This is a genomic window from Streptomyces sp. NPDC050121 (assembly GCF_044460385.1).
Lineage (GTDB): Bacteria > Actinomycetota > Actinomycetes > Streptomycetales > Streptomycetaceae > Streptomyces > Streptomyces soliscabiei.
Genome location: NZ_JBITJV010000025.1, coordinates 1 through 115343, shown reverse-complemented (window position 1 = coordinate 115343; position 115343 = coordinate 1). Strand labels below are relative to the sequence as shown.

Genomic DNA, 115343 nt, shown 5'->3' with positions numbered 1-115343 from the left:
GGCCACAGTGCGTCGCCTTGGGCTCAAGGGTAATAGGTAGGCAAAGGATTGACCCTAGTGCTTGAGGAGGATCTTTCCCTCTTGTGCTGCGCAACACGCTACGTGGCAGCGTGATTCCCGGCACCGGCGGACCTCATTCATGACCAACCTGCTACCTGTCCGGAACCAGTCGGAGACCGGCCGACGCGTCATGTCCGGTCACCCGAACGGGAACCCGGTGTACCCCTCGGCCAGGTCGGTCTCGGCGGCGCGGGAGGAGGCGATGCGCTCCAGTCGGGCGAGCTGGAGGCGCGCCTCGAAGGGGGTGGCGTCGGGGACGGGGTGCAGCAGGGTCGTCATGTCGTAGGAGAACCGCTCGGCCTGCCAGACACGGCGCAGACAGGTCTCGGAGTAGCCGTCGAGGAGGTCGGAGGAGCCCGTCTGCCTCTGGTGCGTCAGCGCCCGCGCGAAGGTGACGACGTCCCCGACGGCGAGGTTCAGCCCCTTCGCGCCGGTCGGCGGCACGATGTGGGCCGCGTCCCCGGCGAGGAAGAGCCGGCCGTGCCGCATGGGCTCGTGGACGTAGGAGCGCATCGGGGTGACCGACTTCTGGGTGATCGGGCCGCGCTCCAGCTTCCAGTCGTCGTCCGTCTCGAAGCGGCGCTCCAGCTCGTCCCAGATCTCGTCGTCGCCCCAGGTCTCGGCGTCGGTGCCCTCGGGCACCTGGAGGTAGAGGCGGGAGACGGACTGCGAGCGCATGGACAAGAGCGCGAAGCCTCGGTCGTGGCGGGCGTAGACCAGCTCGTCATGGGAGGGCGGCACGTCGGCGAGGATGCCGAGCCAGCCGAAGGGGTACGTACGTTCGAAGACGCGGGTCAGCTCGGCCGGGATCGCCTTCCGCGAGACGCCCCAGAAGCCGTCGCAGCCGACGACGTACTCGCACTCCAGGACCTCCTCGACGCCTTCCGGGCCGCCACGGCGGAAGCGGATGCGCGGGCGGTCGGTGCCGGCGTCCTCGACGGCCAGGGCCTCCGTCTCGAACAGCAGCGGGCCGCCCTCCTCCAGTTGGAGGGCGATGAGGTCCTTGCAGACCTCGGTCTGGGCGTAGACCATCACCGACCGGCCTCCGGTGAGGGCGGGGAAGTCGACGCGATGGCGCTGCCGCGCGAACCGCAGCTCTATGCCGTCGTGGCGCAGCCCCACCCGGTCCATGCGCTCCCCGGCGCCGGCCGCGCGCAGCACGTCCACCGTGCCCTGCTCCAGGATCCCGGCGCGCTGCCGGTGCTCGACGTAGGCCCGGTCGCGGCTCTCCAGTACGACGGAGTCGATGCCGGCGTTGTGGAGCAGACGGGCGAGGAGGAGGCCGGCGGGGCCGGCGCCGACGATGCCGACGGTCGTGCGCATCGGGCGTTCCCTTCGGGGTTCTGTTCGGAGTTCTGTTCGGAGTTCTGTTCGCTGATCGTGTTCGTTGATCGTGTTCGTCGATCGTGTTCGTCGATCGTGTTCGCTGCGCTGGTTCACCGCACCTGTTCGCGTAGTGAAGTTTTATTCACTGGCTTCGGGTGAGTCTGCGCCTCCGTGGAACGGGTGTCAACGGTCGAGGCGGTCGATACCTCACGGAAGGATGCGCGATCGACAAGGCGTCGGAAGTGCCCAGAGCCGGACTTGAACCGGCACGCCCGCGAAGGGGCAGCGAGGTTTAAGCTCGCCGTGTCTGCATTCCACCATCTGGGCAGGCCGAGGGCTCCGCTTGAGCTTCCGACCCTATCGGGATCCGTCCCCCGATCAGCGGACGGGCAGACCCGATGTTGTCTTATTTTATTGATGTCTGAGGGTGCATCAGCACACGGAACTGGCCATCCGCACTTGCCAGTAGCCTCGCGGGAGGCAACCGCTTGCGTATGCGGAATGACGGAATTTCACCGCCAGAACAAGGGTGCTCCACCGGTTCTTGACACTTGCTCAACGACTGGGCGGCCCCAAGGACGCGTAGGGGCGCGGGTCATCCCCAGGTATGACACGGCGGCCACTGGTCCGACTCGAGTCTGCCTTCGGAACCGGAACAGCGGCTGACTACACGACGGCCGGCGGCCGGGACGATGGTTCACGTCCCCGAGACCCACCGTCCCGCCATACCGTCGTCCCGACAGGAGCTCACGCCCGTGACCACCAGCCCCCTCGCCGAGCGCACCACCGCAGTGGCCGCGCGTGCCACGGACCTGTCGAAGATCTACGGACAGGGCGAGACCCAGGTCGTCGCTCTGGACCGGGTCTCGGTCGACTTCCGGCAGGCCGAGTTCACCGCGATCATGGGGCCCTCGGGCTCCGGCAAGTCCACGCTGATGCACTGCGTGGCGGGCCTCGACACCTTCTCCTCCGGCTCCGTGCGCATCGGCGACACCGAGCTCGGCTCGCTGAAGGACAAGCAGCTCACGAAACTGCGCCGGGACAAGATCGGGTTCATCTTCCAGGCGTTCAACCTGCTGCCGACGCTGACGGCGATCGAGAACATCACCCTCCCGATGGACATCGCGGGCCGTAAGCCGGACAAGGAGTGGCTGGAAACGGTCATCCGGATGGTGGGTCTCGCCGACCGACTCGGCCACCGTCCCTCGCAGCTCTCCGGCGGTCAGCAGCAGCGCGTCGCCGTCGCCCGCGCCCTGGCGTCCCGGCCCGACATCGTCTTCGGCGACGAGCCGACCGGCAACCTGGACTCCCGCTCGGGCGCCGAGGTGCTGGGCTTCCTGCGCAACTCCGTGCGGGATCTGGGGCAGACGGTGGTGATGGTCACCCACGACCCGGTGGCCGCGGCGTACGCGGACCGGGTGGTCTTCCTCGCGGACGGGCGCATCGTCGACGAGGTGTACGGACCGACGGCCGAGTCGGTGCTGGACCGAATGAAGCAATTCGACGCCAAGGGCCGCACCAGCTGATCCCGTCCGATCCCGTCCGGGACCGACCGCTCGTCGACGAGCAGGACTGAGAAGACAACACCCATGTTCCGTACCGCCTTGCGCAACGTGCTCGCGCACAAGGCCCGGCTCCTGATGACCGTGCTCGCCGTGATGCTCGGCGTGGCCTTCGTGTCGGGGACCCTGGTCTTCACCAACACCCTCTCCAACGCCCTGCAGAACAGCTCCGCCAAGGGCTTCGACCAGGTCGACGTCGCCGTCACCGCGCTGGCCCAGCCGGACGTCGACGACCGCATCGGCAAGACGCCCGAGCTGACCCAAGCCCTGCTGGAGCGGAGCGCGAAGGTTCCGGGCGCCGCGTCGGCCGTCGGAGTCGTCAACGGCTTCACCGCCATCGCCGACAAGGACGGCAAGCTCATCGGCGGCGGCTTCCAGTCGCAGGGCGCCAACTACTGGGGGGACAAGGACGCCCGGTACCCGCTCGCCGAGGGGCGCACGCCGAGCGGCAGGGGCGAGGTCCTCATCGACGCCAAGACCGCCGAGCGGGCCGGGTACAAGGTCGGCGACACCGTGCGGATCTCCGTCGACGGCCCCGTCCTCACCCCGAGGATCACCGGGATCTTCACCACCGACGACGGCAACGTCACCGCCGGCGGCAGCCTCGCCCTCTTCGACACGGCGACCGCCCAGCAGCTGTTCGGCAAGACCGGCACCTACGACGAGATCGACGTGAAGGCCGCTGCCGGCACCTCGCAGGGCGCCCTGAAGGCGGCCCTGGACACGGCCCTGCCGAAGGGCAAGGTGGAGACCACCACCGGCAGGCAGCTCGCCGACGACCAGGCCGAGATGATCTCCGCGTCGATGAGCGGGCTGAAGCAGGGCCTGCTGGTCTTCGCCGGTATCGCGCTCTTCGTCGGCACCTTCATCATCGCCAACACCTTCACCATGCTGGTCGCCCAGCGCACCAAGGAGCTCGCGCTGCTGCGGGCCGTCGGGGCCTCGCGCCGCCAGGTGACGCGGTCGGTGCTGATCGAGGCGTTCGTCGTCGGCACGGTCGCCGGGGTGACGGGTCTGGTCGCCGGCATCGGCATCGGGGCCGGGCTGCGCTCGCTGCTGGGGACGCTGGGGGCGACCGTCCCCGACGGGCCGCTCATCGTCTCGCCCGGCACGATCGCCGCCGCCCTCCTGGTGGGCGTCGTCATCACCATGCTGGCCGCGTGGCTGCCCGGCCGCCGGGCCGCGAAGATTCCGCCGGTGGCGGCCATGAGCAGCGTGCACGCCACCGCCACCACCAAGTCGCTCGTCCTGCGCAACACCCTCGGCGCCCTGTTCTCGGCGGCGGGCGTGGCCGTGATCCTGGCCGCGACGACCATGGACGGCAGCGACGGCCAGGCCCCCATGGGGCTGGGCGCGGGCCTGCTCATCATCGGCGTGTTCATCCTGACCCCGCTGCTGTCGCGGCCGCTGATCGCGGCCGCCGCCCCCGTCCTGCGGATCTTCGGGGTGTCCGGCAAGCTGGCTCGGCAGAACTCGGTGCGCAACCCGCGCCGGACCGCGGCCACGGCCTCCGCGCTGATGATCGGCCTGACCCTGATCACCGGCATGACGGTGATGGCGGGCAGTCTGCAGAACGCCATCGACAAGATGGCGTCCTCCGCGATCCGGGCCGACTACGTCGTGTCGATGGCCAACGGCAACGAGCTCTCCGCCGGCATCGACCAGAAGCTGAAGGCCACCGACGGGGTGACCGCCACCAGCCCGATGCGGGCCGGGTACGGGCGGGTCGGCGGCACGACCGAGAACCTCACCGGCGTCACCGGCTCCACCATCGGCGAGCTGACCGACCTCAAGGTCGACGACGGCGCGTTCAAGGTGGGCGGCGCGCAGGTCGCCGTCGACGAGAACGTCGCCAAGTCCCACGGCTGGAAGGCCGGTTCGGCGTTCACGATGAACTACGAGGACGGCAGGAAGCAGCAGCTGACGGTCGCCGCGGTCTACGAGGGCAACGAGCTCATCGACGGCATCCTCCTGGACACCTCGGTCCTCACCCCTCATCTGGAGTCCCCGGCCGACCGGCGGGTCCTGGTCAAGACCTCCGCCGGCGCCTCGGACGGCACGAAGGACAAGCTGGAGACGGCCCTCGGCGCCAACCCGGCCATCAAGGTCCAGAGCAAGAAGGACCTGTCCAACGAGGTCGCGAAGATGTTCACGCTGATGCTGAACATGCTCTACGGGCTGCTCGCGATGGCCGTGATCGTCGCCGTCCTCGGCGTCATCAACACCCTGGCGATGTCGGTCTTCGAGCGCTCCCAGGAGATCGGCATGCTGCGCGCCATCGGCCTGGACCGGCGCTCGGTCAAGCGGATGGTCCGCCTGGAGTCCCTCGTCATCTCGCTCTTCGGCGGGGTGCTCGGCCTCGGCCTCGGCGTGTTCTTCGGCTGGGCGGCCGGTGAGCTGATCGGCACGAAGATGGCGACGTACGAGCTTGTCCTGCCGTGGGGCCGGATGGCTCTCTTCCTGGTGCTGGCGGCCGGGGTGGGCATCCTGGCGGCGCTGTGGCCGGCCCGGCGGGCGTCCCGGCTGAACATGCTGTCCGCGATCAAGTCGGAGTAGCTTCGAGGGCGGGCAGAGGGCCCCCGGCGCCGTACGTGCGGCGCCGGGGGCCCTCTGCCCGGCCGTCAGTTCCAGGTGCGGGCGCGCAGGGGCATCCCGGAGGCGCCCGACTCGGGGGTGCGGACGGCCAGGACCTGGTTGACGCCGATGCGGTTGCGTTCGAAGGCGACGGCGGAGGCGGCCATGTAGAGCCGCCAGACGCGGGCCCGGCCGGGACCGGTGAGGTGGACGGCCCGCTCCCAGCCGGCCTCCAGACGGGCCACCCAGCTGCGCAGGGTGAGGGCGTAGTGCTCACGGATCGACTCGACGTCGCGGACCTCGAAGCCGGCGCGTTCGAGCTGGGTGACCGTGGTGCCGACGGGGGCGAGTTCGCCGTCGGGGAAGACGTAGGCGTCGATGAACGCGTCCACGTCGTACGTCGACTCGTCGCGTTGCGGGCGGCGGGCGATCTGGTGGTTGAGCAGCCGGCCGCCCGGTCCGGTCAGCGCGAACAGGGCCTGGGCGTACTCCAGGTACTTCGCGGAGCCGACGTGTTCCGCCATGCCGATGGAGGAGATCGCGTCGAACGGGCCGTCGGTGACGTCCCGGTAGTCCTGGACGCGGATCTCGACCTTGTCGGTGAGCCCGGCGTCGGCGACGCGTTTACGGGCGTACGCCGCCTGCTCCTGGGAGAGGGTGATCCCGACGACGTTCGCGCCGTGCTCGCGGGCCGCGTGGACGGCGAGGGAGCCCCAGCCGCAGCCGACGTCCAGCAGCCGCTTCCCGGGCCCCAGGTCGAGCTTGCGGCAGACGAGTTCGAGCTTGTCGCGCTGCGCGGTCTCCAGGGTGCTCTCGGGGCTCTGGTCGCCGGACTCCCAGTAGGCGCAGGAGTACACCATGGACGGGCCGAGGACGAGTTCGTAGAAGTCGTTGCCGACGTCGTAGTGGTGGCTGATGGCGCGTCTGTCGGTGTGGCGGGTGTGGAGATGACGGGCTCTGCGGACCTCCTCGCGGGGCGGGGCGGGCGGCAACGGGGGCCCGGCCAGTCGCAGCAGCCCCCGCACGGCCGCGCGGAACCCGGGGTCGCGCAGGGCCTGGGCGAGGGTACGGGCGTCCTCGCCGCGTTCCCAGACGAGGCCGGAGAGCAGGTCGAGCGCGACGTACAGGTCGCCCTCGATCTCCAGGTCGCCGGCCACCCAGGCGCGGGCGAGGCCCAGTTCGCCCGGTTTGAACAGGAGACGACGCAGGGCCCTGCGGTTGCGTACGACCAGAACGGGCGCGTCGGGCGGGCCCGCCTGCGAACCGTCCCAGGCGCGGACGCGTACCGGGAGCGGGGCCCCCAGCAACTGTTCGACGAGCGCATGGAGCCGCGGCGCGGCGTCAGCCATGATGCACACCTCCGTGACGGTGATCCCGGAATGTCCTGACACCACGTAAACACCAGCGAAGCCGCAGCGCAGTCCCCCATGCGCGTTACAGCTGAGCAAACTCCGCCGCCCTCCCGCCCGGCGGCAGGGCGATGGCAGGGCGGCGGGCACGCCGAAGGGGCCGCCCGCACCACGGATGGCGGACGGCCCCTTCGGGGGTGTTTCGGTGACCGGCGGTCAGCGGACCGCAGGTCGGGTGACCGAGGTCAGGAGGCCTTGGCCTTCTCGCTCTCGGGCTTCGCGCTCTTCTCGGCGGCCGGCTTGGCGGCGACCGGGGCCGGCTTCGCGGCCTCGTAGAACTCCTCGCGCGGCGACTCCAGGGCGCCCAGCGCCACGACCTCGCGCTTGAGGAACATGCCGAGGGTCCAGTCGGCGAAGACGCGGATCTTGCGGTTCCACGTCGGCATCGCCATGCCGTGGTAGCCACGGTGCATGTACCAGGCGAGGCGGCCCTTGAGCTTGATCTTCATCTTGCCCATGACGATCATCGCGACGCCCTTGTGGAGGCCGAGGCCCGCCACCGCACCCTTGTTGGAGTGCGCGTACTCCTTCTGCGGGAAGCCCCGCATGCCGGAGATCACGTTGTCGCCGAGGACCCTGGCCTGACGCAGCGCGTGCTGCGCGTTCGGCGGGCACCAGGCGTTCTCGACGCCGGCCTTGCGGGCGGCGACGTCCGGGACCTGGGCGTTGTCGCCGGCGGCCCAGATGTAGTCGGTGCCCTGCACCTGGAGGGTGGGCGCGGTGTCGACGTGGCCGCGGGGGCCCAGCGGGAGGCCGTAGCGGGCCAGGACCGGGTTGGGCTTGACGCCGGCGGTCCACACGATGGTGTTGGAGTCGACCTCGAGGCCGTTCTTCAGGACGACGTGGCCGTCGACGCAGGAGTCCATCGAGGTGGAGAGGTAGATCTCCACGCCCCGGCTCTCCAGGTGCTCCTTGCCGTACTGGCCGAGCTTCGGGCCGACCTCGGGCAGGATCTTGTCCGCGGCGTCGACGAGGATGAAGCGCATGTCCTCGCGGGACACGGTCTTGTAGTACTTGGCCGCGTCGCGGGCCAGGTCCTCGACCTCACCGATGGTCTCCGCGCCGGCGAACCCGCCGCCGACGAAGACGAAGGTGAGCGCCTTGCGGCGGATCTCCTCGTCGGTGGTGGAGTCGGCCTTGTCCAGCTGCTCGAGGACGTGGTTGCGCAGGCCGATGGCCTCCTCGACGCCCTTCATGCCGATGCCCTGCTCGGCGAGGCCGGGGATCGGGAAGGTGCGGGAGACCGCGCCGAGCGCGATCACCAGGTAGTCGAAGGGCAGCTCGTACGCCTCGCCGACCAGCGGGGCTACGCGCGCGACCTTGCGGTCCTGGTCGATGGTGGTGACCCGACCGGTGAGAACCTCCGCCTTGGGCAGCACGCGTCGCAGCGGGACGACGACGTGACGCGGGGAGATGTTGCCGGCGGCGGTTTCGGGGAGGAAGGGCTGGTAGGTCATGTACGACCGGGGGTCGACGACCGTGACGGTCGCCTCGCCGTAGCGCATCTTCTTGAGAATGCGCCGAGCTGCGTACAGGCCTACGTACCCACCGCCTACTACGAGGATCCTGGGACGCTCCGTGGTGCTCATGCCATCGAGTATCCACCCGCTCAAGGGGGGTCGCTCGTGCGCCCCTTCACAAGCTTGTGGAGGGTGTGTGCTATCCTCCGCCGCTCGCGTGATCCACGTCATGGCGCGGAACCGGAACCTGTGTACTCGGGGTGCCGTTGTCAATGCCGCGTGAGCTGCCTCTCCGGGCCTGGAAGCCCTCCGTGAGGCGGGCACGGAAGCGCCGTCGGGCCCGGCCGCGAAACGTCCGCGGCTGCCTCTTTTGAACACGTTCACACAGGTGTCGGGCCCCCGGAAGGGTCAACCGGACTCACTTCATCCTCCGACAGGGCCGAATTCCTTGTGAAGAACTTCACGAAGTTTTCCGGCGGCCTGTCGCGGAGAACCGTTTCGGGGCCTCGCACCGGCCTCCCGGCCCGCTCATGCGTCATTCGCGCTGCTCAGCAGAGTGCCCCCGAGGGCCCGCTTCCCCAGGGTTTCACCCCGTGCCCCCGCCGCTCTCACGCCTGCTCGGCGTCCTCCGCCACCTTGAACGCGATGCCGTCGAGGATGTCGTGCTCGCTCACCACGACCTCCTCCGCGCCGATCCGCTCCATGATCGACAGGAGGACGAGGGCGCCCGCCGCGATCACGTCGACCCGGCCCGGGTGCATCGCGCCGACCGCCGCGCGCTCGGCGTGCGTGGAGCGCAGCAGCCACTCGGTGATCTCGCGGACCTTGTCGCGCGGGACGCGGGAGTGGTGGATGGCCGCCGAGTCGTACTCGGGGAGGTTCTGGGCGATCGCCGAGACCGTCGTCACCGAGCCGGCCAGGCCGACCAGGGTGTGCGCCGCGCGCAGCGGAACCGTCTCCTCGGCGAGGTCGAGGGCCGCCTCGATGTCGGCGCGCATCGCCGCGACCTGCTCGGACGTCGGCGGGTCGGCGACCACGCCGTCCACGACCAGGTGCCGCTCCGTCATCCGCACACAGCCGACGTCGACCGAGCGGGCGGCCTGTACGTGCTCCTCGCCCACGACGAACTCGGTCGAGCCGCCACCGATGTCCACCACCAGGTAGGGCTTGGTGAGGTCGTCGCGGCCCGCCAGCTCCTTCGTCGCGCCGGTGAAGGAGAACTCGGCCTCCTGGTCGCCGGTGACGACCTCGGGCTCGACGCCCAGGATGTCCAGCACACCGCGCACGAACTCGTCGCGGTTCTCGGCGTCCCGGGAGGCGGAGGTGGCGACGAAGCGCACCCGCTGCGCGCCCAGTTCCTTGATGACGGCCGCGTACTCGCGGCAGGCGGCGAAGGTCCGCTCCAGCGCCTCGGGCGCGAGCCGGCCGGTGCGGTCGACGCCCTGGCCGAGACGGACGATCGTCATCCGGCGGTCCAGCTCGACCAGTTCACCCGTGACCGGGTCGGCGTCGGCGACGAGGAGACGGATCGAGTTCGTACCGCAGTCGACGGCGGCGACACGGCTCACTGCGCGTCCCCCTCGCCCGGCTTCGCGTCCTGGTCGACGGGCCTGAAGGCGAAGTGGCCCGCGCCGTCCTCGGAGACGTCCACCTGCCATCCCTCGCCGGTCTGCGGCCCGGAGGGCGTCACACAGGCCCCCTTGCGCCACCACTGCGGAAGCATCGCCAGGGCCTCGTCGCCGAGCGGGTTCACGCCCGGGCCGGCCGCCAGGGAGTGCGCCACGAGGACGTGCAGGCACTTCACCCGGTCCGGCATGCCGCCCGCGCTGGGGAAGTTCCTCAGCTCCTCGATCTCGTCCCGGCGCCGGATGTAGTCCTCGTGCGCGGCACGGTAGGAGGCGGCCAGCTCCGGGTCGGCCTGCAGCCGCTCCGTCATCTCCTTCATCACGCCGTTCGCCTCGAGCGTGCCGATCGCCGAGTTGGCCTTCGGGCACGTCAGGTAGTACAGCGTCGGGAAGGGGGTGCCGTCGGGCAGGCGGGGGGCCGTCTCGACGACGTCCGGCTGACCGCACGGGCAGCGATGCGCGATCGCGCGCAGGCCGCGCGGCGGGCGTCCGAGCTGCTGCTTGAAGGCCTCTACATCCGCGTCGGTGGGCTCGGTGCGCGGGGTGGTCGGCGGGGGAGTTTCCATACTTCCGGGGTTGTCTCTCTGTCGGTTCAGTGGTCGGCGGCGTCCGACTTGTCGACGCCGTCCCAGACGTTCGTGTACCAGGGGCGGTCGGCCGCCCCGAGGTCGGCGCGGGACTGCTTGGCCGCGTCCGGGTCGATCACGATGTAGCCGGTCTCCCCCGGCAGCACATAGTGCAGGCGCTGCCGGATCTGCTGCTCGGCGTACGCGTCGTCCTGCCAGCGCGCCTTGAGGTCGCGCAGCTGCTCGACGCGTTCGCCGGCCTGCTGCTTCTCGCGCTCCAGGTCGGCGATCTCGGCGCGCTGGGAGACGTACTGGCGCATGGGGTAGGCCAGGGCGACGATCAGCGTGCACAGGACGAGGGCGAGCAGCGCGGCGCGGCCGGTGAGGCGGGAGCGGCGGGCCTGGCGTTTGGTCTGGGAGCGGTAGACGCGGGCCGCGGTCTGCTCCCCGAGCAGCTTGATCCTCGTCGCGGTGGAGAACCGGTCCCGGTCCTTCGCGGCCATGTTCCCCCGCCTCCCGTCTCCCATGTGCGTACGTCCCCGCACACGGTACGGGACCGAGTACGGGGACGTACGTACGACTGGCTAAGGCTTGACCCCGTAAGGGTCAGCCCTTGCTGTGCTTGTCAGTTCGCGGAGCGCTGTGCCTACTGGTTCGCGGAGCGAAACCGGGGGAAGGCCGAGCGGCCCGCGTACACCGCGGCGTCGTCGAGGATCTCCTCGATGCGCAGCAGCTGGTTGTACTTGGCGACGCGCTCGGAGCGGGCCGGGGCGCCGGTCTTGATCTGGCCGCAGTTGGTGGCGACGGCGAGGTCGGCGATGGTGACGTCCTCGGTCTCGCCGGAGCGGTGCGACATCATGCACTTGAAGCCGCTGCGCTGGGCCAGCTCGACGGCGTCCAGCGTCTCGGTGAGCGAGCCGATCTGGTTCACCTTGACGAGCAGGGCGTTCGCGGCGCCCTCCTCGATGCCGCGGGCGAGACGCTCGGGGTTGGTGACGAACAGGTCGTCGCCGACGATCTGGACCTTGTCGCCGAGCTTGTCGGTGAGGACCTTCCAGCCGGCCCAGTCGTCCTCGAACAGCGGGTCCTCGATGGAGACGAGCGGGTAGGCCGCCACGAGCTCCTCGTAGTACTCGGTCATCTCCGCGGCCGAGCGGGACTTGCCCTCGAACTCGTACACGCCGTCCTTGTAGAACTCGGACGCGGCGACGTCGAGCGCGAGCGCGATCTGCTCGCCCGGCGCGTAACCGGCTTCCTTGATGGCCTCGAGGATGAGGTCGAGGGCCTCGCGGTTGGAGCCGAGGTTCGGGGCGAAGCCGCCCTCGTCGCCGAGGCCGGTGGACAGGCCCTTGGCCTTCAGCACCTTCTTGAGGGTGTGGTAGACCTCGGTGCCCCAGCGCAGGGCCTCGGAGAAGGACTCCGCGCCGATCGGGGCGATCATGAACTCCTGGATGTCCACATTGGAGTCGGCGTGCGAGCCGCCGTTCAGGATGTTCATCATCGGCACCGGCAGCAGGTGCGCGTTGGGGCCGCCCAGGTAGCGGAAGAGCGGGAGGTCGCTGGCCTCGGAGGCGGCGTGGGCGACGGCGAGGGAGACGCCGAGGATGGCGTTGGCGCCGAGCGAGCCCTTGTTGTCGGTGGCGTCCAGGTCGAACATGGCCTGGTCGATCAGACGCTGCTCGGTGGCGTCGTAGCCGACGAGCTCCGGGCCGATCTGCTCGATGACGGCGAGGACGGCCTTCTCGACACCCTTGCCCTGGTAGCGGTTCGGGTCACCGTCGCGCAGCTCGATGGCCTCGAAGGCGCCGGTGGAGGCGCCGGACGGGACGGCGGCACGACCGGTGCTGCCGTCGTCGAGGCCGACCTCGACCTCGACGGTGGGGTTCCCTCGCGAGTCGAGGATTTCCCGGGCTACGACGACGTCGATGGACGGCACGAGCATCTCCTTCTTGGGATGTGACGCTGAGAGTGCGGGGCCCGTGGGCCTTGCGACTAGAGCCTAACCGCCCGACGGGCGTCGGCAGCCGACCGACCGCCCTGTGGACGAACTGACCGTACACATTGTTCCCGCTCGGAACAAAGAGCGGGTGACAAACAGGCGAAGAAAGCGCGCGAGGCAAACGGGCGGCGGGGAGAGAGGGCAGCGAGCCGAGCGGCAGCGAGCCGAACAGGGGCGAGGCGAACGGCAGCGAGCCGAACAGGGGCGAGGCGAACGGCAGCGAGCCGAACAGGGGCGAGCCGAGCGGCAGCGAGCCGAACGGGGGCGAGGCGAACGAGGGCGCGGCGAACGAGGGCGAGGCGAGCGGGCAAAGAGAAACCCCGCTCCGGTGCGTACGGGGGAACACGCACCGGAGCGGGGAGCCCGTGGGGACGGGGGGTGACCCTCACGAGGTCTTCAGTGTGCCGACCTCGGATGTGAGGGTGCTGTGGCTTCTCTGGGTCCGCTCTGGGAGCCGGGGATCACTTCAGGTGCAGCTGCTGACCCGGGTAGATGAGGTCGGCGTCCGCGACGATGTCCTTGTTCAGCTGGAACAGCTTCTGCCAGCCGCCCTTGACCTTGTGCTTCTCGGCTATGGAGCTGAGGGTGTCGCCCTTGACGACCTTGTACTCGCCGTCGCCCTTCTTGACCTTCTTGCCGGTCGGCGTGGTGACCGTCTTGGAGGCGGCCGGGCGGTCGGTGGAGCGGGAGGCGCTCTGGTTCCCGGTCGAGCGGGTGCCGGCGCTGCTGGAGCCGGAGCCGCCGGTGCTGCTCGACGAGCCGGAGGAGCTGCTGCCGTTGTAGGCGGCGCCGGACAGGCCCGTGCCGCAGACCGGCCAGGCGCCCTTGCCCTGGGAGGCGAGGACCTTCTCGGCGACGGCGATCTGCTGCGACTTGGAGGCCTGGTTGGCCTGCGCGGCGTACTGCGTACCGCCGTAGGCGGCCCAGGTGGAGGCGGAGAACTGCAGGCCGCCGTAGTAGCCGTTGCCGGTGTTGATGGACCAGTTGCCGCCGGACTCGCACTGGGCGACCGCGTCCCACTCGGAGGCGGTGGCGGCGGAGGCGTTGCCTGCCGCCATCAGCGGGGCGGCGATGGCGACGCCGGTGACGCCGGCCAGCGCGGCGACGCGGGTGGCCTTGGACGGACGACGGTGCTTGCCCTTGCCCGAAAACAGCATGGTGGATCCCCTCACCGACGCCTGCGAGGTGAGCTGTCGGGTTCGGGCCGGTTGAGTTGCCCGGCCACGCTCTCGCTTTCACGAGGCGCGGCTTCACCCCAAGCCGCTCCGGTCAACTGCCCGGTGCGGCGCTTACCTTGGGTCCCCCGCTCCTGCCTACGGCGCTTGACGCGACGACTGTTCCCGGGCTGCCACTGGCAGGATTCGGCGTTGCGACGGCCGGGGCTCGGGTTGCCGAGCGGGACGACCGTAGACACGCGATCCGCGGAATTTCAAAGACGATCAGGGCTTCTGAGACTCATCCCACACTTTCACCAAACCGGACATTCGGCGCGAAGTATGACGTGAACTCCCGCTGTTTTTCTTGGGTTTTGCGCCCTATTCAACCCCTGTGTCGAGGGTCTGACCGGGGACGATGTCGCTCGGGTCGGCGCCGATGAGGCCCTTGTTCTCGGCATAGAGGGCGCGCCATCCGCCGTCGAGGCCAAGGGAGTCGGCGATGGAGGCGAGCGAGTCGCCCTCCTGGACGACGTAGGTGGCCGCGGCGTGCCGGCCGGCGGAGGCGGTCGTGGCGCCGTCGACGGCGGCGGCACGGTCGGCGGCGGCGCTCTTGGTCGTGTTCTCCTCGGCGGTGGCGCCGCGGTGTCGGCCCGAGCCGAGGGAGCCGGTGTCGACGAGGCTCCAAGAGCCCGCATCCTGGACCGACTTGTCCGGATCGTCCGCTTCCGGGGCCCCGGCGGGTGAGCCGCCGGTCGCCTGCGCGTCACCCTGGCCGCCGGAGCCGTCGGACGCGCCGGCGCCGGTGGAGCCGCCCGCACCGGTGGAGGAAGAGGACGAGGGGGACGAAGGGGACGAAGGCGACGCGGAGGGTGAACTCGATGAATTGCCGGACGAGTCAGACGACCCAGACGAGCCGGACGAGCCGGAGGAACCAGTCGAACCGGTCGAACCGTCACCGCTGCCCGAAGAGTTCGAGGAACCCGTGGAGCCGGACGATCCCGACGACCCCGACAGCCCCCTGGACAGGTCGGACAATCCGGAGGAGGCCGACGAGTCGGACGAGTCGTCCGCCACGCCGGTGTCCACGTTCAGCGCGCCGTTCGCCCGGGTGAGCCCGGAGGTCAGCCCACAGGTGCCCCAGGCGCCGATGTTCTCGGCCGCGAGCAGTTTCTGCGCCACCGCGATCTGCTGGTTGCGGCTGGCCAGGTCGGGGCGCGTCGCATAGTCGAGCCCCCCGTACGTCTCCCACTGCTTCTGGGTGAGACTCAGGCCGCCGTACTCGCCGTCGCCCTTGTCGGCGCTCCACGAGCCGCCGGTCTCGCACTGCGCCACCTTGTCCCACACCGTGCCGTCGGCGGCACTCGCGCCCGAGGCGGCGAGCAGCGGGATGGCGATGGCGGAGCCCGTCACTCCGGCCGCGACGAGCAGCGCCGGGGCCTGGCGGGGGCGACGGTGTCGACCGTTCCCGGAGAGCATGCGAGGGGCCTTTCTCTGGACAGCAGTACCAGCGCGGCGGGTGAGACTGACGCGTCGCGCTGACGAGTGAACGTATCGGCAGACGATCACTTGTCACAAGTTAATGCCGCGCAGATCACGTGAAGATCACAGACTTGAGGATCGCTCACCTTCACTTCCCCGAATGGTCACACTCCGGCTGACGTGCGATCAGGAATGCGCCCAGAGTGCGCCCAGAGTGCGCTCAGAGTGCGGTCGGATTGCCCTCGCCGTGCACAGGCGTGAACTCCACCGGCAAGGTCCGCAGGCCCCGCATGATGAGCCCGCCACGCCACCTCAAGTCCGCCGGATCCACGGCCGGTCGAAGGTCGGGCAGCCGGGTCAGGAGCGTGGCCAGCGCCGTCTGTCCCTCCAGCCGGGCCAGCGGGGCCCCCAGGCAGTAGTGGATGCCGTGGCCGTAGCCGAGATGCTGGTTGTCACGGCGGGAGAGATCGAGCGTGTCGGGGTCCGTGAAGCGGGCCGGGTCGCGGTCGGCGGCCGCCAGGACGACGAGCACGGGGTCGCCGGGCGCGATGTCCTGCCCGCCGATGCTGAGTGGCTCGGTCGCGAACCGCCAGGTGGCGAGCTCCACGGGACCGTCGTAGCGCAGGAGTTCCTCCACGCCGGTCTCCAGCAGGTCCCGCTGCCCGGACGCGAGGGATGCCTGCAACCGCGCCCGCTGCTCCGGGTGGGAAAGCAGGGCGTGGAGGCCGTTGCCGATCAGGTTGACGGTGGTCTCGAAGCCGGCGAAGAGAAGGATGAAGGCCATGGCCGCGGCCTCGTTCTCGGTGAGGTGCTCACCGTGGTCGGAGGCGCGGATCAGGCCCGAGATGAGGTCCTCGCCGGGGGCCGGGTCGGCGGGGAGCTCGGCGCGCTTGCGGTGGATCAGCTCCAGCAGGTAGCCGCGCATCTTCTTCACCGACCGCGCGACCCCGCCGCGGGGCCCGCCGCCGTGCCGGATCATCATCCCCGCCCAGTCGCGGAAGTCGTCCTGGTCCTCGCGGGGAACGCCCAGCAGGTCGCAGATGGCGTAGATGGGGAGGGGGAAGGCGAAGTCGTGGATGAGGTCCGCCTCTCCCCGGGCGGTGAACCCGTCGATCAGCCGGTCCGTCAACTCCTGGACGCGGGGCGCGAACTCGGCGACCCGGCGCGGCGTGAACGCCTTGCTGACGAGCCGTCGCAGCCGGGTGTGGTCCGGCGGGTCGATGTTGAGCAGATGCGTCATCAGCTCGGCCTTGCGCTCACCGGGAATGCCGGTCTTGCCCTTGGCGTGGGCGGGCTCGTCGTGATGCGCGGGGTTCTTGGACAGCCGCTGGTCGGCGAGGGCCTGTTTCGCGTCGGCGTAACGGGTGACCAGCCAGGCCTCGACCCCGCTGGGCAGCCGGGTGCGGTGCACGGGCGCGTGCTCGCGCAGCCAGGCGTAGGCGGGGTAGGGGTCGGTGGCGAACTCCCAGGTGAAGAGGGCGGGAGCGGACGGGACGTCGGTCGGGGGGGCGGCCGGGGCGTGGGTCGGCGGGTCGGTCGGGGCGTGGGCCGGCGGGTCGGTCGGGGGGTGGGGCTGGTTGGTCACTCCTCGACGGTAGCGGGGTTCCCGGCGTGCTCTGCGAGCGCCTTCATCGCACCCGGGTGCCCCATGTCGGCGGCTTTGCCGTACCAGAGGACGGCTTCGGCGGGATCGTTCTGCTTGTCGAGGAGGGACGCCAGGCGGTAGGCGGCGTAGGCGTCACCGTTGGCACACCCCTGTTCGTAGTGACCGCGGGCCTGCTCCGGAAACCCCGCCTTCTCCGTCACGGCCCCGAGGTGGGCGGCGTCCAGCGGGTGACCGGACGCGAAGTACGCCGCGGCGTCCATCAGGCTCCCGCTCGGCTCCTGCGCGTCGTTCAGCAGACGGGTGGCCTCCTCGTCGCCCGCTGCGGCGGCACGGGTGAGCAGCACCTCCGCGATCTCGGTCTCATGGCGCAACAGGAAGTAGACGGCCACACTGCGGGCGACCGGGGCGTACCCCTGCGTCTCGGCCTCCATGTAGTAGGACGCCGCCTGGCTCAGCTCACCCCGCCCGAGCAGCAGATCGCCCAGCCGGTGTGCCGCCGCCATGTCACCCCCGCTCACGGCCTCGCGCAGCGCCTGCTCGGCCAGCGCCAGATGGGCCTCGCCGACCAGCCTCAGCTCCTGGCCGCCCGGCTTCTGCTCCGCCGCCGCCCGCAGGTACGGCAGCGCCTGTTCCGCCTCTCCCCTCGCCAGCAGCAGCGCGCCGAGCCGCCCGGACAGCTCCTTCTTGCCCGCGTCCACGGCCTTGCGGAACCACTCCAGCGCCGTGGCCTCGTCCTCGTTGTCCTCGGCGAGCAGGCCGAGCATGTGCATGGCCTCGGCGTCGCCGTCCTCCGCGCGGACCGCGAAGACGGCGTGCGCGGTCGTCCGCACATTGCGGTGCACCTCGGCGTCGTACGCCGTGCCCGCCAGCGCGCAGCGCCAGACGGCGATCGGTATGCCCGTCCCCGACGAGGCCCGCTCGGCGTCGACGACGAGTGAGCCGTACGGCCGCCAGGTCTCGTCGCTGTCCCCCACCCGACGCGGCGCTCCGGGCACCAGCAACCCGGTGACGTCGTGGCGCAGTTGCCGGGCCCAGTCCAGCGCCTCCTGGAACGACTGCCGCTCCAGCCGCCCGGCCGGCTGCCGCGCCGTATAGCACTGGCAGGCCTCGTGCAGCAGCCGCCGGGGGATGTCGCCGGTGACCCCGCAGCGGGCCAGGTCCGTCGCGGCCCGGATCAGCAGATTCCCGTACGGGTGACGGCTGTTGGAGAGGCCGGAGCGGTGCCACAGTTCCCTGAGTTCCGCGCCGATGGCCAGGTACTGGGTGACTCCGGTCGAGCCGCGCCACCGCTCGGCCTCGTCGAGCCGGGCGTCGAACGCGGCGCGGAGCCGGCCCAGCTCCTGGGGGGTCCACGTGGAGCTCACCGGCTCCGAACGGGCCAGACTGAGCACCTGGGACGCCGGTCCGGGCGCGAAGCGGCGCGTTTCGTACGCGTCGTCGCTCATCGTGGCCACCACCGGGACGCCCAGCGCCTTCAGCTCGGCCAGCAGACCCAGGGTCAGCCCGTGTTCGCCGAGGTGGTGCTCCAACTCGTCCAGCCACAGCACGTACGTGCCCTGCCGACCGCGCAGCAGGGCAGGCAGTCCGCGCAGGTCGGTGCCGTGGGCGGGCGCGTACACCCGGGCGCGGGGGTCCAGGTCGCCGACCACGGCGGCCCAGGCCGTCCTCGACTTGCCCGTGAGCGGTCCGCCCGTGATCACCAGCAGCCGGTACTGCGCGCTCCAGCCGCGCAGCCGCTCATCGAGATCACGGGGAACATACGGCGGCAGGCCGGGGTCCCCGTAGTGCCGCTCGGTGGGCCGGACGCCGAGCGTCACCGGGTCGGCGTCCTCCACCGCGGGCCAGTTGCCGGGGTCCGGCACGATGAAGACGCCGGGCGGCGAGGCGTAGGTCGTCTGGTTCAGGACGCCCACGACGGGGCCGCGGTAGTCCCCGCCGTAGAAGCCGACGATGTCGCCCGGAGGGATCCCGGGGACAGTGTCGCCCATAGGGAATGCGGGGACGTTGTCGCCCGTAGGGAATCCGGGGACGGTGTCGGCCGCGGAGCCGGACTCGGTCTCGGTCGGCTGCTGGAGCTCCGGCAGGTCGGCCATCAGCGCCCGCAGGTCTGCCGCCGCTTCCTGGCCTCCCGTGCCGGAGAGGGCCTCACGGAAGTAGCCGCGGAAGTAACCGACCTTGAAGTGCCGGGACTTGTCGGGCGGGAGAGGGGCGAGGATCCGGTCCAGCGAGGTGGACGTGTGGTCCGCGAGCCACTTCCGGAACGCCCAGCGCACCGTCTCCCGCTGCTCCGATCGCAGCCCCGCCTCCAGCACCTCGGCGCCCTTGGAGGCCAGCTCGTCCAGCTCGTCCAACTCGTCTTCCCTGCCCATACAAGCCCCCCGCGCCCCGCAGCCCGCTCAGGAGACCACCGTACTAACCCACCACCCCTTCGGTCGCCCGGATCGCGTCCCGATAGGCCCGCGCCGCCGCCCGCAGAGCCGCCTCCGGGTCCACGCCCTCCGCTTCCGCCCGCGCGGCGAGGGCCAGCAACTCGTAACCGATGCCTTCCGCGCCTATGTGCTCCGTGTCCCCGCCCTCGGCGCCGCTGCCCGCGAACACTCTGCCCTCGGCGTCTCTGCCCTCGAACCCTCTGCCCTTGGTGCTCAGGCCGTCGGTCTCCACGCCCGTGGCGTCCGCGGTCGTGGCGTCCGCGGCCGTGGCGTCCGCGGCCGTGCCCGAGCCCTCGGCCGTCGGCAGTGGCACGTTCAGGCCGGCCGTCCGGGCCCGGGAGGCCAGCTTCGCGGCGAGGGCCAGGCCCGGCTGGTGGAGAGGGACGCCGTCCGTCACCGACTCCCGCCGCTTCTCGGCCGCCTTCGTGCGCAGCCAGTGCTCCTTCACCTCTTCCGGGGTCGTGGCGGTGGCGTCGCCGAAGACATGGGGGTGGCGGTGGATGAGCTTGGCGACGATCGTGCCCGCGACGTCGTCGACGGAGAACGGGGACTCCTCGTCCTCCTCGGCGATACGGGCGTGGAAGACGACCTGGAGCAGGACGTCGCCCAGTTCCTCGCGGAGTTCGTCGTAGTCGCCGTCCTCGATCGCCTCGACCAGTTCGTAGGACTCCTCCACCGCGTACTTCGCCAGGCCCTTGTGGGTCTGCTGGGAGGACCACGGGCACTCGGCGCGGATGCGGTCCATGACCTGGACGAGGTCGAGGAGCCGGGCGCCGGGAAGGTCGTAGGAGGCGGGGAGGAGTTCCAGCTCGGGCATCGACACCCGGCCGGAGCCCGCCAGGCGGGCCAGACCGTCGGTGAGCGCCGGTTCGCCCTCGCCGGTGGCCACGACCACGAGCGTGCGGCCGCCGGCGCAGGCGGCGACGATGTCCTCGGCGGTCGGGGAGGCCTCCTCGACCGTTATGCCCGCGTCCCGCAGATAGGGCAGCTGCGGATGCGCGCCGTCCGCGCACAGCACCCGGTCCGCCGCGCGCAGAACCTGCCAGGCGGGCCAGGACAGCAGACCGGGGGCGACGCGGTGGCTGGTGGTGAGCAGGACGATGCGGCCGGCGGCGACGGCGGGACCGCCGACGGGCTCGCTGGACGGGCTGGATGGGCTCGACGGGCTGGATGCGTTCACACCTCGAACGTAACCCACACCCGCCGACGGCCCCACGAGTTGTCCACAGGCCCGGTGGATAAGTCATACCGGCCCGGCGCGGGGTCCGCGCCAGCGCCTGTCGCGTCGGTCAGGGCCTGTCGGCCCCCGTCCGAGGCCTCTCGGTGTCGGTCAGTGCCCGTCCGGGGCCGCTCGGTGTCGGTCAGTGCCCGTCCGGGGCCTGTCGGCGTCGGTCAGCGCCTGTCGGCGTCCGTCAGGGCTGTGCCGTCACGTCGTCTGCTGCGTGCCGGCCGTGGTGATCTCCCGCACCCAGGGCGTCTTCGCGTCGACGCGGGCCACCTTCTGCGCGTCCCAGCTGCCGTAGCGCGGGTTGAGGTCGACACCGAGGGCCTTGGACGCCTTGGACAGAGCGTTCCAGAACGGGGCCTGGTTGGTGTTCGTGCCGAGCTCGGTGGCGAGTTTCTGGGCCTCCAGTTGGAGGCGGAGGTTCTCGTCGAGGCGCTGCGGCGGGATGCCGTACTGCTGGAGCCACGCCGTTTCCAGGCCCTGCGCGCCGCCGGCCTGCTGTTCCAGGCCGGCCCGCATCTGCTGGACCTCGCGGCGGCTGACGGTGACGCCCGCGTCCGCGGCGGCGCGGTGCAGCACCTGGTCGAGGACCATGCCGTGCAGGGTGTCGCGGGTGAGGGTGCCGGTCTGGGCGATGGCCTGCGCGTACTGCGCGTCGTCCTTGACCGCGGCGCGCTGGGCCGTGCGCACCTCGTTCACCCGGCTCTCCAGCTGCGCGACGGAGATCCGCTGGCCGCCTACGACGGCCGCCGCGCCGGGATGCGTGTCGTTCCCGCAGGCGGAGAGGAGGGGGGCCGCCAGGATCGCGGCGGACAGCAGGAGCGCGGTGCGACGGCGGCGGTGCAAGGGAACCTCCCGGTCGGAGATTGCAATAACAGGTACGGCGCGCAGCGCCTCCACCAGGGGTGGTGGTCGGGCGACGGGCGGGCGCACAAAGTCTTGCGGTGATCGATGGTAGGCAGTGGGACGGCTGGGGCCAACCCATTCGACCAACGATTCACCAGGACTTCGGGCACCGCCGCGCCCACGCGGGTCCCGCTCGCCGGTGCGAGGAATCAGCCGCGCGCGTCCACCGCGTGCTCGACCGCGTCCGCGATGCCGGCGCGCAGGCCGTCGCCCGCGGCCACCGTACGTACGTTCGCGCCCGCGCGCGTGGCAGCGCCGACGAGGAGGAACTCCACCTTCTTGTACTGCGGTGCTGTCATCTTCGCCGCCGTGACCTCAGGGTTTCCCACGGCGAGTACGACGTCGCAGGAACGCTGAAGAAGGCCGTTGAGGAAGGGACGGGCGTTGCCGGTGCTCTGTTCGCCGGTCACCGGCGCATAGCTCACGCGCGCGTGCGTCTTCAGGGACGCGTCCTGCATGCCCTGCCAGACGGCGGCCGCGGTGGCGTCGGCCGTGACGCCCTTGTCGCCGGTGAGGAGGCAGGCGTCGACGTCCGTGTAGGCACGGGCGCGGGTGTCGGGGACAGGGGGACGGTCGTCGTGGGAGGAGAAGAGGAGGACGGCGGTCACGGTGAGGGCGGCCGCGGCCACGAGTGCGCCAGCGGTGAGGGCGAGGGTGCGTCCGCGCAGGGCGCGCAGCCAGGTGGCGGCGGCACGCCCGAGAGCGAACGCCCGCCCTTCGCTCGCCCAGTCCGCCTCACGGGCCGCTCGCGCCGAACGCCTCTGGGACACCTGCCTGACCTGCTTGCTCACCCCGGCTACCCCCTACTCCCCTACTCCCCTACTCCCCTACTGACTTACTCGCCCAGTCGCCGTACGCCCCGGCCGGCCGCTGCGGCCAGGCCCGCCACGCGTGCGTGGCGGCGCCGGCCGTCGACAGGGCGATCAGCAGCAGGTCGAGCCCGAAGAGCGTCCCGTGGGTGTCGACGGGGGTCAGTGCCAGCTCGGTGATCCAGGCGGCCAGCACCGCGCTGAAGGCGACGAAGGCCGACCAGTCGGCCCGGGAGCGCCGGCGCAGGGCCAGGACGAGGGACGGGACGGGGCACAACAGACCCAGGCTGAGGACGGGCAGCGCCGCGAAGCCCACCCTGGCGACGGGCGAGCGCAGGGCCGCGCCGGCCACGGCCCCCGCGAAGACGATCCTCATGCCCCGCCCCTTCCTCACGCGTCACACCTCACGCGTGACGCGTGACGCCTCACACCTCAGGTCATCCGGTTCAGCCGACGATGGCGACCGGGGCGTCCCACGTGTCGCGGTCCACGGTGATCGTGTAACCGCCGCGGGTCTCCTTGCTGTTGACCATGTACTGGTGGCCGCGGCTGTGGTTCGTGAACTGGGTGGCGCCCCACGGCCAGTCGGTGGTCGTGGTGTCCTTCTTGTCCCACAGCGCGTACCAGAGGTTGCCCGGCAGGTCCGTCTTGTTCGTCGCGGTGGCGATCGCCTTGGCGCTGGAGCTGCTGAAGCCGTAGTAGCCGCCCCGGTAGATCTTGGCGCGCAGCGTCTTGGTGAAGGAGCGGACGTACGCCAGCACGGCGTCGTTGCACGCCTTGTTGGTGATGTCGTACGCCTCCATGTCGAGGTAGATCGGGCTGCCGGCCTTCATGCCCAGTGCCGAGGCCTTCGCGACCGCGTCCGCGCCGTCCGTCGCGCCGAGGGAGGTGGCCGTGGCGGCGGTGATCTTCTCGGGGCTGGAGCCGGTCTGGCAGGGCGGCTGGGCGCCGACGTAGAGCGGGATCAGCTTCCAGCCGACCGTGTTGACCGACTTCACCCAGGACGCGGTCAGGTTGGGCTGCGCGCAGCCCCGGTTCTTGCCGCCGACGTAGACGGCGGCGCCGCTGTAGTACCCGTCGGTCTTCCATGCCTTCATCGCGGCCAGCGAGGGCGCGGTGCAGGCGTCGAAGGCGCGCCCGGTGTACGTCTTCTGGGCGGGCCAGGTGGTGGCCGCCATCGAGGTCTGCGCCGCTATCCCGGCCCCCGCGAGGACGGCCGCACCGGCCACGCCCCACGTGATGTATCTGCGCTTCCTGGACTGCCGGTGCTCGGCCATCCCCACCCCATCGTTGATCCATATGTACGGCGTTGTCGCCGCATGTGCCTGTGTCAGGCTGAAGTCCCTGGCCCGGTGCGACGATACGGTACCGACTCGACGTCCCATCGGACGGATCGCACCGTAACCCGCGCCACCCCAGCGATCGGGAAACACGGCTCCCCCATAGCCACAAGATTCGCCCATGTCACAGTAAAGAAGCGACGGCCCAGCAGAGCCCGCCGGTGCCCTACCCTGACCCTCTGCTTACTTGGGGGGCGACATGACGACGCCGACGACGGCAAACGCGGAGAGACGGCTGCCGGGCGGCTGGGGCCAACGGCTCGCCTGGGGACTTCTGGTGTGGGGCTCTCTGGGCCTGCTGGTCTGGGCGCCCTTCCTCTACGTGGCGATCCGCCGCGGACACTCCTCGGACTGGGCGGCCTTCGCCTCGTTCGCGCTGTACGAGTGCGTGACCCTGCCATGGGCGGTGATCACGGCTGACGGCGACGGGGACCCGTACCTCGGCATCACCGTCATGGTGAGCCTTCTGACGGCGACGGGGCTGCTGCTGTTCGCGATCTTCGACAAGAGGCTCCCGACCGCCCAACCGCAGGCATACGGGACGGCCATGCCCCCTCAGGGACAGCCGACGTATCAACAGGGTTATCCGTACGGGCGGTGACCTCGTCTTGTCCGCGCGAAGGCGGCGGGGGAACAGCGAACCTGAACCGTCCCGCACACCCCCGGAGTACGGACGTGCAATTTTTGATCATCCTTTGAGCAAACCGAGAGTTCGCTGTTTCCATAGCCTCCTTATGGTCGGCCTGGCCCCAGTCACATTCCGGCCAGGCCAGCACTCTTTCTTTCTCAAGGACTCCTATGCGCCTCCCGTCCCGTACCGCCCAGCTTCTGGCGGTAGCGGCCCTCCCCCTTGCCCTGACCGCCACCGCGTGCTCCTCGGACGGCACGGCCAAGGCCACCACCGCCTCCCCGGCTCCGGCGAAGGCGAAGGACCCCAACGAGGGCCTGCTGACGGGCACGCAGCTCAAGAAGACATTGGCGCCTGCGACGTACTTCCCAGCCGGGTTCGCCGTGGACCCCGAGGCCACCCGGGACACCGGTGACACCTACAGAGCCCCGGCCACCCGGATCGCCGCCAAGTCCGACTGCACGCGCTTCGGCAGTACCGGCTGGATCGACCTCAGCGGCATAGAAGGGGTGTCGTTCGCGCAGAACTCGTACGTCGACAAGAACACGTCCTCCGAACTCGACCAGGAGGTCGACGTCTACCGGGGCACCACCTCGACCGAGGTGATGACGGCCCTGACGAAGGTCGTCGCGGCCTGCCCCAGCTATCCCGACGCCGACACCAAGTCCACGGTGAAGATCACCGGCACCGCCAGCCCCGGTCTCGGCGACGACGCCTACACCGTCACCCTCACCGACGCCGCCTGGGAATCCGGTACCACCCTCATCGCCGTCCGAGTCGGCACGGCCGTCGTCAGCGTCCTCTCCACGGACGGTGCCGACAATGGCTCCGCCAGCGCCAAGAAGCTGGCGGAGCAGGTCGTTTCGTCGCTGAAGGCAGCTGCCTGACTCATGCCTGACTCACGCCGACCGCAGCGCGCCAGGCAGGGCATATGCCGCGAAGACCTCCCGGCTTGACTCCGCTTTTCCTCATTGCTTGAAACGTAGGCCAGGCTGCCGCTCGGACAAGCCGCCAGGTCCATGCGTTTACCGAGGACAGGGACCACCGAGGCTCCCGCGCCGATGAGATGAGACTTCGAACACCTCCCTCACCGAGCTCGGGGGCCTCGTGCGTTGCGTGCCGCGTTCGCCAGGAACTGGCCGCCGATCTTGCCCACGCCGTGGCCTTCGCCGCGTTCACCGTGGCGTGGTAGGCCGTCCTCGTGGCGTGGGCGACCGCGTGCGTCCGCTTCCTCCCCGAGCCTGCGGTGGCAACTACCCGGCCTTCAGCTCACACCACACCAGCTTGCCTCGATGCCCCATGCGGGACAGCGGCTGCCAATGCCAGACGTCGGAGCAGGCCCGCACCAGGGCCATCCCCCGACCGCTCTCGGCATCGCCGAACTCCTCCAACCGGTGTGGGGGCTCGGGAGGCTCGGGGTCTGCGTCCCACGCACCGATCTGGAGGACAGCGTCCCGGTAGCGCAGGCGCAGACAGGCGGGGCCCTTGGTGTGCAGGACCGCGTTGGACACCAACTCCGAAGCGAGAAGCTCGGCCGTGTCCGCAAGGGGGACTAGACCGTGGACGGTCAGGACCGTGCGGAGGGTGTGGCGGGAGACAGTGACGGCGCGAGGGTCGGTGGGGATGTACAGGGAGTACTCCCAGGAATCAGAGATGGGGACGGTTTCGGGCATGGGGTAGCTCCAATTCGGCTGATGCGGTGGGGAGTTTGCGTGCGGTGGCATTGCCGCAGCCGTCATGGCAGGACGGAGCAGTGCACTTCCGCAACGTGAGCGTCTCATCACTGACAGTAGGTCTGAAAGTTATGACCTCGCAAGTTGTTCCCGTAATCTGAACCCGGATGAGGCACCCGTGCCAGCAAGTTGAGGAGCTGCACATGGCAACGCGGCGACACCCCACCGCACGACAGGCGCGCCTGGGTTCCGAGCTGCGCAAACTCCGGGACGCCGCAGGGCTGAAGGCGACCGCGGCCGCAACGCTGCTGGGGGTGAGCTCAGTCCAGATGAGCCAGATCGAGTCCGGCATCGCAGGCGTCAGCGAGGAGCGCCTTCGTCGCCTCGCGGCCAACTACTCCTGTTCCGACGATGCGTTGATCGACACGCTGGTCGCCATGGCAACGGACCGCACCCGTGGCTGGTGGGAGGAGTACAGAGGTGTCCTTCCCGCCGCCTACCTGGACCTTGCCGAACTCGACCACCACGCGACGTTCCGCCACGACGTAGCGGTCATCCATGTGCCCGGACTCTTCCAGACCGAGGACTACGCCCGCGCGCTCTTCTCCTACATGAACCCGGAGTTCCCGAAGAGCGAGGTGGAGCACCGGGTGCGCCACCGGATGAGGCGAAGGGTAGTCATCGAAGGGCCCAGGCCCATTCCGTACGAGACCGTGATCCACGAAGCAGCGCTCCGCATCAGGGTCGCCGGCCGATCCGCTTCACGTGCGCAACTCACCCGGATCCTGGAGCTGTCCGAGGCGAAGCACATCAGTGTGCGGGTCGTCCCCTTCGGTCTGGACGGCTTCGCAGGCGCCGGAAGCGCCATGGTGTACGTGGGCGGAGCTGTTCCACGCCTGGACACCGTTGTACGCGATGCCCCGCACGGCACGGGCTTCGTCGACTCCGAAGCCCAACTGGAGCACTTTCGAAAGCTCTTCCGTAGGGTTCAGGGGGAGTCGCTGGACACCGGGCAGTCACGTGACCTCATCCACAAACTCGTCAAGGAACTGTGAGGAGAGCCATGGCCGTCCCTCTCAAGTGGCAGAAGTCGTCCTTCTCCGGCGGCGGTGAAGGCAACGACTGCCTCGAACTCGCCTCCACTTCCACCACCCTCCACCTCCGCGAAAGCGACACCCCGGCCATAGCCCTCACGTCCACCCCCGCCACCTTCGTCCACTTTCTGGCAGGCATACGCACCGATGCGCTCACCCGCCAGGCGTAGGTCAGCCTCGATCCACATGCAGGAGAAACGAGCCATCGCCAGCGAAGGTCCGCTTTCCTCACCTTCCTGCTGGCGCCGCAGGCCGGCCCGCCTTCTCCCACTCCACGAAGGTGTTCGTACGGGCATGGACGAACTCCGCCACCGGATCGACGAAGTAGTTCCACGGCACGCTGCCTATAAAGCCGCCGACCGCACGGAACTGCTCGACCGCCTCCGCATACCGTTCCGTGCGGAACAAGGCGTCGGCCAGGAGATGGCGCACGGTGGGAAGCCGGTGGTGGTGCGGCGGAACCTGGGCGACGGCACCCAAGGTGGCGTCGATGGCCGCCCTCATGAACGGCTGCTGGTAGACCGAGCGATCGCGCGTCTGGAGCCCGTGCTCGAACGCCGCGTACAGGCGTAGCACGGGCAGCAGGCTCCCGGGCGGGGCCGTGGCAGCCGCCTCCTCGGCGAACGCGAACATCAGCTCCTGCGAACCGCGCCACTTGGCACACCAGTACTGCAGGGCCGCGAGATGCGCGCCGTAATGGTGGGGATCGCGAGCGACGACCTGCGCCCACAGCGAGCGGAAGTCCTCATGGGACCAGCCAAGACCCAGGGCGATGGAGATCTGGGCGACCCAGGGACTGGGATCGTCCGGAGCCAGCCGAGCAGCCTCCTGACAGACGGGCAGCGCCTGGGACAACAGTTGATGAAAGCCCTGGAACTGCTCGGCGGTGGTGTGCTTCGCACGCTTCGCCCCGCGGGCCTCACCGGCGAACGCCACCAACGCGTCGGCAACCACGAGAGCGGCGGACGGATCGTACGGGTAGGTGGCACGCCAGGCCCTCAACCACGAGTCGTCCTGAACGGCCGCATGGGCAAGAATGCCGAGCCGGTACCAGCGCAGATCCCAATCCCGACCCGCCTCATCCAGATACGCCGCCGCCTGCCGCCAGTCCCCCGCGACCGCCGCAGCCGCCACCGCATCGGCCTGCGGATCCGCGCCCGCGAAACGGACGTCAAGCCGGGCCGCGGGGACAAGCCCGTACGCGGCCGCGTCGATGACCAGGGGTTTCTGCGCGCTCTCGGAGGGGCCCTGCCGAGCGTCCTTCTGCGCTCTGGCCTTGCGGATGTTGCGCGGGATGGTGACGGTGGCGTAGACGAGCAGGCCGGTGCCGGCCATGGCTATGAAGGGGTTCACTGATGCTTCCCGAGTCGTTGCGAGGTCCGCACGGTGGCTTTTAGAAGGGCGGCCACTCCGAGTCGGGCGGCGGGGTGCTCTGCACCCGTCCGCCCTCTCGCATCGCCACCGGCCAGCGCTCGTCGATGACAGCCGCGGCTTCCTTACAGGTGGGGCATGCGTCGGCCCACTCCGGAACCCACGAGTAAGGCGAAGCGGTTGTGCCGTCTCGCTGGATTCCACAAAGAGTCCTGCTGAAGGACCCGTACGCATGGGAGACATCGGAAGGCAGCCCATCTCCGGCCGCCCGCTCCCAGCGCTGGTTCATGGGCGTGTATGCGGGCCGGGACACCTGTCCGGGTCCTGACCCCACCGTGGTCACGGCATAGCACCATACACACACCCAGTCCTCGTCCGTGCGACTCGGTCCCGCGGGCAGTCGCCGCATCTGGTGGCCGCACACGTCGCAGTGGCGTCGAAGGGCAGGCCGTCCGGGGCGGGTGAGCCGTCCGGGGCAGGCCGTCCGGGGCGGTTCGGCGCCCGGAGCACTCACCCCGCGTGGAAACGCTCCGGCGCCTTCGTCGGGTTGCCCCCGGTGGGGAGTTTCTGGTCGGGGCAGGTCTTGAGGACCTCCTCCATCGCGGACTTCTCCGCCGCGGAGACCCACAGCTCGTACTTCTTCTTCACGGCGACCTGCGCCGCGACATACGTGCACCGGTAGGCCTTGTTGGGCGGCAGCCATGTCGCCGTGTCGCCGTCCCCCTTGGAGCGATTCGTGCTCGCGTCGACGGCCAGGAGGTTCAGCGGGTCATTGGCGAGCGCTATCCGCTTGCTCGCGTCCCAGTACTTGGCGCCCTTCTGCCAGGCGTCGGACAGGGCGACGACGTGATCTATGTCGACCTTGCTGCTGCCCCGCCGGTAGGTCACGTCCTTCCCGGAGTACGGGTCCGACTCCAGCACGCCGTAGGACACCTTGCAGGTGCCGCCGGTGAACTTCACCTCCTTCAGATCGCGCTTGAGTATGTCGTCACGGGTATCGCAGGAGTTGGAGTCCGTGTCCGCCCAGGCGGCGCCGAACCTGTCCCGCTCGTAGCCGGTCTTGGGGGCTCGCCCCTTGACGGTCAGCGACTCGGCCGCCGCGACAGCCGCGCCGCCGTTCGCCGCCCCGCCGCCTGCCGTCGGCCCCGCACCGGTGGAACCGGCGCCGGATCCGGTGCTCTGCTCGGTGCACCCGGCCGCCGTCACCACGCATATCAGCACGACGGCAGCCGCCGCCCCGCCCCTCAGACGCCTCACGCGCCCCTCCCTCTGCCTGCCCGCTGCCACCCCGCACAGGGCGGATTCCCCTGACGGGGACTCGCACACCGTAGCGAGGGGGCGCGCGGGGGCAGTCGGGAGGCCCAGACCACAACTGCGCCGGCAGCCATGTACGACGAGCTACGAGCCCAGCACCGTCGCCAGGAACTCCCCCACCCAGCCCAGCAGGTCCCGCCCGACCAGCGGCTTGCCGCCGACCTTCGCGGTCTTCGGGCGGGGGACGAGGACCTGGTGCGCGGCCGGCTTGATGACGGACCCCGGGTACAGCCGCTTGAGGCGCAGCTCCTGCGACTCGCGCAACTCCACTGGCGCGAAGCGGATGTTGGCGCCCTGGAGGACGATCTCGCCGACGTCACACGCGCGTGCCAGCATGCGCAGCCCGGCCACCAGCAGCAGGTTCTCCACCGGCTCGGGCAACTTGCCGTACCGGTCGACGAGTTCCTCGCGGACGGCCTTGACGTCGTCCTCCGAGTTGGCGGAGGCGATGGCCCGGTAGGCCTGCAGGCGCAGCCGCTCTCCGGGGGCGTAGTCGTGCGGGACGTGCGCGTCGACGGGCAGCTCGATCTTCACCTCGAGCGGCGGCTCCTCCTCGATCGCGCCGGTCTCCAGTTGACGCCGGTAGTCCGCGACGGCCTCGCCGACCATCCGGACGTACAGGTCGAAGCCGACGCCCGCGATATGGCCGGACTGTTCGCCGCCGAGCAGGTTGCCCGCGCCGCGGATCTCCAGGTCCTTCATCGCCACGTACATGCCCGCGCCCATCTCCGTGTGCTGGGCGATCGTCGCGAGGCGCTCGTGGGCCGTTTCCGTCAGCGGCTTCTCCGGCGGGTACAGGAAGTAGGCGTACCCGCGTTCGCGGCCACGGCCTACGCGGCCGCGCAGCTGGTGCAGCTGGGACAGGCCGAAGGTGTCGCCTCGCTCCACGATCAGGGTGTTGGCGTTGGAGATGTCGATGCCGGACTCGACGATCGTCGTCGAGACGAGCACGTCGAACTTCTTCTCCCAGAAGTCGACGACGACCTGCTCCAGCGCCGTCTCCGACATCTGGCCGTGGGCGGTGGCGATGCGCGCCTCGGGGACGATCTCGCGCAGTCGCGCCGCCGCGCGGTCGATGGACTCGACCCGGTTGTGGATGTAGAAGACCTGGCCCTCGCGCAGCAGTTCGCGGCGGATCGCGGCGCCGATCTGCTTCTGCTCGTAGGGGCCGACGAAGGTGAGCACCGGGTGGCGCTCCTCCGGGGGCGTGGTGATCGTCGACATCTCGCGGATGCCGGTGACGGCCATCTCCAGGGTGCGTGGGATGGGCGTCGCGGACATCGTCAGGACGTCGACGTTCGCGCGGAGCTTCTTCAGCTGCTCCTTGTGCTCGACGCCGAAGCGCTGCTCCTCGTCGACGATGACCAGGCCGAGGTCCTTGAACTTCGTCTCCGAGGAGAACAGGCGGTGGGTGCCGATGACGACGTCCACGCCGCCCTCACGCAGGCCCTCCAGGGTGGCCTTCGCCTCCGTGTCCGTCTGGAAGCGGGACAGGGCGCGCACATTCACCGGGAACTGCGCGTACCGCTCGCTGAACGTGCCGAAGTGCTGCTGCACGAGGAGCGTCGTCGGCACGAGGACGGCGACCTGCTTGCCGTCCTGGACGGCCTTGAAGGCGGCGCGAACCGCGATCTCCGTCTTGCCGTAGCCGACGTCGCCGCAGATCAGGCGGTCCATCGGGACCGTCTTCTCCATGTCGTCCTTGACCTCGGCGATCGTGGTCAGCTGGTCGGGCGTCTCCGCGTAGGGGAAGGCGTCCTCCAGTTCGCGCTGCCAGGGGGTGTCCGTGCCGAAGGCGTGGCCGGGAGCCGCCATCCGCGCGCTGTACAGCTTGATCAGGTCGGCGGCGATCTCCTTGACGGCCTTCTTGGCGCGCGCCTTGGTCTTCGTCCAGTCCGCGCCGCCCAGGCGGTGCAGGGTGGGGGCCTCGCCGCCGACGTACTTGGTGATCTGCTCCAGCTGGTCGGTGGGGATGTACAGGCGGTCGCCGGGCTGGCCGCGCTTGGCGGGCGCGTACTCGACGACCAGGTACTCGCGGGTGGCGCCCTGGACCGTGCGCTGCACCATCTCGATGTAGCGGCCCACGCCGTGCTGCTCGTGGACGATGTAGTCGCCCGCCTCCAGGGTGAGCGGGTCGATGGTCTTCCTGCGGCGCGCGGGCATGCGCGCGCCGTCCTTGCCGGCCGCCTTCTGGCCGGACAGGTCCGTCTCGGTGAGGACGGCCAGGCGCAGCCCCGGGTCGACGAAGCCGTAGTCGATCGAGCCGCAGGAGACGTGCACGAGGGAGGGGCCGAGGTCGGTCAGGTCGGCGTCCAGGCGGGCCGCGACGCCTTCGCCGCCGAGCACCTCCACGGTGCGGGCGGCGGGGCCGTGCGCCTCGGTGACGAAGACGACGCGCCAGCCGTCGGCGAGCCAGCCCTTGGTGTCCGCGAGGGCCTTCGCGGTGTCGCCGCGGTAGGTCTCGGGGGCGTGCATGCCGAGTTGGAGGGTGTCCGCCTCCAGTTCGAGGTCGGCGGTGAACGGCGACACCGACCACCACATCATGTCCAGCTCGCGTGCGTGGTCGCGGACGTCGGCGAGGGGCCACAGGGAGGCCGCGTCGACGTCGATGGGCGCCTCGCCGCCGCCGGCGGTGGCCGCCCAGGACGCCTGCAGGAACTCCTGGGACGTCGCCACGAGGTCGGCGGCACGCGTGCGTACCCGCTCCGGGTCGCAGACGACGGCCATCGCGCCCTTGGGGAGGACGTCGAGCAGCAGTTCCATGTCGTCGACCAGGACCGGCGCGAGGGACTCCATGCCCTCGACCGCGATGCCTTCGGCGATCTTGTTCAGCAGTTCGCCGAGTTCCGGGTGCTGTTCGGCGAGGGCACGCGCGCGCGTGCGTACGTCTTGCGTCAACAGCAGTTCACGGCAGGGCGGGGCCCACAGGCCGTGCTCGGCGACCTCCAGGGAACGCTGGTCGGCGACCTTGAAGTAACGGATCTCCTCGACGTCGTCGCCCCAGAACTCCACCCGCAGGGGGTGTTCCTCGGTGGGCGGGAACACGTCCAGGATGCCGCCTCGTACGGCGAACTCGCCGCGCTTCTCGACGAGCTCCACGCGCGCGTAGGCGGCCGCGGCGAGGGCTTCGACGATCTCGTTGAGGTCGGCGCTCCGGCCGGTGCGCAGGGCCACCGGCTCCAGGTCGCCGAGGCCCTTGACCTGAGGCTGGAGCACGGAGCGTACCGGCGCGACGACCACCGAGACGGGGCCGGTCTCCGGGTCGTCGGGGCGCGGGTGGGCCAGGCGGCGCAGGACGGCGAGGCGGCGGCCCACGGTGTCGCTGCGGGGGCTGAGCCGCTCGTGCGGAAGCGTCTCCCAGGAGGGGTACTCCACGACGCCGTCGGGCGGGAGCAGCGAGCGCAGGGCGGCGGCCAGGTCCTCGGCCTCGCGGCCGGTGGCCGTCACCGCGAGGACCGTGCGGGCGCTCTCGCGGGCGAGGGCGGCGATGGCGAAGGGCCGGGCCGCCGGGGGGCCGACCAGGTCGACGTGCATGCGGTTGCCGTCTGCGGCCGCGGGGATGGCTTCCGCGAGGGCGGTGTCCTTGACGACGGCATCGAGCAGACCGTGCAGGCTCATGGAGGGCTTTCCGTCCGAGGGGGCGGGGTACGTCCGGGGTGCGGGCGTACCCCGTCCGGGGTGGGCAACGCGAAGGGCCCGACGCGTGTCACGGGCCGGGGGTGTCCAGAGTACGACGGGGCGGTGCGGTTCGCCGGGGGCTGTGGACAACCCCCGGGGCGGTCGGGCTTTCGCCCGGCGTTCTCGCCCCCGCCGCCCCTTCCCGTTCCCGTCCCTGGGGGCGGCCGCCCCCAGACCCCCGCTTTCGGCCCCCAAGGGCCTCGTCCTCAAGCGCCGCACGAGCTGGAACGCACCGACGGCCCGGCGCTGAGAGGACCCCCGTCCGTCTCAGTGCCGGGCCGTGTCTGTGCCCCGTCGGCTGTCGCGTCAGTCCGTCGCGATGGCGTTCAGGACGTTCATGCGGCCCGCGCGGAAGGCCGGGATCAGGGCCGCGAACAGGCCCACGAACGCCGAGCCGATGAACACGCCGATGATCGTCGGCCACGGGATGTCGAGGACGTCCAGGCCCTGCAGGGCGAGGAGCTGCTGGGCGGTGGCGCCCCAGCCCATACCCAGGCCGAGGCCGAGCAGCGCGCCGAAGAGGGCGATCACGACCGACTCCATGCGGATCATGCGGCGCAGCTGGCGGCGGGAGAGGCCGATCGCCCGCATCAGACCGATCTCCCTGGTGCGCTCCACCACCGACAGGGCCAGGGTGTTCACCACACCGAGGACCGCGACGATGATCGCGAGGGCGAGCAGGCCGTAGATCAGGTTCAGCAGCTGGCCGATCTGGTCCTTGAGCTCCTGCTTGTAGTCGGTCTGGTCGCGGACGGTGTACTGCGGGTAGTCGTGCAGCGCCGTCTTCAGGGCCTTGTAGGCGGCGTCCTGCTGCCCCTCCTTGGCGGTGGCGAAGACCAGCTGGTCGAGTGGCATCCTGTCGGCCGGCACGTACTTGGCGAGCGTGGCGATGGAGGTGTACTTGGCGCCCTGGTCGACCACGTCGTCGCTGCTGGTGATCGCGCGCACCGTCAGGTGGGCGGTGGCGCCGTCCTTGAACGCGACGTCGATCTTCGAGCCGATGTGGATGCCGTGGTCCTCGGCGAACTTCTCGTGCACGGACATCGAGTCCGGCAGGTAGGCGTCCTTGAGGTTCCCCGCGACGGTCGTCTTGCGCAGGTCGGACACATACGTCGGGTCGGCCGCCGTGATGTCCGTGTCCTTGAGCGTCTTGCCGTCGGGGGTGGTGTAGTCCGCCTCGGTGGTCTTGTACTCGGTGACCCGCGTCAGGCCCGGCGTCGACTTCACGGCCTGCACCGCCTGCGAGGTCATCCGCTGGCCGCTGTCGCTCTGGATGATGAAGTCCGTGCCGACGGTCCGGTCGAGCTCCTGGGTGGCCGAGGCGACCATGGAGGAGCCGACCACCGACAGACAGGCGACCAGTGCGAGGCCGATCATCAGGGCCGCGCCCGTGGCGCCCGTGCGGCGCGGGTTGCGCAGCGCGTTGCGTTCGGCCATCCGTCCCACGGGGCCGAAGGCCCGCAGCAGGACCGCGCCGAGGATCCGGACCACGCCGCTGGCCAGCAGCGGGCCGATCACCACGAAGCCGAGCAGGCTCAGCACCACGCCCAGGCCCAGCCAGAGCGAGCCCTCGGCGGCCTTGTCGGCGGCGGAGGCGAGGTAGAGGCCGAAGCCGCCGGCACCGGTCAGCAGCAGGCCGACGACGGCCCGTACGACACCGGCCTTGGCGTCGGCCGGGGCGCCGGCGTCGCGCAGCGCGGCCATCGGGGAGACCTTGCCGGCGCGGCGGGCCGGCAGGTAGGCCGCCAGCACCGTGACGACCACGCCCAGGACCATGCCGATCACCGGGGTCGTCCAGGCGACCGTCAGATCGTCCGTGGACAGGTTCATGCCGGTCATGCCCATGAGCTTCATCAGGCCGACCGCGATGCCGACGCCCGCGCCGACGCCGAGGATCGAGCCGACCACGCCCAGGAGCAGGGCCTCGGCGAGCACGGACCGGTTGACCTGCTTGCGGCTGGAGCCGATGGCGCGCAGCAGACCGATCTCGCGGGTGCGCTGCGCGACCAGCATCGAGAAGGTGTTGATGATCAGGAAGATGCCGACGAGGAAGGCGATCCCGGCGAAGCCGAGCATCGCGTACTTCATCACGTTCAGGAAGTCGCCCACGTCCGCGCGGTTGGCGTCCGCGGTCTCCTTGGCCGTCTGCACCTTGTAGTCGGCGCCGAGCTCGGCCGCGACATTCTTCTTCAGCTGCGCGTCGCTCACGCCGGCCGCCGCCGTCACATTGACGTTCGTGTAGACGTTCGACTCGCCGACCAGTGCCTGCTGGGCGGTCCTGGTGTCCAGGTAGAAGATCGCCGCGCCGGGGTTGGTGACCTGGAAGGCGGCGATGCCGGAGATCTTCGCGGTGTGCGTGCCGACCGCGCTGATCACGCCGATCTCGTCGCCGAGCTTCAGGTGGTGCTTGTCGGCGGTGTCCTCGTCGACCATGACCTGGCCGGAATTCTTCGGCGCCGCACCGTCGGTGATCTTCATGGTGCGGGCGTCGTTGCCGTTCCAGCTGCCGACGATCGTCGGGCCGCCGTTGGAGGGCGACAGGCTGTCCTTGTCGGCGTCGACGACGGTCACGGAGGTCGAGAAGACGGTCCCCTCCGCCGACTTCACCCCCTGCGCCCTGCGGACCCCGTCGAGCACCGAGGCCGGCATGACCGGCGGCCTGCCGTTGTCGGAGGTCGTCTCACCGGTGTCCGAGGCGCCCTTCGCGCTCACCGTCACATCGGAGGAGGTGGCGGCGAAGAGCTTGTCGAACGTCGTGTTCATCGTGTCGGTGAACACCAGCGTCCCGCACACGAACGCCACCGACAGCAGGACCGCCACGGCCGACAGGGCCATGCGCCCCTTGTGCGCGAAGAAGTTGCGCATCGAGGTCTTCAGGACGGTCATGACGTACGCCCCCGCGCGTCGAAGTCCTTCATGCGGTCCAGGACGGTCTCCGCGGTCGGCTTGAACATCTCGTCGACGATCCGCCCGTCGGCGAGGTACAGCACCCGGTCCGCGTACGAGGCAGCCACCGGGTCGTGCGTGACCATGACGATCGTCTGACCCAGCTCGTCCACCGAGCGGCGCAGGAAGCCGAGAACCTCGGCGCCCGCGCGCGAGTCGAGGTTTCCGGTCGGCTCGTCGCCGAAGATGATCTCCGGGCGGGCCGCCAGGGCACGCGCCACGGCGACGCGCTGCTGCTGGCCGCCGGAGAGCTGCGTGGGACGGTGCCTGAGGCGGTCGGCGAGCCCGACGGTCTCCACGACCTGGCTGAGCCACGCCTTGTCCGGCTTGCGGCCGGCTATGTCCATGGGCAGCGTGATGTTCTCCAGCGCGTTCAGCGTGGGCAGCAGGTTGAACGCCTGGAAGATGAACCCGATCCGGTCCCGGCGCAGCTTCGTGAGCTTCTTGTCCTTCAGCCCGGTGATCTCGGTCTCGTCCAGGTAGATCTGGCCGGACGACACCGTGTCGAGACCGGCGAGGCAGTGCATCAGCGTGGACTTGCCGGACCCCGAGGGGCCCATGATCGCGGTGAACTGACCGCGGGCGATGTCCACGTCGACGTGGTCGAGGGCGACGACACGGGTCTCACCGGACCCGTACGCCTTGACGACCTGCCGCGCCCGCGCGGCAACGGCCGTACGCCCTCCAGTGCCCCCGTGCCTGGGAATGGTCACAGCCGAAGTCACGGTATGTCTCCTAAGTCGGAAGTCGGTGGGCAGTGCTCCACCGCGGTGGTCGAGTGGCGAGCAGCGCGAGGAGCGCTACGCCGAAGAGTCTGTCGGCGGGGAAGGGTCCGGCGCGCTGGTGCTCGGGCCCCTCTTCCAGGGGGGTTAACCCCACCTCCCGCCGGTGCGGTAGCCGCCCCCCAGCGGCATAAAGCCAGGTTAAGGACGGGACGGGGCCATCTCCTCCTCCGACGGTACGAACCCTCCCCCAGCCGTAGTGCGGAGGAACCCCTAGGGGCCGTCCACCGCCGGGTGGAGTGCCTCTCGGGGTCCCGTCCACCCTCCGGCCCAGTCAGGCTCCACCCTCACGTGACGTGAAGGTCAAGGCGACGATCGGGCCTCCCCCTGGCAGAGGCCAAGTGGGAAGCTGACTTCCGGCAGTTGGATGCAAGGGGCACGGAACGCGGGGACGCGGACGACAAGGGGAGGGCATCCGGTGGGGGACACACGACCCGCGCTGCGCAAGGCCGCGCAGCGGACCGCACCACACCGGCGGGGAGCGGTCGTCGCCGCGCTCATGCTCTCCATGGCGCTGGCCGCCCTGGACTCCACCGTCGTCTCCACGGCCGTCCCGCAGATCGTCGGCGATCTCGGCGGGTTCTCCGTCTTCTCCTGGCTGTTCTCCGGCTATCTGCTCGCCGTGACGGTCACCCTGCCGGTCTACGGCAAGCTCTCCGACACCTTCGGCCGCAAGCCGGTCCTGGTCGTCGGGGCCGCACTGTTCCTGCTCGGCTCACTGCTGTGCGCGCTCGCCTGGAACATGGGGGCACTGATCGCGTTCCGCATCGTGCAGGGCCTGGGCGGCGGGGCGTTGCAGGGCACGGTGCAGACGCTCGCCGCCGACCTGTACCCCCTGGAGGAGCGGCCGAAGATCCAGTCGAAGCTGTCCACGGTGTGGGCGGTCTCGGCGGTCGCCGGCCCCGGCATCGGCGGGGTCCTCGCGGCCTACGCGGACTGGCGCTGGATCTTCCTGGTCAACCTGCCCATCGGGGCGGTGGCGTTGTGGCTGATCGTGCGTCATCTGCACGAGCCGGAACGCACGTCGGCCACGCGTGACGCAGGCGCGCGTGTCGACTGGGCAGGCGCGCTCGCGGTGTTCGCGTGCGGCGGCGTGCTGCTGACCGCGCTGGTGCAGGGCGGAGTGGCCTGGCCGTGGCTGTCGGGGCCCTCGCTCGCCCTGTTCGCCGCCGGACTCGCGCTCGCCGGCCTCGTCGTCGTCATCGAACGCCGGGCCGCGGAGCCGATCATCCCCGGCTGGGTATGGCGCCGCAGGACGATCGCGGCGGTCAACCTCGCGCTGGGCGCGCTGGGCCTGCTGATGGTGGCCCCGACGGTGTTCCTGCCGACGTACGCCCAGTCGGTCCTGGGCCTGGGACCGGCGACGGCCGGGTTCGTCCTGTCCGTCTGGACGCTGAGCTGGCCGCTGTCCGCCGCCCTCAGCCAGCACGTCTACCGGCGCATCGGCTTCCGCGACACCGCGCTGCTCGGCATCGGCATCGCGACGCTGATCCTGCTCGCGTTCCCGTTCCTGCCCTACCCCGGTGCGGCCTGGCAGCCGACCCTGCTGATGCTGCTGCTCGGCGCGGCGCTCGGTCTCTTCCAACTCCCGCTCATCGTCGGCGTGCAGTCGACGGTGGGATGGTCGCAGCGCGGGACGACGACCGCGTCCGTGCTGTTCTGCCGGCAGACCGGCCAGACGATCGGCGCGTCGGTGTTCGGCGCGGTCGCCAACGGGGTACTGGCCGCGCGGCTGGGCGGCGCCGGCGATCTGGACTCCGTCACCCGCGCGCTGGACGCCGCCGGTTCGGCGCCCGAGACCGTCCGGCACGCCGTCGCGAGCGCCGTGCACGCCGTCTATCTCGGCGCGTCGTGCGCCGCCGCACTCGCCTTCCTGATCCTGCTGTGCGTGGCACCGCGCCGCTTCCCTGTACTGGAGGAGCAGGACGTCCGGTGAGACCACAAGGGGCCACAAGGGGCCGCAAGGGGCCACAAGGGGCCACAAGGGGCCACAAGGGGCCATAAGGGGCCACAAGGGGCCACAAGGGCAGGGTTAACGCGGGTAACGCCGCAGGTCGGTGGGGGATCACGCCCCGACCTGACCTACCCCACCAGAAGACCCGTCCGAGCCGCCTTGGGCGGGCGGCCGGCTAGTCCACCGCGCGGCCGGTGAGGGCGGTGAGGCTGTTGCGGACGTGGTCCATGTGGGCCTGGACGTCGTCCCAGCGCTCACCGTGCTCGCGCAGCACCCGCTCGGTCTCCCCCGCGGTGCGCTCCTCCCGGGCACGCGCCTCGGCGAGGATCTCGGCGGCACGCGCGTGTGCCTCCTCCTGAAGCCGCCGGGCCGACTCCTCGGCCTCGGCGAACGCCTGCTTCGCCTCGGACAGCGCCGCCTCGGCACCGGTCACCGCCCGGGCGTGCAGCGCGTCGAGGGCCGCGGCCCGCTCGGCCGCCTCGCGCTCCGCCGCCGTCCACTTCTCCGCGTGCTCCTTGTCCTGCTCGGCGAGCATCCCGGCGGTGCGCTGCCGCACCTCGCGCAGCGCGCCCAGCGCCTCACCGCGGTACTCCTTCACCTCGCGCCGGGCGCCGATCCGGACCTCGTCGGCCTCGGCGCGCGCCGCGAGCAGCCGCTGACGGGCGCGTTCCTCGGCCTCCGCGCGGAGCGCGTCCGCCTCCTCCTGCGCCGCCCGGCGCACATCGAGAGCGCGCGCCTCGGCATCCGCGACCTCCTCGCACGCTTCACGCCGCGCGTTGTCGCGAACGTCCGCGGCCTCCTCCAGCGCGAGCTGGAGAATGCTCTGCGCGCGCTCCCCGAGGGAGTCGTACGTCTGCGGCGCGAGCCGGGTCACGACCTCGCGCAACCCTTCGGCCTCCTCCTCCATCTGCCGGGCGAGCACCGTGAGCCGGGCCGCCCGCTCCCACGCGGCGTCCCGGTCGGCGCAGAGCGCGACGGTGAACGCCTCGACCTGTTCGGGCCGGTAACCGCGCCCGCGAACGGTCACGAACCCCGGCACCGACCCCGATGCGCTGCTCATCCTGGAACCCCTCGCCACCCGACGGACACGACATGATGAAGATGATGATGTCGCGCATATCTTGATGGATCGGGTGTAAGTGTTCATAACGCGACACTCCACGCACACGTCACGGTCAGCAATGAACACAAAGAGGTCGAGAACAGCAGGCGCCGTGCACGACAGCAGGCGCCGTGCACGCGCCAAAGGCCGTGCACACAGCAGGAGCCGAGCACACGGTGACTGAGCCGTCAGAGAACGTCGTACGTCAGATGCGTCACGGTCGAGGTCGAGGTCACGCTCCGCTGCACCAGCGTGCGCGGCGCTCCGCCGGTGAACAGTGGCGTCCCGGAGCCCAGCACGACGGGCGCGAGGTGCACCGTCAGCACGTCGACCAACCCGGCGTCGAACGCCGAGCGGATCGTGGCGCCGCCGCCCATCAGGACGACGTCGAGATCCTTGCCGACGGCCGACGACGCCGCCTCGGCACGCTCACGCGCGGCGGCCACGGCATCGGCCAGACCGGTCGTGACGAACGTCCAGTCGAGGCCGGTGAGCCGCACCGCCTTGGGCGGCGAGCTCGTGACGACGACGAACGCGGGCTTGCCGACCTCACCGGCGCCGTAGCCGGTCGTGTCGTCCCAGCCCTGCGGCCCGTCGACCACGTCGAAGAGCCGACGGCCCAGGACGACGGCGCCCGAGCGGGCGGTCCCCTCACGCAGATACCGGCGGTCGTCGGGATCGTCGGAGAACGCCCAGGTGTGCAGGGCCTCGCCACCGACCCCCAGACCGTTGTCCGGGCCGGGGCCGGGCCCGGTGACGAAGCCGTCGAGGGAAACCGAGATGTCAGCGATGATGCGAGTCATACCAGGGCAGACCCGATCCACCACCCGAACTCATCGCTGACGCTCTCGCCTCACAGCAGGCCGTCCCACATCTGCTCCAGCAGCACCGACCACCAGCTCTCCGGCGAACCGAGCGCCGCCGGGTCCAGCGAGGCCAGCTGGGCCTGGAAGTCGACGGTCCAGCGGCCCGCCTGCTCCTGGTTCAGACCGAACCGCAGCCGCCACATCCGCCCCAGCAGCGCCAGACAGCGCGCGAACTCCGGCAGCCCGGTGTTCACGAACTGCGGCGGCACGGGCACACCGCCCGGCCCCGCCTCCACCGGCACCGCGACGATGTTCGCCGTCCCGTACTGCACACAGATCGCCTTGCCGAAGTCACTGCCCATGACGAGGTACGAACCCGCGTCCGACGCCGACTGCACACCCCGCTCCGCCGCCAGCTCCGCCAGCGTCGGCACCGGCCGGCCCGGCTGGGCCTGCGCCCAGAAGAACGGCCCCATGTCCCCCGGCAGACCCGCCACCACCAGCGTGTGCGCCACGACCGGCGGCACACCCTGCCGGGACACCGCGGCCTGCTCGAACCGGAACACCGACGGCCCGAACACCGCCGCCAGCTCCTGCCCGATCGCCTCCGGCGGAACCGGCGGCGCCGGCGGCACCGCGGGCAACGGCGCACGAACGGGCGCCGGACGGGCAGGCCCGTCCGCCACCTGATGCAACTCGCCCTGATGCGCCAGTAGTTGCTGCATCCCCTGCTGCCGGCTCGCGTGATCCGTGCCGTACGGCGCGATGCTCGTGATCCGCGCCTGCGGCCACTGCTCCCGGATCATCCGCGCACAGTACGCACCCGGCAGCTCGCACGACTCCAACTCCGTGTGCAGCTCCAGCACCTGGTCCGGCGGCACGTTCATCGCCCGCAGCTCGTGGAAGATCTGCCACTCCGGGTGCGGCGTCCCCGGCGCCGAACGCCGGATCAGCTGCTGCTCCGACCCGTCGTGCGCGCGATAACGCAGCACGGCCTGATAGCCGGGACCGACCGTGGGCAACCCCTGCTGCTGCGGATACCCGTAGCCAGGCGCCTGCCCCGGCAGCGGCCCACCACCTGGCACGGGCCCACCCGGCGGAGGCATCGCGCCGGGCGGCATGTGCCCGCCGGGAGCCATGCCGGGGGCACCCGGGAATCCTGGTGCGCCAGGGGCCCCCGGTGCCCCCGGTGCGCCGGGGCCGCCCTGCGGGGGCCCGGCCAGCATGGTCTGTGCGTGATGAACGGCGCCCTGCGCGCCGCCCACGAAGCCATGAGCGCCGGGAGCCATGCCGGGGGCGCCCGGGGCGCCGGGAGCACCCGGGGCCTGCGGCGCACCGTGGGTGCCCGGAGCGGCCGGCGCACCCGGCATACCCGGGGCACCCGGAACACCAGGAGCCCCGGGGGCACCAGGAGCACCCGGAGGGCCAGGCGGCTGAGGCGGCTGAGGCGCGCCCTGCGCCCCGGGCGGCCCCATCCGACCGGGGTCGGCGAGCATCGTCGCGGCGTGGTGGACGCCACCGGGGGGCGTACCGCCGGGCGGATTCGGCCCGGCGGCGGGCGCGTTCGGCGCACCGGGAGGCTGCGGTGCGTTGCCCGCGCCCCCTGCACCAGGCCCTGCCGGTCCCGCCGGTCCCGCCGGTCCGTCGGGGCCCAGGGCCGACACCATCTGCGTGGGCACGTACCCGCCCGCCGGGGTGCCGGGCGCGCCCGGCCCGGACGGGGGAGCCGGAGGCGTGTTGCCCGGCCGCGCACCCGGCGTTCCCGGCGCACCCGGAGGAGGAGGCGGCGCCGCTCCTGTCCCACGGTTACGACGCGGAGGCGGCGCCGCCTTGCTGGTCGCGGCGTCGGCGATGTCACCGGCGTTCGGCGCGAGCGGCCGCGCAGGCGCAGCGGGACCGCCCTGAGCCGACGGAGCACCGGTGCCCTGCGGATAGCCGTACGACGACGCACCCGGCGACGCACCCGGCGACGGAGGCGCACCCTGCGCCCCATGCGCACCCTGCGAGGCAGGCGCGCCCGGGTCGTCGAGCGCCGGTGCGACCGCTGTGGGCGGCAGTTGACTGCCGCCCGACATCAGGGCCGTCTTGGCGTCCGGCGCGGCCGTCGGCGGCGCCGGCTCCTCGTCGGAACCGCTCAACGGCGGCGCGAACACGGTCGCGGGCAGCGGTACGGAACGGTCGTCACCGGCGTCGGCGTTGGTGTCCGTCCCCGCCCACGGCGTCGCCCCGGCGGGAGCGACGGGAGCGGCGGGCGCCGCCGGAGCAGAAGCCGGGACACCAGCCTGCGTCTGCGGAAGCGAGGGATCGCCGCCCGCGGGCACACCACCGGGCACACCACCGGGCGCCCCCTCAGGCACACCACCGGAACCGGAACCGACCCCGGACCCAGCCACCGAACCAGCCCTCGAACCGGCCCCGGAACCGGCTTCCCGCTGGTCCGCGATCCCCAGCTTGTCCGCCGCCTCCTGCAACCACTCCGGCGGCGACAACAAGAACGACGTCTGATTCAGGTCCACCCGCGCCGCAGGCGCCGGCACCGCGTCGGCGGGCTCCGGCGGACGGCCGTACTCCTCCTCGTACCGGCGGATCACCTCGCCCACCGCAAGTGCGGGCCACAACGTGGCCTCCCCGCTGTCCCGGGCGATCACCAGCCGCTGCGCACCCTCGTCCGAACGCGGGCCCTCCGCACGGTCCTCGGCCCACACCACGAACCCGAGTTCGAACTCCCGCACCCGCACCTCACGATGCTGGTACGCCGGCACATCCCCGTTGATCCACTCTTCGGCGCGCTCCTGCGCCTGCGCGAACGTCACCATCGCTCAGCTCACTCCCCCACCGAAGACACAGAAGACGCAGAAGACGCCGCGGCCGCCGGCACCGCCCGCGCGAAACCGCCGTCCACCATCAGATTCGCCACCGTCTCCAACTCCGGCGGATTACCGGCCAGACGCGACAGGAAGACGTCGAAGTCCTCACCGCACGGCAGCAACAACCGCTCCATCCGCTCCGCCGGCGACCACCCCGGATCCACGTCCCGGACATCGTCGTACGCGCAGAACCACACCGAACCCGCCCGCTCGCCCCGCACCTTCACGGCCAGCAGACCGCCCTGCACGAAACCGACGCCCAGATAGTCCTTCGTCAGATGATCACGCAAACACTTGTTCACATACACCAGGTCGTTGACGGCCGCCTCGTCCCGCACCGTGAAGAACGGCTGGTCCACCAGCAACCCCAGCTCCGCGTCCAACGCCGCACCCACCGGCGCACAACCACCCGCCGCCTTCACGAACGACCGGTACGCCCCCGGCAACCGATACCCCAGGTCCTCCTCGACCCCCTGCACCTGCTGCTCCGTCACCGCCACACCCGACTTCGGCAGCCCGAAATGCGCCGGACGCGTCTCCTGCAACGGCCGCGTCCCCCGCTTCGACTGATCCACCGCAGCCGTCGACACACCACCGTGATGCCGCAGCAAGGCCTTCACCTCGACCGGAACCAACTCCAGCCGCCGCGACCCCACCACGTGATGCCACGTCCAGCCATGCGGAGTCGCCACCGCCGACACCGTGTCCCACAGCTCATGCCCCGACGCCGCCAACGCCGCGTTCGCCGACACATAGTCCGTCAACCGCAGCTCGTCCACGCCGAAACCCTCCGGCGGATCCGCGATCTCCGCGACCGCCCGCGCATACGGCGAGAAATCCGGGTAGCCCCGCTCGTCCACCCGCACGCCCCTCGGGTGCCGTGCCGCCCGGACCGGATCCGGGAAATGCACGACCTGCCCGGCATAGGCCGCGTTCGGCGGCGCGGCTTGCTGCCCGAGCCGACCTGTCGTCATGGCGGTTGCCCCCTGCGGCACTCTGTACGGACCGCAGCGGCCGGTTCCGCTTCCGGTCCCGAACCACCACACCCCGTATCGACTGTCTTCAACAATCTCCAACGCGCGTCAACCGCGCGCATCGCGGTGCCGACAGCCTATGCCGTACGACGACACCGGTCACCGGGCCTCCGCTTCCGTGACCAGCCGTCACCCCGCCGTGACAGCCAGCCCAAACCCGGGCGTGTCGCACCGCCCCAGCTTCCGCACCCGCCACGCCATTTGGCACCCTGTGACGTCCGGGGGGATGCACGGAGGGGATGACGATCATGAACACGACACAGACGGGGCCACACACCGGCAGGACCGACAACCTGCACCACGGCAACACGGCCGACCAGAACACCGGCCGAACCGGCGCCCCGCACACCGGCCCCACAGGCCACACCGGCCCGCACACCGGACCGCACACCGGACCGCACACCGGCCCCGGCGGCGACCCCCGCATCGGCTGGTCCGCCACCGAAACCCCCCACGCCCCCACCCTCCGCCACCGCCGCGACGGCATACTCCCCACCATCGCCGCCGCCCTCTCCGTCCGCGGCACCGCCACCCTCACCGGCACCGCCGCCCGCGGCGACCAACCCCCACCCCTGCACCCCCTCGTCCAGGACTTCCTCGACACCCTCACCAGCGCCCAACGCGACCGCTTCACCGGCCGCTGCGCCGAAGCACTCCTCATCTCCCGCCACATCGCCGCCGCCGACGCCGCCCGCAGCAAACGCGCCGCCCGCAGACCCATGACCAACGGCGAAGCCCGCAAGACCCTCAAACAAGCCAAACTCACCACCCGCCGCATCCGCGAGGACGGCGACCCCCTCCACGGCAGCTTCGCCACCCCCTGCCGCGCCTGCACCGCCCTCAGCGCCCACTTCGGCGTCCGCATCGTCGCCCCCACCACCGACGACTGAACCGACCAGCCCAGGCAACCCAGCACCCCTCCCCACCCCAGCCCACCCCACCCCAGCCTCAGCACCCAAGCACCCCAGCGGCCCCCCGCGCTCCGCTCCACGGCCTCACCCCGGGCCGCGCACCACCAGCACGACGAACGAAGGGCAGATGCACCCCGACCGCACCTCCTCCACCCGCTTCCCCGTCCCCGTCGACGCCGCCCTGCGCGCCGCCGGCTGGCAACCCGGACGCTGGGACATCAAACAAGCCGAGATCTGGGCCGACACCCTCCGCGACCACACCTCACCCGCCGGCCACCGCCACGCCGTCTTCCCCGCCGCCGTAGAAGCCTGGGCCGAATTCGGCGGGCTCACCATCACCCCCACCGGCCCCGGCCGCCAGATCGCCCCCACCACACTCCACCTCGACCCCCTCCACGGCCTCCACCTCGCCCGCACCCTCGCCGACCTCGGCCGCGCCCTCGACACCGACGTCGCCCCCCTCGGCACCGAAACCGACACCCACTCCCTCCTCGCCATCGACGCCGCAGGCCGCGTCTACGCCCTCGACCACACCGGCGACTGGTACCTCGGCCCCGACATCGACCAAGCCCTCGGAGCCCTCACCGCCGGCATCGAGCCCATCCGCCTCACCGCCGACTGACCCCCACAACCCCCGCACGCACCACCGCAGCCAGGACCACCCCGGACCGGGCTACCCGGCCGGAATCACCGCCGACACCCGAAAACCCCCCGCCTCCGTCGGCCCCGACACAAACACCCCACCCAACGCCACCACCCGCTCCTTCATCCCCACCAACCCATTACCCCCCGACGGCAACCCCGCCGACGACGCCGCCCCCACCTCCGCCGGCGGACCGTTCTCCACCTGCATCGCGATCTCCGCCACCCGATGCGCCAACCGCACATGCGCCTTCGCACCCGCCGCATGCTTGTGAACGTTCGTCAACGCCTCCTGCACCACCCGATACGCCGTCTGCTCCACCTCCGGCGCATACGACCGCACCTCCCCCTCCACCGACAACTCCACCACCATCCCCGCAGCCGCCGACTGCCCCACCAACTCCTCCAACAACTCCAGACAAGGCCCCTCCCCCTCCTCCACCACAGTCCTGCTCACTTCCACCGCCACCAACGACACGGACGCCGACGCCGACCGCTCCCGCGCACCACCACTGCGCAACACCCCGAGCATCTCCCGCAACTCCGTCAACGCCTGCCGCCCCATGTCACCCACCAGGGCCGCATTCCGCACCGCCTTCTCCGGATCCTTCCGCGCAACAGCCTGCAACGCCGCGGCATGCACCACCATCAGGCTCACCCGATGCGCGACCACGTCATGCATCTCCCGCGCGATCCGCGTCCGCTCCTCACCACGCGCCCACTCCGCCCGCTCCTCCGCCCGCTCCGCGAGCAACTGCAACTCCCGCTCCAGACTGTCCGCCCGCTCCCGCAAGCTCTCCATCAACCGCCGCCGAGCCCCCACATACATCCCGAGCAGCAGCGGCGGCGCGGTCAGCCCGAGCGACGTCGTGATCGCGGCGAACGGAACAAACCAGTCCCCCAGCGTCAAAGACCCCCGCGCCATGCTCTGCCGCACCTGCACGAACGTCACGATCAACGTGCCCACCAACTGCATCCCCGCCAACGAGGCGATGATCCGCCGAGGCAACTCCGACGCGGCAAGCGTGTACAACCCCACAATCCCCATCAGGAAACCCATCTGGGCCGGCGTGATCGCGATCGCCACCAACACCACAGCGATGGGCCACTTCCGCCGCACCACCAACACCGACCCGGCGAGCAACCCGAAAACCACCCCCACCGCCACCGGGACCCCCGCATCCCGCGCGAACGGAACCCCCTCCACCACACACTCCACGGCGGACACGAGCCCCAGGCTCCAGTCGAACGCCGCGCTACGCCATCTGGTCCACCACCACGGCCCTCCCAGGGCCGCCGTGTCCTCATCCCCCGTCGTGGTCATGCCTCCAGCCTACGGGCGCACCCCCGGGCTTTTCCGGCGACTTTCCCCGACCGGCCCCCACCACACCCCATAACCGAACGGCATCGAAACCCACCGGTATCCCTCGAACTGCTGAACCAGCCCCGTTCGACCTCGGAATCAGCCATTCCGCCCGGACGGTATGCGTATGACACATGCAGCTGGCAAGTACGCGGATTTCGAGGGGCTGCGGGAGCGGGCGGTCGCCTTGCGGCGGGCGGGCTACAGCCTTCGGCAGATCCGCGACGAACTACAGGTCCACAACAAGGAGACGTTGCAGCGTCTGGTCGAGGGCGAGCCGCCTCCGAAGTGGACGAAGCGACCACGAGCGAAGGACGACCTCCGAGAACGGGCCCGGGAGCTGCGACAACAGGGCTGGACCTACAACCGGATCCCGGCGGAACTGGGATGTTCGAAGAGCTGGGTGTCACTCTGGGTGCGGGATCTGCCCTCGCCGGAGCGACCACGGCCTGATACAGCTCCAGCACGGCGTGGCGCGCAGCGTGCGGTCGAGAACCGCACCGCCGCGCGAGCAGAGCTACAGGGCAGGGCGTACGCCGAGATCGGGCTGGTCTCAGACCGCGAACTGTTCCTGATCGGCGTCGGGCTCTACTGGTCCGAGGGTTCGAAAGCAAAGCCCGGATCCAACCGGCGGGTCATCTTCGTGAACAGTGACGCCAACATGATCAAGCTCTTCCTCGCCTGGCTCGACCTGCTCGGCGTGGAACCGGATCACCGCCGCTTCTCCGTGAACATCCACGAGTCGGCGGACGTGGCGACAGCCGAGGCTTACTGGGCAGACCAAGTAGGCATCCAGACTGACGACCTCCTGAAGACAAGCCTCAAGAGGCACAACCCCAAGACCAACCGAACCAACGTCGGCGAGGGATACCACGGATGCCTTCGAGTGGCCGTACTCAAGAGCGCCGACCTACACCGTCGCATCGAGGGCTGGTGGTACGGCATAGTAGGAGGCGCCACTCGGCGGACCTGACCAATTGTCCGGTTTCGTCGATTTCAGTCCCCCGTGGTGTAATCGGCAAGCACTGTGGCTTTTGGTGCCATCTGTCCGGGTTCGAGTCCTGGCGGGGGAGCTTGGTTCGGGTCCTGACCTAGCAAGGTCAGGGCCCGCTCTCATGTCCCCCCGGAAACGCCCCGGTATCCTTCGGATGTCCCACCCCACTCCACAGCCGAAGGGCAACTTCCGTGAGCGCCATTCGCCCGGCAGCCGTCGTCGTACTCGCAGCGGGTGAGGGCACCCGTATGAAGTCGGCCATACCGAAGGTTCTCCACGAGATCTGCGGCCGCAGCCTCGTGGGCCATGTGCTGGCCGCCGCCCGCGAACTGGACCCCGAGAACCTGGTCGTCGTCGTGGGGCACGCCCGCGAGAAGGTCACCGCGCACCTCGCCGAGGTCGACGCCGCCGTACGCACCGCCGTGCAGGAGGAGCAGAACGGCACCGGGCACGCCGTCCGGATGGGTCTTGAGCAGCTCGGTGGGAGCGTGGACGGGACGGTCGTGGTCGTCTGCGGTGACACCCCGCTGCTGACCGGCGCGACCCTCGCCCGGCTCGCCGCGACGCATCACGCGGACGGCAACGCGGTCACCGTGCTGACCGCGGAGGTGCCGGACGCGACCGGGTACGGGCGGATCGTGCGGGACGACGCCTCGGGTGCCGTCACCGCGATCGTCGAGCACAAGGACGCGTCCGCGGCCGTACTGGCGATCCGCGAGATCAACTCCGGGGTGTTCGCGTTCGACGGGGCGCTGCTCGCGGACGCGTTGAAGAAGGTGCGGACGGACAACAGTCAGGGTGAGGAGTACCTGACCGACGTTCTCGGGATACTGCGCGAGGCCGGTCACCGGGTCGGTGCGTCCGTCGCGGCTGATCATCGTGAGATCGCCGGTATCAACAACCGGGTGCAGCTGAGTGAGGCGCGTCGGATTCTGAACGAGCGGCTGTTGACCGCCGCCATGCTGTCCGGCGTCACGGTGATCGATCCGGCGACGACCTGGGTCGATGTGACGGTGACGTTCGAGCAGGATGCCGTCGTCCATCCGGGTACGCAGCTGCACGGGTCCACGCACATCGGTGAGGGTGCGGAGGTCGGCCCCAACAGCCGGCTGAGGAACACGGTCGTCGGTGCGGGAGCCCGCGTCGACAACACCGTTTCCGACAGTTCGCGTATCGGTCCGAACGCGAGTGTCGGGCCGTTTGCCTATCTGCGTCCCGGTACCCGTCTCGCGGCGAAGGGCAAGATCGGCACGTTCGTGGAGACGAAGAACGCCTCCATCGGTGAGGGAACGAAGATCCCGCATCTGTCCTATGTCGGTGACGCGACGATCGGTGAGTACAGCAACATCGGTGCGGCGAGTGTGTTCGTGAACTACGACGGGGAGAGCAAGCATCACACCACCGTCGGCTCGCACTGCAAGACGGGTTCGGACAACATGTTTGTGGCTCCTGTCACGGTCGGGGATGGTGCGTACACCGCCGCCGGGTCCGTGATCACGAAGGATGTGCCGCCCGGTTCGCTGGCCGTGGCCCGTGGTCAGCAGCGGAATATCGAGGGTTGGGTGGCTCGTAAGCGTCCGGGCAGCGCGGCGGCGAAGGCTGCGGAGGCGGCCTCTCGCCAGGAGACAAGCGAAAGCTGACCGGAAACAGGTGCGTCGAACACGGCGTACCGTGATAAGTGCACATCCGCACCCCACCAGCTGAGACGGCCTCGTCGCGCCCAGTGGCGTGGTCTCTCGACATCCAGCTGAGACACCTCTGAGGAGACAGTGCTGTGACCGGGATCAAGACGACCGGCGAGAAGAAGATGATGTTCTTCTCCGGCCGCGCCCACCCCGAGCTTGCCGAGGAGGTCGCCCACCAGCTGGGTGTCGGGGTCGTCCCGACGAAGGCCTTCGACTTCGCCAATGGTGAGATCTACGTCCGTTACCAGGAGTCGGCGCGCGGTGCGGACTGCTTCGTGATCCAGAGCCACACGGCTCCGATCAACCAGTGGATCATGGAGCAGTTGATCATGATCGATGCGTTGAAGCGGGCTTCGGCGCGTTCGATCACGGTGATCGTGCCGTTCTACGGTTATGCGCGGCAGGACAAGAAGCACCGTGGTCGTGAGCCGATCTCGGCGCGGCTGATCGCGGACCTGATGAAGACGGCGGGTGCGGACCGGATCCTGACGGTGGATCTGCACACGGACCAGATCCAGGGTTTCTTCGACGGCCCGGTGGATCATCTCTTCGCGCTTCCCCTGCTCGCGGACTACGTGGGCGGCAAGGTGGACCGCTCGAAGCTGACCGTGGTGTCGCCGGACGCGGGTCGTGTGCGGGTGGCCGACCGTTGGTGCGACCGTCTGGGCGCGCCGCTGGCCATCGTGCACAAGCGGCGTGACAAGGACGTGGCGAACCAGGTGACCGTCCACGAGGTGGTGGGTGAGGTCAAGGGGCGGGTGTGTGTCCTGGTCGACGACATGATCGACACGGGTGGCACGATCTGTGCGGCGGCCGACGCGTTGTTCGCGCACGGTGCGGAGGACGTCATCGTGACGGCGACGCACGGTGTGCTGTCGGGTCCGGCGGCCGACCGGCTGAAGAATTCGAAGGTGAGCGAGTTCGTCTTCACGAACACGCTGCCGACGCCGGGTGAGCTGGCTGTGGACAAGATCACGGTGTTGTCGATCGCGCCGACGATCGCGAACGCGGTGCGTGAGGTGTTCGAGGACGGTTCGGTGACGAGCCTGTTCGACGAGCAGTAGGTCGGCCGGCCGCTGCGGCTGATCGATTTTTCTGTGGCCTCCCTGGCCGAGTAGACTGCTGCAGTTGCTCGGCGAGGGAGGCCGTCTTCGTTTTCCGTTCCGGATGGTTCGGGGTTCGGGGTTCGGTTGTCCGTTATCGACGCGCTCTTCGTAGCAGGCCGTTCGTGGCCGGGTGACCACGTTCCTACTACCTCTACGAGGAGTGATCATGTCCGAGGTCAAGATCTCCGCCGAGACCCGCAGCGAGTTCGGCAAGGGTGCGGCGCGTCGTATCCGCCGTGACAGCAAGGTTCCCGGTGTTCTCTACGGTCACGGTTCCGACCCGCTGCACCTCACGCTTCCGGGCCACGAGCTGCTGCTCGCGCTGCGTACGCCGAACGTCCTGATCGCGCTGGACATCGACGGCAAGACGAACGAGCTGGCGATCCCGAAGTCCGTGCAGCGTGACCCGATCAAGGGTTTCCTGGAGCACGTCGACCTGCAGCTGGTCAAGCGCGGTGAGACGGTCACGGTCGAGATCCCGGTGCACGCCGAGGGTGAGCTGGCGGCGGGTGGCAACCTGCTGGAGCACGTCCTGAACGCGCTTCCGGTCGAGGCCGAGGCCACGCACATCCCCGAGGCCGTCACGGTGTCGGTGGAGGGTCTGGAGGCCGGCGCGTCGGTTCTCGCGAAGGACATCACCCTGCCGAAGGGCACCAAGCTGGCCGTCGACGGTGAGACGGTCGTCCTGCAGGTTCTGGCCGCGCAGGCGGAGGAGGCCCCGGAGGGCGAGTCCGCCGAGGGCGCAGAGTCCGCCGAGGCCTGATCCTCGAGCCTCAGTCGTTTGTCAGCCGTCGTCCCTTCGGTTTGAGGGGCGGCGGCTGGTGCGTATCAAGGAGACGTGGACGTGACGACCGACGCCAATGCCCCCTGGTTGATCGTGGGCCTCGGCAATCCTGGTCCGGAGTACGCCATGAACCGGCACAACGTCGGGTTCATGGTGGCCGATCTGCTGGCCGAGCGGATCGGGGGGAGGTTCAAGCGGGCGGGGAAGGCGCAGGCGCAGGTCGTCGAGGGCCGGATCGGTCCGCCGGGGGTGGGGAGCCGGCGGGTGGTGCTGGCGAAGCCGATGTCGTTCATGAACCTGTCGGGTGGTCCGGTGAACGCGTTGCGGGACTTCTACAAGGTGCCGGTGGCGAACATCGTGGCGGTGCATGACGAGCTGGACATCGATTACGGGGTGCTGCGGCTGAAGCTGGGCGGTGGGGACAACGGGCACAACGGGTTGAAGTCGATGACGAAGGCGATGGGCGCGGAGTACCACCGGGTGCGGTTCGGGATCGGGCGGCCGCCGGGGCGGATGCAGGTGGCGGACTTCGTGCTGAAGGATTTCTCGTCGGCGGAGCGCAAGGAGTTGGACTACTTCGTGGACCGGGCGTCGGATGCGGTGGAGGCGTTGGTGCTGGAGGGGTTGGAGCGGGCGCAAAGCACGTACAACTCCTGACTTGTCGCCCACCGAGGTTGACGGTTGCTTCGGGCATGGCCAATGATCCCGGCCATGCCTGCCACAGCAGCGTCGTCCCACCGCCGTCGGGGTTCGTCCCATAAGCGCTCGGTCAAGGGGTCCGCCTCGGGTTCGGTGGCCGTGTCGCGGTTCGGGCGGTTCGGGCGGCTTGCGGCGATGGGTGCGGTGGCGGTGCTGATCCTGGTCGCGGGGGTGTGGGGTTCCTGGGGGTCGGCTCAGCACGTGATGCTGACGAAGGGCCGGGAGCAGGGCACGGTCGAGGTGACGCGGTGCGGTGAGGACACGTGTGTGGGGCCGTATAGGCCGTTGTCGGCGGGTTCGACGGCACGCGCGCGCGTGGTGCTGGAGAGGTCGGTGGCCGTGCGTAAGGGGCGGACGTACACGGTGGTGCTCAAGCCGGACAGTGATGAGGCGGTGCGTTCGGGTCCTGCGGGGATTCTGTTCGCGTGGGTGCCGTTGGGCGGGGCGCTGTTGCTGGCGTCGGTGGTGGTGGCCGGCGGTCTGGGGCGGACCCGGGCGGGGTGGGTGCTGGCGGGGTCGGGGGTGGCGTTGTTGACGGCGGCGTTCGTGACGATTTGATCGTGTTCGGCGTTCTGTTTTGCTGTGGGTCGACCACGTGTTGCCCGTTTGTGATTGACCGGGGGTCAGTGTTGGCAGGAAGCTGAGCCGCCCCCTCCACATCTTCCGTTTCATCACTCGAAGATGGACTGCCTCATGCGTACCTCCTCCCGCGTCGGCGCCCTGGCTGCCGTCGCTGCTGTCGCGGTGTTCGCCGCGCCCGTCGCCGCCCATGCCGCCCCGCCGGGGGACAACGGCGATGTGAAGATCCACAAGTCGACGACGAACGAGTTCGACGAGCGGAACGAGCCGCATGTCTGCTCGTTCTATCTGGACGCCTTCCACTTCGACGGTCTGGCGAAGGTGGACTGGCACATCGAGGCCTGGGCGCCGGGCGCCGACTCCAAGGGCGAGACGGTCAAGACCGGCTCGATCACCCTGGACGGCAAGGGCCACGGCCGTACCGAGGACCTGTCGTTGGCGGACGGACACTTCAAGCTGTTCTGGAACTTCGAGGGCGAGAAGGGGGCCGCGAAGCACAAGGAGTTCTGGACGGAGTGCGGGGACGAGGAGGGCGGCGGCAGCTCGTCGTCCCCGTCTGCGTCTGCGTCCCCGTCTTCGTCCCCGTCTGCATCGCCGTCGGGTTCGGCGTCCTCCTCCGCGTCTCCTTCGCCGAGCTCTTCGGTGTCGGCGTCGGTGGAGCCGTCGGGTTCCGCGGGGTCGACTCCGTCGTCGGCGGCCGGCCCGCAGGGCGGCGGCAGGCTCGCCGAGACGGGCAACGGTGCGCCGGTCGGCGCTCTTGCCGGTGTCGCGGCCGTGCTGCTCGGCGCGGGCGGTTACCTGGTGGTGCGGCGGCGCCGGGCCTGACGTACGGGATGGGCATGAGGGCGCCCCCGGGTTCGTACGGACTCGGGGGCGCCCTTGTGTCGTCGTGGCCGGGTCAGCCGGTGTTGCGCAGGCCTGCCGCGACTCCGTTGACGGTGAGGAGCAGGGCGCGGGCGAGGAGCGGGTCGGGTTCGGCGCCGGCGGCTGCGGCGTCGCGCTGGCGCTTGAGGAGGGTGACCTGGAGGTAGGAGATGGGGTCGAGGTAGGCGTCGCGGATGGTGAAGGTCTGCTTGAGGACGGGGGTGGCGTCGAGCAGGTCCTTCTCGCCGGTGATCTTGAGGACTTCGGCGACGGTGCGGGCGTGTTCGGCCTTGATGGTGTCGAAGACGTGGCGGAGCTCGTCGGGGACGAGGGTGTCGACGTAGTGCTGGGCGATGCGCAGGTCGGTCTTGGCGAGGGTCATCTCGACGTTGGAGATGAAGTTCTGGAAGAAGTGCCATTGGTCGTGCATTTCGTCCAGGACGGTGTCGAGGCCGGCGTCGCGCAGTGCCTTGAGGCCGGATCCGACGCCGTACCAGCCGGGGACGATCTGGCGGGACTGGGTCCAGCCGAAGACCCAGGGGATGGCGCGCAGGCCGTCGAGTCCGGCGCCGGAGTCGGGGCGGCGGGAGGGGCGGGAGCCGAGGTGGAGGTCGGCGAGCTGGTCGACGGGGGTGGAGGCGAAGAAGTAGGGCGGGAGGTCGGGGTCCTCGACGAGGGTGCGGTAGGCGGCGTGGGCGGCGTCGGAGACGACGTCCATGGCTGCGTCCCAGCGGGCGAGGGCCTCGTCGGACTGGCGGGGGGCGGTGTGCAGGGCGGAGGCCTGGAGGGTGGCGGCGACCGTGAGTTCCAGGTTCTCCCTGGCCAGGGAGGGGATGAGGTACTTGTCGGAGATGACTTCGCCCTGTTCGGTGACCTTGATCTCGCCTTCGAGGGTGCCCCAGGGCTGGGCGAGGATGGCGTCGTGGGAGGGGCCGCCGCCGCGGCCGACGGTGCCGCCGCGGCCGTGGAAGAGCCTCAGGCGTACTCCGTAGCGGTGGGCCACGTCGCGCAGGCGTCGCTGGGCTCGGTGGATCTCCCACTGCGAGGTGGTGATGCCGCCGAACTTCGAGGAGTCGGAGTAGCCGAGCATGACCTCCTGGACGTCTCCGCGCAGCGCCACGAGGCGGCGGTAGGAGGGGTCGGAGAGCATGTCTTCGAGGATGGTGTCGGCGGCCTTGAGTTCGTCGGTGGTCTCCAGGAGCGGCACAATGCCGATCTTGGCCCAGCCGGCGTGGAGGTCGATGAGTCCGGCCTCGCGGGCGAGTACGGCTGCGGCGAAGACGTCGTCCGCGCCCTGGCACATCGAAATGATGTACGACTCGATGACCTCGGGTCCGAAGACGGCGAGGGCTCGCTTGATGGTGCCGAACACGCCGAGGGTCTTCTCGCCGGCCGCGTCGACGGGGGCGGGGGTGGGGGCGAGGGGCCTGCGTGACCTGAGTTCCTTGGCGAGGAGCTTGGTGCGGTACTCGCGGGGCATGTCGGTGTAGCGCCAGGATTCCTCGCCGAGGCGGTCGAAGAGCTGGCCGAGGGCGTGGTGGTGGGCGTCGGCGTGTTCGCGGACGTCCATGGTGGCGAGTTGGAGGCCGAAGGCGGCGAGGGTGCGGATGGTGCGGTTCATGCGGCCGTCGGCGAACAGGCCTCCCTTGTGTTCGCGCAGGGAGGTCTGGATGAGGGTGAGGTCGCTCAGGAGTTCGCTGGTGCCGAGGTAGTCGTGGCCGGGGTTGTGGGGGGTGCCCTTGGCGAGGCGCTGCTTGGTGTTCTCCAGCTTCTGGCGGATGCAGGTGGCCTTGAGGCGGTAGGGCTCCTCGGCGTTGAGGCGCTTGTAGCGGGGGCTGATCTCGGGGAGTCGCTCGAGGTCGCCCTTGAGGGATTCGAGGAGTTCCTCGGTGGCTCCGGTGTAGCGGATGGAGTTGGAGAGGAAGCCGCGGAGTTCGTCGATCGTCTCCAGGGCGTCGTTGATGCCGTGTTCGTGCTGGAGGATGAGGACGTCCCAGGTCACGGCGGGGGTGACGTTGGGGTTGCCGTCGCGGTCGCCGCCGATCCAGGTGCCGAAGGTGAGGGGGCGGGTGTCGTCGGGGACCTTGACGCCGACGCGTTCCAGTTCCGCGGTCAGGTCCTCCAGGACGTCGCCGACGGCGTTCGCGTGGAGTTCGTCGAGGTAGTAGATGGCGTTGCGGGCCTCGTCGGCGGGTTCGGGGCGGACGACGCGGAGTTCGTCCGTCTGCCAGACGAGGTCGATGTTCTCGGCGAGGCGGGTGTCGTGGCGGCGGCGGTCGGCCTCGATGACGGGGGTCTCCAGGAGCGCGGCGATGCGCCGGAGCTTGTTGAGCACCGAGCGGCGTGCGGCTTCGGTGGGGTGTGCCGTGAAGACGGGGCGGACGTTGAGGTGGCGGACCGTCTGGTGGACGTGTTCGGGGTCGGCGTCCTTGAGGCGGTCGGCGGTGCGGGCGAGGAGGCCGCCCTCGGCGGCGCGGCGTTCGCGCAGTTCGCGGCCTCGGTGGACCTGTTCGGTGACGTTGGCGAGGTGGAAGTAGGTGGAGAAGGCGCGGACCAGCTTGGCCGCGGTCTCCAGTTCGATTCCACGCAGCAGTTCAGCGGCGGCTTCGCCGTCCTCTCGGGTGAGGCGGCGGACCTTTTCGACCAGGTCGAGGAGCTCGGGGCCCTCTTGCCGGACGAGGGTCTCGCCGAGGAGGTCACCCAGTCGGCGGATGTCGGCGCGCAACTCGGTGCTGGTGGTTGCGGTGGCCTGGCCAAGGTCGTCGGCACTGCTCACAGGTGCGGCTCCTTGCAGTGTTGAAGCTCGTCCGGGAGGGAACTAAACAGAGCGGACGGCGCTGTCCGACCGTCTCCAAGGATAGTTCCCGGGGGGACGCGCAGGTTGGCGGGCTCTTGCCGCCGGGTAGTGCACTGCCATACTTACGATGCCGTAGGTTACGGAACCGTAGGAAACAGCCCTTGGTTCCGTCGGTATGGCATCTCCCTCAATCCCAGACCCCCCAGGGGACGCGCATGACCACAGGCTCCAACGTGATCGAAGACCCTTCCCAGGCACCCGACGGCAGCCCTATCCCCTCGGCCACGCTGGGTGGCGAGCAGAAGCGTTCGATCGAGCAGATCACGCTGCTGATCTTCATCATCGTCCCGTTCCTGGCGGTGCTGGCGGCGGTGCCGCTGGCGTGGGGCTGGGGGGTGAGCTGGCTGGACATCGGCCTGCTGGTCTTCATGTACTTCCTGGGGTGCCACGGCATCACGATCGGTTTCCACCGGTACTTCACGCATGGTTCGTTCAAGGCGAAGCGGCCGCTGCGGATCGCGCTGGCGGTGATGGGGTCGATGGCGGTGGAGGGGCCGCTGGTGCGCTGGGTGGCGGATCACCGCAAGCACCACAAGTTCTCCGACGCGGAGGGTGACCCGCATTCGCCGTGGCGGTTCGGGGAGACGGTTCCGGCCCTGATGAAGGGTCTGTGGTGGGCCCATATCGCATGGATGTTCGATGAGGAGCAGACGCCGCAGGAGAAGTACGCGCCGGATCTGATCAAGGATCCGGCCATCCGTGCGATCTCGCGGCAGTTCGTGTTCTGGACGATGCTGTCGCTGGCGCTGCCGCCGCTGGTGGGCGGACTGGTGACGATGTCCTGGTGGGGCGCGTTCACGGCGTTCTTCTGGGGTTCGCTGGTGCGGGTGGCGCTGCTGCACCACGTCACCTGGTCGATCAACTCGATCTGTCACGCGGTCGGCAAGCGGCCGTTCAAGTCGCGGGACCGGTCGGGCAACGTGTGGTGGCTGGCGGTGCTGTCGTGCGGGGAGTCCTGGCACAACCTGCACCACGCCGAGCCGACGTCGGCGCGGCACGGCGTGATGCGCGGGCAGGTGGACTCCTCCGCCCGCTTCATCCGGTGGTTCGAGATGCTCGGGTGGGCGTACGACGTGCGCTGGCCGTCACGCTCGCGTATCGATTCGCGTCGCAACAGGGGTGAGGACGGCTCCCGACGGGGGAAGGCGGCCGCTGAGGCGGCATGATTGACGGTGTGGCGACCGACTCCAGCAGTACCTCCAGTCCCAGCAGTGACGCGAAGCCGCGGCGCGCGCGACGCACCCGGATGACGGGGGCGGAGCGTCGGCAGCAGTTGCTGGAGATCGGTCGCACCCTGTTCGCGGCGAAGGGCTTCGAGGGCACGTCGGTGGAGGAGATCGCGGCGAAGGCCGGGGTGTCCAAGCCGGTGGTGTACGAGCACTTCGGCGGCAAGGAGGGGCTGTACGCGGTCGTGGTGGACCGGGAGATGCGCCGTCTGCTGGACATGGTCACCTCGTCGTTGACGGCGGGCCATCCGCGCGAACTCTGCGAACAGGCGGCCTTCGCGCTCCTGGACTACATCGAGGAGTACACGGACGGTTTCCGCATCCTGGTCCGCGACTCCCCCATCCCGCAGTCCACCGGCTCGTTCGCGTCGCTGATCTCGGACATCGCGACGCAGGTGGAGGACATCCTGGGCCGCGAGTTCAAGAGCCGCGGCTTCGACCCGAAGCTGGCCCCCCTGTACGCCCAGGCCCTGGTCGGCATGGTCGCGCTGACCGGCCAGTGGTGGCTGGACGTGCGCCGTCCGAAGAAGGCGGAGGTGGCGGCCCACCTGGTGAACCTGGCCTGGCACGGCCTGGACGGCCTGGAGGCCAAGCCGCACCTGATAGGACGCCGCAAGGCGTAATACGCACCGCCCGCACAGCCGAGGCACACAGGCCTGGGAGACGTACCGCAGCGCGAGGCCGTCGCCCTGCCGGCGACGGCCTCGCGGCGGCCTTACTGTCATTCAGCGCGGTCAGCGCTGTCCGTGCTGGTCTCAGTGCTGGTCTCAGTGCTGGTCTCAGCGGGGCTGTCAGTGCTTGAAGACGTCCTTCCCCTTCTCCTTGGCCTGGCGGGCGTCGCCCTTCGCCTGGCCGGCGCGGCCCTTGGCCTCCATCCTCATGTCGCCCGCCGCGCGGCCGACGACCTCCTTGGCCTTGCCCTTGACCTGCTCCTTCTTGGCCTTGGCCTTCTGGTCCTTCGCCACCGTGTATCACTCCCAGCCGCATCGCCACATCCGACTTCGATGCCACCCCGAGTGGCCTTGTGCAGCCGGTTCAAACACCGGCTCAGGCGCTCTTCGTCGCCACCGCGAACAGTCGGCGGAACGGCAGGACCGTGCCGTACTCGGCGCTCGGGTAGGCCGTGCGGAGCAGGTCGCGGTATTCGGTGACGAAGGCGTCCCGGGCCTCGGGGTCGTCGGCGAGGGCGTCGAGGGCGGGGCGCAGGCCGGTGCCCCTGACCCAGTCGAGGACGGGGTCGTCGCCCGTGAGGACGTGGAAGTACGTGGTCGTCCAGACGTCGGTCTCGCAGCCGAGGTGGGCGAGGCGGTCGAGGTAGACGCCGGGGGCGTGCACGGAGTCCTCGTGGCGCAGCACGTCGCCGAGGCGGTCCTTCCAGCGGGGCGTGTCGCCGAGTTCGCGCATGAGGGCGTGCAGGGGCGCGTCGATGTTGTGGGGGACCTGGAAGGCGAAGGTGCCGCCGGGGGCGAGGCCGTCCAGCCAGCCGGCGAAGGCGTCGAGGTGACCGGGCACCCAGTGCAGTGCGGCGTTGGACACGAGCAGGTCGTACGTCTCCTGCGGCGCCCAGGTGGCGAGGTCGGCGTACGCGAAGTCGAGGCCCGCGCCGGCGTGCGCCGCGGCGTCGGCGAGCATCTGGGGCGAGTTGTCGTAGCCGGTGATGCGGGCGGTGGGCCAGCGGTCGGCGAGGACGGCGGTGACATTGCCGGGGCCGCAGCCGAGGTCCCCGATGCGGGGCGGGTCGCCGGGCAGGTCGGGAACGCGGGCGAGGAGGTCGGCGAAGGGGCGGGCGCGGTGGCCGGCGTGACGCAGGTACTGGGCGGGGTCCCAGGAAGGGTTGGTCGTCGTCATGCCTTGCACCTTCCCCCTCAATCTCTCTCGATGTCAAGAAACTTGACCTCAAGATGCTCGCACCTGAGAGACTCGACATCAAGAGACTTCATGTCGACACAACCACTACACTGATCGTCATGGAGGACGAGGTCGATCGGCTGGTCGCAGCGTGGCGCCGGGAGCGCCCGGACCTCGACGTGGAGCCGCTGGAAGTACTCAGCCGGGTGAGCAGACTGGCCCGGCACCTGGATCGTGCCCGTCGGCTGGCGTTCTCCGAGCACCAGCTGGAGCCCTGGGAGTTCGACGTCCTGACGGCGCTGAGGCGCGCGGGTGCGCCGTATCAGCTCTCGCCGGGGCAGTTGCTCACGCAGACCCTCGTCACGTCGGGCACGATGACGAACCGCATCGACCGGCTCACGAAGAAGGGCCTGGTGGAGCGGCTGCCCGATCCGAGCGACCGGCGCGGTGTGCTGGTCCGCCTCACGGACGACGGCAAGGACCGCGCCGATCAGGCGCTCGCCGGACTGCTCGACCAGGAGCGGGCGATCCTGGCCGAGCTCTCGCATGCGCAGCGCGGCGAACTGGCCGCCCTGCTACGCCAGTTGACCGCCCCGTTCGACAACATCCCCGGCTAGGTCCACGGGTCCGACGCCGGCCCGGCGGGCAAGGGCGACCGCGGCGAGGGTGGAGTGGACGCCGAGTTTGCCGAGGACGTTCTGCATATGGGTGCGGACGGTGTGCGGGGACAGGAACAGGCGGTCGGCGACGGCCTTGCGGCCCAGTCCGGCGACCATGCAGCGCAGTACTTCGCGCTCCCTCGGCGTGAGGGACTCGACCAGGCGTTCGCTCTCGGTGCGGTGCTTGCGGGCGGCCGTCAGCTCGCGCAGGACGCCGGTGAGCAGGGCGGGCGGGAGGTGGGTCTCCTCGCGCAGCACGCCCCGGATGACCGTCAGCAGCCGCGACAGCGAGCAGTCCTTGGCCACCCAGCCGGATGCCCCGGCCTGCAGCGCAAGGGCCGCGCGGCGCGCGTCGTCCTTCTCGGCGAGGACGACGATCCGGACGTGCGGCTGGGCGGTGCGCACGCCCGCGACCAGCGAGATCCCGTCGACGAGCCCGTCCTCGCCCACCTCCTGCACGGGCACTGCGGGCCGTATGCCGGGCAGGGCGCCGCCCAGATCGGCGTCGACGAGCAGCACGTCGTACCGGCGCCCTTCGGCGGCCGCGCGCTCCAGGCTGCGCAGCGCCGCCGGGCCGCTGCCGGCCGCGGACACGTCCACGTCGGGCTCGGCCGCCAGCGCCGCGGCGAGCGACTCGGCGAAGATACGGTGGTCGTCGACGACCAGGACTCGGATGCGAACCACGAAACCCCCTTCCCCAAGCTCCTTGACAGAGCAGGGGATACCCCAAGGTCCGGAGACGGAGAACGGAGACCTGCGCGGGTACGACGCCCGGAGAGGGCGCCAGGACCGCACGGCCGCCGCCGTGCAGAGACTGCTACCCCCACCGCGGGCGTCGTACCCGACTGTCTCGCCCCCTGATCGGCACCGGCCCCCACCGGTGCTGTTCACAGGGTAGGGCCGTGGGCTGACAGGGGAAGGAAAATTGCAGAACTGATTGGCCGGGGCGTTTATGGTGAGCCGCATGTTTCGTCTTGAGACAGAAGTCGACAGGACCCGACGCGATCTTCTCCGTTCGCGGCTCCTGGAGACCAACACGGAGGCCTCCCCCACACTGCGCGCCCTGCGCGGCACGCCCGCGGAGCGCGAGTCGCCGCTCCATGTGTGGGCCACCGGCCCCGGGGGTGATCTCGCCGGCGGTCTGGTCGGCCACACCTGGACGACGTGGCTGCACGTCACCTATCTGTGGGTGGACGCCCCGCACCGGGGCACGGGCCTGGGCAGCCGCCTCGTCGCGCAGGCGGAACGCGTCGCCGCCGAGGAACGGGGCTGCGACCGCGTACGCCTGGAGACCTGGGACTTCCAGGCGCCGGAGTTCTACAAACGGCAGGGCTACGACGTGGTGTGCGTGATCGAGGACTACCCGCCGGGCATCACGGAGTACACGCTGACGAAGCGACTCGGGTAGGACGACGCGGGTAGGGCGACGCGGGTAGGACGACCCGGGTAAGGGCCGGAAACGGGAAGTCGCAAACGGGAAGGGGCGGTGGGGGCGAAACCCTTACGGGCGCCCCCACCGCCCCACCGGGCCTGCTCAGTTCACGCGTCGTGCCCCCGCCGCGGGCACCGCCTCGAACACCCTCGGCGCCTTGAAGTCCGCGGCGGCGAAGGCCTCTTCGACGGCCTTGGTGAGGGTTTCGACGTCGGTCGCCTCGGCTAGGACGATCGCCGAGCCGCCGAAGCCGCCGCCCGTCATGCGCGCGCCGAGCGCGCCGTGCGCGAGGGCGGTGTCGACGACGAGGTCCAGCTCGGGGCAGGACACCTGGAAGTCGTCCCGCAGGGAGGCGTGGCCGGCCGTCAGGACCGGGCCGACGGCACGGGTGTCGCCGCCCGACTCCAGGAGGGCGACGACCTGCTCCACCCGCTGGTCCTCGGTGACCACGTGCCGGACCAGGCGGCGGACCTCCTCCTCGTCGCCGAGCCGGGCCAGGGCCGCGTCCAGGTCGGCGTAGGGGATGTCCCGCAGGGCGTCGACGCCGAGCAGCGCGGCGCCCTTCTCGCAGCCCGCCCGGCGCTTGCCGTACTCGCCGCCGCTGTGGGCGTGCGTGACCTGGGTGTCGACGACCAGCAGCCGCAGTCCTTCGGCGGCCAGGTCGAGGGGGATCTGCTTCTGGGAGAGGTCGCGGGTGTCGAGGAACAGCGCGTGGCCGGCCTCGCAGCACGCGGACGCCGTCTGGTCCATGATGCCGGTGGGGGCGCCGACGTAGACGTTCTCGGCGCGCTGGCACAGGCGGGCCAGCTGCCAGCGCTGCAGCCCGAGCTCGTACAGGTCGTTGAGGGCGAGGGCGACGACGACCTCCAGGGCCGCCGAGGACGACAGGCCCGCGCCCGACGGGACCGTCGAGGACAGGTGGATGTCGGCGCCGGTGACCGGGTGGCCGGCTTCGCGCAGCGCCCAGACGACGCCGGCCGGGTACGCCGTCCAGGCGTCGTCGGACTCGGGCGTCAGCTCGTCCAGGCGGAGTTCGGCGACGCCGGTGTCGAGGTCGGCCGAGTGCAGGCGCAGCAGGCCGTCCGCGCGCCGTGAGACCGCCGCGACGGCGATGTGCGGCAGCGCGAAGGGCATCACGAAGCCGTCGTTGTAGTCGGTGTGCTCACCGATGAGGTTGACGCGGCCGGGCGCCGCCCAGACGCCCTCGGGCTCGGTCCCGTACAGCCGGACGAACCCCTCGCGCACTTCCTGTGCCCCCACTACCGCTCCCTTGCTGCACTGCTTGCGATGTGCTGCGCGAACTCCCACGCGTCCGCGACGATACCCGCGAGATCCGCGCGGGACGGGTTCCAGCCCAGCTGCTCGCGGGCGGTGGCCGCCGAGGCGACCAGGACGGCCGGGTCGCCGCCGCGGCGCGGGGCCATGACCTCGGGGATCGGGTGGCCGGTGACCTGGCGGACGGTCTCGATGACCTCGCGGACGGAGAAGCCGTTGCCGTTGCCGAGGTTGCAGACGAGGTGCTCGCCCGGCTTGGCGGCGGCGACGGCGAGGAGGTGGGCCTCGGCGAGGTCGGCGACGTGGATGTAGTCGCGGATGCAGGTGCCGTCGGGGGTCGGGTAGTCGTCGCCGAAGACGGAGATGGCCTCGCGGCGGCCTTGCGCGACCTGGAGGACGAGCGGGATGAGGTGCGACTCGGGGTCGTGCCGCTCGCCCTGCGCGCCGTAGGCGCCGGCCACGTTGAAGTACCGGAGGGAGACGGCGCCGAGCCCGTGGGCGGCGGCCTCGCCGGTGATCATGTGGTCGACGGCGAGCTTGGAGGCGCCGTAGGGGGAGGTCGGCGCGGTGGGGTCGGTCTCGGTGATCGGGGTGTTGACGGGCTCGCCGTAGGTGGCGGCCGTGGAGGAGAAGACGAGCTTGCGCACGCCCGCCTCGCGCATGGCGCCGAGCAGGGCCATGGTGCCGCCGACGTTGTTGTCCCAGTACTTCTCGGGCTTGACGACGGACTCGCCGACCTGCGAGAACGCGGCGAAGTGGAGGACGGCGTCGAAGGAGGGGTCGAGCCACTTGCGGGCGTCGCGGATGTCACCCTCGATGAACGAGGCGTCCGCCGGGACGCCCTCGCGGAAGCCGGTGGAGAGGTTGTCGAGGACGACGACCTCGTGTCCGGCCTCCAGCAGGTGCTGGGCGACGACACTGCCGACGTACCCCGCGCCGCCGGTGACCAGGTACTTCCCGCTCATGAACTCGCTACCTCTCGCAGTCGCTGTGCCGCAGCCTCCGGCCGGATGTCGTTGATGAAGACGTTCATGCCGGATTCGGAGCCCGCGAGGAACTTCAGCTTGCCGGAAGTGCGGCGGATGGTGAAAAGCTCCAGGTGGAGCCCGAAGTCGTCCCGGTTGACGCCCTCGAACTCCTCCAGCGCGCCGAACGGCGCCTGGTGCCAGGCGGAGATGTACGGCGTGGACGGTTCACCTTCGCCGAAAATCCGGTCGAAGCGCCTCAACAGTTCCAGATACACCTTGGGGAACTCTGTGCGCGCGTCCTCGTCGAGGGCCAGCAGGTCGGGCACCCGGCGCTTGGGGTAGAGGTGCACCTCGTACGGCCAGTGGGCGGCGTACGGCACGAAGGCGACCCAGTGTTCGCCCTCCAGGACGACCCGCTCGTCGGCGAGTTCGCGCTCCAGGACGGCGTCGAAGAGGTTCTCCCCGCCGGTGGCCTCCTTGTGCGCGGCGACCGAACGCAGCATCAGGGCGGTGCGGGGGGTGGTGAACGGGTAGGCGTAGATCTGCCCGTGCGGGTGACCCAGGGTCACACCGATCTCGGCGCCACGGTTCTCGAAGCAGAACACCTGTTCCACGGAGGGCAGATGCGACAGCTCGGACGTCCGGTCCGTCCACGCGTCGAGGACGAGCCGTGCCTGCTCCTCGGTGAGGTCGGCGAAGGACGCGTCGTGGTCGGAGGTGAAGCAGACCACTTCGCAGCGCCCGGAGTCGCCGGCCAGGGAGGGGAAACGGTTCTCGAAGACGACGACGTCGTACGACGAGTCCGGGATCTCGCTCAGCCGGTCGCCCTGCGAGGGGCAGAGCGGGCACTCGTCGGCCGGCGGGTGGTACGTGCGCCCCTGCCGGTGGGAGGCCACGGCGATGGAATCGCCGAGGAGCGGGTCCCGTCGCACCTCCGAAGTGGTGACCGTGCGGTCCAGCGGCCGCTTGTCCACCGCGTCGCGCACCGAGTCGTCCCGCTGGTCGTAGTAGATCAGCTCACGACCGTCGGCCAAGCGGGTCGAGGTCTTCTTCACCGCGACTCTCCATCCGTACCTCAGGCCCGCGGGCCTGGCTCAGTACACCTAGCGAAGCTTCAAACAGAATCAAACACATAAAACCATAAACCCCCACGCCTGTCACCACCACAACCAAACAAAGAACACCAAGCGAAGTGAGCAGTGCATGCGAACCCCCACAGAAACGGTACATACGGCAGCACAGCTGGCGGCAGAGCTGCGGCTGCCGACGAACTGGCTCGACTACACGATCCTCGGCATCTACTTCGTCGTGGTCCTGGGCATCGGCTTCGCCGCCCGCCGCTCGGTGAGGACCAGTCTCGACTTCTTCCTCTCCGGCCGCTCCCTGCCCGCCTGGATCACGGGCCTCGCGTTCATCTCGGCCAACCTGGCCGCCACCGAGATCCTGGGCATGGCCGCGAACAGCGCGCAGTACGGGGCGTACACCGTCCACTGGTACTGGATCGGCGCGATCCCGGCGATGGTGTTCCTGGGCCTGGTGATGATGCCGTTCTACTACGGCAGCAAGGTCCGCTCGGTCCCGGAGATGCTGCTGCTGCGCTTCGACAAGGGGGCCCATCTGCTGAGCTCGGCCCTCTTCGCGTTCGCCGCGATCCTCATCGCCGGGGTGAACCTGTACGCGCTGGCGATCGTCGTCGAGGCGCTGCTGGGCTGGCCGCAGTGGGTGGCGATCGTGGTGGCGGGCTTCTTCGTCCTGGCGTACATCACCCTCGGCGGCCTGTCCTCGGCGATCTACAACGAGGTGCTCCAGTTCTTCGTGATCCTGGCGGCCCTCATCCCGCTGTCGGTGCTCGGCCTGAAGAAGGTGGGCGGCTGGGACGGCCTGAGCGACAAGCTGACCGCGACCCACGGCGACAACTTCGTCAGCGCGTGGGGCGGCACGGGCATCGGCAGCGCCAACCCGCTGGGCGCGAACTGGCTGACGATCGTGCTGGGGCTCGGGTTCGTTCTGTCCTTCGGCTACTGGACGACGAACTTCGCGGAGGTCCAGCGGGCCCTGTCGGCGAGGAACCTGTCGGCGGCGCAGCGCACTCCGCTGATCGCCGCATACCCGAAGATCTTCATCGTGTTCCTGGTGATGATCCCGGGGCTGGTGGCGGCGGTGCTGGTGCCGAAGATCGGCACGGCTGGCTCCGACCTCCAGTACAACGACGCGATCCCCTACCTGATGGAACAGCTCCTGCCGAACGGGGTGCTGGGCATCGCGGTGACGGGTCTGCTGGCCGCGTTCATGGCGGGCATGGCGGCGAACGTGTCGTCGTTCAACACGGTGTTCACCAACGACATCTGGGCGAAGTACGTGGTGATCGGCAGGGAGGACGCGTACTACGTCCGTTTCGGCCGTCTGATCACGGCGATCGGCGTGGCGGCGTCGGTGGGCACGGCGTTCCTGGCGTCGTCCTTCTCGAACATCATGAGCTACCTGCAGACGCTGTTCAGCTTCTTCAACGTCCCGATGTTCGTCGTCTTCATCGTCGGCATGTTCTGGAAGCGGGCGTCGAAGAAATCGGGGTTCTGGGGCCTGCTGGCCGGCACGACGGCGGCGATGGTCAACTACTTCGTCCTCTACAAGCAGGACGTCATCGGCATCCCCACCGACCAGGGCGCGAACTTCGTGTCGGCGATCGCGGGGTTCGTGGCGGGCGCGGTGGTGATGGTGGCGGTGTCGCTGTTCACCGCCCCGAAGCCGGACGAGGAGCTGCAGGGCCTGGTGTACGGCACCGTCTCGCCCGGTATGGCCGAGCCGCCGGCGGCGGGCGACGACGCGTGGTACCGGCGGCCCGCGCTGCTGGGCTGGGGCGCGGTGATCCTGGCCGCCGCCTGCTACATCCCGTTCTCGTTCTGAGCCCCGTCGCCCAAGCCCCGTCACGACTACTGCGGGAGAATGGAAGGACCATGTCCGAGCAATTCGAACCCGACGAGCAGGCGGCGCGTGCGGAGCGCGTGGAGCGGCTGCGGCATGCCGGGTACTCCGAGGCCGACGTCCAGCGGGAGGTCACGGAACTCGAGGAGAAGTCCGCGACCGCGGCCCGCATCTTCGACCTGCGCCGCATCATCGGCGGTCTGTTCGTCGTGTACGGCGTGATCGTCACGATCGCCGGCCTCACGGACGGCGCCGCGGAGATCGACAAGGCGCAGGGGATCAACATCAACCTGTGGACGGGGCTGGGGATGCTGGCCCTGGGCGTCTTCTTCCTGGCCTGGCTGAAGCTGCGCCCCACGGCGCCACCCGCACCGCCGGTACCGGCGCCGGAGGAGAAGGCTTCGCCGGAGTAGCGGGTCGCCGGGGCGGGGCTGGAACCGCGCGCGATCGCGGTTCCAGCGCCACGCTGCTCCCTGAGGGTGGGTTACTCGGCGGCGAACAGGTCGTCGGCGGCGGTCGCGTGGACGGCCCGCTCGGACCAGACGGCGAGCTGGTCGAGGTCGGTGCAGGATTCGACGCGCTCACGAACGCGATCGGGGACATCGATGCCGCGCCAGCGCAGGATGTTCAGCGTCATCTCGACGCCTTTCACGATCTTTCCTTGCTCGATGCCCTGCTCGATGCCCTGCTCGATCCCTTGCCCCCGCACCTCTTCGGCGAGCGGGTGTCGCCAGAAGTACTGCATCGACGTCATGAGGTCCCTCCACATCTGACGGGCCTGAGCGTCTGTCAGGCACGAGTCGACGAACTGCACCAAGACCGCGGCGGTGTCCGCGTCAATGGTCTTCAAGGCCGCTGCCAGCGATTCCAGTATGCCGGTGGCCTTGCGCCCCCGACCGTGTGTCATCGCCGAAAGCACCGCAAGCGTCGGGTCCCGCTCGGCCTCCCGGACGTCTGTGATCACCGGCACGCTGTCGGGGCCGAGCACGAACGGCCGCACGGTCAACGACGGGCACCCCCGCACCCCCAGATCAATGGGCTTGGCCGCCCAGCGAGCCGTGGCGCTGCTCTGGGTGACGACGATCAGCACAGGCTCGCAGCGGAACTTCTCGTAGAGGTAGCTGAGGTAGTACGGCCAGCTGCCCCGCTTCCGTTCGTCGGGATTCCCCTGCGACTCCACGACCAGCAGGTACGCGCCCTCGTCCGTCTCGGCCCGCAGCAGCGTGTCCACGCGCCGCTCGACGGGCTCGATCTCGGTGAGGTCGATGTTCATGGCCGCGAAGTCGTGCGGCTCGGGGAAAGGGACGTGTAACACCTGTTGCAGGGCACGGGTCAAAAGCGCGGGATCCTTCTGGAAGATCCGGTGCAGGGCTTCGTGCGACGAACCGACCATCGGCTGTCCTTTCTGTCTGACGTGATCAACGAGCTACGCCGCATTCAGTTCGCACCAGACCAACTTGCCTCGATGCCCCATGCGGGACAGCGGCTGCCAGTGCCAGAGGTCCGAGCAGGCCCGCACCAGGGCCATGCCCCGGCCGGTCTCGGCGTCGCCGAGCTCCTCCAACCGGCTTGGCGGCTACGGCCGTTCGGGGTCGGCGTCCCACGCGCCGATCTGCAGGACGCCGTCCCGGAAACGGATGCGCAGACATCCCGGCCCCTTGGTGTGCAGGACGACGTTGGACATCAACTCCGAGGCGAGCAGCTCCGCCGTGTCGGCGAGGTGGACGAGTCCGTGGAGGGTGAGGACCAGACGCAGGGTGCGGCGGCAGACGGTGACGGCGCGGGGGTCGGTGGGGATGTAGAGGGAGTACTCCCAGGGTTCGGACATACGTCAACTCCGGTTGGGGGTGGGGTGGTTGGGGGCACGGTGGCAGTGCCGCAGCCGTCATGGCAGGACGGGGCGGTGCGCTTCCGCAGCGTGAAGGTCGCGTCACTGACGGCATTTCCTAACATTAGGAAGACGCAAGCCGTTGCCCTATCCTGGCCCCGAACGAGGTACGTCAACAGTGCAGTTGAGTACGAGGAGGTGCCGGTGCCACCCAAGAGGCATCTCACGGCCCGCCGGGTGCGCCTGGGTGCCGAGCTGCGCAAACTCCGCGAGGCGACGGGCATGAAGTCCCGCGAGGCAGCTGCGCTGCTCGGAGCGGACGCCGTCCAGATGAGCCAGATCGAGTCAGGCGTCGCGGGGGTGAGCGCGGAACGCGTACGCCGCTTGGCCGCCCACTACGCCTGTACAGACGAGGCGTTGATCGAGGCCTTGGTAGCTATGGCGAACGACCGCACGCGCGGTTGGTGGGAGGAGTACCGAGGGGTGCTGCCCCCGGTGTACTTGAACGTCGCCGAAGTCGAGCACCACGCTGCATTCCTCCGCGAGGTCGTGATCACGAATGTCCCAGGGCTGCTCCAGACCCCGGACTACGCCCGTGCGGTCTTCGGTTACATGAATCCAGGACTGCCCGAGAGCGAGCTGACACCTCGGGTGGAGCACCGGATGAAGCGCCGCACCGTCATCGAGGGCGACCACCGCACCCCGTACGAGACGATCGTGCACGAGTTCGCGCTGCGCATCCGCGTGGCCGACCGTCGGACCTCGCTCGCTCAACTCCGCAACATGCTGGAGCAGATCGAGCAGGGGAACGCCACCGTACGCGTCATCCCCACCGATCAGGAGGGCTTCGCCGGCGCGGGAGCCGCGATGCTATACACCGGCGGCGCCGTACCTCAATTGGACACAGTGCTCCGGGACTCCCCCGCCGGAACCCTGTTCATCGACGCGGAGCCCCAACTGAAGGCGCTCCGAGCACTGTTCTCTAAGGTGGAGAAGGCGTCGCTGAGCCCCACGACGTCCCGGGACTTCATCCACAACATGGCGAAGGAACTGTGAGGCACCCCATGGCCCAGGACCTGAACTGGCAGAAGTCCACCTTCTCCGACGGCAGTGAGGGCAGCACCTGTGTGGAACTCGCCGCGTCCTGGCAGAAATCCACGTTCTCCGGCGGCGCCGAGGGCAACGCCTGCGTCGAACTCGCCGCCTCCCCCACCCCCGTGCCCGCCGCCCTCCACCTCCGTGAGAGCGACGCCCCGGACGCGGCTCTCACCACCACGCCCACCGCCCTCGCCCACCTCCTGGCAGGGATACGCGCCGGGGTTTAGGGCCGGGCCGGTCAGCGTTCGGCGCCGTAGCCGGTGATGTCGCCGCTGCGTGCCGCTGTGACCAGGGCGATCGTCAGGGTCGCGGACCAGGTGAGGACGTGGATCGACGGCGGGTAGCTCGCGAGGGTGTAGCCGTCGCCGGTCAGGGCGGCGGCGGACAGCAGTGCCACGGGGAGGGCCGCGGTGACTCCTGCGAGGAGGCCTCGCAGCAGGGGGCGTGCCAGGAGTCGGCGGGGGGCCAGCGCCAGGACGAGGCCGGTGGCCGTGCCCAGGGTGACGCCCACCGCCATGCTTCCCAGTACGGCGAACCCGCCCGCCGACGCCAGCTCCCACGCCGTTCCCTCCTGGCCGCCGACCAGGAAGACGAACGCCGCCACCAGACACAGCACACCGGCGATCCCCGCGGGCCACGCCCCGATCAGCGCGCCGAGGCGCGCGCCCCTCCAGACCACCGTTCGTGTCCGCATGCCTTCTGCTCCCGTCCAGGGTTTGACCCCGACAGAGCCCGGCCGTACTCGCCGTGGCTGAGGCCGGTCGGCAGTCTACGAGGAAGCCGCGAAGCGCTGCCGGAGATGTCGCGCGATCGTGGCGACACTCGGCGGGTCGATGAGGGAGAGGTGGTCGCCCTCGACCGGGACGACTTCGAGAGACGGGCACAGAGGCGCCCAGCCGAGGTCGGCTTCCTGCCTCAGGTAGCGCGGGTCGAGCGCCGTGGTGAGTGGTTGGCCTTGCTGGGCGCGGTAGAGGACCACGTGAGAGTCGTAGGGGCGGGGTGTGTAGCGCTCGCCCACCCTGGCGTCGATGTACGAGGTTCGCTGGTGCTCCATGATGCCCGGGCTCATGTCGAGGCCCGCTTCGGACACCAGGCGCATGACCACGTCGATCTGCTGGTCGTCGGGGGTGGCGGCGAGTTCGTCGTAGTCCAGGTCCAGGCGGTGTCCGTACGTCTTCTCGATGTATTCGGCGAACCGGCCGAAGCGTTGCAGCAGCAGGTCGGAGGAGTCCAGGCCCGGAAGGGCGGCGGGCAGGATGGTGTCGATGAGTCCGAGGAAGTCGACGGCTTCGCCGGCGTCCGTCAGCTGTTGCGCCGTCTCGTAGGCAAGGCAGCCGCCGAAGGACCAGCCGAGGAGCCGGTAGGGGCCTTGCGGCTGGATCTCCCTGATGAGGGTGAGATAGTGCGCGGCCTTCTCCTCCATCGTGCCCACACCGTCCAGCCGTTCCATTCCGAACACGGCCTGGTCGGCGGGCAGTAGTTGGGTGAGGGGCTGATAGACCGAGGTGGGCCCCCCGGCGGGGTGGAAGGTGAACAGGGGGAGCTCGCGGGAGCCCGGCAGGGGCGGGCGCAGGGCGTTGACCGGTGACTCACCGGTCGGGTTGACCGTCGGCCGGATCAGTTCCGCGATGGCGGCGACGGTCCGTTGCCCGAGCACGGTCTCGGTGGTGAGGTTCGGGCGGGCGTCCCCCAGACGGCGGCGGATCGCGTCGACGAGTGCTCCGGCCGAGCGCTGGTTCCCGCCTGCCTCGACGAAGTCGGCGTGGACGTCGGCGGGGCGTTCCCGCAGGACTTCCGCCCAGGCGCCGGCCACCAGGCGCTCGGCGGCGTCACGGGGTTGGATCGTGCGCGGCAGCTCGGGCGGCGCCGCGCTTGACGATGCCGTGGCGTCCTGGTGTGCGTCCGCCCCCGCCGGTGAGGCCGCCCCCGCCGGTGAGGCCGCCCCGTCCGTGTCGCGTGCACGTGCGAACCCCAGTCCGAGCCCTTGGAGCACGTTCTCACCGATTTCGCGCAGCGTCGCTCCCCGTAGCAGGAGGTCCGAGGGGACTTCGACGGCGAAGTCCTGCCGGGCGGCGTTTCGGATGCGCACCGCCATCAGGGAGTCCAGGCCCAGTTCGGTGAGCGCAACCGCGTCGTTCAGATCGGCCGGACTGAAGCCCATGATGGCCGCTGTACGTCTGACCAGGCGCGAGTACACCGTGTCCGCTGCGGCGTCACCGAGGGCTTCGATCCGAGCGGGTCCGCCCCAGTCCTCCATGGCTGTCGCGTCGGTGCGGAGACTGTCCGCGAAGAAGGGGAGGGCGGACAGGCTCGGGAAGGCCTCCAGCAGGCGTTGGGCGTCGAGGTGGACCACGCCGGTGTGCGTGCGGTTGTGGACGACGAGCGTCTGCAGGGCGTCCAGTCCTTGGGGCACCGTGAGGTAGTCCATCGCGAGGGCCCGGTGTGTGGGCGCGGCGCCCGCGCCGCTCCAGGGGCCCCAGGCGATCGAGACGGCGGGCCTGCCTTCCGCTCTCCGGCGATGCGCGATCGCGTCCAGCCAGGCGTTGGCGGCCGCGTAGGCGGCTTGCCCGGGGGATCCGAGAAGCGCGGCCACCGAGCTGTACGACACCCACCAGTCGATGTCGTGGGAGGCGAGGGCTGCCTCGAGGTTGAGCGCGCCGGTCACCTTGGGCCGCAGAACGGTGTCGATGTCGGCGGGCTCAAGGTCGGTGATCATGCGGTCGTGCAGGACGGCGGCGCAGTGGGCGACGCCACGCAGCGTGTGTCCCTCGCTGAGGGCTGCCTGCACCAGGCGGGGCGCCACGTCCGGATCGGCGATGTCTCCTTGCACCACGGCGATGGACGTGCCGCGGGCGCGTAGTTCGGCGATGACCTGCTGGCTTTCGGGGGTGGCGGACCGCCTTCCGTTGAGGACCAGGCGGCCGGCTCCCTGTTCGGCGAGGCGACGGGCCGTTTCCAGGCCGAGGCCGGTGAGTCCGCCGGTGACGAGGTAGGCGCCGCCCCGGCGGGCGAAAGGCACCTCGTACTGCTGCTCCGTCAGATCCGCGCGGGCGAGGCGGGCGACCAGGCGGGTACCGGCTCTCCAGACCACCTCGTCTTCGGGACTGTCGCCGAGCAGTTCCCGTGCGAGGTCGTCGACGGCGTCGGGCTGGGTGTCGATGTCCACCAGACTCGCCCGCAGGGTGGGTTCCTCGATGGCCAGCGCGCGAACGAGGCCGCGCAGGCAGGCCAGGTGCGGCTCACCGGCTTCGCCCGGTGTCGCGGCTCGGGCCTGCACGGTGACGAGCCAGAGCCGGGGCGGTTGCGGTGTGCGGGAGCCGTGGGAGGCAAGGAGTCGTGCGGTCTGCGCGGCTCTGTGCAGGGCGGCGGCATCGGCTTCGGTCCGTCCGGTCAGCAGCAGCACCACAGCGCCCAGATCGCCCTGGCCGGTGCTCCTCAGCCAGTCCTCGACCGACTGCCCGTCGTCCACGGCCCGACCGGCCTGGATCGTCGTCCGCACGTTTCTCGCTTCGAGCGCGGCGCTCAGGGTCGCGGTCAGGGTGCCTTCGCCGGTCGGGAAATCGTCGGCCAGCAGCAGGGCGCTGCCGAGTGGCCCTGGGAGCGGAACGGACGCCTTCTGCCACTGGATCTCGTAGGCGAACGATTGGAGGTGCTGGGGCACCTCGTCGCGTCGGGTCGGACGCAGTTCCAGGCCCTCGGCCGTGATCCGTCTCTGCGATCCGACCGCCACGACGTTCCAGCGGGAACCGGGTTCCCCGCTCTCCGCGCCTGTACCGGGCGTCGGTTCGGTGGTCGTCCCGGGGTCCGGGAAACACTGGACGTCGTAGGTCGAGCCGCCCGGAGCAAGGCCCTGGACGCGCAGGCAGCGCAGAGCGGCCGGGATGATCTCGGCGGAAGCCGAGTCGCCCTGGGAGGTGTCGTGCCCGAAGCCGGTGGTCGCAGTCGCGACCGGCGCGTACAGCACCGCCCCGAGGAGCTCTTCATCGGCGGAACGCCGGTTGGGTTCGTCCCCGGCGGTGAACGTCGAGTGGCTGACGACTGCGGGGGGTGCGGTGGAGACGTCGGCGGGAGGCGGAACGGGGTCGGTGTGCAGCCGGGCCGAGGCATGACAGTGCCATGCGCCGTCTGTGGCACGGGAGTTGACGGTCACCCTCGCGTAAGGGCCGGTCGGCTCCCAGACGATGGTGGCCGGTGTGCTGCCGGACAGGGGGAGCCACCGGTGGATGGCCAGTTCCTCGATGCGAAAGTCGTCGATGCCGTCACGTCCGTGGATCTCCTGCGCCGCCGCGATCAGGAGCGCGGCAGCCGCGGCCAGGTCGAGGACGGGGCGGCCGTGGATGCGGCGACGGGGGCCGTGCGCGGTGTCCGTGCCGACGTCGGCCTGCCACAGAACGGCTCCCGTGCGGGGGTCGTCGACGCGAAGCCCCAGCAAGGGGTGGCCCGCGACAGGTGACGTGGTGAGGGAGCCTCGGCGGCCGAACCAGTGGCGTTCGTGGCGCCAGGCGGGAGTCGGAAGCGCTACCTGCGTGCCCCGGGGCCACACCTGGTCCTCGTCCAACCGCACCCCGGCCAGGTGCAGTCGGGCCAGTGCCGTGCGCAGGTCGACCGCCTCGTCGCGGCGCCTGTGCAGGGTGGGGATCACCTCCGCTTCGGAGTCGTCCCGGGCTGCCTGCAGCGTTTCGCTCAACGGGATGACGGCGACGGCGTGCGGTGAGATCTCCAGGAACAGGTCGTGTCCGGCAGCGGCGGCGGCCAGCACGGCCTGTTGCTGGCGTACCGGACTGCGGAGATTGGCACACCAGTAGGCGGCGTCCGCGTGCACCTCGGCGCCGGGGTCGTCGAGCACGGTGCTGTACCAGGGGACTTCCGGCTTGCGGGGACGCAGCGCACCCAGGGCTTCCCGCAGTCTCGGCACGGCGGGATCCACCGCGGGCGAGTGCGCCGCTGCGCCGATCTCCAGAACCCGGGCCAATCTGCCTTCGGCGGTCAGTTCGTCGACCAGGCGCTGCACGGTGTCGGGCGGCCCGGTGACGGTACATCTGCGGGGTGACGCGTACGCGGCGATCTCGATCCCCGGAAATCGTGACAGGACCCGCGCGCGCTCCTGTTCGGACAGTTCCACGGCGGCCATGGCGCCGGCCCGCTCGATGCCGGTGGCGGCGAGCTCCGCCGACCGGCGCAGGACGACACGCAGGCCGTCGGCCGGGTCGAGGGCTCCGGCGGTGACGGCGGCGCCGATTTCTCCCATCGAGTGGCCCATGACGGCGGCCGGGTGCACACCGTAGGACTGCAGAGTCCGGGACAGGGCGATCTGCATCCCGAACACCAAGGGCTGGACGCGGTCGACGTCGGCGCAGTACTCGGGCAGGGAGAGCATGTCCGTCAGGGACGCTCCTGCCTGGGCCTCGTACAGGGGATCCAACTCGCGGACGGCGTCGGCGAACAGGGAGTCCTCTCGCATGAGGCGCAGTCCCATCCCCGGCCATTGGGAGCCGTGCCCGGAGAAGACGAAGACCGGGCGGCGGGCGCCGGACGACCGCCCGGCGGAGTCGTCGGTGCGGGCGGACACGAGGCCGGTGACTTCTTCTTCGCGTGCCAGAGCCGCGAGCCGGCCGGTCGCCTCCTGATGGGTGCGTGCGACGACAGCGGCACACACCGGACCCCTGCGAAAGCGGGCGAGTGTGTGCGAGAGGTCCCTGAGTGTGGGCGCGCCGCCAGCGGCCATCCTTCGGGCGAGACTCTCCGCCGCGTCGCCGATCCGGTCCCCGGAGCGGGCCGAGACGATGAGGACGTGCGGAGTACCCGTGTGGTCGTCGTCGGCGTCGAGGGCCTGCGGTGGGCGGATCTCTCTGCTCGGGGAGTGTGCGGGCGCCCGTTCGAGAACGACGTGCGCGTTGGTGCCTCCGAAGCCGAAGGCTGATACGCCGGCCCGAGCCGGGCGGTTCCTTCCTTCCGGCCAGGCGACAGGCTCCGTCACGACGCGCAGCCGCAGTCCGGTGAAGTCGATGTGCGGGTTGGGCGTGCGGAAGTGCAGGGTGTGCGGAATCCGGTCGTGATGGAGCGCCAGTACCGTCTTGATGAAGCCGACGATGCCGGCGGCGCCTTCCAGATGGCCCAGGTTGCTCTTCACGGAGCCGATGAGCAGCGGCTGATCGGCCGTCCTGGCGCCGCCGAGGACGGCGCCCATCGAGCCGGCCTCCATGGGGTCTCCCAGCAGGGTGCCGGTGCCGTGCGCCTCGACGTAGTCGATACTGTCGGCTTCCACCTGCGCGTCGCGGAGGGCGCTGCGCAGAAGGGCCTCCTGAGCTGCGGGGTTGGGCGCCATGAGCCCCGCCGAGCGGCCGTCGGAGTTGACCGCCGAGCCCTTGACGACGGCGAGGATCCGGTCGCCGTCGCGCTGGGCGTCGGCCAGTCGCTTCAGGACGACGACCCCGCAGCCCTCGCCCCGGGTGATGCCGTTGGCCGCGGCGTCGAACGGTTTGCAGCGGCCGTCGGCGGCCAGCACTCCGGCCTGTTCCAGGGAAGAGGTGACGGTGGGGGACAGAAGAACGTTGACGCCCGCTGCCAGTGCCGTGTCGCACTCGCCGTCGCGCAGGCTCCGGCATGCCTGGTGCACCGCCACCAGCGACGATGAGCAGGCCGTGTCCACGGTCAGGCTCGGACCGTGCAGGTCGAACAGGTACGACAGCCGGTTGGCGACGATGCTTCCCGCGGCTCCGGTGCTGGTCCAGGGAGTGAGTCGGGTGGGGTCCGCCGTGGTCAGATGCCCGTACTCGAGGGCGCTGAGACCGACGAACACGCCGGTGTCGGTGCCCTCGAGAGTGTGGGCCGGCCGTCCCGCGTGGTCGAGGGCTTCGCAGGCGACTTCCAGCAGGAGGCGCTGTTGTGGGTCCATGACTTCGGCTTCGCGCGGGGTGATGCCGAAGTGGTCCGCGTCGAAGGTCTCGATGTCGTCGAGGAAGGCGCCTTGACGGGGGGTGTGTTCCAGCAGGGCGGCGGCGCCGGGGCCGGTCACGAAGTCCCGCCAGCGTTTGGCCGGGACCTGACCGGTGAGGTCGCTTCCCGCCAGCAGGTGCTGCCACAGCGCGTCGGGTCCGTCAACGCTGCCGGGAAGGCGGCAGCCGATGCCGATGACGGCGATGGGGCAGGCCTGCGGGGGCGTCTCGGCCGCGTTGCGGGCCGGACGGGCGTCGGCCGCGGCCGGGCGGCTCTCGTGGGACTCGGCCGGGTTTGCCGCGACCGGCTCGGGCCTCTGGACGGTGGCCAGATGCCGTACCAGCCGCTCCACGGTCGGGTTCTCCCACAGCAGCGTGGCCCGCAGAGGCCTGTCCAGTGCTTGTTCCAGGTGTCCGGTGAGCGCGACGGCGGCCCGGGACGTCAGACCGTATTCGGCCAGGGGCCGGGTGTCGTCGAGTTCGGCAGGTGGGATATCGCAGGTCTCGGAGATGAGCCGGCGCAGGGTGGCCCGTAGCCCGGCCTCGGTCACCGACTTCTGCCCGGACACTGCGGCCGGTTCCCTGTCTGGTTCCATCGCTCTCTCCCTGCGTGCACTCTCATGTGGTACGGGTCTATGGCGCGCTCAGGCGTCCGAGACCGTCGGCCAGTCCCCTGCCAGATACCGTTCGCGGCATGCGCTGCGGGCGACCTTTCCGCTGGTGGTGTGTGGGACCGCGCCGGGTGGCACCAGGACGAAATCGTGGACGGCCACACCGTGCCGCGTGGCGACTGCAGCCCGTACGGCTCGCGTCGCCTCCTTGGTGACGGTGTGCGGATCGCTGACGTCCCGGCCGTGTTCGGCGACGACGACCAGGCTCTCGCCGTCTCCGCCGGCCACGGCGAACGCGGCGATGTGGTGCGGGCGAAGGGCCGGATGCGCGGCCTGAACCGTTTCCTCGATGTCGTGCGGATAGTGGTTGGTCCCGTCGATGATCACGAGGTCTTTCAGGCGCCCCGTGACGTAGAGCTGCTTGTCGTGCCACACCCCCAGATCCCCTGTGCGCAGCCAGTACGTGCGCGAGTCGTCGCCGTGCGGCGTCGCGCGGAAGACCGTCTCGCTCTGGTCGGGACGGCGCCAGTAGCCGCGCCCGATGTTGGGGCCGCGCAGCCAGATCTCTCCGATGTGGCCGTCTTCCAGGCGCTGGGAGGTCGCGGGATCGGCGATGGCGATCTCCTGGCCGGTGGGCCGTCCGCACGCCACGAGTTCGGTCACGGCCTGCTCGTCGGTGGTGATGACGGTGCGAGCGACTCCCTGCCCGATGGCCTCGCGGTCGAAGGGGGTGACGGTCGGCTCCTCCCCTGCCGGTGAGGCGCTGACGAACACGGTCGCCTCGGCCAGCCCGTAGGAGGGGCGCATGATGGTCCGCATCATGCCGGCGCAGGAGAAGGCCGCCTGGAAGCGTTCGAGGGTGCGCGGTCCGATGGGCTCGCTCCCATTGACCATCGCGGCGACCTGTCCCAGGGACAGTTCGGCGCGTTCTTCTGCCGTCACCCGCTGTACGCAGTAGTCGTAGGCGAAGTTGGGTGCGGCGGTGATGGCTCCGGGGTGCAGGCTCAACAGACGCAGCCAGCGCACCGGCTGCTGGATGAACGCCAGTGAGTCCATGAGGACGGAGGGCATGTGGCCGACGATCGGGAGGGCGATGGCCAGCACGAGTCCCATGTCGTGGTAGAGCGGCAGCCATCCCACGGCGCAGTTGCGGCCTCGTCGGAGGTCATACGCCTCGAGCGCCTGGCGAGCGTTGGCACAGACGTTGGCATGTGTGATCTCCACACCGGTCGGGATGCGGGTGGAGCCCGAGGTGTACTGCAGGTAGGCCACGTCGTCGGGCTGGGGGTTGCCCAGTTCGCGGGAGGGCTGCACGGCGGCCTCCCCCAGCTCCTGCTCCGTGATGACGCGGCAGCCGGAGGGCACGCCGTGTTTCGCGCAGAAGTCCGTCAGGGCCGTGCGCCCGCCTTCGACGGTCAGCGCGAACGTGGGGGCGGCGTCCTTGAGGATCGCTGCGAGCTTCTCCTCGTGCCCTGGCAGGGACGGGGGGAAAAGGGGAACGGCAATGGCTCCGGCGCAGGCAGCCGCGAGGAATCCCACGACGTATTCAAGGCTTTGTGGGGCGACGATCGCCACTCTCTCGCCCGCGGCGCCGAGGTGGCGCAGGCCGGTGGCCAGGACGCGTACCCGGTCCTCGACCTGCCTCCAGGTCAGCGAGGTGGGGACTCCTGCAATGTCGGTGCTGTGGTCGACGAACGTGAAGGCGGTTTCGTCCGGCGTGAGTGCGGCAACGTGGGCGAGATAGTGGCTGAGTGTGTCTCTGACCGAAGATGGCACTGACTCACCGAACCTTGAGGTAAATGGGCGAAAGCGGCCCTCGGCCATGACGGATTGGCTGGAGCCTTTGTCAGGCATAGCGGGCGGCGGCGGGCGTACGTCACCGCTTGCGCGGTTCCGGATGCAAACAGCGGACAATCAGCGAAACATAGGGCTGTCCGCTATCACCTGTGACACGCCGACAGAGAACGGAACGGTGCGACATGAGCCGACTGCGTATCCTGAGCGTCGTCGCAACCGTCATTCTCTGCACATTCCTCACCGCTCTCGACAACACCGTGGTGAATGTCGCCCTGCCTCGGATGCGTGCAGAACTCGCCCTGTCCGAAAGCGATGTCAAGTGGGTGGCTACGGGGTATCCACTGGCATTGGCCAGCTTTCTGCTTCTGGGCGGGCAGCTGACCGACACCAGGGGCCGGCGCTGGACCCTGCTGACGGGGCTGACGGTGTTCACCGCCTCCTCCGCGGGCTGTGCACTGTCGGCCACAGCGGCGATGCTGGTCTGCTTCCGCTGTCTGCAGGGGGCCGGCGCCGCCCTGATCCTGCCCGCCTGCCTGGCCCTGATGTCGCACGAGCTGCCGCGCCACGTGCGTGCCGTCGGCTTCGCTGCCACAACGGCCACGCTGGCTTCCGCGCTGGCACTCGGGCCGGTGATCTCCGGTGTCGTGACGCAACACCTGGGGTGGGAATGGCTCTTCGTCATGAATGTTCCCCTGGGGTTCGCCGGCCTTCTCGTCGGCGCCCTGGCCGTACCCGTTTCGCCCCTGCCCGAGAGGGGTTCGCGTGCGCGGAGCCTGGCCGGCCTCCCGTCCCGGGTGATCGCCCTGGCGTGCGTCTCCCTGGCAGCGATCGTCTATTGCCTGATCCAGGGACCGAGCTACGGGTTCACCGACCCGTTCGTGATCATCTCGGGTATCGCTGCCGTGACGGGTGCGCTCACACTCTGCTGTGGGAAGAAATTCCGCCGCGGTCCGAAGCTGGGAGAACTGTTTCGACAGCGGCCTTTCAAGGGCGGGCTCATTTCCCAGCTCTTGTGGGGCCTCGGAGTGAGCGGCGTGTATTTCTACACCTCTCAGTTCCTGCAGAACGGTTTGCGACTGAGTCCGACGGAGGCGGGACTGACGTTCACTCCGGTGGCCTCCGCGCTTGTCCTTACGGCTCCGTTCGTCACCGCCTTGGCCAGACGGTGGGGGGACGGCCGGGTCTCCGCCGCCGGTCTGCTCCTGGTCGCCCTGGGCCTGCTGCTGGTGGCGCTGGGCAGTGTGCGAGGTGCTCTCGTCGGCCTGCTGCCAGGGCTGGCCTCGGTCGGTGTGGGCTCCGCGCTGGCGATCCCGCTGACGACCCGGGCGTTGGAGTCGTCGCCTCGTCACCTGTCCGGCGTCGCAGCCGGCTTGTTCAGCGCCACGCGGGAGATGTCCGGTGTGTTCGGCATCGCGCTCATGGGTGCGGTGGTGACCTTCGTGCAGCGCCGGACTCTGTCCGCGGGAACCTCGCACGACACGGCCTTCCTGGTGGCGTATCAGGCCGGACTGTGCATCGCCGCGGCTTTGGTCGGAGCGGGGGCGCCGGTCGCGGTGTGGGCTCTGCGTCACCCCCGTGAACCTGCACGAGAAGGCTGCGGGCTGTCGAAGCCGTCGGCGGACGAGAAGGTGCAGGCGCGCGGCGGTGACGCTGCCCGTCCCACCGCCGAACCATGAGGCCGGCTACACGAGCTGGTTCAGGATGAGGCAGGCACGCGCGACGCCGTCCTCGGCCGTCAGGGCACGGCCCAGCCGACGGGCCGCCTCGGCATGGCCGCCGTCCTCGGTGACGGCTCGCAGGCGGTCGGCGAGAGCGGAGACGGTGAGCTGCCGGAACGGCAAGGGCTTGGGGCCGACTCCGAGGCGGTGCACCCGAGAGGCCCAGTAGGGCTGGTCGCCGAAGAACGGGCAGCCCAGGGACGGCACTCCGGAACGCAGTGCCGAGGCGGTGGTGCCCGCGCCGCCGTGGTGGATCACCGCGGCCATACGGGGAAAGAGCCAGCTGTGGGGGGTGTCCCCGACCACGAGCACGTCGTCGTCGCTCGTGGTGGGATCCCCGGCCAGTACCCCACGCAGTCCCGCGCGCCGCAGTGCGGTTCGTACGACGCGGTCGGTGGCCTCGGGGTCACTGGATCTCATGCTGCCGAAGCCCACGTACACGGGCGGGGGCCCGGCGTCGAGGAAGGCGAGCAGGCGACGCGGCGGTTCCCACAGGGGCGGTTCATGGTGCCAGAAACCGGTCAGGTGGACGTTGGGTCCCCAGTCGGCCGGCCGGGGTACGACGGCAGGGCTGAACGCACACAGCACGGGGGCCCGGCGGGCTCGGCGGACCGGGCCGAGCCGGGAGAGGGCGGGAAGACCGAGTCCCTCCCTGCGCCACATGTTGACGAACCGTCGGCACACCAGCCACGACCCCAGGTCGACCGCTTCGAAGCTGAGGCGGTTTCCGGGAGATCCGAGGAGACGCGCGGCCGGCGCGAACGGGTGGGGGAACTCTCCCGTGGGCTGGCTCGGCTGATAGTGGATGATCGCGTGCGGGACGTCGAGGTACTGGCTCAGGTGGACGCCGAGGAAGCTGAACGTGGGGGCCAGGACGAGATCGGCTCCCTCGGCGCCGGCCTGGGTCGCCGCGAACAGGCGAGAGAACAGTGGCCGCAGGATCCGGTTCATACCGCGGATGAACGTGACCGGGTTACGTCCGCCGGACAGCAGCTCCTGCCCTTGGGACGACTCGATGATCTCGGTGGGGTCCACCGGAACCGGGTGGAACTGCAGACCTGCCGCGGTGATCAGCTCCCGGTGGCGGGGGCTGGCGAGCAGCCGGACGGTATCGCCCTGGCGCGTCAGCGCCCCGCCCAGTGCCAGGCACGGCTGAACGTCCCCACGGGACCCTGCCGCGAACATCACCACTGTTCGGCCCATTGGCCCGCCTCGCTAGTCGAGTTCCTTCATCATGGTGGGCCAGATGCTGTGCAGTTCACGCTGCCAGTAGGGCCAGGAATGCGTCCCGGGCCGGTAGAAGTGCGTTGTGACGGCGACGCCCGCGGCGCGGAGCGATCCGGCGAATTTCTTCACCGACGCCGGGGACAGCGCCACTTCGCCCACGGCGCCCGCCAGGATCACATCGATCGGATGGCCGGTGTCCAGCGGTCCGGGCTCCCCGCTGCCCATGGACAGGTGAACCTTCGTTCCGCGGAAGGCGCGTGGCATGGCGGCCGGGTTGTGGGCCTGCCAGTTGCCGCGTTGTGCCGTCGGGTCGCCCCAGACGTCTTTGACGTTGGTGCCGTCCTGCTTGGAGATCAAGTCGATGAAGAGCCGCACCGCGGGGTCGTTGAGGTCGACGTATGTGCTCAGGGCGGCCGTGTACCGGAACATTCCCTGGTGACGCGCCGTGTAGTTGAGCGCGCCGAGGCCCCCCATCGACAGGCCCACGACGGCCCTGGAGGAGTTGGCGCGGAAGCTCCTCTCCATGAGCCGGACCAGTTCGGTGGTGTGGAAGGTCTCCCAGCGGGGCGTGCCGGCGTACCAGTCGGTGTAGTAGCCGTGCTTCCCGCCGTCGGGCATCACGACAACGACGTCGGAGTTCTTCGCCAGTGCCTCGACGTCCGTCTCGCGCGTCCAGGAGGTGTAGTCGTCGTCCCCGCCGTGCAGCATGTAGAGCACGGGGAACCTGCGTTTCCTGTCGCTGTCCCAGCTCCTGGGGAGGATGACGCGGACCGGCACAGACCTTCCCATGGCCGGTGACTGGACGGTCAGGTCCAGTGTCCGGGCGTCGAGTCTCCTGACGGCTGTGATCCGGGCCTCGGCGGCGGCCGACCGGGATGCGTGTGCGGCGCCGGGTGCGGCCGCAGCTGTCCTGGCGCCGTGTGCGGCCGCAGCTGTCCCGGCACCGTACAGCGGTGTGAGCAGCAGGAGGCAGGCCAGAAGGGAGCAGCCGACGAGTCGTGCCCGGCCGGCGGGCATCATGCAGGCGGATGGCATGGGCTGTGGGACTCCTTGGGGGGGGTGAAACCCGGAAAGGGACGCGGCACTGCTGCAGCCACGAGGACTCGGCCCGATTCCACGCACTGTCGGCCCAGGCGTGCCGTCAAGCAGGCAGTCGGCCAGGACAGGCGTTTCGTCCGACCGCCCGAGAGGGCGGCGACGGGGCTCTCCACGCCGACGGACATTTACCTACAAGGCGGACATTCACGTGGGAGACCATGCCGAAATGTGCCCGTCGAGCACCAGCCGACACACCGAATTTCCGAGGGAAATGATCAGCTCGGTGACGTCACGCCGGGCGCCAGGGCATGCCGAGGGATCAGGATTGCGACCCCGCGTCCGTGTGCCGAGGAGCATGCGGAAGGGGCCCCGCACGGTCCAGCAGACCCGTCCGGGCCGCCAGGGCCGCCGCCTCCAGGCGGGAGCCCACGCCCAGTTTCATCAGGACGCGTTGGACGTGGGTGCGGGCCGTGGACGGGGCGATGCCCATGCCGGCGGCGATCAGGCGGGTGTCCTCGCCGTCCGCCACCCGGACCAGGACCTCCACCTCCCTCGGGGTGAGCATCTGAAGGAGGCGCTGGCCCTCGTCGTCCGGCTGGGCCGCCGGGTTGAGGAGCTCGCTGAACGCGCCCTGCAGCAGTTGGGGAGCCACCGCCACCTCGCCCGACCTCGCCTTCATGATGGCGCGTTCCACGCCCTCTATGCGTTCGTCATGGCGCACATAGCCGGAGGCGCCCGCCGCGAAGGCCGCCGCGATGCCGCGCGGGCTCGGCACCGGCCCGAGGACCAGGACCGCGACCTGCGGACGCTCCCGCTTGATGCGGACGACGGGGTCGAAGATGCCCGGCTCGGCCGGGGTCGCGGTGCCCAGCAGGCACACCTCCGGGGCGCGGGTGATCACCAGCTCGGCCGCGCCCGCGGCCGGCGCCGCCGCGGCGAGCACCCGGTGCCCCCGCAGCTTGAGTGCCGAGGCCAACGCCTCGGCGAGCAGTCGGTGGTCGTCGACCACCATCAGCCGCACTCCCATCGAGCAACCCCCCAGTCCCTGTATGGATGCCCACACGGACCCACACGGACCAACCCGGAACGAAGCCGGACCAAACCCGGACCAACAAAGGGGTGCCCCCCGGCACCCCGTCCTTCATGCCCCCGGAAGCTACACGCTTGTTCGACGTTGCGCTCCCCCTACCGGTGAGAAGTGCCCCGGATCGCCGAAATTCCTCGCATTCGAGGGTCATGCGCGGTACGTGAACGGCCCCGCCCCTGAGCAGGGACGGGGCCGTCACGGCGATTAAGACGATCAGCTGCCCGCGCCGCCGAACGCGACCGCCAGATACTGCGGGTCGCCGCCCGAGGTCGCGCCGTCGTCGGCGTACACCTCCGACATGAACAGACGCCCCTGGGAGAACAGGACTTCGGAGTACTCCGGGGACATGCTGGTCTCCAGGTCGTGCACCGAGTCCGTGGCCGGGTTCACCATCAGCTTGGTCTCCTTGAAGGAGCCGCCGTCGATGCTGACGACCTCGCCGCCCTTGTCGTACGGCGGCCGCTTGTACGCGATCAGGTTGGTGCCGTCCATGCGCAGCGGGTAGATCGTGTAGCCGTCGCCGGCGTCGGCGCGCTGGCCGGTCTGCTTGCCGGTGGCCAGGTCGAAGGCGATGACCTCGTTGGTGCGGCTGTAGTCGCCGCCGCCGTCGTGCTCCTCGGTCGGGATGTAGACCTTGCCGTTGCCGACGGCCAGTCCGATGCAGGCCTCGATCCGGGTGATGCCTTCGCAGTCGGCCGCGTAGTCGTCGCCCGGCACGGAGATGCGGGTGCGCAGCTTGCCGGTCTTGTTGTCGATGGAGAAGAGGTCCGAGATGCCGCTGCCGTCACCGGCGCTGTCGCCGACGTCGGCGGCCACCACCAGGGGGTCGGTCGACACGACGGACGCGTATTCGATGCCCGCGGCGAGCTTGTACTCGGAGAGCACCTTCCCGGAGGCCGGGTCGATGGTCTGGATGCCCAGCTGCGGGTTGTCGTAGTCGCCGCACTTGCGCACCGCCACCAGCTTCGGGCCGCCGCCGTAGCCGGCGTCGTAGCAGGTGTCGGCCGGCTTCGGCGACCACAGCACCTTGCCGGAGTCGATGTCGAAGGCGGCGCCGCCCTGGGTGCTGCCCAGCGCGACCGTGTTCGCGCTGACCGTGACGTTGTCGAAGTCGATCGCGTAGTCACCGGACGAGACCGTCTTCTTCCACAGCTGCTTGCCCGCGGCGAGGTCGATCGCGGCGACCTGGTCACAGCGGGCGGTCTCGGCGCTGCTCGCCTGGAAGACGATCGCCGTGCGGTAGTCGTCGGTGGCGAACTTGCTGGCCTCGCACACCGGGCCGGGCAGCTTCACCGTCCACAGCTTCGTGCCCTTGGCGAGGTCGTAGCCGCCGATCTCGCCGGCGCCGGTCTTCACATACGCCTTGTCGGTCACCCAGGAGCCCCGGACGCCGACATGGGCGCCCTTCTTGATCGCGGGCATCGGGACCTTGAAGAGGACGTCGGAGGCGGGGTTGGCGGGCACCTTCTCGCTGCCGCCGGAGGACGTTCCGCCCGTGCCGCCGGTGCCTCCCGTACCGCCCTTGTCGCCGCCGCCGGTCGGACCGGCGGTGCTCTTCTCCTTGTCCTTGCCGCTGCCACCGGACTGCGAGTACCAGACCCCGCCGCCGATGATCAGCGCGACCGCGGCGACGGCGGCGACGATGATCGCCATCTGCGCGTTGAACTTCCTGCCGGCCCCGCCGCCACCCGGCTGGGGCTGCATGGGCATGGTGGGCGGCGCGGGGTAGCCGTACCCCGGCTGGGGGGACGGGTATCCCGGCTGACCCGGTTGCCCCGGCTGGCCGGGCTGGCCGGGCTGGCCGGGCTGGCCGGGCTGGCCGGGCTGCCCCGGGTAGCCGTACCCGGGCTGCTGGCCGTAGGGGGCGCTCGGCTGACCGTAGGGGCCCGGCTGCTGGGGCGGCTGACCGTACGCGCCGGGACCGGCCGGAGCGCCGGGCACGGGGGCGCCCGGCTGGGCCGGGTAGCCGTAGCCGGGAGCGGCGGCCGGGGGCTGCGGGGGCGCGGCCGGCTGACCCGGCGGCTGACCCGGGGTCTGCGGGTAGCCGTAGCCCGGCTGGGGCTGCGGAGGACCGGCCGGGGCTGCCGGCGGCGGGGGCGTCTGCGGTGCCTGACCCGGGGCCTGGGGCGCCTGGGGGTAGCCGTAGCCCGGCTCCGGGGCCTTTGCCGGGTTCGGGGCGGGGGGCTGCGGGACGGCGTCCTGCGGGACGGCGTCCTGCGGCGGCGGGGGCGGGCCGAAACCGCCCTGCTGCGGCTGCTGAGGCTGCTGAGAGGGCTGGTTCGGGGGCGGGGGCGGCGGCTGGGTCATGGTGTGGGTACCTCGGAAGAGCGACGGACGACGGACGACGGACGGAGGGCTACAGAGCGTCGAGAAGGTGGCAGGCCGCCTCACTTGCCGTAGGCGAGCATCAGCTTCTCCTTGTCGTCGTCGTTGCCCGTCAGCCGGGTCGAGGAGAGGTAGAAGCGTCCGTCGACCCAGTCGACGTCGCGCGAGTAGAAGCCGTCCTCGATCTTGGCCGTGCTCTGGGGCAGCTGCATCAGCGTCTTCGGCGGGTGGGCGGAGCCGGCCGTCGGAATGCCCACCACCCGGCCGGCCGTGTCGTACGACGGCTCGACGTACGCGACGAGGTTGCCGCCCTCGACCTTCACCGGCACCATCGCCTCGTCGGTCGGGGACTTCACGCGCCACTTCTCCTTGCCGGTGGAGAGGTCGATCGCCACGATCGCGTTGGGGCCGCTCTTCGCCTCGGTCGGCAGGTACAGCGTGCCCGCGTCGGCGGCCGTGCCCCCACAGCCGGTCAGGTCGCGCTGCAGGAACCCTGAACCGCACTCGGGGGCGAAGTCCTCGTCGAAGCCGATCTGCGACCGGTAGGTGCCGTTCGGCTTGAACGTCGCGATGTTCCAGGTCTTCTTGGCCTCGTTGGTGCTGTAGACGACCAACGGGTCCACGGAGTACGTCTTCGAGACCGTCCAGCCCTTGCCGAACTTCTGGGTCCACTTGACCTTGCCGGTCGCCGGGTCCAGTTCCTGGATCTCGTCGTGCTCGTTCGCCTCGGTCGCGTCGCAGGACGCCACCGCGAACAGCTTGGCGCCGCCCGCGAACGCCGACGGGAAGCACGCGTCGCCGTACTTCTGCTTGTCGTACAGCTTCTTGCCGGTGCGCACGTCGTACGCCGTCCCGGACTGCGAGCGGCCCACCATCAGGGTGTTGCCCGTGAGCGACAGCTCGATGTCGATCGCGCTGTCGAACAGCGCGCCGTCCGCGACGACCCCGGTCCAGCCCTTGGCGCCGGTCCTGAGGTCGATCTGCTGGAGCTGGTTGCACTTGGCTCGGTCGCTGGTGCCGCTCATGTAGGCGACGACGACCTTGTCGTCCGCCGTCTTCTGCGGGGTGACCGCGCAGATCTTCTGCGGGAAGCCGATGGTGGCCCAGGTCGGCCTGCCGTCGCCGACGTTGTACGCGACGACCTCCTTGTACGCCGCTTTCACGGCCGCCTTGGAGGTGATCCACATGCCGGGGGCGTCGGCGCCGGAGGCAGGCGCGTCGGGCGCCTCCTTGTACCAGAGCACCTTCGCCTCGCCGGCCTTGCGGTCGGCGTTGAAGTCCTCGGTGTCCGCGCCGCCGTCGCCGCTGCCGTCACCGGGGTTGACCGGGCTGCCGCTGGACGTCGCCGTGGCCTTGTCGTCGTCGCTCGGCCCGGCGACCGGCTTCTTGTCGCCCTTGTCGTCGCCGCTCGTGACCGCGAACACCAGCCCGCCGATCACCAGCAGCGCCGCCACCGCGGCCCCGACGACCAGCGCGGGCCGCCCCTTGAAGGGGTTACGGCCGCCCGGCGGGGTGCCCGGGGCACCGGGAGCGCCGGGCGCGCCCGGGAACTGGGGCGGCTGGGCCGGGTAGCCGTAGCCGGGCTGCTGACCGTAGGGGCCGCTCGGCTGGCCGTACGGGCCCTGCTGCTGACCGTACGGGCCGGGCTGCTGGCCGTAGGCGCCGGGCTGCTGCCCGTAGGGGCCGGGCTGGCCGTAAGGCCCTGCCTGGCCCGGCTGCCCGGCCTGGCCCGGCTGCTGCGGGTAGCCGTAGCCGGGCTGCGCCGGCTGCTGGACAGGCGGGCCCGGGGGCGTCTGGGGCGCTTGGGGTGGCTGGGGCGGCATCTGGGGTGCGCCGAAGCCGCCTTGCTGCGACTGTTGGTGCGGCTGCGGCGACTGCTGGTGCGGCTGCGGCGGCTGTTGGTGCGGCTGCGGCGGCTGTTGGTGCGGCTGGTCCTGCGGTGCTCCGAAACCACCCTGCTGCGGCGGCTGATTGGGCGGCTGAGCCATCAGCGTGTTCCCCCTATGTCACTGATTTTTAGCCACGCCCCCAGGTCAGTGACCCACCCGGAGCCGTCTTCAGAAAGTTCTCAGACGGCTCTTTCTATCACCCGTGTCCGACAGCTCCCGGGGCCGATCCACCCCTGTTCCCAAGGGAGGACCGGCCTGTGATGCCGTCGTTATGCGCCTTCACGCACCCTTCACGCGTCCTCGGCGAGTTCCAGCCACCGCAGCTCCAGTTCCTCGCGCTCGCCGGCCAACTCGCGCAGCTCGGCGTCGAGTTTGGCGACCTTCTCGAAGTCGGTGGCGTTGTCGGCGATCTGGGTGTGCAGCCGGGCCTCCTTCTCGGTGACCTTGTCCAACTGCCGCTCGATCTTCTGGAGTTCCTTCTTGGCGGCGCGCTGGTCGGCGGCGCTCTTCTCCGTCGCGGGCTTCTGCGCGACCGCGGGGGCGGAAGCGGCGGCCGCGGCCTCCTCCATGCGCAGCCTGCGCTCGATGTACTCGTCGATGCCGCGCGGGAGCATCCGCAGGGTGGTGTCACCGAGGAGCGCGAAGACGCGGTCCGTCGTGCGCTCGACGAAGAAGCGGTCGTGGGAGATGACGATCATCGAGCCGGGCCAGCCGTCGAGGAGGTCCTCCAGCTGGGTGAGGGTCTCGATGTCGAGGTCGTTGGTGGGCTCGTCGAGGAAGAGGACGTTGGGCTCGTCCATGAGGAGGCGCAGGATCTGCAGGCGGCGGCGCTCACCGCCGGACAGGTCGCCGACCGGCGTCCACTGCTTGTCCTTGTTGAAGCCGAACGTCTCGCACAGCTGGCCGGCGGTCATCTCGCGGCCCTTGCCGAGGTCGACGCGCTCGCGCACCTGCTGGACGGCCTCCAGGACGCGCAGGGCGGGGTCGAGTTCGGCGACCTCCTGGGAGAGGTAGGCGAGCTTGACCGTCCTGCCGACGACGACCTTGCCGGCCGCGGGCTGCTCCTCGCCCTCGCTGCGCGCGGCGTCGGCCAGGGCGCGCAGCAGGGACGTCTTGCCGGCGCCGTTCACGCCGACCAGGCCGATGCGGTCGCCGGGGCCGAGGTGCCAGGTGATGTGCTTGAGCAGCACCTTGGGGCCGGCCTGGACGGTGACGTCCTCGAGGTCGAAGACCGTCCTGCCGAGCCGGGACGACGCGAACTTCATCAGCTCGCTGCTGTCGCGGGGCGGCGGCACGTCCTTGATCAGCTCGTTGGCGGCCTCGACGCGGAAGCGCGGCTTGGACGTCCGCGCGGGGGCGCCGCGGCGCAGCCAGGCCAGCTCCTTGCGGACCAGGTTCTGCCGCTTGGTCTCCTCCGTCGCGGCGATGCGCTCACGCTCCGCGCGCGCGAAGACGTAGTCGGAGTAGCCGCCCTCGTACTCGTGGACGGCGCCGCGCTGGACGTCCCACATGCGGGTGCAGACCTGGTCGAGGAACCAGCGGTCGTGGGTGACGCAGACGAGCGCGGAGCGACGCTCGCGCAGGTGCCGGGCGAGCCAGGAGATGCCCTCGACGTCGAGGTGGTTCGTCGGCTCGTCGAGCACGATGAGGTCCTGCTCCTCGATGAGGAGCTTCGCGAGTGCGATACGGCGGCGCTCGCCACCGGAGAGCGGGCCGATGACGGTGTCCAGGCCCTGCGGGAAGCCGGGCAGGTCGAGCCCGCCGAAGAGGCCGGTCAGCACGTCGCGGATCTTGGCGTTGCCCGCCCACTCGTGGTCGGCGAGGTCGCGGATGACCTCGTGGCGGACGGTCGCTGTGGGGTCCAGGGAGTCGTGCTGTGTGAGCACGCCCATGCGCAGCCCGCCGGAGTGCGTGACCCGCCCGGTGTCGGCCTCCTCCAGCCTGGCGAGCATCCGGATCAGCGTGGTCTTGCCGTCGCCGTTACGGCCGACGACACCGATCCGGTCCCCTTCGGACACGCCGAGCGAGATGCCGTCAAGGAGCGCACGGGTCCCGTACACCTTGCTGACGTTCTCGACATTGACCAGATTGACGGCCATTTCTCTCCTGCCCGGGGGGATCGATCGACCCTCCAGGGTAGTCCGGACGGGCGCATCGCCTGTCCGGCGTTCACTGACAGGGACCGGTCACGGCGGTTCGGCTCGTCCGGGTGACGTACACGCCGGAGGCGGGCGGGGCCGGAGTGGGGTGTGCGGGGGCGGCCCGCGGTGTCCGGCAGGGCGCGCGTGATCGCGTGCGCGCCGCTCAAGAACGGCGCGTGCGCGAGCCGCTCACGCCGCCTGGGTCCCGGCGGGCCGCCGGGCAGCTCACGCCGGACGGCGGCCGGGTGCACGCACGGGCGGGCGACTTTTCGCGCACGCCCGGCTCTCACGCCGGTCTATACGTCGTGACCCTTCTCGTACGCCCACATCGCCCGCACCAGGTTTGCGTCCGGCCATCCGTCGGGATCGAGGGGAAGCAGCCGCCGCTCGGCCTCCGCACAGCGCGGATCACCGCGCTTCGCGAGCCCGTAGGCGGCGTGCACCCGGGTCTCCCGCAGTTCGTCGTCGAGGAGTGCGGCCAGTACGTCGGTGATGCCGGGCGCCTCCGCGCGGCAGTACGCCAGCCAGTACGCCGCCCGCTCGCGGACCCCGGCGTCGGGATCGCGGCTGAGCGTGTACAGGGCGTCGAGCTTCTCCGCCGGGACGCGCTCGGCTGCCCTCCTCAGGGTTTCGGGCACCTCCAGGCGCACCCGCGGATCGGGATGCCCGACGTACGACAGGCCGACGGCGTCGATCTCGTCGCCCCGGGCGCCGTCCACGCCGTCCCCGTCGGCCTCGCTCAGCCCGGACAGCACCACGGCGAGCACCTCCGGGTCCCGTTCCTGCACGGCCCAGGGGAGGAACACCTCGGTCGCGGGCTTGTCGACGACGGTTCCCGGCCGCGCGAAGAGACCGCCGAGCCCGATGACGAGGCACCGCAGCACGTCCGCGGCGAAGAGACGGCGGAGCTGGTCGGGGTGGTCGCGCAGCGCCTCGGCCGCGGTCCAGGTCTCGTCGTCCTGACGGGTGGCCAGGTGGACGACGACGTCGGTCCAGACGGCGTGGTCCCGGTCCGGGCGGGTGAGCGCCCGCGCGAGGAGCTCGTCGAACGGCGTGCGGATGCGGAAGCGTTCCTCCAGGGCGGTGAGGACGCCGAGGTGGCCGTCCCACACGGTCTGGCCGGCGAGCGTGTACCGCTCGTGGTGGCAGCTCCAGCCGTCGACCCGCACTGTTCGCCGCTCGACCGGGCCGGCCGCTCCCGTCCTGCGGCGCAGCTCGGCCTCGAGGTCCGCGTCGGCCCAGTGCCGGGCGCGGGCCAGGAGAGCGGCGCGGGCGTCGGCGTCGAGGCGTACGGGCTCGGGGAGCAGCCTGGTGGTCATCCAGGAGCAGCCGCTGTCCACGGCCCGGGTCAGCGGGGTGTCGCCGCCGGGGAGGCCGGGGTCGCCGCCGGGCACACCGTCCAGTGGGCGCAGGGGGTCGGCGCCGGCGTTGAGCAGCTCCTCGGCGAGGTGCTCGTCGTATGCGGCGACGGCGAGGCAGAGCGGTGGGACTGCGTCGGTCGGGTCGGCGCCGTTGGCATCCGCCCCGCCGCCCGACAACTCCCGTCCACCCCGGTGACCGCCCATGGGTGCTCCGCCCCCAGACCCCCGACCTATGCCCACCCCTCCCCCATGCTGCCCCACGCTCGGCTGCGCTCGCGCGGGGGACCCCCGTCCCGACTCTCCTGGGAAGAGAGGAACCCGAAAAGCCGCCGGTTATCGCCGGCGCTCGACAACCGTCGCCCCCGGTGCCGGTCCCGACGCCACTCGGACGCTTTTGCAGGTGCCCGAGGTTCGTAGTTTCTCTGCGATTTCTGCTGCCGAGGCGGCGTCGCGGGCCAGGTGGGCCGTGGTGGGGCCCGAGCCCGAGACCAGGGTGGCGAGGGCGCCTGCCGTGCGGCCCGCGGCGAGGGTGTCCGCAAGCTCGGGGAAGAGGGACAGCGCGGCGGGCTGGAGGTCGTTGGAGAGGGTGGCCGCGAGCGCGTCGGGGTCGCCCTTCGCGAGGGCGGCCAGGAGGTCGCGTGAAGCGAGCGGTTCCGGAACGCTCTGGCCCTCCGCCAGGCGGTCGAACTCGCGGAACACCGCCGGGGTCGACAGCCCCCGCTCGGCCATCGCGAACACCCAGTGGAACGTGCCGCCGACCTCCAGGGCCGTCAGCTTCTCGCCCCGTCCGGTGCCCAGTGCCGCCCCGCCGACCAGGCTGAAGGGCACGTCGCTGCCCAACTCGGCGCAGATGTCGAGGAGTTCGTCACGGGAGGCGCCCGTGCCCCACAGCGCGTCGCAGGCCAGCAGCGCGCCCGCGCCGTCCGCGCTGCCGCCCGCCATGCCCCCGGCGACGGGGATGTCCTTGGCGATGTGGAGGTGCACGTCGGGGTCACGGCCGTACCGCTCGGCGAGAGCGATCGCCGCCTTCGCCGCGAGGTTGGTGCGGTCCAGGGGGACCCGGTCCGCGTCCGGGCCCTCGCAGGTGACGCTCAGCGTGTCGGCCGGGGTCACCGTGACCTCGTCGTACAGGCCGACCGCCAGGAAGACGTTGGCCAGGTCGTGGAAGCCGTCCGCCCGGGCCGCGCCCACCGCGAGCCGCACGTTGACCTTGGCCGGCACCCGCACCGTGACACTCACTTCTGCCCCGACTCCTTGTTCTCGCCCTTGATCCCGTTCTCGTGCTCGCCCTTGTTCTCGGCGATCCTCGCGAACTCCTCGACCGTGATGGCCTCTCCGCGCGCCTGGGGCGAGACGCCGGCCGCGACGAGGGCCGCCTCCGCCTGCGCCGCGGAGCCCGCCCATCCGGCGAGCGCGGCCCGCAGGGTCTTGCGGCGCTGGGCGAACGCCGCGTCGACGACGGCGAAGACCTCGCGGCGCGACGCCGTCGTCCTGATCGGCTCGCTGCGGCGCACGAGGGAGACCAGTCCGCTGTCGACGTTCGGCGCGGGCCAGAACACGTTGCGGCCGATGGCGCCGGCCCGCTTGACCTCGGCGTACCAGTTGGCCTTGACGGAGGGAACGCCGTACACCTTCGAACCGGGGCCGGCGGCGAGCCGGTCGGCGACCTCCGACTGGACCATGACGAGGGTGCGCTCGATGCTCGGGAACATCTCCAGCATGTGCAGCAGCACGGGCACGGCCACGTTGTACGGCAGGTTCGCGACCAGCGCGGTCGGGGCGGGGCCGGGCAGCTCGGTCACCTGCATCGCGTCGGAGTGCACGAGCGCGAAGCGGTCCGCGCGCTCCGGCATGCGTGCCGCGATCGTCGCGGGGAGAGCGCCGGCCAGGACGTCGTCGATCTCGACGGCCGTGACCCGGTCGGCGGCCTCCAGCAGGGCGAGGGTGAGGGAGCCGAGGCCCGGGCCGACCTCGACGACGACGTCGTCGGGCCGGACCCCCGCGGTGCGGACGATGCGGCGGACCGTGTTCGCGTCGATCACGAAGTTCTGGCCGCGCTGTTTGGTGGGACGCACGCCGAGGACCGCCGCCAGCTCACGGATGTCGGCGGGGCCCAGAAGGGCGTCGGGGGTGGGGCTGGTACTCACGCGACAAGGGTACGGGGACGCACTGACACCCCCGCCGCCGCACCTCAGCCGTGCAGTCGTCTCCCGCAGTGCGGCCAGGGGCTCGCCCCACGGCGCACGTACAGCTTCTTCGCGCGGAAGGTCTGTTCCGCCGCCGGGGCGTCCTGGGGTCGTCCGCTGCCGCCGAGGCTGTGCCAGGTGCGGGTGTCGAACTGGTACAGCCCGCCGTAGTTGCCCGAGGGGTCGACGGCGCCCGGCCGGCCGCCCGACTCGCAGGCCGCGAGGCTCTGCCAGTTCAGGCCGTCGGCGCCCCGCACGGACGGCGGCAGCGGCTTCGTCCCGACCTTCACCACCTGCTCGCGGGGCTCGCGCACGATCTCGCTGCGGATCCGCCTGGGCTTCTGCTTCACGCCGTTGACGAGGCGCAGGGAGTACGTGTCGCGCCGCAGTCCGGGCTGTCCGGCCTGGTCCACGACCTCCGTGCCGGTGAACAGCGAGGGGTCGTCGGTGCGGCGCACGGCGAACGGGAGCGCCTCCTCGCGCACCTCCTTGGCGCCGGTGATCCGCAGCACGGTGACGGTCTGCCCGTCGCGCGGGAAGCTGTCGGGCGCGACGGACGTGGTGTCCTGGCCGCGCAGAACGATCCCGGCGGCCTCGACCGCCTCGCGCACGGTCGCCGCGTTGGTGCGGATGGTGCGGGCCCGGCCGTCGGCCATGACGGTGACGGCGCGCTCGGTGCGCACGTCCAGCGCGAGTCCCGCGCGGCCGATGCGCTGGGCGCGCGAGACGGACATGTACGCGCCCTCCGCACGCACCCCGAGCTGTTGGAGCGCCTCCTCAACCGTCTGCGCCGTCGTCCACAGGTCGTGCCGCTGTCCGTCCAGGGTGAGGCGGAGGGGGCGGCCGTAGCGGACGGCGATCTCGTCGCCGTCGGTGAGCTCGGCGCCGGGGGCGGGCGCCACCCGGTCGTGCGCCCCTACCTGCACGCCCTCCTCCGCGAGGAGTTCGCCCACGTCGTCGGCGAAGGTGTGCAGGGTGCGGGGCTTGCCGTCGACGGTCAGCTCGACCGCCTTGTCCTCGGCGACGAAGGCGGTGGTGCCGCCGGCCAGGAACGCGACGACGAGGGCCTGCGGGAGCAGGCGGCGCATCGTGGATTCCGGGCGCTCGGCGGAGCGCGTCCTGCGCCGGCGCCCGGCCCGCCCCGCTCTCTGCCGCGGAAACGGCGGCTCGGTCGCGAACTGGACCGACGCCGGCAGCACGAGGGTCTCGGGAGGCGGGGGCGGCGCCTCGTAAGCCTCATGCGCCCCGTGGGCATGGTCCCCGTACGCCTCGTAGGTCTCGTACGCCTCGTAGGTCTTGTACGCCTCGTAGGTCTCGTACGCCTCGTATGCGGGCCGGTAGGTGTCGTCGTACGTTCCGGGGGCCGCGTACACGCCGTACGCGATCGTCTCCGCGTTGTGCAGGCCGACGCACGATCCGCCACCGCCGTAGGGGTCGTACTCGAGGTGCTGCGAGTTGCTCACGCCGACACTCCAGGGGGGTGGGGTCCGGATCGGGCCCCCAGAACCTAGCGGAGCGACCGTCACTCTCCAAAGCGACCCGGCTACTGAGAGTTGTGTTCGACGTCTCGGGAGGCGTTCAGTAACCGAACGCGCGTGCCGTGTTGGCGGCGAGGGCGGCGGCCAGGGCGTCCTCGCCGATGTCCCGTACGGCGGCCATGGCACGCACCGTGACGGGGATGAGGTACGGCGCGTTGGGACGGCCCCGGTAGGGCGCCGGGGTCAGGAACGGGGCGTCGGTCTCCACCAGGAGCAGGTCCAACGGGGCCACGGCGACGGCGTCCCGCAACTGCTGGGCGTTCTTGAAGGTGACGTTCCCGGCGAAGGACATGAAGTACCCGGCGCGGGCGCAGATCGCGGCCATCTCGGCGTCGCCGGAGTAGCAGTGGAAGACGGTGCGCTCGGGGGCGCCCTCCTCCTTCAGGACCCGCAGGACGTCGGCGTGGGCGTCGCGGTCGTGGATGACCAGGGCCTTGCCGTGCCGCTTGGCGATCTCGATATGGGCGCGGAAGGAGTTCTCCTGCGCTTCCTTGCCCTCGGGGCCGGTGCGGAAGTAGTCGAGTCCCGTCTCTCCGACGCCCTTGACGTGCGCGAGCGCCGCCAGGCGGTCGATCTCGGCGAGCGCCTCGTCGAGCGCCCCGGAGCCGCCCGGCTCGCGCGCGCCCTGCCGGGACCAGCCTCCCCCAGGGTCGCCGTGCACGATGCGCGGCGCCTCGTTCGGGTGCAGGGCGACGGCGGCGTGGACGCTGTCGTACGCCGCCGCCGTCTCGGCCGCCCACCGGGAGCCCCGTACGTCGCAGCCGACCTGGACGACGGTCGTCACACCGACCGACGCGGCTTTCGCGAGGGCCTCCTCCACCGTGCCCGACTGCATGTCGAGGTGGGTGTGGGAGTCGGCGACCGGTACCCCGAGGGGGGCCGGAAGCGGCGGCGCGGCGCTCTTGTCGGCGTTCTTGCCGGCGTTCGAAGACATGCCCCGATCCTACGGAAGGGCCACGCCCTGCCCTGCTGGCCGGCCTCGCCGGCCGGGCTTGCTAGCCGGCCTTGCGGAAGGGGTGCAGGAGATCGGACAGGTGCCAGTGGTGGTGCTCCTCGGGCCGTTCCCCGGCCCGCTGCCGCCCGGCTTCCTCCTCTGCGGCCGTCACCGGCGCCTCGACCGGTCCAGCCGGGGGCGACGTGCGCTGACGCGCCGCACTGAGCACCGACGAGACCTGTCCCGCCGCCATGATGCGCACGACGTGCCCGTCGCAGTTCTGGCACGCGGGGCGGCTCAGCGGGGACGGCACGACCTGGCCGTTCGCCACGTAGAGGACGAACTCGTGGCCGTCGGCGTCGGTGTGGTGCTCTATCTCGTACGACTGTTCCCAGCCGTGCCCGCAGCGCATGCAGGCGAAGGAGTACGACTCGTTGACGACGGCGCTCGCGCCGCCCCTCAGGCCGGTCTGCCCTGTGATCTCACTCATGCCAGCTCCTGCTGTCCGCTGGACAAGCGCTCCCGGCGCGGGCGTTCCCCCCGGAACGCCCTTGGGAGCGAGGGACGGGTGCGTCCCTGTCACCAGTGGACGCCTCGACCGGACCGAATGCATCAGGCCTGTGCACTGTTGGAGTCGATTTGGACTTTCCTTGCCAAAGCGGCCTCACTGACGGGGGTGGGCTTTGCATTCGGCGACTGCCCTTTGCCCGCACATGGGGCGCACGCTCAGACGACATGCACCCTGCTCAGAGGGGGTGTGAGCCCCTTCACAGGGCCCCTGCGCCCCCCGCGTTCTTCGCCGCCACGACGGCGTCGAACACCTCCCGCTTGGGCAGATTGGCCTCCGCCGCCACCGCCGCGATGGCCTCCTTGCGGCGCTCGCCGGCCTCCTCGCGCACCCGCACCCGCCGCACCAGTTCCGCCGCGTCGAGCTCCTGCGGCCCGCGCTCGGGCGCGCCGGTGACGACGACGGTGATCTCGCCGCGCACACCCTCGGCCGCCCACTCCGCCAGCTCGCCCAGCGGGCCGCGCCTGACCTCCTCGTACGTCTTGGTCAGCTCACGGCACACGGCCGCCCGCCGGTCGGCGCCGAAGACCTCGGCCATCGCCGCGAGGGTGTCGTCGAGCCGGTGCGGGGCCTCGAAGTAGACGAGCGTGCGGCGCTCCGACGCGACCTCCCGCAGCCGCGACAGCCGCTCCCCCGCCTTCCTCGGCAGGAATCCCTCGAAGCAGAACCGGTCGACGGGCAGCCCGGACAGGGCCAGCGCGGTGAGCACCGCGGACGGGCCGGGGACGGCGGTGACCCGGATGTCCCGCTCGACGGCCGCGGCGACCAGCCGGTAGCCGGGGTCGGAGACCGAGGGCATCCCGGCGTCGGTGACGAGCAGCACGCGCGCGCCGCCCGCGAGGTCCTCGACCAGTTCGGGCGTACGGGCGGACTCGTTGCCCTCGAAGTAGGACACGATGCGCCCCTTGGGCGTCACCCCGAGCGCCTGCGTCAGCCGCCGCAGCCGCCGGGTGTCCTCGGCGGCGATGACATCGGCGCCGGCCAGCTCGGCGGCGAGCCGGGGCGGGGCGTCGGAGACGTCGCCGATGGGCGTACCGGCGAGCACGAGGATTCCGGGCGTGGTCGCGGAGGGGGTTGCGGGCGAGGCTGTGGACGTGCTTCGGGGTGCGGCTGTCACGTTTCCATCCTCGCAGGGCCGAGGGAGGCCCCAAGCACGGGACTCACACAGACCTGTTCCCTACGATGGCGCGGTGACCAGTACCGCGTCCTCCATGGACTCCACGGACTACCGGCCCGACCGGCCGCCGCACGATCAGCGGCCCGCGTGGCAGCAGCGGCTGCGCCGTTTCGGATACACGGCGGAACCCGCCGCCGACGTCCGTGAGCGGCTGGTGCCGCCGTTCGCGAAGCCCAGCCCGCGCGTGTGGCAGGCGCTCGGTGTCCCGCACCGGTGGGCGGAGCGGCTCGTGCGCTGGTCGTCCTGGGGCGGGCCGCTGCTGGTCACGCTGATGGCGGGGGTGATGCGGTTCTGGCACCTGGGCAGCCCCAAGGCGGTGATATTCGACGAGACGTACTACGCCAAGGACGCGTGGGCGGTCGTCCACCGCGGGTTTGAGGTCAACTGGGACAAGAACGCCAACGACGTCATCCTCTCCTCGGGCGGACATGTCCCGATCCCGACGGACGCGGCGTACGTCGTGCATCCGCCGGTCGGCAAGTACGTGATCGGGCTGGGCGAACTGATCTTCGGGTTCGACCCGTACGGCTGGCGGTTCATGACCGCCGTACTCGGGACGCTCTCCGTCTTCCTGCTGTGCCGGATCGGCCGCCGTGTCTTCCGCTCCACGTTCCTGGGCTGCCTGGCGGGCGCCCTGATGGCCGTGGACGGGCTGCACTTCGTGATGAGCCGCGCCGCGCTGCTCGACGGCGTGCTGATGTTCTTCGTGCTGGCGGCGTTCGGCTGTCTGGTGGCCGACCGGGAGCGGGCCCGCGCGAAACTCGCCGCCGCGCTCCAGCCGGACGAGGACGGCCGCTACCGCCCGAACGCGCACATCGCCGAGACCACCCGCATCGGATTCCGCCCCTGGCGCTGGGGCGCGGGCCTGCTGCTGGGTCTGGCCATCGGCACGAAGTGGAACGGCCTGTACATCCTGGTCGCGTTCTGTGTGATGACGGTGTTGTGGGACGCCGGTTCGCGCAAGGTGGCGGGCGCCCGCCGTCCGTACCTGGCGGCGCTGAAGCGCGACACGGGCTTCGCGTTCCTGTCGACGGTCCCGATCGCGCTGGTCACCTATGTGGCGTCGTGGACGGGCTGGATCCTGTCCGCCACCGACGGCTCGGGCGGCTACTACCGCAACTGGGCGGCCGCCGACGGCAAGGGCGGCAACTGGACGTGGCTGTTCCCCGACTGGTGGCGCAGCCTGTGGCACTACGAGCACGAGGTGTACGAGTTCCACACCCACCTCACCTCGCCGCACCCGTACCAGTCGAACCCGTGGAGCTGGCTGGTCCTGGGCCGTCCGGTGTCGTACTTCTACGAGTCCCCCGCGGCCGGCAAGGACGGCTGTCCGTCCGACGCGGGCGAGAAGTGCGCCCGTGAGGTCCTCGCGATCGGCACGCCGGTGCTGTGGTGGGCGGGCTGTTTCGCCATCGCCTACGTCCTGTGGCGCTGGCTCTTCCGCCGCGACTGGCGCGCGGGCGCGATCGCCTGCGGCATCGCGGCCGGCTACCTGCCGTGGTTCATGTACCAGGAACGCACGATCTTCCTCTTCTACGCCGTCGTCTTCCTGCCGTTCCTCTGTCTGGCGGTGGCGATGATGATCGGTGCGATCATCGGCCCACCGGGTTCGAGCGACACCCGCCGCGTGGCGGGAGCGACGGGAGCGGGCGTCCTGGTCCTGCTCATCGCCTGGAACTTCATCTATTTCTGGCCTTTGTACACGGGGACGTCGATCCCGATCGACAACTGGCGTTCACGTATGTGGTTGGACACCTGGGTCTAACGATTGCGAAAACTGTCGCACCACGCATCACCCTTTCCGCTTACTGTGGCCCTGAGAAGAACTTTCTGAACACGTTCAGAATGCGCCCGTGAGGCGGGGACGGGTTCGGGGGATCCGTCGGGTCCGGCGGGTCCGGCGGGGTCAACGGGGAGGGTGCACAGCATGCACAAGGGGGCCAAGGCAGCCATTGTCGGGTCGGTGTTCGCCGTGATGGTGGGCGGGGCCGGGTATGGCGCCTTCAATATCGTGAACGCGCTCAACGGGGACGGCGGCGGCGCGCCGGGGTCGTCCGAGCCGGTGGCCGTGAAGACCGGGCCGCCCAGCGGCTCCGAAGTGAAGGACACGAGCGGCAAGTTCTTCGCGGCCTGGGAGAAGGGGCAGGCCGCGGTGGCCGCCCAGCTGACCAACAACGCGGCGAAGGCCGGGCCGTTGCTGACCTCGTACGGCCAGGCCGCGCACATCACCGGGGTGAAGATCACACCGGGCGCGGCGGTCGGGGACAGCGTGCCGTTCAGCGTCAGGGCGACGGTGTCGTACGACGGGAAGTCCAAGCCGCTGGCGTACCAGAGCCGGCTCACCGTCGTACGCGGGCTCACCACCGGCAAGGCGCTGGTGGACTGGCAGCCTTCGGTCGTGCATCCCGAGCTGAAGAACATGGACGACACGCTGGTCACGGGCGCCTCGGCGGCGCCGCCGATCGAGGCCGTGGACCGGGACGGCAACGTCCTGACGAAGGAGAAGTACCCCTCCCTGGGGCCGATCCTGGACCAGCTGCGCGCCAAGTACGGGAAGGAGGCGGGCGGCACGGCGAGCGTCGAGCTGGCGATCCACCACGCCGCCCCGGACACCGCCGACACCCCGCTGCTGACCCTCGCCGAGGGCAAGGCGGGCAAGCTGCCCACCACGCTCAGCACGAGCGTGCAGGCGGCGGCGGAGCGGGCAGTGCAGAAGTACGCCCAGTCGTCGGTGGTGGCCGTCAAGCCGAGCACCGGCGAGGTGCTGGCCGTCGCCAACCACCGCACGGACGGATGGAACGCCGCGTTCCTCGGTGAGGTCGCGCCCGGCTCCACCATGAAGATCATCAGCGCGGCCACCCTCATCGACACCGGGCTCACCACCGCGAGCGGACCCGCGCCCTGTCCGCCGTCGGCCGTCTCGGAGAGCCAGACCTTCCAGAACATCAAGGGCATGAAGCCGAACGAGAACGCGACGCTCTCGGAGAGCTTCGCCCGCTCCTGCAACACGGCGTTCGTGAAGTTCGCGGACTCGGTGAAGGTCGACTCGCTCACCAACGAGGCCCGCGACCGCTTCGGGATCGGCCTCGACTGGCAGACCGGCATCCCGTCCTTCGACGGCTCCGTCCCGGCAGCCGGCGGCCCGGACACCGCGGCCGGGCTGATCGGCCAGGGCAAGGTCCAGATGAACCCGCTGAACATGGCCTCGGTGACGGCGACCGCGATGACGGGCACGTTCCGGCAGCCGGTGATCGTGCCGCTCAGCCTCGACGACCGTGAACCGGCACACGCGCGTGGACTGTCGTCGAGCACCGTGCAGCAACTGCGTTCCATGATGAACCGCACCGCCACCAGCGGCACCGCGGCCGAGGTGATGGCCGGGCTAAGGGGTCAGATCGGCGCCAAGACCGGCTCCGCCGAGGTCGACGGCCAGACGAAGTCCGACAGTTGGTTCACCGGCTACCGGGGCGACGTCGCCGCCGCGGCGATGACCCAGGACGGCGGCCACGGCGTCGACGCGTCCGGCCCGATCGTGGTGGAGGTACTGCGGGCGGGCTGAACCGGCCACTGCCGCACCGGCCCCGCGCACCGGGCCAAGCACACGGGCCAAGCGCACCGGCTCCGAGGTGGCTGACGTCACATATGACGTCACTCCCACAGCACGGGACTCTAGTGTGGTTGCCGTCGTTGGGGTCAATGAGGGCAACGAGGGCAGTGGGGCTGGGGGAAAAGTCCCTGAGGATCCGGAGGATCTGGGCAGTGGGCAAGAGAAGGCGTGTCGACGAGCGGAGCAGCACGAGCAAGCGGCGTCCCGCCGTCGTCGGCGGCATGATCGCCGTCGTGGTCGGCGGGGCGGGGTTCGGCGTCTACGCGCTGTACGGCGGCGGGGCGGCGGCCGACGAGGGCTCGGCTGCGGCCGCCAACGGCAAGCAGATCCCGCGGGTCAGGGCCGACGCACCCACGGCGGCCGAGGCGAAGACCCTGGCCGCGACGTTCCTGACGGCCTGGCAGCAGGGCAAGGTGGACCGGGCCGCCGCCACCACGGACGACTCCGCCGCCGCCACCGCCCTCCTGACCGGCTACACCAAGGACGCCCACGTCACGGGCGTCACCCTGACCGCCGGCGCGCCCTCCGGCACCAAGGTCCCGTTCTCCGTGACGGGCACGGTGAAGTACAAGGACGTCAGCAAGCCGCTGACGTACTCCAGCGCGCTCACCGTCGTACGCAACCCGAAGAACGGCAAGGCGCAGGTCGACTGGCACGCGTCCGTCGTCCACCCGGACCTGCAGGACGGCGACACGCTCGTCACCGGCGAGTCCGGCACGCCGCCGGTGAAGGCCGTCGACCGGGACGGCGGCGAGCTGACGGCCGCCAAGTACCCCTCCCTGGGCACGGTGCTGGACGGCCTGCGGGAGAAGTACGGCAAGAAGGCGGGCGGCAAGGCGGGCGTGGAGCTCCGGGTCGTCCGCGGGAAGGCGTCGAAGGCGAAGAAGGCCTCCGACAAGACGCTGCTGGAGCTCAGCAAGGGCACCCCGGGCACGGTGAAGACGACGCTGAGCCCGACCCTGCAGGCCGCCGCCGAGCAGCAGGTGGCGAAGACGGCGCGCTCGTCGGTCGTCGTGATGCGCCCCTCCACGGGCGAGATCCTCGCGGTGGCCAACGCGAGCCCCGGCTTCAACACCGCCTTCAACGGCTCGCTCGCGCCCGGCTCCACGATGAAGGTCATCACGTCGTCGCTGCTCATCGAGAAGGGCCTGGCGTCGGCGGACAAGGTGCACCCCTGTCCGAAGACGTTCACCTATGGCGGCTGGAAGTTCCACAACGACGACGACTTCCAGATCAAGGGCGGCTCGTTCAAGGCGAGCTTCGCGCGCTCCTGCAACACCGCCTTCATCAGCCAGGCGCCCGAGCTGGACAACAACAGTCTGACCAAGCAGGCGCAGCAGGTCTTCGGCCTGTCGATGGACAACTGGGCCATCGGCGTGCCGTCCTTCGACGGTTCGGTGCCGGTGCAGTCCGCGGCCCAGATGGCGGCCTCGCTGATCGGTCAGGGCGGGGTGCGGATGAACCCCCTGAACATGGCGTCGGTCGCCTCCACGGTGAAGGCGGGCACGTTCCACCAGCCGTACCTGGTCGCCCCGTCGGTGGACGACCGCACCCTCGCGACGGCCTCGCGCACGATGTCGTCGTCCACGCTGTCGCAGCTGCGGGAGCTGATGAACTACACCGCCGCGGCCGGCACCGCCGCCGAGGCGATGTCGGGCCTCGGCCCGGACTACGGCGCGAAGACGGGCTCGGCGGAGGTCGACAACCAGGACAAGCCCAACGGCTGGTTCACCGCCTACCGCGGCGACCTGGCGGCCGCGGGCGTCGTTCAGGCGGGCGGCCACGGCGGCGACACGGCGGGCCCGATCGTGGCGGCCCTGCTGCGGATGGGCGGCTGAGACCCGACCGGAGGACCAGTCACACGTCTAGGGCCTGTCCGGCGGATCATGCCGCAGACGCGGGGGATGGCACGTCCACCTGCGGCGTTGTCGTCGGTTGCCGACTCCCCCACTCTCGGCTGCGCTCGAGCGGGGGGACCCCCATCGCGTCGACGCCCTCCTCCGCCTTGCAGGTGGACGCACCATTCCCCGCTCACCTGCGCTGATCAGGCGCCGCTGCTTTCCTGCGACTTGATCCGCCGGACAGGCCCTAGTGAGTGACCGGCTGCGCCGTCGCCATGTACGTGCGGCGCAGGAAGCGCAGCAGCGTCTTCGACTCGAACTGGACGACCGAGACGCCGTGCGCGGAGTGGAACTCGACGACGGCCTGGACGCGCCCCAGCGGCCACACCCGCACCTCGCCGGTGCCGGCCGGGGCGCGCAGCCCCTGTTCCAGGAGGCTGCGGGAGAACGTCCACTCGTGCCGGTCGGGGAGTCCGACGCGCACCGAGCGGGGGTCGACCTCAGGGTCGTAGCGCAGAACGACGGGGACGGCCGTGCGTTCCTCCTCGACCTGGTCCGCGTCCGTGACGATGTGGGCTCGCGCGTACTGCTCGACTACAGACATCGGCCGACCCTCTCACGCAGCGTAACCTGTACGGAAACTGTGAGTCCGCTTTCACTCATCCCAATGTCCCATATTTTCTGGAATACGCGCCTCCGTCCCGCCCTATCTCACATCTGCGATAGACGAGCATCCACGAGAGACAAGTCCCTCGCTCTTGCGAACCATTCGCATTAAGCCACTATCATCAACGGGTGCACGTACCCGACGGATTCATCAACGCCCCGACCTCCGCCGTGACCGGAGTCGTCGCCGCGGGCGCCATCGCCGTGAGCCTGCGCGGCGCGCGCCGTGAACTCGACGACCGGACCGCACCGCTGGCCGGCCTGGTGGCCGCGTTCATCTTCGCCGTGCAGATGCTGAACTTCCCCGTCGCGGCGGGAACCAGCGGCCATCTGCTGGGCGGTGCGCTCGCCGCGCTACTCGTGGGCCCCTACACGGGGATCCTGTGCGTGTCCGTGGTCCTGCTGATGCAGGGCATCCTCTTCGCCGACGGCGGCCTGACCGCGCTCGGCGTGAACATCACCGACATGGCGATCGTGACGACCGTCGTGTCCTACGCCGTCTTCCGCGCCCTGGTGAAGGTGCTGCCGCGCAGCCGCCGGTCCATCACCACCGCGTCCTTCGTCGCCGCCCTGCTGTCCGTGCCGGCCGCCGCCGTGGCGTTCACGCTCCTGTACTGGATCGGCGGCACCACCGACGTGGCGATCGGCAAGGTGGCCACCGCGATGATCGGCGTGCATGTGCTGATCGGCGTCGGCGAGGCCGTCATCACCGCGCTGACCGTGGGCGCCGTCGTCGCCGTACGGCCGGATCTCGTCCACGGCGCGCGCGATCTGCGGCAGAGGCTCCAGTTGCGGGTGAACGGCGAACTGGTCGACGCGCCCGCCGCCGAGGGGGCGCGCACGGCGCCCGTCGCGGCGCGCACCTCCCGGCGCACGCTGTGGGTGACCGGTCTGGTCACCTCCCTCGTCCTGGCCGGCTTCGTCAGCTTCTACGCCTCCGCCAACCCCGACGGCCTGGAGAAGGTCGCCGCCGACAAGGGCATCGACAGGCGGACCCAGAAGCACGCGTCCTCCGACTCCCCGCTCGCCGACTACGGCGTCAAGGACATCACCGACGCGCGCCTCTCGGGCGGTCTCGCGGGCGTGATCGGCGTCGGCACGACCGTCGTCGCGGGCAGCACGGTGTTCTGGGCGGTGCGCAGGCGCCGTACGGACGACGTGTCCCCGACGTCGACGAGCGCGTCCACCAGCGCCTCCACGAGCGGCGTCTGACGTCGTGGGAGCGGGACACGCGCACCGGCTCTACCGGCACGGACACTCGCCCGTGCACGCCCTGCCGCCGCACACCAAGCTCGCCGCCACGTTCGCCTTCGTGGTCGTCGTCGTGTCGACGCCGCGGGAGGCGATGTGGGCGTTCGCCCTGTACGCCGTCCTGCTGGCGTTCGTCGCGTACCACGCGCGCGTGCCGGCCGGTTTCCTGCTGAAGCGGCTGCTGATCGAGGTGCCGTTCGTCGCGTTCGCCGTGCTGATGCCGTTCGTGGCTGAGGGCGAGCGCGTGGACGTCCTCGGACTGTCCCTCAGCGTCAACGGGCTGTGGGGCGCCTGGAACGTCCTCGCGAAGGGCACCCTGGGCGTCGCCGCGTCCGTGCTCCTGGCGTCCACCACGGAGCTGCGCGCACTGCTTCTCGGCCTGCAACGCCTGAAGCTGCCCCCGCTGCTCGTGCAGATCGCCTCCTTCATGATCCGCTACGGCGACGTCATCACCGACGAGATGCGGCGCATGCGGATCGCCCGGGAGTCACGCGGCTTCGAGGCGCGGGGCGTGCGGCACTGGGGGGTGCTCGCGAAGTCGGCGGGCGCGCTGTTCATCCGCTCCTACGAGCGCGGGGAGCGCGTGCACCTGGCCATGGTCAGCCGCGGGTACGCCGGCTCGATGCCGGTGATCGACGAGGTGACCGCGTCCCGGGCGCAGTGGTCGTACGCCCTGACCCTCCCGTTCGCCGCCCTCGTCGTCTGCGTGTTGGGATGGTCCCTGTGACTGATGTGACGGCTTCCGACGTGACGGTTCCTGGTGTGCCGGCCTCCCTCGAGGTCTTTGGCCTCGCCTTCGCCTACCCCGACGGCCACCAGGCCCTGTTCGGCGTCGACTTCTGCGTCGCACGCGGGGAACGGGTCGCGCTGCTCGGCCCGAACGGCGCCGGCAAGACGACCCTGGTGCTGCACCTCAACGGCATCCTCACCGGCGGCGCGGGCACGGTGACGGTGGCCGGGCTGCCCGTCGGCAAGCGGCACATGGCCGAGATCCGGCGCAGGGTCGGCATCGTCTTCCAGGACCCCGACGACCAGCTGTTCATGCCGACGGTCCGCGAGGACGTCGCGTTCGGACCGGCGGCCGCCGGGCTGAAGGGCGCGGAGCTGGAGGCCCGCGTCGACCACGCGCTCGCGCAGGTCGGCATGGCGGAGTTCAAGGACCGTCCGCCGCACCACCTGTCCTTCGGCCAGCGGCGCCGGGTGGCCGTCGCGACGGTGCTCGCCATGGAGCCGGAGATCCTCGTCCTGGACGAGCCGTCCTCCAACCTCGACCCCGCCTCGCGCCGCGAACTGGCCGACATCCTGCGCTCGTTGGACGTCACGGTGCTCATGGTCACGCACGACCTGCCGTACGCCCTGGAGCTGTGCCCGCGCGCCCTGATCCTCAGCGAGGGCGTGATCGTGGCGGACGGTCCGACCGGTGATCTGCTCGCCGACGACGCCGTCATGCGCGCGCACCGCCTGGAGCTGCCCTTCGGGTTCGACCCGCGCTCGGCCACAATGGGCGCGTGACGAACGAGGCATCCACCGCCGACGGCACGCTGCTCCTCGACGAGCAGCTGTGCTTCGCGCTGTACGCGGCCCAGCGCGCGGTGACCGCCGCGTACCGCCCGCTCCTGGACGAGCTGGGCCTCACCTACCCGCAGTACCTCGTGCTGCTGGTCCTGTGGGAGCGCGGTGAGACCACCGTCAAGGAGCTGGCCTCGGCGCTGCGGCTGGACTACGGCACGATGTCGCCGCTGTTGAAGCGGCTGGAGGCGGCGGGGCTGGTGCGCCGGGAGCGCTCGGCGCACGACGAGCGCACGGTGCTCGTCGCCTGCACCGTGCGCGGCGAGGAACTCAAGGGGCGCGCGGAGCGGGTGCCCGGCACCCTGCTCGCGTCGACGGGGCTCGCGGCGACGGAGGTCGCACGGTTGCGCGAGGAGTTGTGGGGGCTCGCGGAACGGGCCCAGAGCGCGGCGGACCGCGCGCGGTAGACGCGGTGGGCCCCGCACGGTGGACGCGGTAGGCCCTGAGCTGAAGTTACCCACGGTTACTACCCCCTGGTAAGCATCCACCTCCCTACCGGCCGGTACCTTGTGCACGATGTAATCGGGGAAGATTCCGGGGGAGGTCCCGCATGACCGAAGGCGCCGCCGACGACGCTGTCGCCGCCGTCGACACCGTCGACACCCGTCCAACGAAGATCATGTACGTCGCCGAGGCGACCGCGCACGGCGGGCGGGACGGCTATGTCACCAGCCAGGACGGCCAGATCGAGCTGAAGGTGGCGATGCCGCCGCAGCTGGGCGGCGACGGCAACGGCACCAACCCGGAACAGCTCTTCGCCGCCGGTTACAGCTCCTGCTTCCACAACGCGCTGATCCTCGTCGGCAACCGGGCGGGCTACGACCTCGCCGGGTCGACGGTGGCGGCGAAGGTCGGGATCGGTCCGAACCAGAGCAAGGGCTACGGGCTGGCGGTGGCCCTCAGCGTCTCGCTGCCCGTCCTGGACGCCGATCTCGCCGCGAAGCTGGTGGACGCGGCGCACCAGGTGTGCCCGTACTCGAACGCCACCCGCGGCAACATCGACGTAACGATCCTTCTCGGCTAGCGAGACGCAGGAATCGCAGGCCCGGGGTACGTGTTCCCCGGAGAGTCGAAGGCGAGGCCGAGGCGGGGCCGAGGCAGGCCGAGCGAGGCGGGTCGAGAGGGCGTGCGGACGTGGGCGTGAACGTGAACGGGGCGGTGGCCGAGGGCTTCGAGCCGGTCCGGGAGGCGTTCGCGGCGAACTTCGAGACGCTCGGCGACCGGGGCGCGGCGGTCGCCGTCTACCGGGACGGGCACAAGGTCGTCGACCTGTGGGCCGGCACGAAGGACGTGGACGCTGCGGCCGACGCGGACGGCGCGGCCCCCTGGGAGCACGGCACCGCGCAGATCGTGCGGTCGGCGACCAAGGGCGTCGCCGCCGCCGTCCTCCTGCTGCTGCACCAGCGCGGCGAGCTGGACCTGGACGCGCCCGTGGGGGCGTACTGGCCGCAGTACAAGGCCGCGGGCAAGGACCGGACGCTCGTACGGCACCTGCTCGCGCACCGCGCGGGCGTGCCCGTGCTGGACCGGCCGCTGACGCCCGCCGAGGCCGCGGACCCCGAGCGGGGCGCGGCGGCGGTCGCCGCGCAGGCGCCGGTCTGGGAGCCGGGGACCGACCACGGCTACCACGCCCAGACATTCAGCTGGCTGACGGGCGAGCTGGTGCGGCGGATCACAGGCCGGCCCGTCGGGGAGTGGATCGCCGACGAGATCGCCGGGCCGCTGGGGGCCGACCTGTGGCTCGGGCTGCCGGCGGCGCAGAGCGCGCGGGTGGGGCGCGTGGGGCAGGTGGACGTGCCCGCGCAAGCGGGAGCGCTCAAGACCCGGCCCAAGCCCGCCGTCACCGCCGCCTACGCCGACCCCGGCTCCCTCACCCGCCGCGCGTTCGCCGCGATCACCCCGCTCCCCGACGAGAACGACCCGGCCTACCGGGCCGCCGCCCTTCCCGCCTCCAACGGCATCGCCACCGCCGACGGCCTGGCCCGCTTCTACGCGTCGCTGATCGGCGAGGTGGACGGCGGCATACGGCTGCTGCGCCCGGAGACGGTGGAACTGGCGCGCGCCGAGCAGTCGTCGGGCCCGGACCGGGTGCTCGTGGTGAACACCCGGTTCGGCCTCGGCTACATGCTGCACGGACCCGCGTCCCCGCTGCTGTCCCCCACCTCCTTCGGCCACCCGGGCCGCGGCGGCGCCCTCGGCCTCGCCGACCCGGAGTCGGGCATCGCCTTCGGCTACGTCACCAACGGCTTCAGGTCGAGCGTGACGGCGGACCCACGCGCGCAGGCACTGCTACGAGCGCTGCGAACGGCTACGGCGGCGACGAGGCAGTAACGCCTATTCGTTGGATCGTTCACACGTTGATCGAGTGCGACGTCCGCCCCGAGGCGTCGTCGATCTCCGTGTGAGCCTTGGTGAGCAGCTGCATGGCGATCTCGTTGAGAGCGCGAGCGCCGGCGATCTCCTCTCCGACCCGGGGCTGGTTGGCGTCCACGTTGTGCCGACTGGCGTGCCCCGCGGCCTTGACTTCACTGCCGTCGGGCAGCCGCACCAGCGCTACCGCGCGCGTGTGCCGGTCGTCCTCCTCGAACTCCAGCTCGACATGCCAGCCGACAGCGGTGTGCATTGCAGTCATGACGATCACCTCCGGAACTCCTGTTTCCAGGGTGCTCCTGAGAGCGGGCGGACGCACCCAGTCGGCTCAGAACAGCAGGCGCAATCCGTCCGGTACGGCGATGTCGAACTCCTCGTCGAGGACCCGGCGCGCCTCCGTCTCATCCGTGAGCTCGCGCTGCTTGACGGTGCCGTCGGCGTGGGTCTCGGTGAGGAGCGGGCCGTCGAGGAGGAGGTGCCGGTCGGGGGTGACGCGCTGGACGTAGGCGCGGCTGCTGAACGGGGAGCGGGGGTTGGTGGCGATGTGCCAGTTGATCATCTCGAAGTCGGGCCGCTCGAAGGGCTCGAGAGTGAAGGCGTACTGGGCCTGCCAGACGTCCCCCTCGGACCCCGCGTGGGCTTGCGCTTCCAGCACCCACAGCTCCAGCGGGCCACGGTGCGGGGCATGGACGAGTCGATGGCGGCGGCCCACGTCGTGGAACTCGCCGTCCGCGGTGAGCGGGACGGGTTCGAGCAGGGCTCCCGTGGCGCCGAAACCGACGTCGGCGAGGTACGGCAGCGGGTCGCCGGGGACGTCGACGAGGAGCGCCATGTGGGTGCGGGGCCGGTCCTCGAACCGCCGCGCGCCCAGGACGACCCGCGCCGTCAGCAGGGTCACCCGGAAGCCCAGCGCCTCCAGGACGGCCGCGAGCAGCATGTTGTGCTCGTAGCAGTAGCCGCCGCGCCGCCCGCCACGGACCAGCTTGGCGATCAGGTCCGCGGGGTCGAGCGAGGGGACCGTGCCGCGCAGCGGGTCCAGGTTCTCGAAGGGGAGGGCAAGGCTGTGGGCCAGATGCACGCCCCGCAGCGTCGCCGCGTCGGCACGGCGCTCCCCCTCCCAGCCGATCCGCCGAAGGTACGCGTCGAGATCGCCGGGGGCTAAGGCCGGGGCGAAGGCTGGGGTGAAGGCTGGGGTGAACTCTGTTGTCTCGGACATGACTTCACCGTAATCCGCAGGGCGGCGCGTCAACCGGCGTGCAGCATCAGCCCGATGCCGACGACGAGGAGTCCGGCGGCGACGAGGCGGGGCGCGCCGAACCGCTCCTTGAAGAGCAAGGCGCCGATGGCCGCACCGACGAGGATCGACGACTCGCGCAGGGCGGCGATCGGAGCCAGTTCGGCGCGGGTCTGCGCCCACAGGACGAGGGCGTACGCGAGGACGGACAGCGCGGAGCCGAGGAGGCCGAGGGCGGCGAAGGGGCGCAGGACGGTGACGGTCCGGCCGCGCCAGCGGTGGACGGCGTAGGCAGGGAGGACGACTCCCTGCACGGCCATCAGCCAGGCGATGTACCCGAGGGAGGAGCCGGACGCGCGGACGCCGAGCCCGTCGACGACCGTGTACGAGGCGATGGTCAGCCCGGTCGCCAGCGCGGCCCCGATCGCCGCCCAGTTCGGCCGCCGTCCGCGCAGCCCCCACAGGGCGACGCCGGTCAGGCCCGCGCACGACAGAGCGATGCCGGCGGCCGCCCAGCCGTCCGGCACCTCGTGCGCGAAGACGGCGGCGAGGACGGTGACGACGAGCGGCGCGGAGCCGCGCGCGATCGGGTACGCCTGCCCGAAGTCGCCGAGCCGGAACGACCGCATCAGCAGCACGTAGTAGGCGATGTGGATGAGCGCGGAGGACAGCAGGTACGGCCACGCGCCGGCCGCCGGGAACGCGGTGAACGGCACGAGCGCGAGCCCGATGAGCATGCCGCCGCCCGCGATGAGCGTGAACCCGACGAGCTTGTCGGTGATCTTGTGGGCGATGGCGTTCCAGCCGGCGTGGGTGACCGCGGCGAACAGGACGGCCGCGGTGACCAGCGGGGTCACGCGGTGCGCTCGCGCACGTCCACGAGGGTCGCGTCGGCGTGGCCGACGAGGTCCTTGGGCGCCATGGGGAAGACGGTGTGCGGGGTGCCGGCGGCGGCCCACACGACGTCGTGCGCGAGCAGGCTCCGGTCGGCCAGCACCCGCGTGCGCGTGCGGTGCCCGAAGGGCGGCACGCCGCCGATCGCGTACCCGGTCGTCTCCCGTACGACGTCGGCGGCGGCCCTCGTCACCTTCTCGGCGCCGAGTTCCCTGCGCACCAGCTCCACGTCGACGCGCGAGGCCCCGTCCATCAGCACCAGCACCGGCACGCCGTCCGCCGCGAAGATCAGCGACTTGCAGATCTGACTCAGCTCACACCCGATCGCGGCGGCGGCCTCGGCGGCGGTCCGGGTCGCCTCGGGGAAACTGCGCGTCGGAAGGCCGTCCAGCCCGAGGGTGCGGAGGGCTTCGGCGAAACGGGGGTGCGCGGCGGACGTCGTCATGCGGGCACGCTAACGGTCGGTGCAGGGGGCAGGCGAGTGGATTCCGGGGGAGCGGTGGGTCCACGTTTGTCACATGCGCCAGGTGCTGGAGTACTGGATGTGCAGACGGGCGGGCACGTGGCGGCGCGTCTGGGCGTGCGGCCAGGGTCCGGTGCCGAGCTCGACGCAGAAGTGCCCGGCGCCCGGGTGGCGGTGCGGGTGCGACGGGGCCTCGTCGACGAGGCCGCGCAGCGCGGTGCCGTGTTCGCGGAACGCGGTGGAACTGCCCACGACGAAGAGGGTGTGCGCGGCGATGTCGAAATCGAGGTGGTCGCGGTACTCGCGGTGGTGACGCCGCTCGTAGTCGATGGCCGTCTCGTCGGGGAAGTCCCGGTCCGGGGTGGTTGCGGTATGGGGTTTGCCGGCGCCGAGGCGCGCCCTGATCTGCTTCCACGACGCGACCGGAAACTGCAGACTGTGGTGGACCAGGACCAGGTCCAGCGAGACCGGCGCGCCGTCGCCGACGACACCCTCGGGGACCGGGTTGGCCCGGATCGGCAGATGGACCAGCGACCGGGCTGACCGGGCGGCCAGCGCCCACAGGGCGACGAGCTGGGCCGCGCCGTCCCGGTCGGCGTACATCGACAGCCAGTGGCGGTCGTCGCGCAGCGCGAGCCGTCCGGGGGCCGGGTCCGCCCGGATCACCCGGAACTCGTCGCCGCCCAGCCGTACCTGGTGTATCCGTACCCGAGTACTCATCCGACCTGCGGCCGGTCCCCCACGCTGACGACGAACTCGGCCCAGGTGCCGGGAGAGACGGTGAGTATGCCGTGGGCGGGGTTCTTGGAGTCGCGGATGTGGATGGTGGCGGGGGTGGTGGCGACTTCGACGCAGTCGTTGATGTCACTGCTGTCGCTGTAGCTGCTCTTGAACCAGTGGAGTTCCGGCGTGCTCATAGTCTCCCCAGTAGCTTCTCGACGAAGGCCAGCGACTCCCTCGGTGTGAGGGCTTGCGCCCGGATCATGCCGTAGCGCATTTCAAGGATACGGAGGTCTCTAGGAGTTGAGACCGGGCGGCCATTGAAGGCACCGGGGGATCGCCCCATTCCTGTGCCATCAGGGAACTTGAGCAAATGGATCATGCCCTGGTGGATTCCGGCGTGCTCTTGGCAGTCGGTCGGCATGACCTGGAGCGTAACGTTGCGCAACCGCCCTACCTCCAGCAGGTGTTCGAGCTGTCGACGCAGCACCGCCTTCCCGCCGAGCGGGCGTTCGAGGGTCACCTGCTCCTGGACGAAGCTGAGCGACGGAGCAGGCTCCCGCTCATAGATCGCCTTGCGCGCCATGCGGGCGGCCGTTCCACGCTCGATCTGATCCGCCGAGTACGGCGGCTGCGCCATCTCGAACAACGCACGCGCGTACTCCGGCGTCTGCAACAACCCCTGGATGTTGTGGTTGCTGTACACCAGCAGCTCGGCGGCACGCGCCTCCCAATCTGCCAGCTCCCGCACCTTCTTCGGATACCGGGCCTTCCTCATGTCCTCCATGAAGGCCCTGAGATGGCCCTGCGCCTTCAGCAACGTGTCTGCCCTGTCCAGGAACTCCGGCCTCGGGATCCGCTGCCCGCGCTCCATCTTGCGGATCATGTCCTCTCCGTAGCCCATGACCTCGCCCAGGTCGGCCGTCCGCATGCCCGCCGCCTCGCGGCAGACCTTGAGCAGACGCCCCACTGCCTCCACTACCGGCTCGATCTCGTCACCCGGCTCGACATCCCAACCGGCCTCGTCCACACCGTCGTTCATGACCACCTCCAACGCGCACCCGTACCCGTACGGCACCGCGGACAGCCGAGACAGCCCGAGACGAACGCCAGACAGTAACCGCCCACACACGCTCCGCCACTGATCACAGTAAGCAGACTCCGCCACTCTGAGTCACGTGAACCAAGAGACACGTGCCCCTGAAAACGAACTCTCCGCCCACTTCCGCAACTTCACCGTCCTCCTGTCCCCCACGCCCCGCGGCGCCCGCCTGGCGAGGCTCCTCGCGACGGAACAACTCCGCTCCTGGGGGCTCCCGTTGGACAGCGCGGCGCAGATCGTCGCGGAGCTGGCGGCCAACGCCTCGACCCACGGCCGCGTCCCGGGACGGGACTTCCGGCTCACCCTCTACGTCATCGCGGACACCCTCCGCATCGAGGTGACCGACACCCGCGGTGACCGTCTCCCGGTCCTCGGCCGGCCCGACGCGGACTCCCCATCCGGCCGGGGCCTCCTCCTCGTGGACGCCCTGGCCGACCGCTGGGGCGTCGTCCCGGAACCGTGCCCACGCAAGACGGTGTGGGCGGAGTGCGCCATGGAAGCGCCTTGATGTATTCCCGGCTGAGCTGGGAGGAATTCGGAGAGTATTCCTGGGCCGAATGACTTACCCGGAGC

Annotated in this window: 94 protein-coding genes, 2 tRNA genes, 1 pseudogene and 1 riboswitch; of the genes and pseudogenes, 36 read left to right on the top strand and 61 right to left on the bottom strand. The window is 70.6% G+C overall.

Translation table 11 applies throughout. From position 1 onward, the window contains the following. Positions 1–198: 198 nt before the first annotated feature. On the bottom strand, positions 199–1383 hold the full coding sequence (locus tag ACIBTS_RS32010) for a 4-hydroxybenzoate 3-monooxygenase (protein ID WP_399323996.1): 1185 nt from the start codon (positions 1381–1383) through the stop codon (positions 199–201). Between the two features lie 246 nt (positions 1384–1629). After that, a tRNA-Leu gene (locus ACIBTS_RS32005) sits at positions 1630–1713 on the bottom strand. 428 nt (positions 1714–2141) lie between these two features. Between ACIBTS_RS32005 and ACIBTS_RS32000 the strand changes: the two genes are divergently transcribed. Next, on the top strand, positions 2142–2912 hold the full coding sequence (locus ACIBTS_RS32000; RefSeq protein WP_079661803.1) for an ABC transporter ATP-binding protein: 771 nt from the start codon (positions 2142–2144) through the stop codon (positions 2910–2912). Positions 2913–2975: 63 nt separating this feature from the next. Next, positions 2976–5504, top strand: a complete 2529-nt coding sequence (locus ACIBTS_RS31995) for an ABC transporter permease (protein WP_399323994.1) — start codon at positions 2976–2978, stop codon at positions 5502–5504. A gap of 65 nt (positions 5505–5569) precedes the next feature. Here ACIBTS_RS31995 and ACIBTS_RS31990 read toward each other — a convergent pair whose 3' ends face one another. The 15 genes from ACIBTS_RS31990 to ACIBTS_RS31920 all read right to left on the bottom strand — a co-directional run bounded on the left by ACIBTS_RS31990 (position 5570) and on the right by ACIBTS_RS31920 (position 23469). Beyond that, positions 5570–6871: a class I SAM-dependent methyltransferase gene (locus ACIBTS_RS31990; RefSeq protein WP_399323992.1), complete on the bottom strand. Its 1302-nt coding sequence runs from the start codon at positions 6869–6871 to the stop codon at positions 5570–5572. A 245-nt stretch (positions 6872–7116) separates the two neighbouring features. Then, positions 7117–8520 carry an NAD(P)/FAD-dependent oxidoreductase gene (locus tag ACIBTS_RS31985; RefSeq protein ID WP_399323990.1) on the bottom strand — a complete coding sequence of 468 codons (1404 nt, stop codon included), beginning with the start codon at positions 8518–8520 and terminating at the stop codon, positions 7117–7119. A gap of 479 nt (positions 8521–8999) precedes the next feature. Next, positions 9000–9959 carry a Ppx/GppA phosphatase family protein gene (locus ACIBTS_RS31980; protein ID WP_319673201.1) on the bottom strand — a complete coding sequence of 320 codons (960 nt, stop codon included), beginning with the start codon at positions 9957–9959 and terminating at the stop codon, positions 9000–9002. After that, positions 9956–10582, bottom strand: a complete 627-nt coding sequence (locus tag ACIBTS_RS31975; protein ID WP_399323988.1) for a DUF501 domain-containing protein — start codon at positions 10580–10582, stop codon at positions 9956–9958. Before ACIBTS_RS31975 ends, ACIBTS_RS31980 begins: the two co-directional genes overlap by 4 nt. A gap of 26 nt (positions 10583–10608) precedes the next feature. Beyond that, positions 10609–11085: a septum formation initiator family protein gene (locus tag ACIBTS_RS31970; RefSeq protein WP_399323986.1), complete on the bottom strand. Its 477-nt coding sequence runs from the start codon at positions 11083–11085 to the stop codon at positions 10609–10611. Positions 11086–11228: 143 nt separating this feature from the next. Further along, on the bottom strand, positions 11229–12518 hold the full coding sequence (gene eno / locus ACIBTS_RS31965) for a phosphopyruvate hydratase (protein ID WP_099937247.1): 1290 nt from the start codon (positions 12516–12518) through the stop codon (positions 11229–11231). 524 nt (positions 12519–13042) lie between these two features. After that, complete coding sequence (locus ACIBTS_RS31960) at positions 13043–13738, bottom strand: transglycosylase family protein (protein WP_399323983.1); 696 nt, start codon at positions 13736–13738, stop codon at positions 13043–13045. A gap of 3 nt (positions 13739–13741) precedes the next feature. Then, a riboswitch (cyclic di-AMP (ydaO/yuaA leader) is annotated at positions 13742–13912 on the bottom strand. 204 nt (positions 13913–14116) lie between these two features. Further along, positions 14117–15214: a transglycosylase family protein gene (locus tag ACIBTS_RS31955; RefSeq protein WP_399323981.1), complete on the bottom strand. Its 1098-nt coding sequence runs from the start codon at positions 15212–15214 to the stop codon at positions 14117–14119. 223 nt (positions 15215–15437) lie between these two features. Continuing rightward, a complete protein-coding gene (locus tag ACIBTS_RS31950; protein ID WP_399323979.1) occupies positions 15438–16802 on the bottom strand; it encodes a cytochrome P450 in 1365 nt (454 codons plus the stop codon). Next, positions 16799–19192 carry a hypothetical protein gene (locus ACIBTS_RS31945; protein WP_399323977.1) on the bottom strand — a complete coding sequence of 798 codons (2394 nt, stop codon included), beginning with the start codon at positions 19190–19192 and terminating at the stop codon, positions 16799–16801. The genes ACIBTS_RS31950 and ACIBTS_RS31945 overlap by 4 nt, the downstream gene beginning before the upstream one ends. Positions 19193–19235: 43 nt before the next feature. After that, a complete protein-coding gene (locus tag ACIBTS_RS31940) occupies positions 19236–20432 on the bottom strand; it encodes a nucleoside triphosphate pyrophosphohydrolase (protein ID WP_399323975.1) in 1197 nt (398 codons plus the stop codon). A 246-nt stretch (positions 20433–20678) separates the two neighbouring features. Continuing rightward, positions 20679–21323 carry a SurA N-terminal domain-containing protein gene (locus tag ACIBTS_RS31935; protein ID WP_399323973.1) on the bottom strand — a complete coding sequence of 215 codons (645 nt, stop codon included), beginning with the start codon at positions 21321–21323 and terminating at the stop codon, positions 20679–20681. A gap of 209 nt (positions 21324–21532) precedes the next feature. After that, on the bottom strand, positions 21533–22174 hold the full coding sequence (locus ACIBTS_RS31930; protein WP_399323971.1) for a hypothetical protein: 642 nt from the start codon (positions 22172–22174) through the stop codon (positions 21533–21535). A 28-nt stretch (positions 22175–22202) separates the two neighbouring features. Next, complete coding sequence (locus ACIBTS_RS31925) at positions 22203–22568, bottom strand: hypothetical protein (RefSeq protein WP_399323969.1); 366 nt, start codon at positions 22566–22568, stop codon at positions 22203–22205. Between the two features lie 70 nt (positions 22569–22638). Next, complete coding sequence (locus ACIBTS_RS31920; RefSeq protein WP_399323967.1) at positions 22639–23469, bottom strand: glycoside hydrolase domain-containing protein; 831 nt, start codon at positions 23467–23469, stop codon at positions 22639–22641. A gap of 262 nt (positions 23470–23731) precedes the next feature. Here ACIBTS_RS31920 and ACIBTS_RS31915 point away from each other — a divergent pair, with 262 nt between their 5' ends. Both ACIBTS_RS31915 and ACIBTS_RS31910 read left to right on the top strand, forming a co-directional pair. Continuing rightward, on the top strand, positions 23732–24133 hold the full coding sequence (locus ACIBTS_RS31915; protein ID WP_399323965.1) for a hypothetical protein: 402 nt from the start codon (positions 23732–23734) through the stop codon (positions 24131–24133). Positions 24134–24330: 197 nt separating this feature from the next. Next, complete coding sequence (locus ACIBTS_RS31910; protein ID WP_399323963.1) at positions 24331–25047, top strand: hypothetical protein; 717 nt, start codon at positions 24331–24333, stop codon at positions 25045–25047. A gap of 366 nt (positions 25048–25413) precedes the next feature. Here ACIBTS_RS31910 and ACIBTS_RS31905 read toward each other — a convergent pair whose 3' ends face one another. Next, complete coding sequence (locus ACIBTS_RS31905) at positions 25414–25833, bottom strand: ATP-binding protein (RefSeq protein WP_399323961.1); 420 nt, start codon at positions 25831–25833, stop codon at positions 25414–25416. 203 nt (positions 25834–26036) lie between these two features. On the opposite strand from ACIBTS_RS31905, the gene ACIBTS_RS31900 reads away from it, so the two are divergent. Further along, positions 26037–26888: a helix-turn-helix domain-containing protein gene (locus tag ACIBTS_RS31900; protein ID WP_399323959.1), complete on the top strand. Its 852-nt coding sequence runs from the start codon at positions 26037–26039 to the stop codon at positions 26886–26888. A gap of 8 nt (positions 26889–26896) precedes the next feature. Next, positions 26897–27097: a DUF397 domain-containing protein gene (locus ACIBTS_RS31895; RefSeq protein WP_399323957.1), complete on the top strand. Its 201-nt coding sequence runs from the start codon at positions 26897–26899 to the stop codon at positions 27095–27097. Positions 27098–27155: 58 nt separating this feature from the next. Here the strand turns inward: ACIBTS_RS31895 and ACIBTS_RS31890 are convergent, their stop codons facing one another. The 5 genes from ACIBTS_RS31890 to ACIBTS_RS31870 all read right to left on the bottom strand — a co-directional run bounded on the left by ACIBTS_RS31890 (position 27156) and on the right by ACIBTS_RS31870 (position 36961). Then, on the bottom strand, positions 27156–28262 hold the full coding sequence (locus ACIBTS_RS31890) for a hypothetical protein (protein ID WP_399323955.1): 1107 nt from the start codon (positions 28260–28262) through the stop codon (positions 27156–27158). A gap of 546 nt (positions 28263–28808) precedes the next feature. After that, complete coding sequence (locus ACIBTS_RS31885; RefSeq protein ID WP_399323953.1) at positions 28809–29555, bottom strand: HNH endonuclease family protein; 747 nt, start codon at positions 29553–29555, stop codon at positions 28809–28811. 141 nt (positions 29556–29696) lie between these two features. Further along, entirely contained in the window at positions 29697–33230 is a 3534-nt protein-coding gene (mfd, locus tag ACIBTS_RS31880) for a transcription-repair coupling factor (RefSeq protein ID WP_399323951.1), read from the bottom strand. 366 nt (positions 33231–33596) lie between these two features. Next, positions 33597–36176 (bottom strand): ABC transporter permease, encoded by a 2580-nt coding sequence (locus tag ACIBTS_RS31875; protein WP_399323949.1) that lies wholly within the window; start codon positions 36174–36176, stop codon positions 33597–33599. Continuing rightward, the gene (locus ACIBTS_RS31870) at positions 36173–36961 is read right to left on the bottom strand and encodes an ABC transporter ATP-binding protein (RefSeq protein ID WP_079661784.1); all 789 of its coding nucleotides are present in this window, start codon (positions 36959–36961) and stop codon (positions 36173–36175) included. Before ACIBTS_RS31870 ends, ACIBTS_RS31875 begins: the two co-directional genes overlap by 4 nt. 475 nt (positions 36962–37436) lie before the next feature. On the opposite strand from ACIBTS_RS31870, the gene ACIBTS_RS31865 reads away from it, so the two are divergent. Beyond that, complete coding sequence (locus ACIBTS_RS31865; RefSeq protein WP_399323947.1) at positions 37437–38954, top strand: MFS transporter; 1518 nt, start codon at positions 37437–37439, stop codon at positions 38952–38954. 193 nt (positions 38955–39147) lie between these two features. Here ACIBTS_RS31865 and ACIBTS_RS31860 read toward each other — a convergent pair whose 3' ends face one another. The 4 genes from ACIBTS_RS31860 to ACIBTS_RS31845 form a co-directional block, all read right to left on the bottom strand. Beyond that, positions 39148–40032, bottom strand: coding sequence for a cellulose-binding protein (locus tag ACIBTS_RS31860; protein ID WP_399323944.1), 885 nt, complete (start codon positions 40030–40032; stop codon positions 39148–39150). 230 nt (positions 40033–40262) lie between these two features. Further along, complete coding sequence (locus ACIBTS_RS31855) at positions 40263–40877, bottom strand: dihydrofolate reductase family protein (RefSeq protein ID WP_399323942.1); 615 nt, start codon at positions 40875–40877, stop codon at positions 40263–40265. A gap of 50 nt (positions 40878–40927) precedes the next feature. Next, positions 40928–43696 (bottom strand): SUKH-4 family immunity protein, encoded by a 2769-nt coding sequence (locus tag ACIBTS_RS31850; protein WP_399323941.1) that lies wholly within the window; start codon positions 43694–43696, stop codon positions 40928–40930. 8 nt (positions 43697–43704) lie between these two features. Then, a complete protein-coding gene (locus ACIBTS_RS31845; RefSeq protein ID WP_079665017.1) occupies positions 43705–44721 on the bottom strand; it encodes an SMI1/KNR4 family protein in 1017 nt (338 codons plus the stop codon). A 299-nt stretch (positions 44722–45020) separates the two neighbouring features. Here ACIBTS_RS31845 and ACIBTS_RS31840 point away from each other — a divergent pair, with 299 nt between their 5' ends. After that, a complete protein-coding gene (locus ACIBTS_RS31840; protein ID WP_399323938.1) occupies positions 45021–45671 on the top strand; it encodes a YwqJ-related putative deaminase in 651 nt (216 codons plus the stop codon). Between the two features lie 148 nt (positions 45672–45819). Further along, positions 45820–46314 (top strand): SUKH-3 domain-containing protein, encoded by a 495-nt coding sequence (locus ACIBTS_RS31835; RefSeq protein ID WP_399323937.1) that lies wholly within the window; start codon positions 45820–45822, stop codon positions 46312–46314. A 51-nt stretch (positions 46315–46365) separates the two neighbouring features. On the opposite strand, the gene ACIBTS_RS31830 is transcribed toward ACIBTS_RS31835, so the two are convergent. After that, positions 46366–47658: a sensor histidine kinase gene (locus ACIBTS_RS31830; protein ID WP_399323936.1), complete on the bottom strand. Its 1293-nt coding sequence runs from the start codon at positions 47656–47658 to the stop codon at positions 46366–46368. A 166-nt stretch (positions 47659–47824) separates the two neighbouring features. Here ACIBTS_RS31830 and ACIBTS_RS31825 point away from each other — a divergent pair, with 166 nt between their 5' ends. The 8 genes from ACIBTS_RS31825 (at position 47825) to ACIBTS_RS31790 (ending at position 54369) form a co-directional block, all read left to right on the top strand. After that, positions 47825–48670, top strand: coding sequence for a hypothetical protein (locus ACIBTS_RS31825; RefSeq protein ID WP_399323935.1), 846 nt, complete (start codon positions 47825–47827; stop codon positions 48668–48670). A 27-nt stretch (positions 48671–48697) separates the two neighbouring features. Next, positions 48698–48770 (top strand) — tRNA-Gln (locus ACIBTS_RS31820). 112 nt (positions 48771–48882) lie between these two features. Next, complete coding sequence (gene glmU / locus ACIBTS_RS31815) at positions 48883–50331, top strand: bifunctional UDP-N-acetylglucosamine diphosphorylase/glucosamine-1-phosphate N-acetyltransferase GlmU (protein ID WP_399323933.1); 1449 nt, start codon at positions 48883–48885, stop codon at positions 50329–50331. Between the two features lie 134 nt (positions 50332–50465). After that, complete coding sequence (locus ACIBTS_RS31810; RefSeq protein WP_399323931.1) at positions 50466–51440, top strand: ribose-phosphate diphosphokinase; 975 nt, start codon at positions 50466–50468, stop codon at positions 51438–51440. Positions 51441–51648: 208 nt separating this feature from the next. Continuing rightward, positions 51649–52245, top strand: a complete 597-nt coding sequence (locus ACIBTS_RS31805) for a 50S ribosomal protein L25/general stress protein Ctc (RefSeq protein WP_319676743.1) — start codon at positions 51649–51651, stop codon at positions 52243–52245. A gap of 75 nt (positions 52246–52320) precedes the next feature. Further along, positions 52321–52923 carry an aminoacyl-tRNA hydrolase gene (gene pth, locus ACIBTS_RS31800; RefSeq protein ID WP_399323929.1) on the top strand — a complete coding sequence of 201 codons (603 nt, stop codon included), beginning with the start codon at positions 52321–52323 and terminating at the stop codon, positions 52921–52923. 42 nt (positions 52924–52965) lie between these two features. After that, positions 52966–53523 carry a hypothetical protein gene (locus tag ACIBTS_RS31795; RefSeq protein WP_399323926.1) on the top strand — a complete coding sequence of 186 codons (558 nt, stop codon included), beginning with the start codon at positions 52966–52968 and terminating at the stop codon, positions 53521–53523. Between the two features lie 135 nt (positions 53524–53658). Continuing rightward, on the top strand, positions 53659–54369 hold the full coding sequence (locus ACIBTS_RS31790; RefSeq protein ID WP_399323925.1) for an LPXTG cell wall anchor domain-containing protein: 711 nt from the start codon (positions 53659–53661) through the stop codon (positions 54367–54369). Between the two features lie 73 nt (positions 54370–54442). Here ACIBTS_RS31790 and ppc read toward each other — a convergent pair whose 3' ends face one another. Beyond that, the gene (gene ppc / locus ACIBTS_RS31785; RefSeq protein WP_399323923.1) at positions 54443–57184 is read right to left on the bottom strand and encodes a phosphoenolpyruvate carboxylase; all 2742 of its coding nucleotides are present in this window, start codon (positions 57182–57184) and stop codon (positions 54443–54445) included. 236 nt (positions 57185–57420) lie between these two features. Between ppc and ACIBTS_RS31780 the strand changes: the two genes are divergently transcribed. Together ACIBTS_RS31780 and ACIBTS_RS31775 are read left to right on the top strand one after the other, a co-directional pair. Continuing rightward, positions 57421–58431, top strand: coding sequence for an acyl-CoA desaturase (locus tag ACIBTS_RS31780; protein WP_399323921.1), 1011 nt, complete (start codon positions 57421–57423; stop codon positions 58429–58431). Further along, positions 58428–59114 (top strand): TetR/AcrR family transcriptional regulator, encoded by a 687-nt coding sequence (locus ACIBTS_RS31775; RefSeq protein WP_319673192.1) that lies wholly within the window; start codon positions 58428–58430, stop codon positions 59112–59114. The genes ACIBTS_RS31780 and ACIBTS_RS31775 overlap by 4 nt, the downstream gene beginning before the upstream one ends. Before the next feature lie 168 nt (positions 59115–59282). Here the strand turns inward: ACIBTS_RS31775 and ACIBTS_RS31770 are convergent, their stop codons facing one another. Next, positions 59283–59456: a CsbD family protein gene (locus ACIBTS_RS31770; RefSeq protein WP_399323920.1), complete on the bottom strand. Its 174-nt coding sequence runs from the start codon at positions 59454–59456 to the stop codon at positions 59283–59285. A gap of 82 nt (positions 59457–59538) precedes the next feature. Then, positions 59539–60339 carry a trans-aconitate 2-methyltransferase gene (locus tag ACIBTS_RS31765; RefSeq protein ID WP_399323918.1) on the bottom strand — a complete coding sequence of 267 codons (801 nt, stop codon included), beginning with the start codon at positions 60337–60339 and terminating at the stop codon, positions 59539–59541. A gap of 119 nt (positions 60340–60458) precedes the next feature. On the opposite strand from ACIBTS_RS31765, the gene ACIBTS_RS31760 reads away from it, so the two are divergent. Then, the gene (locus tag ACIBTS_RS31760; protein ID WP_079661767.1) at positions 60459–60956 is read left to right on the top strand and encodes a MarR family winged helix-turn-helix transcriptional regulator; all 498 of its coding nucleotides are present in this window, start codon (positions 60459–60461) and stop codon (positions 60954–60956) included. Here the strand turns inward: ACIBTS_RS31760 and ACIBTS_RS31755 are convergent. Beyond that, positions 60915–61682, bottom strand: coding sequence for a response regulator transcription factor (locus tag ACIBTS_RS31755; RefSeq protein ID WP_079661766.1), 768 nt, complete (start codon positions 61680–61682; stop codon positions 60915–60917). The genes ACIBTS_RS31760 and ACIBTS_RS31755 overlap by 42 nt on opposite strands. A gap of 268 nt (positions 61683–61950) precedes the next feature. Here ACIBTS_RS31755 and ACIBTS_RS31750 point away from each other — a divergent pair, with 268 nt between their 5' ends. Beyond that, positions 61951–62406, top strand: a complete 456-nt coding sequence (locus ACIBTS_RS31750) for a GNAT family N-acetyltransferase (protein WP_399323916.1) — start codon at positions 61951–61953, stop codon at positions 62404–62406. A gap of 126 nt (positions 62407–62532) precedes the next feature. On the opposite strand, the gene galK is transcribed toward ACIBTS_RS31750, so the two are convergent. The 3 genes from galK to galT are packed head-to-tail and all read right to left on the bottom strand — an operon-like array spanning position 62533 to position 65728. Then, positions 62533–63690 carry a galactokinase gene (gene galK, locus ACIBTS_RS31745; RefSeq protein WP_399323914.1) on the bottom strand — a complete coding sequence of 386 codons (1158 nt, stop codon included), beginning with the start codon at positions 63688–63690 and terminating at the stop codon, positions 62533–62535. Then, positions 63690–64670: a UDP-glucose 4-epimerase GalE gene (gene galE, locus ACIBTS_RS31740; protein WP_399323913.1), complete on the bottom strand. Its 981-nt coding sequence runs from the start codon at positions 64668–64670 to the stop codon at positions 63690–63692. The genes galK and galE overlap by 1 nt, the downstream gene beginning before the upstream one ends. Beyond that, a complete protein-coding gene (gene galT / locus ACIBTS_RS31735; protein ID WP_399323911.1) occupies positions 64667–65728 on the bottom strand; it encodes a galactose-1-phosphate uridylyltransferase in 1062 nt (353 codons plus the stop codon). Before galT ends, galE begins: the two co-directional genes overlap by 4 nt. A gap of 148 nt (positions 65729–65876) precedes the next feature. Here galT and ACIBTS_RS31730 point away from each other — a divergent pair, with 148 nt between their 5' ends. Continuing rightward, a complete protein-coding gene (locus tag ACIBTS_RS31730) occupies positions 65877–67577 on the top strand; it encodes a sodium:solute symporter family protein (protein ID WP_399323910.1) in 1701 nt (566 codons plus the stop codon). Positions 67578–67627: 50 nt separating this feature from the next. Further along, positions 67628–68008 (top strand): hypothetical protein, encoded by a 381-nt coding sequence (locus tag ACIBTS_RS31725; RefSeq protein ID WP_399323908.1) that lies wholly within the window; start codon positions 67628–67630, stop codon positions 68006–68008. A 71-nt stretch (positions 68009–68079) separates the two neighbouring features. Here ACIBTS_RS31725 and ACIBTS_RS31720 read toward each other — a convergent pair whose 3' ends face one another. Beyond that, the gene (locus ACIBTS_RS31720; protein WP_399323907.1) at positions 68080–68988 is read right to left on the bottom strand and encodes a hypothetical protein; all 909 of its coding nucleotides are present in this window, start codon (positions 68986–68988) and stop codon (positions 68080–68082) included. A 33-nt stretch (positions 68989–69021) separates the two neighbouring features. After that, positions 69022–69423: pseudogene (locus ACIBTS_RS31715) on the bottom strand (ATP-binding protein). A gap of 204 nt (positions 69424–69627) precedes the next feature. Between ACIBTS_RS31715 and ACIBTS_RS31710 the strand changes: the two are divergent. Next, positions 69628–70479, top strand: a complete 852-nt coding sequence (locus tag ACIBTS_RS31710; protein ID WP_399323905.1) for a helix-turn-helix domain-containing protein — start codon at positions 69628–69630, stop codon at positions 70477–70479. A gap of 8 nt (positions 70480–70487) precedes the next feature. Further along, positions 70488–70748, top strand: coding sequence for a DUF397 domain-containing protein (locus ACIBTS_RS31705; RefSeq protein ID WP_399323903.1), 261 nt, complete (start codon positions 70488–70490; stop codon positions 70746–70748). An 11-nt stretch (positions 70749–70759) separates the two neighbouring features. Here ACIBTS_RS31705 and ACIBTS_RS31700 read toward each other — a convergent pair whose 3' ends face one another. The 3 genes from ACIBTS_RS31700 to ACIBTS_RS31690 form a co-directional block, all read right to left on the bottom strand. Beyond that, positions 70760–71215, bottom strand: a complete 456-nt coding sequence (locus ACIBTS_RS31700) for a hypothetical protein (RefSeq protein WP_399323902.1) — start codon at positions 71213–71215, stop codon at positions 70760–70762. A gap of 75 nt (positions 71216–71290) precedes the next feature. Beyond that, on the bottom strand, positions 71291–78052 hold the full coding sequence (locus ACIBTS_RS31695; RefSeq protein WP_399323900.1) for an SDR family NAD(P)-dependent oxidoreductase: 6762 nt from the start codon (positions 78050–78052) through the stop codon (positions 71291–71293). Positions 78053–78100: 48 nt separating this feature from the next. Further along, the gene (locus tag ACIBTS_RS31690) at positions 78101–79843 is read right to left on the bottom strand and encodes a fatty acyl-AMP ligase (RefSeq protein WP_399323899.1); all 1743 of its coding nucleotides are present in this window, start codon (positions 79841–79843) and stop codon (positions 78101–78103) included. A gap of 203 nt (positions 79844–80046) precedes the next feature. Between ACIBTS_RS31690 and ACIBTS_RS31685 the strand changes: the two genes are divergently transcribed. Then, on the top strand, positions 80047–81540 hold the full coding sequence (locus tag ACIBTS_RS31685) for an MFS transporter (protein WP_399323897.1): 1494 nt from the start codon (positions 80047–80049) through the stop codon (positions 81538–81540). 6 nt (positions 81541–81546) lie between these two features. Here the strand turns inward: ACIBTS_RS31685 and ACIBTS_RS31680 are convergent, their stop codons facing one another. The 13 genes from ACIBTS_RS31680 to rsmI form a co-directional block, all read right to left on the bottom strand. Continuing rightward, a complete protein-coding gene (locus tag ACIBTS_RS31680) occupies positions 81547–82785 on the bottom strand; it encodes a glycosyltransferase (RefSeq protein ID WP_399323895.1) in 1239 nt (412 codons plus the stop codon). 12 nt (positions 82786–82797) lie between these two features. Further along, the gene (locus ACIBTS_RS31675; RefSeq protein ID WP_399323893.1) at positions 82798–83844 is read right to left on the bottom strand and encodes an alpha/beta hydrolase; all 1047 of its coding nucleotides are present in this window, start codon (positions 83842–83844) and stop codon (positions 82798–82800) included. Between the two features lie 322 nt (positions 83845–84166). Further along, entirely contained in the window at positions 84167–84874 is a 708-nt protein-coding gene (locus tag ACIBTS_RS31670) for a LuxR C-terminal-related transcriptional regulator (RefSeq protein WP_399323891.1), read from the bottom strand. A 273-nt stretch (positions 84875–85147) separates the two neighbouring features. Further along, complete coding sequence (locus ACIBTS_RS31665) at positions 85148–87241, bottom strand: PQQ-binding-like beta-propeller repeat protein (RefSeq protein ID WP_399323890.1); 2094 nt, start codon at positions 87239–87241, stop codon at positions 85148–85150. A gap of 80 nt (positions 87242–87321) precedes the next feature. Next, positions 87322–89247, bottom strand: coding sequence for a PQQ-binding-like beta-propeller repeat protein (locus ACIBTS_RS31660; protein WP_399323888.1), 1926 nt, complete (start codon positions 89245–89247; stop codon positions 87322–87324). 191 nt (positions 89248–89438) lie between these two features. After that, positions 89439–91247, bottom strand: coding sequence for an ABC-F family ATP-binding cassette domain-containing protein (locus ACIBTS_RS31655; protein ID WP_399323886.1), 1809 nt, complete (start codon positions 91245–91247; stop codon positions 89439–89441). 338 nt (positions 91248–91585) lie between these two features. Further along, positions 91586–92854 carry a hypothetical protein gene (locus ACIBTS_RS31650; protein ID WP_399323885.1) on the bottom strand — a complete coding sequence of 423 codons (1269 nt, stop codon included), beginning with the start codon at positions 92852–92854 and terminating at the stop codon, positions 91586–91588. A 129-nt stretch (positions 92855–92983) separates the two neighbouring features. Continuing rightward, the gene (locus tag ACIBTS_RS31645; RefSeq protein WP_399323884.1) at positions 92984–93889 is read right to left on the bottom strand and encodes a 4-(cytidine 5'-diphospho)-2-C-methyl-D-erythritol kinase; all 906 of its coding nucleotides are present in this window, start codon (positions 93887–93889) and stop codon (positions 92984–92986) included. After that, positions 93886–94797 carry a 16S rRNA (adenine(1518)-N(6)/adenine(1519)-N(6))-dimethyltransferase RsmA gene (rsmA, locus tag ACIBTS_RS31640; RefSeq protein ID WP_399323883.1) on the bottom strand — a complete coding sequence of 304 codons (912 nt, stop codon included), beginning with the start codon at positions 94795–94797 and terminating at the stop codon, positions 93886–93888. Before rsmA ends, ACIBTS_RS31645 begins: the two co-directional genes overlap by 4 nt. A gap of 44 nt (positions 94798–94841) precedes the next feature. Then, positions 94842–96299: a ubiquitin-like domain-containing protein gene (locus ACIBTS_RS31635; protein WP_399323882.1), complete on the bottom strand. Its 1458-nt coding sequence runs from the start codon at positions 96297–96299 to the stop codon at positions 94842–94844. A 115-nt stretch (positions 96300–96414) separates the two neighbouring features. Then, complete coding sequence (locus ACIBTS_RS31630) at positions 96415–97308, bottom strand: TatD family hydrolase (protein WP_399323880.1); 894 nt, start codon at positions 97306–97308, stop codon at positions 96415–96417. 61 nt (positions 97309–97369) lie between these two features. After that, positions 97370–97798, bottom strand: a complete 429-nt coding sequence (locus tag ACIBTS_RS31625; RefSeq protein ID WP_399323878.1) for a hypothetical protein — start codon at positions 97796–97798, stop codon at positions 97370–97372. Between the two features lie 277 nt (positions 97799–98075). Next, positions 98076–98927, bottom strand: coding sequence for a 16S rRNA (cytidine(1402)-2'-O)-methyltransferase (gene rsmI, locus ACIBTS_RS31620; RefSeq protein ID WP_399324044.1), 852 nt, complete (start codon positions 98925–98927; stop codon positions 98076–98078). Positions 98928–99066: 139 nt separating this feature from the next. Here rsmI and ACIBTS_RS31615 point away from each other — a divergent pair, with 139 nt between their 5' ends. The 3 genes from ACIBTS_RS31615 to ACIBTS_RS31605 all read left to right on the top strand — a co-directional run bounded on the left by ACIBTS_RS31615 (position 99067) and on the right by ACIBTS_RS31605 (position 104498). Then, a complete protein-coding gene (locus ACIBTS_RS31615) occupies positions 99067–100818 on the top strand; it encodes a dolichyl-phosphate-mannose--protein mannosyltransferase (RefSeq protein ID WP_399323876.1) in 1752 nt (583 codons plus the stop codon). A gap of 162 nt (positions 100819–100980) precedes the next feature. Beyond that, positions 100981–102612, top strand: coding sequence for a penicillin-binding transpeptidase domain-containing protein (locus ACIBTS_RS31610; RefSeq protein ID WP_399323874.1), 1632 nt, complete (start codon positions 100981–100983; stop codon positions 102610–102612). 200 nt (positions 102613–102812) lie between these two features. Further along, positions 102813–104498, top strand: coding sequence for a penicillin-binding transpeptidase domain-containing protein (locus tag ACIBTS_RS31605; protein WP_319671080.1), 1686 nt, complete (start codon positions 102813–102815; stop codon positions 104496–104498). A gap of 250 nt (positions 104499–104748) precedes the next feature. Here ACIBTS_RS31605 and ACIBTS_RS31600 read toward each other — a convergent pair whose 3' ends face one another. Further along, positions 104749–105105 (bottom strand): SsgA family sporulation/cell division regulator, encoded by a 357-nt coding sequence (locus ACIBTS_RS31600; RefSeq protein ID WP_319671081.1) that lies wholly within the window; start codon positions 105103–105105, stop codon positions 104749–104751. A gap of 191 nt (positions 105106–105296) precedes the next feature. Between ACIBTS_RS31600 and ACIBTS_RS31595 the strand changes: the two genes are divergently transcribed. The 6 genes from ACIBTS_RS31595 (at position 105297) to ACIBTS_RS31570 (ending at position 110318) form a co-directional block, all read left to right on the top strand. Continuing rightward, entirely contained in the window at positions 105297–106379 is a 1083-nt protein-coding gene (locus ACIBTS_RS31595) for an energy-coupling factor ABC transporter permease (RefSeq protein ID WP_399323872.1), read from the top strand. Positions 106380–106383: 4 nt separating this feature from the next. After that, positions 106384–107145, top strand: a complete 762-nt coding sequence (gene cbiQ / locus ACIBTS_RS31590; RefSeq protein WP_319671083.1) for a cobalt ECF transporter T component CbiQ — start codon at positions 106384–106386, stop codon at positions 107143–107145. Beyond that, positions 107133–107930 carry an energy-coupling factor ABC transporter ATP-binding protein gene (locus ACIBTS_RS31585; RefSeq protein ID WP_399323870.1) on the top strand — a complete coding sequence of 266 codons (798 nt, stop codon included), beginning with the start codon at positions 107133–107135 and terminating at the stop codon, positions 107928–107930. Before cbiQ ends, ACIBTS_RS31585 begins: the two co-directional genes overlap by 13 nt. Continuing rightward, complete coding sequence (locus ACIBTS_RS31580; protein ID WP_319671085.1) at positions 107927–108394, top strand: MarR family transcriptional regulator; 468 nt, start codon at positions 107927–107929, stop codon at positions 108392–108394. Before ACIBTS_RS31585 ends, ACIBTS_RS31580 begins: the two co-directional genes overlap by 4 nt. A 143-nt stretch (positions 108395–108537) precedes the next feature. Next, positions 108538–109011: an organic hydroperoxide resistance protein gene (locus ACIBTS_RS31575; protein ID WP_319671086.1), complete on the top strand. Its 474-nt coding sequence runs from the start codon at positions 108538–108540 to the stop codon at positions 109009–109011. Between the two features lie 116 nt (positions 109012–109127). Further along, complete coding sequence (locus ACIBTS_RS31570; protein WP_399323867.1) at positions 109128–110318, top strand: serine hydrolase domain-containing protein; 1191 nt, start codon at positions 109128–109130, stop codon at positions 110316–110318. Positions 110319–110337: 19 nt separating this feature from the next. On the opposite strand, the gene ACIBTS_RS31565 is transcribed toward ACIBTS_RS31570, so the two are convergent. The 7 genes from ACIBTS_RS31565 to ACIBTS_RS31535 all read right to left on the bottom strand — a co-directional run bounded on the left by ACIBTS_RS31565 (position 110338) and on the right by ACIBTS_RS31535 (position 114710). Then, the gene (locus ACIBTS_RS31565) at positions 110338–110610 is read right to left on the bottom strand and encodes a DUF1876 domain-containing protein (RefSeq protein WP_319344659.1); all 273 of its coding nucleotides are present in this window, start codon (positions 110608–110610) and stop codon (positions 110338–110340) included. A 75-nt stretch (positions 110611–110685) separates the two neighbouring features. Beyond that, positions 110686–111573: an arylamine N-acetyltransferase gene (locus ACIBTS_RS31560; RefSeq protein WP_399323865.1), complete on the bottom strand. Its 888-nt coding sequence runs from the start codon at positions 111571–111573 to the stop codon at positions 110686–110688. Between the two features lie 29 nt (positions 111574–111602). Continuing rightward, on the bottom strand, positions 111603–112448 hold the full coding sequence (locus tag ACIBTS_RS31555; RefSeq protein WP_399323863.1) for an EamA family transporter: 846 nt from the start codon (positions 112446–112448) through the stop codon (positions 111603–111605). Then, complete coding sequence (locus tag ACIBTS_RS31550; RefSeq protein ID WP_399323861.1) at positions 112445–112930, bottom strand: YbaK/EbsC family protein; 486 nt, start codon at positions 112928–112930, stop codon at positions 112445–112447. Before ACIBTS_RS31550 ends, ACIBTS_RS31555 begins: the two co-directional genes overlap by 4 nt. A gap of 69 nt (positions 112931–112999) precedes the next feature. Next, positions 113000–113668: a hypothetical protein gene (locus tag ACIBTS_RS31545; RefSeq protein ID WP_399323859.1), complete on the bottom strand. Its 669-nt coding sequence runs from the start codon at positions 113666–113668 to the stop codon at positions 113000–113002. Then, positions 113665–113865, bottom strand: a complete 201-nt coding sequence (locus ACIBTS_RS31540) for a DUF397 domain-containing protein (protein ID WP_399323857.1) — start codon at positions 113863–113865, stop codon at positions 113665–113667. Before ACIBTS_RS31540 ends, ACIBTS_RS31545 begins: the two co-directional genes overlap by 4 nt. Then, the gene (locus ACIBTS_RS31535; RefSeq protein ID WP_399323854.1) at positions 113862–114710 is read right to left on the bottom strand and encodes a helix-turn-helix domain-containing protein; all 849 of its coding nucleotides are present in this window, start codon (positions 114708–114710) and stop codon (positions 113862–113864) included. Before ACIBTS_RS31535 ends, ACIBTS_RS31540 begins: the two co-directional genes overlap by 4 nt. A 136-nt stretch (positions 114711–114846) precedes the next feature. On the opposite strand from ACIBTS_RS31535, the gene ACIBTS_RS31530 reads away from it, so the two are divergent. After that, positions 114847–115278 (top strand): ATP-binding protein, encoded by a 432-nt coding sequence (locus ACIBTS_RS31530; protein WP_399323852.1) that lies wholly within the window; start codon positions 114847–114849, stop codon positions 115276–115278. Positions 115279–115343 lie beyond the last annotated feature (65 nt).

What these genes read in the sequence shown, in the direction of transcription:
- ACIBTS_RS31845 (WP_079665017.1), bottom strand. Translation starts at nt 44,721, where the DNA reads ATGACGACAGGTCGGCTCGGGCAGCAAGCCGCGCCGCCGAACGCGGCC.
- ACIBTS_RS31945 (WP_399323977.1), bottom strand. Translation starts at nt 19,192, where the DNA reads ATGGGCAGGGAAGACGAGTTGGACGAGCTGGACGAGCTGGCCTCCAAG.
- ACIBTS_RS31975 (WP_399323988.1), bottom strand. Translation starts at nt 10,582, where the DNA reads ATGGAAACTCCCCCGCCGACCACCCCGCGCACCGAGCCCACCGACGCG.
- ACIBTS_RS31900 (WP_399323959.1), top strand. Translation starts at nt 26,037, where the DNA reads ATGGCAACGCGGCGACACCCCACCGCACGACAGGCGCGCCTGGGTTCC.
- ACIBTS_RS31625 (WP_399323878.1), bottom strand. Translation starts at nt 97,798, where the DNA reads ATGAGTGAGATCACAGGGCAGACCGGCCTGAGGGGCGGCGCGAGCGCC.
- ACIBTS_RS31655 (WP_399323886.1), bottom strand. Translation starts at nt 91,247, where the DNA reads ATGGCCGTCAATCTGGTCAATGTCGAGAACGTCAGCAAGGTGTACGGG.
- ACIBTS_RS31895 (WP_399323957.1), top strand. Translation starts at nt 26,897, where the DNA reads ATGGCCGTCCCTCTCAAGTGGCAGAAGTCGTCCTTCTCCGGCGGCGGT.
- ACIBTS_RS31955 (WP_399323981.1), bottom strand. Translation starts at nt 15,214, where the DNA reads ATGCTCTCCGGGAACGGTCGACACCGTCGCCCCCGCCAGGCCCCGGCG.
- ACIBTS_RS31760 (WP_079661767.1), top strand. Translation starts at nt 60,459, where the DNA reads ATGGAGGACGAGGTCGATCGGCTGGTCGCAGCGTGGCGCCGGGAGCGC.
- ACIBTS_RS31565 (WP_319344659.1), bottom strand. Translation starts at nt 110,610, where the DNA reads ATGCACACCGCTGTCGGCTGGCATGTCGAGCTGGAGTTCGAGGAGGAC.
- ACIBTS_RS31675 (WP_399323893.1), bottom strand. Translation starts at nt 83,844, where the DNA reads ATGCCATCCGCCTGCATGATGCCCGCCGGCCGGGCACGACTCGTCGGC.
- ACIBTS_RS31840 (WP_399323938.1), top strand. Translation starts at nt 45,021, where the DNA reads ATGACGATCATGAACACGACACAGACGGGGCCACACACCGGCAGGACC.
- ACIBTS_RS31540 (WP_399323857.1), bottom strand. Translation starts at nt 113,865, where the DNA reads ATGAGCACGCCGGAACTCCACTGGTTCAAGAGCAGCTACAGCGACAGC.
- ACIBTS_RS31910 (WP_399323963.1), top strand. Translation starts at nt 24,331, where the DNA reads ATGCGCCTCCCGTCCCGTACCGCCCAGCTTCTGGCGGTAGCGGCCCTC.
- ACIBTS_RS31860 (WP_399323944.1), bottom strand. Translation starts at nt 40,032, where the DNA reads ATGAGCAGCGCATCGGGGTCGGTGCCGGGGTTCGTGACCGTTCGCGGG.
- galE (WP_399323913.1), bottom strand. Translation starts at nt 64,670, where the DNA reads ATGAGCGGGAAGTACCTGGTCACCGGCGGCGCGGGGTACGTCGGCAGT.
- ACIBTS_RS31890 (WP_399323955.1), bottom strand. Translation starts at nt 28,262, where the DNA reads ATGGCCGGCACCGGCCTGCTCGTCTACGCCACCGTCACCATCCCGCGC.
- ACIBTS_RS31915 (WP_399323965.1), top strand. Translation starts at nt 23,732, where the DNA reads ATGACGACGCCGACGACGGCAAACGCGGAGAGACGGCTGCCGGGCGGC.
- ACIBTS_RS31680 (WP_399323895.1), bottom strand. Translation starts at nt 82,785, where the DNA reads ATGGGCCGAACAGTGGTGATGTTCGCGGCAGGGTCCCGTGGGGACGTT.
- ACIBTS_RS31970 (WP_399323986.1), bottom strand. Translation starts at nt 11,085, where the DNA reads ATGGCCGCGAAGGACCGGGACCGGTTCTCCACCGCGACGAGGATCAAG.
- ACIBTS_RS32010 (WP_399323996.1), bottom strand. Translation starts at nt 1,383, where the DNA reads ATGCGCACGACCGTCGGCATCGTCGGCGCCGGCCCCGCCGGCCTCCTC.
- ACIBTS_RS31995 (WP_399323994.1), top strand. Translation starts at nt 2,976, where the DNA reads ATGTTCCGTACCGCCTTGCGCAACGTGCTCGCGCACAAGGCCCGGCTC.
- ACIBTS_RS31600 (WP_319671081.1), bottom strand. Translation starts at nt 105,105, where the DNA reads ATGTCTGTAGTCGAGCAGTACGCGCGAGCCCACATCGTCACGGACGCG.
- ACIBTS_RS31795 (WP_399323926.1), top strand. Translation starts at nt 52,966, where the DNA reads ATGATCCCGGCCATGCCTGCCACAGCAGCGTCGTCCCACCGCCGTCGG.
- ACIBTS_RS31670 (WP_399323891.1), bottom strand. Translation starts at nt 84,874, where the DNA reads ATGGGAGTGCGGCTGATGGTGGTCGACGACCACCGACTGCTCGCCGAG.
- ACIBTS_RS31780 (WP_399323921.1), top strand. Translation starts at nt 57,421, where the DNA reads ATGACCACAGGCTCCAACGTGATCGAAGACCCTTCCCAGGCACCCGAC.
- ACIBTS_RS31920 (WP_399323967.1), bottom strand. Translation starts at nt 23,469, where the DNA reads ATGGCCGAGCACCGGCAGTCCAGGAAGCGCAGATACATCACGTGGGGC.
- ACIBTS_RS31960 (WP_399323983.1), bottom strand. Translation starts at nt 13,738, where the DNA reads ATGCTGTTTTCGGGCAAGGGCAAGCACCGTCGTCCGTCCAAGGCCACC.
- ACIBTS_RS31790 (WP_399323925.1), top strand. Translation starts at nt 53,659, where the DNA reads ATGCGTACCTCCTCCCGCGTCGGCGCCCTGGCTGCCGTCGCTGCTGTC.
- ACIBTS_RS31905 (WP_399323961.1), bottom strand. Translation starts at nt 25,833, where the DNA reads ATGCCCGAAACCGTCCCCATCTCTGATTCCTGGGAGTACTCCCTGTAC.
- ACIBTS_RS31610 (WP_399323874.1), top strand. Translation starts at nt 100,981, where the DNA reads ATGCACAAGGGGGCCAAGGCAGCCATTGTCGGGTCGGTGTTCGCCGTG.
- ACIBTS_RS31775 (WP_319673192.1), top strand. Translation starts at nt 58,428, where the DNA reads ATGATTGACGGTGTGGCGACCGACTCCAGCAGTACCTCCAGTCCCAGC.
- ACIBTS_RS31695 (WP_399323900.1), bottom strand. Translation starts at nt 78,052, where the DNA reads ATGGAACCAGACAGGGAACCGGCCGCAGTGTCCGGGCAGAAGTCGGTG.
- ACIBTS_RS31550 (WP_399323861.1), bottom strand. Translation starts at nt 112,930, where the DNA reads ATGACGACGTCCGCCGCGCACCCCCGTTTCGCCGAAGCCCTCCGCACC.
- ACIBTS_RS31545 (WP_399323859.1), bottom strand. Translation starts at nt 113,668, where the DNA reads ATGAGTACTCGGGTACGGATACACCAGGTACGGCTGGGCGGCGACGAG.
- ACIBTS_RS31650 (WP_399323885.1), bottom strand. Translation starts at nt 92,854, where the DNA reads ATGGGCGGTCACCGGGGTGGACGGGAGTTGTCGGGCGGCGGGGCGGAT.
- ACIBTS_RS31630 (WP_399323880.1), bottom strand. Translation starts at nt 97,308, where the DNA reads ATGTCTTCGAACGCCGGCAAGAACGCCGACAAGAGCGCCGCGCCGCCG.
- ACIBTS_RS31855 (WP_399323942.1), bottom strand. Translation starts at nt 40,877, where the DNA reads ATGACTCGCATCATCGCTGACATCTCGGTTTCCCTCGACGGCTTCGTC.
- ACIBTS_RS31925 (WP_399323969.1), bottom strand. Translation starts at nt 22,568, where the DNA reads ATGAGGATCGTCTTCGCGGGGGCCGTGGCCGGCGCGGCCCTGCGCTCG.
- ACIBTS_RS31805 (WP_319676743.1), top strand. Translation starts at nt 51,649, where the DNA reads ATGTCCGAGGTCAAGATCTCCGCCGAGACCCGCAGCGAGTTCGGCAAG.
- ACIBTS_RS31990 (WP_399323992.1), bottom strand. Translation starts at nt 6,871, where the DNA reads ATGGCTGACGCCGCGCCGCGGCTCCATGCGCTCGTCGAACAGTTGCTG.
- ACIBTS_RS31835 (WP_399323937.1), top strand. Translation starts at nt 45,820, where the DNA reads ATGCACCCCGACCGCACCTCCTCCACCCGCTTCCCCGTCCCCGTCGAC.
- ACIBTS_RS31660 (WP_399323888.1), bottom strand. Translation starts at nt 89,247, where the DNA reads ATGGCTCAGCCGCCCAATCAGCCGCCGCAGCAGGGTGGTTTCGGAGCA.
- ACIBTS_RS31720 (WP_399323907.1), bottom strand. Translation starts at nt 68,988, where the DNA reads ATGGTCGGTTCGTCGCACGAAGCCCTGCACCGGATCTTCCAGAAGGAT.
- ACIBTS_RS31575 (WP_319671086.1), top strand. Translation starts at nt 108,538, where the DNA reads ATGACCGAAGGCGCCGCCGACGACGCTGTCGCCGCCGTCGACACCGTC.
- mfd (WP_399323951.1), bottom strand. Translation starts at nt 33,230, where the DNA reads ATGAGCCTGCACGGTCTGCTCGATGCCGTCGTCAAGGACACCGCCCTC.
- ACIBTS_RS31830 (WP_399323936.1), bottom strand. Translation starts at nt 47,658, where the DNA reads ATGACCACGACGGGGGATGAGGACACGGCGGCCCTGGGAGGGCCGTGG.
- ACIBTS_RS31875 (WP_399323949.1), bottom strand. Translation starts at nt 36,176, where the DNA reads ATGACCGTCCTGAAGACCTCGATGCGCAACTTCTTCGCGCACAAGGGG.
- ACIBTS_RS31700 (WP_399323902.1), bottom strand. Translation starts at nt 71,215, where the DNA reads ATGCGGACACGAACGGTGGTCTGGAGGGGCGCGCGCCTCGGCGCGCTG.
- ACIBTS_RS31765 (WP_399323918.1), bottom strand. Translation starts at nt 60,339, where the DNA reads ATGACGACGACCAACCCTTCCTGGGACCCCGCCCAGTACCTGCGTCAC.
- ACIBTS_RS31850 (WP_399323941.1), bottom strand. Translation starts at nt 43,696, where the DNA reads ATGGTGACGTTCGCGCAGGCGCAGGAGCGCGCCGAAGAGTGGATCAAC.
- ACIBTS_RS31725 (WP_399323908.1), top strand. Translation starts at nt 67,628, where the DNA reads ATGTCCGAGCAATTCGAACCCGACGAGCAGGCGGCGCGTGCGGAGCGC.
- ACIBTS_RS31825 (WP_399323935.1), top strand. Translation starts at nt 47,825, where the DNA reads ATGACACATGCAGCTGGCAAGTACGCGGATTTCGAGGGGCTGCGGGAG.
- ACIBTS_RS31560 (WP_399323865.1), bottom strand. Translation starts at nt 111,573, where the DNA reads ATGTCCGAGACAACAGAGTTCACCCCAGCCTTCACCCCAGCCTTCGCC.
- ACIBTS_RS31535 (WP_399323854.1), bottom strand. Translation starts at nt 114,710, where the DNA reads ATGAACGACGGTGTGGACGAGGCCGGTTGGGATGTCGAGCCGGGTGAC.
- ACIBTS_RS31585 (WP_399323870.1), top strand. Translation starts at nt 107,133, where the DNA reads ATGGTCCCTGTGACTGATGTGACGGCTTCCGACGTGACGGTTCCTGGT.
- ACIBTS_RS31730 (WP_399323910.1), top strand. Translation starts at nt 65,877, where the DNA reads ATGCGAACCCCCACAGAAACGGTACATACGGCAGCACAGCTGGCGGCA.
- ACIBTS_RS31985 (WP_399323990.1), bottom strand. Translation starts at nt 8,520, where the DNA reads ATGAGCACCACGGAGCGTCCCAGGATCCTCGTAGTAGGCGGTGGGTAC.
- ACIBTS_RS31665 (WP_399323890.1), bottom strand. Translation starts at nt 87,241, where the DNA reads ATGACCCAGCCGCCGCCCCCGCCCCCGAACCAGCCCTCTCAGCAGCCT.
- ACIBTS_RS31750 (WP_399323916.1), top strand. Translation starts at nt 61,951, where the DNA reads ATGGTGAGCCGCATGTTTCGTCTTGAGACAGAAGTCGACAGGACCCGA.
- ACIBTS_RS31685 (WP_399323897.1), top strand. Translation starts at nt 80,047, where the DNA reads ATGAGCCGACTGCGTATCCTGAGCGTCGTCGCAACCGTCATTCTCTGC.
- ACIBTS_RS31705 (WP_399323903.1), top strand. Translation starts at nt 70,488, where the DNA reads ATGGCCCAGGACCTGAACTGGCAGAAGTCCACCTTCTCCGACGGCAGT.